Source organism: Pseudonocardia kongjuensis (assembly GCF_039526905.1).
Taxonomy (GTDB): Bacteria; Actinomycetota; Actinomycetes; order Mycobacteriales; family Pseudonocardiaceae; genus Pseudonocardia; species Pseudonocardia kongjuensis.
Genome location: NZ_BAAAJK010000014.1, coordinates 1 through 115,022 on the forward strand (window position 1 = coordinate 1; position 115,022 = coordinate 115,022).

Below are 115,022 nucleotides of genomic sequence, written 5' to 3' on the forward strand. Positions count from 1 at the left end.
GGGTCCGGCGCGGCGCGGCGCGGTCCGGCGCGGCGCGGTCCGGCGCGGCCCGGGTCAGCGCCGCAGGCGGCCGGCGAGGGCGCGCAGCCCGGTGCCGGACCGGGACCGCTCCGGCAGCCGCCCGGCGACCGCGTCGTCGAGCAGCGCGCCGACGGTCTCCGCCGCACAGGTCCGGTTGGCGCCGATCCCGCCGGACGGCCCGCGCTTGATCCAGCCGACCACGTAGTGCCCGGGCCTGCCCTCGACCCGTCCGGCGTCGTTCGGGACGATCCCGCGGCCGTCGTCGAACGGCAGGCCGGGGACGGGCCGCCCGCGGTGCCCGACCGCGCGCACCACCAGGCCGGCCGGGATCAGGGTCCCGTCGGCGGTCTGCACGCCCTGCACCCGAACGGACCCCTCGAGCCGTTCCGGCGCGGAGTGGAAGCGGAACACCACCCGCGGCCGGTCCGCAGGCACCGACCAGTCGATCTTCTCCCGGACGGCGCCGCGCAGCAGGCCGTGCGCCTCGCCGGCGGCCGGCCCGTCCAGCGACTCGGCGATCCGCGGATCGTGCTCGTCGACCACCACGTCCACACCGGACCGGCCGAGCAGCTCGCGCAGCTCCGGCGCCGTCGCGGCGACCGCCTCCGGCCCGCGGCGGGCCAGCAGCACGACCTCCCGGATCGCACCGGCCCGCAGCGCCGGTGGCACGTGCGGCGCGACCGGGGTGCCGGCGAGATCGTCCGGGTGCGCGGTGAGCACCCGCGCCACGTCGATCGCGACGTTGCCGGTGCCGACCACGACGACCCGCGGCACCGCGGTGTCGACGGCGTCGGCGGGCACCTCGGGATGGCCGTTGTACCAGCCGACCACGGTGTCCGCGGCGATGCTGCCGGACAGGCCGGCGCCGGGCAGGTCCAGGTCCCTGGGCTCCGGTGCGCCGACCGCCCACACGACCGCGTCGTGCCGGCGGGCGAGCTCGTCGGCGGTGACGTCGCGCCCGACCTCGGTGCCCAGCCGCATCCGCACCCGGGGATGCCGGTGGAACCGGGCGAACGACTCGCCGATCCGCTTGGTCGACGGGTGGTCCGGGGCGACGCCGAAGCGGACCAGGCCGCCCGGGGTGTCCAGCCGGTCCACCAGGGTGATCCGGGACGAGGTGTGCAGCAGCAGGTCCTGCGCGGCGTACATGCCGGCCGGCCCGGTCCCGACGACGGCCACGTCCAGCGGCGCCATGTCCGCGGGCAGCGTCCGGGTGAAGGTCGGCTGCTGCCACTCGTGGAAGGTCGGCGATCCGCCCGTGGTCGCCGCCGAGATCGGCCGGTCGGCGTAGAAGTCCGCGTTGACCTGCGCGTACCCGGCGAGCGATGCACTCAGCCGCTCCACCGGGAACACCGCGTCGACCGGGCACGCGTCGGCGCAGGCGCCGCAGTCGATGCAGGTCCGCGGATCGACGTAGAGCATGTCGGTGGTCCCGAAGTCGGGCTCACCGGGCGCCGGGTGGATGCAGTTGACCGGGCACACCGACACGCAGGACGCGTCGGTGCAGCAGGTCTGGGTGATCGCGAAGGGCACGATGGACCGCCGGTTCAGATCAGGTTGGCGCGGCGGTAGAAGTGCAGCGCCGGCCTGGTGAGCAGGCCGCAGGAGGACAGGAACTCCATCAGCCCGGCGCAGGAGCTGCGCAGCAGCGCCTTGTGGTGCTCGTTGGCCCCGGCCTCGCGCACCGCGCGCGCCCGGTCCAGCCCCACGTTCTCGTAGACCTGCTCGTTCCACATGCTGGAGACGATGAAGTAGGCGGCCGCGGCGACGTAGAGCGCGTTGAACTGCCTGCGCACCCGGCCGGCCCGCTGCAGGTGCTCGCGGGTCTCCTCGCGGGCGAACTTCATGTGCCGCGACTCCTCCACCACGTGGATGTTGGAGACGGTGCGCACGAACGGGACGACGCGCTCGTCGCGCATCCAGTCCCGCTGCATCACGTCGAGCACCTCCTCGGCGACCAGGATCGACGCGTAGGCGGCCTCGCCGCTCGCGGTCGTCTTGAACAGCCTGCCGAGCTCGATCGTGGAGCGCTTCGGCACGTAGGCGGGTGCGCCGAGCTTCGCCGAGCCGCGGGCGAACATGATCGAGTGCCGGCACTCGTCGGCGATCTCGGTCAGTGCCCACTGGAACGACGGGTCGGTCGGGTCCTTGGCGTAGAAGTCCCGCAGCATCATCTGCTGCAGGATCATCTCGAACCAGATCCCGGTGGAGGCGACCGACGCGGCCTCGTGCCGGGTCAGCTCGGTGCGCTGCTCCTCGGTCAGCTCGTCCCAGTAGGCGGTGCCGAAGAGGCTGCACCACTCCGGGCTCATGCCGTGCTTGGTGCGGTCGAGCGGGGTCTCCCAGTCGACCTGGGTGGTCGGGTCGAACGACAGCTCCGCGGACGAGCGCAGCAGCCGCTCGGCGGTGTCCTTCCGGTCGGCGGGCTGGTCGGCCCTGGCCTCGGGAACGGTCGCGGTCATCTCGACTCCTCACGGACGACGACGTCACATGGTCCATGTCGTGTGCTGTAACCGGCGGTAACGTTACCACCGGTAACGCGATGATGCACGATCTCGCGCCGACACGGAACCCCCGGATCGACGGGTGGCGGCGGGACCACCCGACGGGGCCCCCGGCCGGCGCAGCGGGGACTACCGGGTGTCGCGGACCCCCGGCGGAAGCGTGATCCCGGCCACGTCCGGGTGCGGACGTGCGGACGGCCACCCGGCCGCCGCCGGAGCGGTGGCCGGGTGGCCGTCGGTGCGGCTCGCGGGCCCCGGCGAGCCGATCCCCCGGACGCCTGTGCGCACGCCCGGGGAGGTCGTCAGGTCAGGCCGTCGAGCACCGCGAACGCGGGTGCGGTCAGGTCGACCGGGGTGAGCAGTGCGTCCGGCGCCGGCAGCGCCGGGGCGCCGTCGAGCAGGAACACCGGGACGCCCGGGCCGGCGTCGTCGGTGGTCGCGGGGGTCTCGGGGGTCTCGGGGGTCTCGGGAACCTCCGGCCCGTCGGGGGTGTCGGCGTGGGCGAGACCGCCGCCGAGGGCGAGCAGCGCTCCGGCACCCGCCACCGCGAGCGTCGCCCGTCCGGCAGCGGTCCTGGAATGTGCGTTCATGGGTCGAACCTTTCGTCGAGGGAGCGTCCGGCGGATCCGCTCAGCAGAGCGAGTCCGCAGGCTTGGGGTTGGTCAGGCCGAACAGCGGCCGCAGCCGCAGCCCGGCCCAGGTGCCGCCGAGCGCGACGACGGCCCAGATCCAGCCGTGCAGGCTGAACGAGGCGATCCCGGAGAAGTAGGCGCCGATGTTGCAGCCGCCCGCGAGCCGGGCGCCGTAACCCATCGCGATCCCGCCGAGCACCGCGCCGAGGGCGAGCTTCCACGGGATCCGGCGGTGCAGCACGAAGGCGCCGCCGACCGCGGAGGCGACCAGCGCGCCGATCATGATCCCGATGTCCAGGTTGGACACCCGGTCGGCCAGCACCGGCCCGGCGAGCGCCTGCGCGTTCGCCGGGACCTGCCAGTACGCCCAGCTCGCGGGATCGGCACCGAACAGCTCCAGGAACTTCGAGCCCCACAGCGCGAACGCCGCGGTGACCCCCCAGGGGGCGGCCGAGACGAACAGCACCGCGGCGTTCAGCACGCCCAGCACCAGCGCACCGGCCCACATCGACCACGAGCCGCGCAGCACCCGGGCGATCCCGCGGGCCGACGGCGGCCGCTGCACCGGCGGCGGGGGGCGCCGCCGGGCGACCACCCAGGTGACCACCGTGATCGTGGCGAGCGCCAGCAGCGTCACGGCCAGCGCGCCCGGGTAGCCGAGCAGCTCGGCCAGGTTCACGCTCGGGCCGCGGGGCACCGTCTCGGTCCAGAAGGTGTGCGTGAACACCGCGAACATCGAGCCGACGACGAACCCGAACAGGGTCAGCACGATCGCGCTCTGCCCGCTGCCGACGGCGAACAGCGTGCCGGACGCGCACGAGCCGCCGACCTGCATCCCCACCCCGAACAGGAACGCCCCGACGACCAGCCCGATACCGATCGGCGAGGTGAACCCGCGCGGCTCGCCGGCCAGCGCGAACCCGGACGCGAGGATCACCGCGAACAGCACCGCGGCGGTGCCGAGCATCAGCATGTGCGCCCGGATCGCGGCGCCCTGGCCGACGGCGACGAGCTGCCGCCAGCCGGAGGTGAACCCGAACCGGGAGTGGAACAGGGTGAAGCCCAGCGCCAGGCCGAGCGCGGCGGTGCCGACCATCGTGGCCGGGGCGACCGTGCCCACCCCGATCAGGAACAGCACCGCCAGCACCAGGCCGACGGCGGCCACCCGCCACTGCGGCGGCGGGGCCTCGCGGTCGCGCGGGCCGTAGGCCGCACGTTCGGTGGCCGGGATCTCGCGCAGGGCGCGCACCAGCGGCCCCGGTCTGCGGTCCTGGGTGACGGACATGGTCTCTCCTCGGGAGGCTCGGGGATCGGGCAGGGATCGGGTGCGCGGGCGGTCAGGGGGTGGCGGGCACCGCGAGCGGGCCGATGTGCACGACGGCGCCGCCGGGGAACCAGGCCGCGGTGTTCGGCCCGCCGTGGTGCCCGCTCTCCCCCGGCGGCTCGATGCTCATCGGCACCGCGACCGGGGCGGCGCCGTACAGGCCGAACGGTTCCTCGACCGGCTGCCCCGCGGCGTCCGCCCAGGCCAGCAGCCCGGAGGTGGACGGCGCCGAGCCCGGCGCGGTCGCGGCCAGCGCCCGGACGTAGCGCTGCGGCAGCGGCTCCTGCGGCCCGAACGGCAGCGGGAGGACCGCGCTCTGCGCCGTGCCGAGCACGCCGCCGATCAGCAACCACGGTGCCAGGTAGGTCCCGCCGAGCGCGGTCGGGGTGTCGTGCGCGGCGAGCGCGACCTCCCGGACCGCGCGGGCGGCGTCCTGCCAGCCGGAGACGACGACGAGCGCGCCGTCCGCCCCGGCCTGCGGGAGCACCGGTATCCCGGCGGCGGCGGCCTCGGCGCGGACCGCGTCGGCGGCGGCCCGGGAGCGGGGCGAGGCGTCCGCGGCGAGCGCGATCCCCGGGGCGCCGCGGACCGCCAGCGACCGGACGGTGTCGCGCAGCGCCCGCTCGTCGGCCGGGCGCAGTGACTCGGCGGGGCAGGCCCCGACGGCGCCGGCCGCCGGGCCCGCGGCGACCACGGCGCCGAGCACCGCGGACGCGCACTCGGGCCCGTCCGGGCCGGTCGCCCCGGCCGGCGCCACCCGGTCGGATCCCACGTCGACCGGCACGGTGCGGGAGATCCCGCCGGCCAGCACGTCCAGCGATCGGGTCCCGGCGGGCAGGTCGACCAGGGCCCAGCCGCCGGGTGCACCCGGGCGCGCGGTCACCGGGACCTCGCGGTCGGCGACCCGCACGCCGAACCCGGTCCCGCCCGCGGGCCCGGGTCCGTGGCCTGCCATCGGCTCCGCGGTGGTCACCGGGGCCGGGTCCGGCCCGGTCGCGTCCGGCACGACGAGTCCGGGGCCGGTCAGCTGCACCAGGTTCGGGCCGGGCCGCATCGGGGTCACGACCAGGGTGAGCGGGCCGGAGCCGAGATCGACGCCGCGGGCCAGCAGCCGTCCGGGTTCGGCCCCGGCGGCGGGCACCGGCAGTGCGGCGAGCACCGACGCGGCGGCGACGCCCAGCACCGCGGCGACCGCGGCGACGGTCCGGGTCCGCTCCCGCAGCGCGGCGGCCCGGGCCCGGTCCCGGCCGGTGCCGGTGCGTGCCGTGCGGCGGTCCGCGAACAGATCGAACGCGAGCACCCCGGTGACGACGGCCGGGGCGAGGGCGGCGGCCAGCGCGGCCCGGCCGTAGCCGGTCCCCACCAGGTCGATCCCGCTGAACGGGCCGGTGAGCAGGATCTGCGCGAGCGCGGCCGCGGTGGCGAGCACGCCCGCGACGACCGCGATCCACCCGACGGGGGCGCTCCGGTCCCGGCCGGGGGCCGCCTCCCGCCGCGCGAGCAGGTGCAGCGCCGCACCGGTGAGCAGAGCGGCGGCGACGGCGTATCCGGCGTCCAGCGCGGTGGCGACGGGCCCGCTGCGGGCGGAGGCCAGCAGGACCGCCAGGAACCCGGTCGCCGCCGCGCCGGGCAGCGCGGCGCTCACCGGACGGCGGGTGCCCAGCAGCACCGGGACCGCGACGGCGACGGCGACCAGCCCGATCCCCCACGCGGTCCAGCCGGACCGGGTCGTGGGGGNCCGGCGACGGCGAGAGCCGCGGCCGCGGCGACGACCCGCTCCGCCCGCAGCGGGGGCCCGGCGACCGGGCGGACCAGCCCGGCGCCGGCGACCAGCGCCAGGCCGGTCAGCAGCACCAGCCGGGCGACGGCGATCCCGGCCGGGGCGCCGTCGAACGGTCCCGCGGCGAGGACGGCGGGAGTGGCCGGGACCACGGCCCCCGCCACGAGGGCGGGGACCGTCCCGGCCGGGCCGCGGGCAGCAGCCCGCCGGCCGGCACAGGTGCCGCCAGGTGCGGCAGCAGGGTGACCGACATCGTCATCAGTCCTTGATGTCCTCGTCCGCGGCGACGAACAGCATCGAGTGCGGCTTGGCGTTGCCGAACGCACCGTGCGGCCAGTTCTCGCGGTTGAAGTTGATGCAGGTCTCGCCGGTGTCCTCGTCGGTGAAGGTCTCGTCGAGGGTCAGCGCACCGTCCTGGGCGATGTCCACCATGCAGACCCGGTGGTCACCGTCGAGCCCGGTCCGGGCCACGAAGTAGTTCGCCGTGGCCAGGCGCTTCGGCTGGTCGGTCTCCCGGTAGAAGCCGTCCTCGCCCAGGTCGAAGTTGTCCAGCGCGCCCCAGTGCGGGCCGGACCCGGTCTTGTCCGGGTTGATCCCGACGCTCGACCGGACGGTCGGGCAGTCCGGCTCGGCGCCGCCGGCGGTGGTCTCCTCCAGGGTGTCGATCGAGCACTCGGTGCCCGCACCGGCGGCGACCAGCTTCTCGATGTCCAGCGCGACCACACCGCCCGCGGTGCCCTTGTCGTCGGGTCCGAGCGTGCCGGCCTTGCGGCCGATGGTGGCGTGGTAGAGCGTCCGGTCGTCCGGGCTGGTCTGCAGCCAGCCACCGTTGGCGCTCGGACCGCCGTTCTCGCCGCCGACGCCGAACTCCGGGGCGACCGTGCCGAGATCGAAGACCTCGCGCCACTCCGGGTTCTCGACGGTGATGTCCGGCGTGTAGAAGATCGCGCCGCCCTGCATGGTCTGCGCGAACGCGCCCTTGTTCTCCGGCCGGTTGGTGACCGTGGTCTCCATCGCGGCGCGGTTCTCGTTGCGCAGCGGGTCCTGGCCGTTGGAGCGCGGCCCGGTGGGCAGGTACGCCACCGACTTGACCTTGGGGTGGTTGAGGTCGGAGATGTCCCAGGTGCGCACGGTGGGCCGGCGCAGGTAGGGCGACGGGTTCTTCACCGGGTCGAGGATGATCGACCGCGGTTCGGCGTAGTCACTGGTGACCATCGTGTCCAGGTCCTCGCGGACCTGGATGCCGTGCGGGTTGGCGCAGGTGGGGTTGCCCAGGGCCGGCATGTTGAGGCACTGGGTCGGGTCCTCCGGCGTCTCGGTCGCGGCCGGGGCCTCGACCAGGTTCTCGCCGTCCTCACCGAGCCGGACGACCGAGCCCGGGGAGCCCGCGAAACCGTTGCCGGTGCGGACCTCGCCGTGCGTGTAGCGGCACGGGCCCGGTGCGACCGGACCGCCCATGTAGGTGCCGTAGGCGGTGCCGTCGTTCAGCACCCAGTAGGCGTCCGGGACCGAACCGCAGAGCGTCTGCGACGGCAGCGAGATGCCGGACAGCTTCAGCTCGGGCAGCGCGGTGACGTCGAAGACGTAGGTCGCCGCGGAGTACAGCCCGCCCGCGTAGATCTTGTCGCCCTTGCGCCACGAGTACTGCATGTGGTGCGGCTCGTTCTCCACCAGCGGCCCGACGGTCGCGGTGTTCACCACCTTGCCGTAGTCCGGGGAGCCCTTCGTGGCGTCGACGACGGCCATGAAGTCCGGACCGGGCAGCGCGTCGCGCACCTTGTCGATCGGGTCGGCCAGCGATCCGGGCAGGTTGCGCACGTCGGAGACCGCGGTGTCGGCGACGTTCTCGTCACCGGCCCAGACGACCATGTACTCCTTGCGCGGGGCGGGCTGGGAGGAGTCGCCGCCGGATTGCTGACGGGCCTCCGGCGTGAGGTTGTTCTCGACCCAGTAGGTCTTGTCGTCGGCGCCGGTCACCTCCGACCGGACCACGTCGATGCTGTTCTGGGCCTGCGCCGGGAGCACCGCGACCCCGGCGACGACGGCCGCGCCCAGCAGGGCGAACGCGGACCGCCGCCCCCACCGGGACTTCGGGACGAGACTCATTCGCCGACCGTTCCGTTCTGCAGCACGGTCGGGGTGATCTGCTTCGGCGCCTTCGAGACGACGTCCACCAGGCCGGCGACGGGCACGCCGGCCGGCGCGAAGTCACGCAGCTGCTGCAGCGGCTGGTCGGAGTCGAAGGCGGTGTACGACGGCTCGACGTAGGGCGCCTCGGGGGCCGGGGTCGGCTGGGCGTCGTTCGGGGCGCTGAGCAGCGGGCCGAGGTCCGGGACGACGTCCGGGGTGGCCGCCTGGGCGGCGCCGGACAGGCCGAGCAGGGCGGTGCCGGCGAGTGCGGCGCCTCCCGCGACGAGCCTGACCCGGGAGGGCCGGTGTGCACGGTGCTGGGGCACGAGGTGCCTCCTGTTTCTTCGGTGGGGAGCGGAGTCGGGGTCCGGCACGGGAGCGGGCACCGGGACAACGGTGCCCACTGTGGACGTCGCGGTAGCGGCGGGCCGGGCCGTCCGCCGGTGCGGGCACCGTCGGACGCCGGGGCGCGGCAGGTCGGACGTGGGGTTCCGGCGGGTGTCGGACCCCGCCCTCCCGGGCCGCCGTGATGGCGGGGCGGGAGGGTCGCGCACGGGGCGCGGGCCGGAGGGGTGGTGCGGGCCGGGCCCGTTCCGGGAGGCACGGGACCGGCGGGCACCGGAGGAGGGTGGCCACGGCGGGCGCACCCCCTGCTCCGGCGCGTCAGGCGCCGGAACAGAGTGCGCTCGCCTGGCGGCGCAGGTCGACGTGACGCCGACTCGCGAACCGGGAGACGAGGTGCATGGCAGACAGTGTGCACACCCGTTCGGACTAACCCGGCGGCCGGATACGTCCACACTGTGAGAAGTCGTCCGACATCGGCCGTTCCCCGGCGCAACGAGTGATCCCGGTCACTTCGTGCGCCGCGAAACGAACCGCTGCGCGCTGGGAAACGTTGCGGAACGAATCATCCGATCGTGTCAACGACGTCGGGAACCGGATCGGCGCGCCTCGCTGACCAGCGACGATGCCGGCGCTGTCGATCTCTGCGGGAACCCGTCCGGACAGCCGTCGCGCACGGCGGGCCCGCCGGGGCGGACCGGCGGTGCGTCAGAGCCCGAGCATCCGGACCGCGTTCTCCTTCAGGATCAGCGGCCGCACCTCCGGCTTGAGGTCGAGCCGCTCGAAGTCCGACAGCCAGCGGTCCGGGGTGATCACCGGGAAGTCCGATCCGAACAGCACCTTGTGCCTGATCAGCGAGTTCGCCGCCCGGACCAGCTGCGGCGGGAAGTACTTCGGCGACCAGCCGGACAGGTCGATGTAGACGTTCGACTTGTGGGTGGCCATCGAGATCGCCTCGTCCTGCCACGGCACCGACGGGTGCGCGAGCACCACGGTCAGCTCCGGATGGTCGGCGGCGACGTCGTCGAGCAGCATCGGGTTGGAGTAGCGCAGCTTGATCCCGCGCCCGCCGGGCAATCCGGCTCCGATCCCGGTCTGCCCGGTGTGGAACAGGGCGGGTACACCGAGCCCGGCGATCGCCTCGTACAGCGGGTAGAAGCTCCGGTCGTTCGGTTCGAACGCCTGCAGGCTCGGGTGGAACTTGAACCCGCGCACCCCGTGCTCGGTGACCAGCCGGTGGATCCGGGCGACGGATGCCTTGCCGCCGTGCGGATCCACCGAACCGAACGGGATCAGCACGTCGGTGTGCTCGGCGGCGAGATCGGCGATCTCCTCGCTGGACAGCGCCGGATGCCCGGTGCCGGCCGGTGCGTCGACGGTGAACACCACCGCGGCGAGCCTGCGCTCCCGGTAGTGCTCGGCGATCGAGGCGATCGTCGGGGTGCGGTCCTGGCCCGACTTGAAGTAGGCCGCCGAGGCGTCCATCAGCTCCTGGTCCAGCGCGAAGCAGCCGTGACCGTCCTGCTCGACGTGCACGTGCACGTCGATGGCGTCCACCGTGCTCGGGTCGAGTGCCATGTCGTCGTCCTCCGGTCGGGGCAGGGGCGGGGCGGGGTCGGGGCGGGATCAGGGCAGGTCGGTGCGGGACTTGGCGTCCAGCAGCTCGGCCAGCACGGCGTCGCGCCGGGCGGCCAGCTCGGCCGGGTCGGTGTCGCCCAGCTCGTCGTGCACGCCGTCGACCAGGGTCCGGGCGAGCTCCGGGGTGAGGGTGACCCGGCCGAGGTCGCGCCAGTAGCGCTCGGTCGGCGGGCCCAGGTGCTCCAGCACATGGGCGAGGCCGCCCGGGCCGCCGGAGAGGTGCTGGTTGGCGAACGGCCCGAGCACCGCCCAGCGCAGACCGGGGCCGTGCGCGATCGCCGCGTCGACGTCGGCGACGCTCGCGACGCCGCGCTCCACCAGCGAGTACGCCTCCTGCCACAGCGCGGCCTGCAGCCGGTTCGCGATGTGTCCCGGGATCTCGGCGCGCAGCCGGATCGGCCGCTTGCCCAGCGCGGTGTAGAACTCCAGCGCGTCGGTCACCGCGCGGTCCGCGGTCCGCTCCCCCGGCACCACCTCGACCAGCGGGATCACCTGCGGCGGGTTGAACGGGTGGCCGACGAGCACGCGTTCCGGGTGCCGGGTCGCGCCGCGGGCGATGTCGGTGGGCAGCAACCCGGACGAGCTCGACGCGAGCACCACCTCGGGCCGGGCCGCCTCGTCCAGCTCGGCGAACAGCCGGTGCTTGACGTCCTCGCGTTCCGGGCCGTTCTCCTGCACGAAGTCGGCGTGCTCGGCGGCCGCGGCGGCGGTCGGTGCGAAACCCAGCCGGTCCGGCGAGGCGCCCGGTACCGGATCCAGCCGCGGCCAGAGCGCGGCGACGCCGTCGCGCAGCCGCTGCTCGGCCCCCGGGGAGGGATCGGTCGCGGTGACGTCCAGGCCGCGGGCCAGGAACAGCGCGGTCCAGCCGAGACCGACCACCCCGGTCCCGACGACGGCGACCCGGCGGACCGGGCTCCCTTCCGGGCTCACAGCCGGGTCCCGGCGAGCTCGGCGAACGCGTCGAGGGCGTCCGGATCGGCCAGCACGTCGCGCGAGGCGACCTCGTCCACCGCGGCCCCCAGCAGGATCCGCTTGGCCGGGACCTCCAGCTTCTTGCCGGTGCGGTTGCGCGGGACCACCGGCACCTCCTCGATCCGGTCCGGCACGTGCCGGGGGGTCAGCTCGGTCCGCAGCGCATCCGCGATCCGGCGGCGCAGCGCGTCGTCGAGCACGGTCCCGGGTTCCGGCTGCACGAACAGCATCAGCTCGCCATTGCCGCCCGCCGGGTCCTCCAGGTGCAGCACCAGGCTGTCCTCGATCCCGGGCAGCTCCTCGACGACCCGGTAGAACTCGGCGGTGCCCAGCCGCACCCCGCCCCGGTTGAGGGTGGCGTCCGACCGGCCGGCGACGACCGCGCTGCCGGTGGGGCCGAACCGCACCCAGTCGCCGTGCCGCCAGATTCCCGGGTAGTGGTCGAAGTAGGTGGACCGGTAGCGGCTGCCGTCGTCGTCGCCCCAGAAGCCGACCGGCATCGACGGCAGCGGCCGGGTGATCACCAGCTCGCCGAGCTCACCGACGACGGGCCGGCCGTGCTCGTCGAACGCCCGGGCGTCCACCCCCAGGCAGGGGCCGGAGATCTCGCCGGCCCACACCGGCTGCCACGGGCCGCCCTGCAGGATCCCGGAGCAGATGTCGGTGCCGCCGCTGCCGACGTTGAGCAGCACGTCCGGGCCGAACTGCTCGGCCACCCAGCGGTAGCCCTCCGGCGGCAGCGGGCTGCCGGCGGCGCCGAGCTGGCGGACCCGGGACAGGTCGTGCTCGCGGGCCGGTCGCAGGCCCGCGGCGCGGCAGGCCATCAGGAAGCCGGGGGCGGCGCCGACCAGGGTGGCCCCGGTCTCGGCGGCGAGCCGCCACTGCAGGCCCAGGTCGGGGTACTGCGGGTTGCCGTCGACGAGCACGATCGACGCGCCCCGCAGCAGCCCGGAGACCAGCGCGTTCCACATCATCCAGGCGGTGGTGCTGAACCACAGGATCCGGTCGCCGGGGCGCAGGTCCCAGCTCAGCGCGTGGTTCTTGAGATGTTCGAGCAGGATCCCGCCGTGCCCGTGCACGATCGCCTTCGGCTTGCCGGTGGTGCCCGAGGAGAACAGCACGCAGAGCGGATGGTCGAAGGGCACCGGATCGAACGCGAGCTCCCCCGGCCCGGCCAGCAGCTCCGCCCAGGACACCGCGTCGGGCAGCGGATCCGGCCCGTACCCGACGTCGACGACGTGCCGCAGCCCCGGCAGCCCGGCCCGGATCGCGGCCACCTGCTCGCGCCGGTCGACGTGCTTGCCGGCGTAGCCGTAGCCGCTGACGGCGAGCAGCACGACCGGTTCGACCTGGCCGAACCGGTCGAGCACGCTGCTCGCGCCGAACTCGGGCGCGCAGGAGGTCCAGATCGCGCCGAGCGAGGCGGTGGCGAGGAAGGCGACCACCGTTTCGGCGATGTTGGGCAGGTACCCGGCGACCCGGTCGCCGCGGCGGACGCCGAGCCGGCGCAGCCCGGCCCGGGCGGCGGCGACCTGCTCGCGCAGGCCGCCCCAGGTGAGCTCGGTGCGGTCGCGGGTCTGCGAGTACCCGACGACGGCGACCGCGTCGGCGTCGGCGTCCGCCGCGGCGAGCCCGACGGCGTGCTCGGCGTAGTTCAGGGTGGCGCCGGGGAGCCACTGCGCGCCGGGCATGGCGGTGTCGCCGCGGACCGCGGTCGGCGGCGTGGCGAACCGGACGCCGGTGTGCTCGGCGAGTGCGCCCCAGAAGCCGTCCGGGTCGGCCACCGACCAGCGGTGCAGGTCGGCGTAGTCGTCGAACTCGCGGCCGTGCGCGCGGCGCAGGTGCTCGACGAAGCCGCCGAGCGCGCTGTCCGCGGGCGGACGGGCGGGCGCGGCCCGCAGCAGCTCCGGCCCGGCCGGGCCGGTCACCGGTCCCGCTCCCGGCGGACCCGGCCGCCGCGGCCGTCGAGGAAGGCGCGCATCCGGGCCTGGGCCTCGTCGCTGCTGGCGGCCACCGCGGCGACCAGCGACTCCAGCAGGTAGCCCTGGGCGGGTGCGGCCTCGGCGATCCGGGGCAGCGCCTGCAGCACCGCGAAGTTCGTCATGTCCGAGTTGGCGGCGACGGAACGGGCCAGCTCGAGCGCCTTGGGCAGGCCGTCGCCGGGGCCCACCAGGTGGTGCGACAGGCCCAGGGCGAACCCCTCGGCGGCGTCCAGCACCCGGCCGGTCAGCATCATCTCGGCCATCCGGTGCGCGCCGATCAGCCGGGGCAGCCGGACCGATCCGCCGCCGCCGACGAACAGGCCGTGCTGGCCCTCCGGCAGCGCGTAGAACGCGCTCGGCTCGGCGACCCGCACGTGCGTGGCGGCGGCCAGCTCCAGCCCGCCGCCGACCACCGCGCCGCGCTGCACCGAGACCACCGGCACCCGGCCCTCGGCCATCCGCTCGAACGCCCGGTGCCACATCCGGGAGTGCTCCATCGCCGCGACGACGTCCCGGTCGCCCAGCTCGGACAGGTCCAGGCCGGCGCAGAAGTGGTCGCCCTCGGCGTCCAGCACGACGGCGCGCACGCCGGGCGGCGGATCGGCGAAGAACGCCTCGATGCCGAGCACGGTGGCGTCGTTCAGTGCGTTGCGCTTGACCGGGCGGGCGAGCCGCAGCACCAGCACGTCGTCGTGCCGCTCGGTCTCCAGCGAGGCCGGCAGGCCGGTGTGCTCCACCGCGGTCATCGGGCGGCCGCCCGGTCCAGCAGCTCGACCCGGCGGACCTTGCCGGTGGCGTTGCGCGGCAGCTCGTCGACCAGCTCGACGTGCTTGGGCACCTTGTACCGGGCGAGCCGGGCGGACAGGTACCCGCGCAGCTCGTCCGGGTCGACGACGGCGCCGTTGCGCGGCTGGACGTAGGCGACGCCGACCTCGCCCCAGCGCTCGTCGGCGATCCCGACGACGGCGCAGTCGGCGACCGCGTCGTGCCCGACGGCGACGGCCTCGATCTCGGCCGGGTACACGTTCTCGCCGCCGGAGATGAACATGTCCTTCACCCGGTCCACGGCGAACGCCCATCCGTCCCGGTCGGCCCGCACGACGTCGCCGGTGCGGAACCAGCCGCCGTCCACCCGGGACGCCGCGGTCTCGTCCGGTCGTTCCCAGTAGCCGGGCCCGACGTGCGGGCCCCGGACCAGCAGCTCGCCCGGTTCGTCGCCGACCGGCTCCGGACCGCCGTCGCGCAGGATCGCGACGTCGGTGAAGAAGTGCGGCACCCCGATCGACGTGGGCGGGTGCCCGGCGGTGCCGTCCCGGGTGGCCATGTAGACGCCCGGGGACGCCTCGGTCATGCCGTAGCCCTGCTGCAGGTGCACCCCGCGTTCCAGCCAGGCGCGGGCCACCCGCTCCTGCACCGGCGATCCGCCGTAGACCACGCTGCGCAGCGACGACAGGTCGGTGCCGGTCCAGCTCGGGTGCTCGCAGAGCATCTGCAGCATGGTCGGCACCGCGGCGAAGCCGGTGATCCCGGAGGCGATCCGGGACAGCACCAGCGCCGGATCGAACCGCTCGACCAGCTCCACGCTCGCGCCCTTGAGCAGCGCGGGCAGCGTGACCTGGCTGAGCCCGACGCAGTGGAACAACGGCGAGATGCACAGCGTGCGGTCGGTGGAGAGCAGATCGACGTGTGCGAGCTGGTTGACCGTGTTCCAGGTCAGGTTCCCGTGGGTGAGGATCGCGGCCTTGGGGCGGCCGGTGGTCCCGGAGGTGTAGAGGAGCACGGCCGGGTCGTCGAGCCCGGTGGCCGCATCGGACGGTGCGGACAGGACGGACAGGTCGGACACGGCGGGCGGGGTGGCGGCCAGGTCTGCCTCGAACTCGGCCTCGAACTCTGCCTCACCGGCGCGGTCGGGGCCGGACGGGTCCGGGCCGGACGGGTCCGGGCCGGACGGGTCGGGGCGGACCGCGACGAGATGGCGCACCGAGGGCGGCAGCGGCGCGGCGGCGGCGACCAGCCCGGCGGCGTCGGCGCTGTACACGAGCACCCCGGCGCCGCAGTCGTCGAGCATGTAGCGGACCTCGTCACCGGCCAGCCGGTGGTTGAGCGGGACCGCGATCGCGCCCAGCGACCAGGCCGCGAAGCAGGTCTCCAGCACCTCGACGGCGTTCACGCCCAGGTAGGCGACCCGGTCACCGCGGCGGACGCCGAGCCGGGCGAGTCCGCCCGCCACCTGCGCGACACGCTGCGCCAGCTCCGCGTAGGTCAGCGACCGGTGCCGGTCGAGGAGCGCGGGGGCGTCCGGGCTGATGCGGGCCCGCCGGGCGGGCCAGGTGCCCAGGCCGAGGCCCGGACCGGTGATCGGGCTCATTGCTCCCTCGCACGTCAATCTATATCAGGCACCTTGATAGCAAGGATGCTGATAAAGGGTCAAGCGTCGAGGCCCGCGTCGGCGGGGGGAGGTTCGATGTAGCCGTCCGGCTCGGTCAGTGCATCCAGGCAGCGTTCCAGCGTGACCGCGAAGGCGGTCGCCTCGTCGGGCTCCAGGTTCGCGAGCATCCGCTGCTCGACCTGGCCCGCGGCCTCGTGGCAGGCGGCGAGCATCCGCTCCCCGTGCTCGGTCAGCCAGACCCGCAGGATCCGCCGGTTCGCGCTGTCCGCCCGGCGCTCGATCAGCTGGTCGCGCTCCATCCCGGCGACGAGCTGCTGCATCGCCTGCGGGGTCACGAAGTGCCGGCGGGCGAGCTGGGCCGAGGACAGGCCGCCCCGGCGCTCCAGCACGCTCAGCGCCGTGTACTGGCCGAGCGTCACCCCGAGCGGGCGCAGGCGCTCCTCGAGGCGGGCGCGCTCGGCCATCTCCAATCGCTTCACCAGATAGGTCAGTCGTTGACCGCGCCGCCCGGTGGGCACGGCCGGAGTCGCCGGATCAGTCACGACTGCCAGCGTAACGGCCCTCGACCCAATGACAATCTACTTGCTATAAAGCTGCTTGACATACATCCGGGTGCCCTGGCGGACCGGTGCCCGGGACCGACGACATTCAGGGAACTGCAATGACGCAACCCCGGTTCTCCCGCAGCCAGCGACGCCGCGCCGTCCTGTCGAGCTACCTCGGCAGCATGATCGAATACTACGACTTCCTGCTCTACGCGACCGCGTCCGCGGTCGTGTTCAACCAGGTGTTCTTCTCCGATCTGGATCCGCTGGTCGGCACGGTCGCCGCGTTCGGCACCCTGGCCGCCGGTTACGTCGCCCGCCCGATCGGCGGCATCGTGTTCGGGCACTTCGGCGACCGGGTCGGCCGCAAGAAGATGCTCGTGATCAGCATGGTCATGATGGGTGTGGCGAGCACCCTGATCGGTCTGCTGCCCACCTACGACCAGGTCGGTGTCCTCGCGCCCATGCTGCTGGTGTTCCTGCGGATCATCCAGGGCATCGCGGTCGGCGGCGAATGGGGCGGCGCGGTCCTGATGTCGGCCGAGCACGCCTCCTCCCGGCGCGGGCTCTGGGCGAGCTTCACCAACGCCGGGGCGCCCAGCGGCATGGTGCTGTCCACCGTGGTGCTGGCGCTGTTCGCCTCGATCTCCGGCCCGGAGGGCTTCCTCGTCTGGGGCTGGCGGATCCCGTTCATCCTGAGCGTGGTGCTGCTGGCGATCGGGCTGTTCGTGCGGCTCTCGGTCACCGAGACGCCGGTCTTCGCGGCCGCCGCGGCCGCGAAGAAGCCGGCCCGCCCGCCGCTGATGGAGGTGCTCCGCAACCACCCGCGCAACCTGGCGCTGGCGGTCGGCATCGGGTTCGGTGCGTTCGTCGCGCAGGGCACGCTGACCACGTTCCTGATCTCCTACGCGGTGCAGGCCGGCTTCGAGCGGCAGACCGTGCTGAACGCGCTCACCCTGTCCTCGGTGGTCGCGATCGGCGGCATCATCGGGTTCTCGGCGCTGTCCGACGTGGTCGGCCGGCGGCCGGTGGTCCTCGGCGGCGCCGTCGCCACCGGCGCCTGGTGCTTCGTGGTGTTCCCGATGGTCGACACCGGATCGGCGGTGCTGCTGACGCTCGCCGTCGTCGTCGGGCAGGGGATCACGCACGCCGCCTGGTTCGGCCCGTCCGCGGCGCTGTACTCGGAGCTGTTCTCCACCGGGTCCCGCTACACCGGGGCCTCGATCGGGTTCCAGCTCTCCGGGGTCGGCGCCGGGCTCGCCCCGGTGACCTTCGCGTCGATCATGGCGGCGGGCGCCGGGCCGTGGACGATCAGCGTGGTGATCGGCCTGTTCGCGCTGGTGTCCGTCGGCTCGGTGCTGGTGCTCTCGGAGACCTCGCGCGGCGGGCTCGCCGACACCCGCGACGCCGAGCCGGAGGGCGACACCGAGAGCGGCCGGGCGGCCAGCGAGGGCGGGGCCGGCCGGTCCTGAGCGGACCGGGTCGGACCTGAACGGACCTGAACCGTCGAGCGGGCCGGTGCAGCGCTGCGGCACCGGCCCGCCCCCGGCTCAGCCGGCCGCGGGGGCCCGGTCCGCCGGGCGACCGACGAACAGCGCGACCACCAGCACGACCAGCGACACGAACGCCGCCGTCAGGAACGCCGCCTGCACCCCGGCCGCGTCCACCCCGGCACCGGCCGAGGCCAGCGTCATCACGGTGATGAACAGCGCCGTGCCCGCGGCGCCGGCGACCTGCTGCAACGTGGTGAGGATGGCGCTGCCGTGCGAGTACAGCTCACCGGGCAGCGCGCCGAGGGCGTCGGTCATCAGCGGGGTGAACATCAGTGCCAGTGCCGCCGACAGGCCGACGTGCAGCACCACGACCAGCCAGATCGGGGACGCCGCGCCGAGCGTGGTGAACCCCCACATCACCGCGCTCAGCAGCAGCGCACCGGGGATCACCAGCCGGCGGGCCCCGATCCGGTCGTAGGCGCGGCCGACGAACGGCGCGATCAGCCCCATCACCAGCCCGCCGGGCAGCACCACCAGCCCGGCCACGAACGCGCTGTCGCCGAGCACGTCCTGGATGTAGAGCGGGAGCAGGATGATCGCGCCGAACAGCGACATGAAGCCGACCGCGACCAGCACCACCGCGATCGTGTAGCGGCGGATCGCGAACGGCCGCAGGTCGAGCAACGGCGCGGCGGTGCGCTGCAGCCGGATCTGCCGGTGCACGAACACGGCCAGCGCGAGCACGCCGACGACCAGCGGCACCCACGGCGGGACGCCCTCCCCGGCACCGGCACCGCCGTGCGCAGCCCCCGCTGCGGACTCGCCGATCGCGGACAGGCCGTACACCAGCCCGGAGAAGGCGACCGCGGAGATCAGCACGGACAGCACGTCCAGTGGGGCCTTCGAGGTCTCCGCGGTGACCCGCAGCCAGATCGCCCCGGCCGCCAGCGCGAGCAGCGCGATCGGCAGGACCAGCCAGAACATCCAGCGCCAGCCGAGCGCGGACAGGATCACCCCGGACAGCGCGGGCCCGACCGCGGGCGCCACCGCGATCACGATCGAGATGGTGCCCATCGTCTGCCCGCGGCGGGACGCCGGGACCAGGCGCAGGATCGTCGTCATCAGCAGCGGGATCATCACCGCGGTGCCGGTGGCCTGCACGACCCGGCCCGCGAGCAGCACCCCGAAGACCGGGGCGAGCGCGCACAGCAGGGTGCCCGCGCTGAACAGGCCCATCGCCGCCAGGTAGACCGAGCGCGGCGGGAACCGCTGCAGCAGGTACCCGGTGATCGGGATGACCACGGCCATCGTCAGCAGGAACCCGCTGGTCAGCCACTGCGCGGTGGAGGCGGTGATCCCGAGGTCGGCGATCAGCACGGGCAGCGCCACGCTCATGATCGTCTCGTTCAGGATCATCACGAACGCGGAGCCGACCAGCAGCGAGATGATCAGCGGTGCACCCGCCGGGAGCCGTTCGGCCCCGGTGGGCTCGGTCGTCGGCTCGGTCGTCACGGCGGGTCGCCTCCTGCGGTCGGGGCCGGGCCCGGACGTGCGTGGACCCGGCGAGATCGATGCGGTGGAACCGAGTCAACACGAGACGGTCCCGGGCGGCGACCGGATTCGTGCTGCGCGGACGCCGCGCCGGACCCGTCACCGGTGGTGCTCGATCCGAGGATGGCACGCGGGTCCGACAGTTCCGTGGCGCGTCCGTGGTGCATCCGTGGCCCGAGCGCTCCCCCGGGGGTGATCCGGCACCGTCGCCGGGCCGCTGCGGGCCCGGTCCGGTAGACAGGGACACATGGAACAGGTCGTGTTGCTCGACGACGACGGCAAGCCGGTCGGGGTCGCCGACAAGGCGACCGTGCACGGCGCGAGCACCCCCCGGCACCTGGCGTTCTCCTGCTACGGCGTGGACGACGCCGGGCGCCTGCTGGTCACCCGGCGGTCCCGGAGCAAGGCCGCGTTCCCGCTGGTCTGGACGAACACCTGCTGCGGGCATCCGGCACCCGGCGAGGACATGGCTGACGCGGTGCAGCGCAGGCTCGGCGACGAGCTCGGGATCCGGGCCACCGAGCTGCGGCTGGTGCTGCCCGACTTCAGCTACCGGGCGTCCCAGGACGGGGTGGAGGAGAACGAGCTCTGCCCGGTGTTCGTCGCCCGGCTCGCCGGTGAGCCGGATCCCCGGCCGGACGAGGTCGAGGACGCCGAGTGGTGGAGCTGGGACCGGTTCCGGGCCGCCGCCGACGATCCGGGGTCCGGCCTGTCGCCGTGGGCCCGGCTGCAGGTGCCGCTGCTCGACGCCCTCGACGACCCGCTGCTGGCGGCCGCGCGCGGCTGATCGCGCCCGGCTGGTGTGATGGTGGGTGTGAGACCCGCGCCCACCGGACCCGATCTCGCGGCCGGCCTGGCCGCCGCGCTGGACGACGCGCTCGATCCGGTCCCGGCCGGGCGGCTCGGCCCGGTGGTGGACCGGCTGATCCGCGACTACCGCAGCGGCTCGGTGCCGGCCGCGCCGATCCTGCGCACCGCCGACGATGCCGCGGCCTACGCCGCCTACCGGATGCCGGCCACCCACGCCGCCGTGCTGGACGTGCTGGGCCGGGCCGCCGGCCGGGTGCCGGAGCCGCGGGAGCTGCTCGATCTCGGCGGCGGCACCGGCGCGGCGGTCTGGGCGGCGGCGCAGACCTGGCCGTCGCTGCGCCGGGCCACGGTGCTGGAGGCGGCCGCCCCGGCCCGCGCACTGGGCGGCCGGCTCGCCGCCGGGGCCCCGACCGCCGCCGTGCGGGACGCGCGCTGGGAGCCCGCGGTGCTGGGCACCGGCACCGAGCTGCCGGCGACCGACCTGGTCACGGCCTGTTACCTGCTGGGCGAGCTGCCGGAGCCGGTGCGGGACGCGCTGGTGGACGCCGCCGCCCGGGCCGCCCGGGTGGTCGCCGTCGTCGAACCGGGTACGCCCGCCGGGTACGCCCGGGTGCTGGCGGCCCGGCAGCGGCTCGTCGCCGCCGGGATGACGGTCGCGGCGCCCTGCCCGCACTCCGGCGCCTGCCCGGTGACCGGCGACGACTGGTGCCACTTCGCGGTCCGGGTGAGCCGCAGCTCGCGGCACCGGGCGCTCAAGGCCGGCTCACTGGGTCACGAGGACGAGAAGTTCTCCTACGTCGTGGCGACCCGCCCCGGCGACGCCGGACCGGCCCCCGGACGGGTGGTCCGGCATCCGCGTTCCCGCAAGGGACTGGTGACGCTGAGTGTCTGCTCGGCGGACGGCTCGCTGCGCGAGACCCCCGTTCCGCGCAGCCGCCGGGAGCTGTTCCGGGCCGCCCGCGACACCGCGTGGGGCGACCCGTGGCCGCCCGCCTGACGATCATCGGACAGGGTGACCGAGCACACGTCTGTGATCCACGACATTTTCGTTGTGAACCTGTAACACGCACCGGCATCGTGGGCGACTGACCGGGCGCGACGGCCATCCGGTGGGCCGCGAGCAGCGACTTTCTAGTAGATCGAGCACGACCATGACCGACACCCCCACCGGTGCCCCCACCGATCGACTCCCCACCCTCGTGCGCACCCGGCACGGCTACCGGGTGCACGACCCGGCGCTGGTCGCCGGCACCTCCTACGTGATCGACGACGCCGGCGATCTGGTCTGGACCCGGGTCCCGGCCGGCGCGATGACCGCGGGCGCCGTGATCACCTCGCTCGTCGTGGCCGTCACCACGGGTGACAACAGCTGGACCTGGTCGATGCTCACGTTCCTGGTCGCGCTGCCGGTGTCGTTCGCCGCCGCGATCGCCGTGCTGTCGGTGGTGCACGCCGTGACCGATCCGGTGCGGGCGTACCGGGCGCGGTTCGGGCACAGCCGGTTCGCGGTCGACGTCACCGACCGGGGATCGGCGCGCTGGCAGCTCTGCGTCCGGGCCGAGCGGCTGGCCGCGAGCCGGTCCTGGCAGGCCGGCCGGATCGACCCGACCCGCACCCTCGGCGGGCTGCTGTGGACCGCCGTCGGTGGCGGCGAGGAGTGGGCCGCCCAGGCGCTGCACTCGCTCACCGAACCGGCGACCGGCCCGGATCTCACGTCCGTCTGAACCACGGCGGCGGTCACACCGCGTAGCGGGCCACCGGGAGCAGCGCCTCCGGATCGCGGCGGTCGCCCTCGGCGGCGACGCAGGCGCGCAGCGAGCGTTCCAGTGCGTCCTCGTCGAGCCCGGTCCCGATCAGCACCAGCGTGGTGCGGCGCGGCTCGCCGGCGTCCCACCGGTTGCGCTGGAACCGGACGTAGCGGCCGACCGTGTGCAGGTCCCAGCGCTCCCGGGCCGGGGCCGCCGCGAACCGCACCGAGCCCTTGATCCGGTACAGGCCGGAGGGGCGGGCGTCGAGCAGGTCCTGCAGCCGGGCGGCGTCCAGCGGCTCGTCGCACTGGAACGTCACGCTCTGGTAGCCGGCGTGCAGGTGCGCGGCGTGGTCGCCGGCGGCGGGACCGTCGCGCACCTGCTCGCCGAGCATCAGCTGCCGCCCGGGCACGATCTCGATGTCGAACAGCAGCGCCGGGTCGATCGCGCCGTCGCGGACCGGGACGATCGGGGCCCGCGGGTTCGCCTCCCGGCACAGCCTGCGTACCCGCCACAGCGGGCCGGGCCCGACCCGGTCGATCTTGTTGAGGACCACCAGGTCGGCCATCCCGACGTGCCGGTCCAGCTGCGGATGCCGGCGGCGGGTGGTCTCGAACTCGGCGGCGTCGACCACCTGGACGAGGCCGCCGAAGCTCAGGTGCTGGCCCAGCGCGTCGAGCACCAGCTGCACCAGCGTGCCCGGCTCGGCGATCCCGCTGGCCTCGATCACGACGACGTCGATCTCGTCCCGGCGCCGGGTCAGGTTCGCCAGCACCTCCCCGATGCCGCCCTCGCCGATCTCGCAGCACAGGCAGCCGTTGCCCAGCCCGACGACACCGCCCGCCTGACCGGCCAGGCGCATCGCGTCGATCCCGACCGAGCCGAAGTCGTTGACGACCACGCCGATGCGCGCGTCCCCGCCGGCGGCGAGGAGGTGGTTCAGCAGGGTCGTCTTGCCGGCTCCGAGGAACCCGGCCAGCACCACGACCGGGATCTTCCGGGGCACCCGACATGAGTACCACGCTGGGCGACCGTGGCAGAGTTCCCCCTATGCCCGACTCAGCTGCCGGACGTCCGCCCCGCGGGACGATCGCCGTCGCCGGTGAGGCCCTCGTCGACATCGTTCCTGCTCCCACCCAGGGCTACTGGGAGTTCGCGCCCGGTGGCAGCCCGGCGAACGTGGCGGTCGGGCTCGCCCGGCTCGACGTGCCGGCCCGGATGCTCGCCCGGCTGGCCGACGACCTGCTCGGGCGCAGGCTGCGCGACCACCTCGCGGTCAACGGCGTCGACCTCACGCACTCGGTCGAGGCGGACGAGGCGTCGTCGCTGGCGATCGTCGAGATCGCCGGGGACGGGCAGGCGTCCTACGACTTCCGGGTCGACGGCACCGCCGACTGGCAGTGGACCCCGGACGAGCTGTCCGGGGCGCTCGACGACGGCCCGGCCGGCCCGGTCGTGGCCGTCCACTCCGGGTCGCTCGCGCTCACCACGGCGCCCGGTGCCGAGGTGCTGCGCGAGCTGATGGCGACCGCGGTGGACACCGCGACGGTCAGCTACGACCCGAACTTCCGGCCGCTGCTGATGGGGTCCCCGGCCGAGGTGCTGCCCGGGGTGCACGAGCTGCTCGGCCTCGCCGACGTGGTGAAGGTCAGCGAGGAGGACCTCGGCTGGCTGCATCCCGGCCGGGAGCCGGGTGACGTCGTCGGTGAGTGGCTGGAGCTCGGGCCGGCGGTCGTCGTCGTCACGCTGGGGGCGAACGGGGTGCTCGCCGGCACCGCCTCCGGGCTGCACAGCGTGCTGCCCGGGCGGAAGGTCGACGTGGTGGACACCGTCGGTGCCGGGGACAGCTTCTCCGCCGCCCTGCTCGCCGGGCTGCACCGGCGCGGGCTGCTCGGCGCGACCGCCCGCGACGACCTCTACCGGATCGACCGGGCGGCGCTGGACGGCGTGCTCGGCGAGGCCGTCACCGCCGCCGCGATCACCTGCTCGCGGCACGGCGCCGATCCGCCGACCCGCGCCGAGCTCGACGCCGAGGGCTGAGCCGCTACTCGCCGGCCAGCATCGCGTCCTGGGCCTGCTGCTCGTCGGGCGTCAGCTCGCGCGGCGCCCGCTCCGGGTAGTCGCGCGGCTGACCGGTCGCGTTCGCGCCCGGCGGCAGGCTCAGCGTCGCCGGCTCGCTCTCCGGGATCGCCCACTGGCTCGCCCAGTCCATGTGCATCGCGGTCGGGCCGCCCGCCGGCGGAAAGTAGTCGAGCTGCATGGTCATGTTCATCGGGCGCGGCGGGAAGTGGTCGGTGTTCGTGTTCGTGTACCACTCCTCCCCGTCGACGTAGGCGGTCATCTTCTCCGGGGTCCACTCCAGCGCGTAGGACGACCACTCGGTGGAGTCGTGCTGCGTGGCGCCGTAGTCCTGGTCGTTGTTCGGCCCGTAGTGCAGGAAGAAGCTGGTCTCCTGGCGGTCGTCGGAGAGGATCTCCATCCAGTCGATCTCGCCGCCGACCGGGAAGTCCTCGGCCACCGGCCAGAGCAGCAGCAGCGCGTTGAGCCCGCCGCTCGCCTCGTCGGACTTCACGCACGCCTCCCACCGGCCGTGCCGCTGCCCGGGGTGCCAGCTGACCGCGCCGGTGGTGCCCTCGGCGTCGGCGGTGATGGACATGACGCCGTCGGCGACGGTCACCGCGTCCGGGGTGCGGATGCCGTTCTTCGCGTGGCCGGGCTCGGGGCCGTAGGGGTGCCAGTCCGGCGGGACCTCGTCGATCCCCTCGAAGTCGGAGTGCCGGTCCGGTTCGCCCCAGCCGTGCTGTTCGGCCGCGGTGGTGGAGCAGCGCGACACCGGTTCCGCGGGGGCCGGCTGTGCGGGGCTCGGCTGCTCGGGGCCGGGCTGTGCGGGACTCGGCTGCTCGGGGCCGGGCTGCTCGGGGCCGGGCTGCTCGGGGCCGGGCTGCTCGTGGCTCGGCTGTGCGAGGCCGGGCTGGGCGGGGCTCGGCTGGGCGGGTCCGGGCTGGGCGGGGCCGGGGTCCTCCTGGGTGATCGCGGTCCGGGTGGCCGACGCGGCCGACGCGGCGGGGGCGCCCACCACGGTCGTCGCCGCCGACACCGCCACGGTCGCGGCCAGCACCGTCAGCGCCGCCAGACCGGTCCTCGTCCTCGTTCGCACCGTGGGTCACTCCCGTCCCTCGCGTTACCGTCCGTCCCATCAGACGAGCGGACGGTGAACGAGGCCAGCGGAAACACCCGTCCGGGCCTCCCCCGATCAGGGCGACATACCGGACACCTCACCCACCGTGAGTCCACCGGGCGCCCCCGTCACCTCAGGTAGCCCCCGGCGGAGGCCCGCCATCGTTCGCACGGGTTCGTGGCGTTCGCACGGGATCGGATCCCGTGCGAACGCGACGAACCCGTGCGGACCGTGCATGCCCGTGCGGGCGGTGGGAGAGTGCGGGGTGTGGGGCGTCCTGGGGTGGCTGTCGCGTTGGACCTCGCACCGCATCCGGAGGGCGGCTGGTACCGCCGCACCTGGGCTTCCCCGTTGACGGTCGACACGCCGTACGGGCCGCGGCCGTCGGCGACCGCGATCCTGTACCTGTTCGACGGGCCGGGGCGCTGGCACCGGGTGCGCTCGACCGAGCTGTGGTGCTGGCACTCCGGTCCGGAGGCGGAGCTCCTCCTCGCCGGTGACGGCGACGAGCCCGGCGATCCCGTCCCGCTCCGGCTGGGGCGCCCCGGCCGGCTCGTGGTGCCGGGCGCGGACGGCCGTCCGATGGCGGGCCCGGGCGATCCGGCGGCGCTGGCGGGCGAGCCGGCGGGGCTTCCGGGCGAGCCGGCAGGGATCCCGGGCGAGCCCGCGGGCGGTCCGGTGGTGCCGGGCGGTCCAGCAGTCCCGGGCGGTCCGGCGGGTCCGGGCGGTCCGGCGGGTCCGCCCACGCCGGACGTGCTGCCGCAGCGGGAGGTCCCGCCCGGGGTGTGGCAGCGGGCCGTTCCGCTGGGCGACGGTCCGGTGCTGGTCAGCTGCGTGGTCTCCCCCGGCTTCGACTTCGCCGACTTCGAGATGCGCTGATCCCCCGCTGCGCGGTCAGCGCCCCAGCAGCCCGGCGGCGTCCCGGGTGTTGCGGATCTTCTCCGGCGCCACCCCGCAGGCCATGGCCCGGGCGCAGCCGTGGTCGAGCCAGTCGAGCTGGCCGGGGGCGTGCGCGTCGGTGTCGATCGTGAAGTCGCAGCCGGCCTCGACGGCGAGCCGCAGGAGCCGTTTGGGCGGGTCCAGCCGCTCCGGCCGCGAGTTGATCTCGACGGCGACGCCGTGCTCCGCGCAGGCGTCGAACACCTGCTGCGCGTCGAACTCGGACTCGGGGCGCTTGCGGCGGCCGGTGACCATCCGGCCGGTGCAGTGCCCGAGCACGTCGACGTGCGGGTTGGCGACGGCGGCGAGCATCCGGGCGGTCATCTCGTCGCGGGGCATCCGCAGCTTGGAGTGCACGCTGGCGACCACGACGTCCAGCGCTCCGAGGAGCTCCTCGGACTGGTCGAGGCCGCCGTCGTCGAGGATGTCGACCTCGATCCCGGTGAGCACCCGGAACCCGGACCCGGCGGCGGCGATCCGCTCGTTGAGCGCGGCGACGTCGTCGAGCTGGCGGCGCAGCCGCTCGGCGGACAGCCCGTTCGCGACGGTGAGCCGCGGCGAGTGGTCGGTGACGACGAGGTAGTCGTGCCCCAGCCCGATCGCGGTCTCGGCCATCTCGGCGAGCGGCGAGCCGCCGTCGGAGGCGTCGGTGTGGCTGTGGCAGTCCCCGCGCAGCGTGTCGCGCAGCCGCTGCGCGGCCTCGGCCAGCGGGACGCCGTCGGCGTCGGCGCGGGCCACCGCGTCCTCCAGCCGGCGCAGGTACACCGGTTCCTCGCCGGTCACCGACTCGCCGACGCAGCGGGCGGTGACCTCGCCGATGCCGCGCAGCTCGGTGAGGCCGCCGGAGGCGTGCAGCCGGGCCAGCTCGTCGGGGTCGCGGCCGCGCAGCGCGGCCGCCGCGGTGCGGAACGCGCGGACCCGGTAGGTGGACTCGCCGGCCCGTTCCAGCAGGAAGGCGATCCGCCGCAGGTCGGCGACGGCGTCGCGCGGGTCGCTCATCCGGACGAGGTTAGCCGCGCATCCAGCGCCGGGCCCGCGGCGTCCACACCTCGGCCCAGACCCCGGGCAGCCGCCGCTCCAGCTCCAGCATCCGGGCGGTGTCCCGGCCGTGCAGCACACCGAAGGTGAATCCGTTGCCGTTCTCCGCGCCGGCCCGGGCACCGAGGGTGCGCAGCAGGTCCCGGGAGACGACGGCGTCCTGGTGGTCGCCGAGCACCCGCTGCACCCGCTTGAGCCGCTTCGCGAAGCGGCGGGCGTCGGCGCCGGCGACCGGGCGGACCACCTCGGTGGCGTAGCGGAGCTGCTTGCCGGTCTTGCGGGCGTCGTGCAGGGTCACCGGCGCCACCTCCCCGGCCTCCAGGTCGCCCAGCGCGCGTTCCATCCGGCGGTCCAGCTTGCGGGCGGTCCGGCCGATCATCGCCGGCATCGTCCGAGCGGCCGGGCGCTCCGCCCGCGACGACAGCGGCGGATCGGCCAGCAGCCTGCGCAGCGCGCCCTTCAGCGCGGCGTACCGCTCCCCGTCGACGACCTCCAGCACCGCGGCGCCGGTCTCGGCGCGGGTCCGGGCGAAGTGCCGGGTGACGGCGGCCTGCACCGGCCCGAGCAGCAGCTCCGGCTCCAGCTCGGCGAGCCGGGCGTCGAGCCGTTCCTGCTGCACCTCGGCGTCGCGCTCCCCGGCGAGCGCCCGGCCCAGCCAGCGCAGCTCGGCGATCAGGTGCGCCACCCGGGGGCCCTCCAGGACCCGGCGGTAGGTGCGCAGCGCGCTGCGGGCCCGGCGGGCGGTGACCCGCATCTGGTGCACCGCGTCCGGCACGTCCTCGCGCAGGTCCCGCTCCCGGGCGGTCAGCGTGTCGAGCTGCCCGCCCAGGTAGTCGAGCAGCACCGCGCCGGCGCTGCCCCGCCGCCCGGTGCGCCGCGGCGGCTCCGCGGCGGCGGCGACGGCGAGCAGCTCGACGAGCCTGCGCTGGGCGACGCCCGGTCCGCGGCTCAGCCCGGTGGTGCGCAGCGCCTCGTCGATCTGCTGCAGCAGACCCGTCGGGGCGGTACCGGGCCGGACGACGGTCTCGGTCCAGCTCTCCACCGCGGTGGAGGCGCCGAGGGTGGCGACCCGGACCTGGTCGCGGCGCAGCAGCGCCAGCTCGCGGCCGCCGGCGTCGTGCAGCTGCTCGACCGAGCGCACCACGTGCACCCGGCCGACCGGGCCCAGCTCGCCGTCGCCGCGGACCCGCCGGACCAGGGTGTCGATCTCGTCCGGGACGCCGCCGGTGCCGGTGCCCTCGACCTGCGGTTCCGGCAGGTCGACGCGCAGCTCGTCGTCCGGTTCGCCGTCCGGGAGCCGGAGCACCCAGGCCGAGCTGCCGGGTCGTCCGCTCGCCCGGTCCGGCACGATCCGTTCGACGAGGAGTTCGATCCCGGCGGCGGACAGCCGCAGGTCCGGGGTGTCGAAGCGCTCGTGCTCGCGGACCTCCGCGTCGGTCACCGTGCGGACGCCGTGCAGCCCGGCCAGGCCGGTCAGCCGGGGCGCCCCGGTGTGCGCGGGCCCGCGGTAGGCCAGTTCCCCGGAGGATGTGCTGGTCGTGCGGGTGTCACTCATGCCCCCGGGGTTCCCGCGGGCCACCCGGCGTAGTCGCCGCCATCCGGGGGACCGTTCAGACCGCCTTGCCCGGATTGAGGATGCCGTGCGGGTCCAGCGCCGCCTTCACCGCACGCTGCATCGCGACCACCCGCGGGCCGAGCTCGCGCTCCATGCCGTCCCGCTTGAGCAGCCCGACGCCGTGTTCACCGGTGACGGTGCCGCCCAGCTCGACGGCCGCGGCGATGATCTCGTCGAACGCCGCGCGGGTGCGCTCCCGGGCGGCCGGGTCGCCGTGCGGGGTGAGCATCAGCGGGTGCAGGTTGCCGTCGCCGGCGTGCGCGACGGTGGCGATCCGCACGTCGAGCCGGCGGCCGATCTCCTCGATCCGGCCCAGCATCTGGGCCATCCGGGTGCGCGGGACGCAGACGTCCTCGGTGAGCATCCCCATCCCGAGCTGTTCCAGCGCCGGATAGGCCATCCGGCGGGCGGCGAACAGCGCGTCGGCCTCGGTGGGGTCGGTGGAGGCCATCGCGTCGGTGGCGCCGTGCCCGGTGAAGGCGTCCAGGATCGCCTCGGCCTCCGCGGCCGCGGCCGGCTCGGGCAGGTCGGTCTGGGCGAGCAGCAGCGCCGCCGCGCCCTCCGGCAGCCCGGCGTTGCGCCAGCTGTTCACCGCGGCCAGGCACTCCCGGTCCACCAGCTCGAACACGGCGGGCTGCAGCCCGCGTTCGGTGACGGCGGCGACCGCGGCGCCGCAGTCGGCGAGCGAGTCGAAGAACCCGACGACGGTGCGCGGCGCCGCCGGGCGGGCCGGGCGCAGCTTCACCGTCACCTCGGTGATGACGCCGAGGGTGCCCTCCGAGCCGACGATCAGCCCGGCCAGGTCGTAGCCGGCGACGCCCTTCGCGGTGCGCCGCCCGACCCGCACGATCTCGCCGTCGGCGGTGACCACCTCCAGCGCCAGGACGTAGTCGCGGGTGACGCCGTACTTCACGCAGCACAGCCCGCCCGCGTTGGTGGCGACGTTCCCGCCGATCGTCGACCAGGGCGCCGAGGCCGGGTCCGGCGGGTACCAGAGACCCTGCGCGGCGCAGGCGGCCCGCAGGTCGTCGTTCACCACCCCCGGTTCGACGACGGCGAGCCGCTCCCCCGCCGAGATCTCCCGGATCGCGGTCATCCGTTCCAGCGACAGCAGCACGCAGCCCTCGACCGCGTTCGCGCCGCCGGACAGCCCGGTGCCGGCGCCGCGCGGGACGACCGGGACCCGGTGCCGCGCGCAGGCGGCGACCACGGCGGCGACGTCGGCGGTGCTGCGCGCCCGGACCAGGCACAGCGGGGTGCCGTGCTCGGCCCACTCGGCCTCGTCGTGCACGTAGGGGCGGACCGTGTCCGGGTCGGTGCGGACCTGGTCGCCGCCCAGCGCCGCGGCCAGCTCGGTGAGCACCGCCCGGCCCGCCGCGTCCGGGCCGGACGGGTCCAGCCGGGCCGGGGCGGTGGACCCGCCGAACGGCCTGCCCTCCGGTTCGACGACCACCGGCGGGGTGTCGAGCAGGTGGTCACCGACGGGTTCGCGCTCGGACATGCCGCTGACGGTAGGTCCCGGCCCCGGCACCGGGCCAGCGCGCGCCGGCCGCACGGCTCGAACATCGCCGCCCCGTACCGGCCCCGCCCGGCGCAGGCCCGGCCCGGCGCAGGCCCGACCCCGGCCACCCGGCGCATTCCCGACCCGGCGCAGCCCCGCCCGGCGCAGGCCCGGCCCGGCCGGGTCAGGCCCGGCCCGGCCGGGTCAGGCCCGGCCCGGCCGCACCTCCGGCAGCCGGGTGCGCGGCGCCGGGACCGCGGCGTCCGGCCCGGGCACCGCGGCCGGCGGCGCGGGCGCCCCGGCCCACTCCATCCGCGACCACGGCAGCGCCAGCTCCCCGGTCCCGGTGACCGGGTGCGGCGCCAGGTCCGCCAGCGGTCGCGCCTCGGCGTGCCGGGCGAACACCCCGCCGACGTAGCGGTGCCCGGTGTCCGGCGCCACGAACAGCACGGTGCGGTCCGGTTCCAGGCCGCCTTCCCAGCGGGCCGCCAGGTACGCCGCGCCCGCGGACAGCCCGGCGAACACCGCGTGCCGGCGGAGCAGCGCCACCGCGCCGGACAGCGCGGCGCCGAAACCGGTCCAGTGCACGACGTCGTAGGCGGTGTGGTCGACGTTGCCGAACGGGATGGAGCTGCCGATCCCGGCGATGATGATGTCCGGATCGGCGACGTGCTCGCTGCCGAAGGTGACGCTGCCGAACGGCTGCACCCCGACCAGCCGGGTCCGCCGCCCCGGCGGGTCGCCGGCCCGCAGGTAGCGGGCCAGCGCACCGGTGGACGCCCCGGACCCGACGCCGCCGACGACGGTCAGCGGGACCGGCCCGAGCGCGTCGCGCACCATCCGGGCGACCGGGCGGTAGCCGAGATGGTGCACGTCGTCGTGGTACTGGCGCATCCAGTGCAGCCGCGGATCGGCGGCCAGCAGCGCGTGCACCCTGGCGACCCGCCTGCTCTGGTCGAGCTTGAGATCGTCCGAGGGCGGCATCGGGTCCAGCCGGGCGCCGAGCAGCTCCAGCTGGACCCGGACGGCGTCGTCGACCGTCGTCGATCCGACGACGTGACAGCCCAGCCCGTAGCGGTGGCAGGCCAGCGCGAGGGCGATCGCGTAGATCCCGCTGGAGGAGTCCAGCAGGGTGTCGCCGGGCGCGATCCGGCCGGTGTCGAGCAGGTGCCGGACGGCGGCGTCGGCGCTGAGCACCTTCATCGTCTCGAACCGCAGGCAGTGCAGGCGCTCGCCGACCCGGACCAGGTCCGGCCGGCCGACGGCGTCGGCGACGTGCTCGACCGGGTTCACCGGTGCACCCCCGCCGCGACGGCGGGCGCTCCGGAGCCGGCCGCGAACGTCCCGGTCACCGGCAGCCCGGCGGCCCGCAGCGCCCGCGCCGCCCGCCCCAGCACCGCCGCCGGATCGGTGCCGGCCGGGTCCACGACCAGCCCGGCGACGTTGCCGCTGTGCGCGATCTGCACGCCCAGCACGCCGGGTTCGTCGGCGGCGCCGAGCAGCCGGTCCAGCTGCCCGTCGGTGCGGTGCAGCCGGGCGCTGCGGGTGGCGACGGCGGCGACCCCGGCCGGGTCGGCGCGCTGCACCGCCGTCCGCAGCCGGTCCCGCAGCTCCTCGTAGCCGTCGACCACCGGCGGTGGCGGGACCGGGGGCGCGTCGGCCGGGGTGTCGACCGGGCGCCCGCCGTCGAGCAGGCAGCCGAGCACGAGCAGCGGCGGCAGTGCCGGACCGAGCGTCTCGATCACGACGCCGTCCCGCTGCGCGAACAGCCGGACGGCCGGGTCGTCGAACATCAGCGGGTCGCTGGCCGCCTCCGCGGCGACGGCGATCCGGGCGACCGTGCGCGGATCGGGCACCACCCCGCAGGCGTCGGCGACCGCGCGGATGGTGGCGACGACGTCGGCGGTGGACGAGCCCATCCCCAGCCCGGCCGGAACCGGCCCGGTCAGCCGCAGCCGGCCGCCGGCCGGCGCATCCGGCGGGGCCACCGCGCGCAGCGCGAGTGCCGCGGCGCGGGCCGCCTTCGTGCGGTCCCGCGGGTGCACGGCGACGCGGGGGGACGCCGGATCCGGCCGGAACCGGGCGTGCACCCCCGCGACCGGCGACGGCAGCGTGACCAGGCCGGGCCGCGGGCGGCCGTCCGGGCCGCGGAAGAACCCCTGCAGCAGCTCCCCGTGATGGCACCCGCCGTACCCGTGGCCGGTCCTCACCGGCCCGTCCGGTACCGGTACAGCGCCGTCGGATCGGCGCTGAACTGGGAGAACGGGAACGGCTCCGCGGACAGCGCGGTGACCCCGGCGCCGAGGAACGCCCGTGCCACCGCGGCCCCGGTCTGGGCGTAGACGGTCAGCGGCACACCGCGCTCGCGGCAGCGCGCGACGATCGGGTCGAAGGTGCCGTTGGCCAGCGTCATCCCGGTCGCGACGACCGCGTCGGCGGCGTCGATCACCTCGTCCGCCGAGTCGGACACCGGATCGTCCCACTGGGTGCGGCGCAGGTCCAGGTCGCACGGCAGGCACTGCGCGCCGCGTTCCCGGATCGCCGCGACCAGCGGGTTCACCACGCCGATCAGCGCCACCCTGGCCCCGGCGGGCACGTCGAGCAGCCCGGCGACGGCGGCGTCGCGGGCCAGCGCCCGGGTCTCCGGGGTGCCCGCGGGGAGCTCGACGCGTTCGGCGCCGGGATCGGTGGCGAACGGCCGGCCCGCCGCGAGCCGGGCGTCCAGCGCGGCGATCCGCACCGGGTAGGGCCGGTCGGGCGCCATCAGGTCGGTCAGCGGGAGGCCGGACAGGTCCTGGCAGGCGACCGGATCGAGCTCGCCGGCCCGCACCGAGGCCGCGCCGAACGCCCGGCCGCAGCGGACCAGCACGTAGTGGTTGCGGTAGGTCACCGGGCCGCCGGCCAGCCGGGTCCCGTGGCCGAGCCAGAACACGCTGGTGGCGGTGTCGCCGTCGGGCAGCGGCCCGGCGCCGCCGGTGAGCGCCTCGTCCAGCAGCTCCGCGACGCTCACCGCGGACACCCGGTGAAGCGGAACAGGTGGGTGAGCACGCCGTCGCCCCAGTCGTGCCGCAGCGCGAGCTCGGTGTCGAAGCCGTTCCGCTGGGCGGCGGTGACCAGGCCGGGCAGGTCCGCGGTGTTGGAGGCGATCACGAAGACCTCCGCGCCGGGGGCGAGCACGTCGCGCCCGGCCAGCTGGGCGAAGAACCGCTCCAGCAGCGCGACGCCCTGGCAGACGTTGCGCACCACGTCCGGGTCGTCGGCGACCGGGACGCTGACCGCGGGCGGGTTGAACGTCACGACGTCGATCCCGAGCCCCTCGGGCAGCCCGTCCAGCAGGTCGGCGACCACGCCGGTGCAGGCGTCGCCGCCGGCGAACCGCCGGTGGTGCCGCACGGCCGTCTCGACGCTGGCCGGGTGCACGTCCACCGCCCAGGTGTGCGCGGCCCCGCGGAGCCCGGCGGCGATCACCTCGATCCCCACACCGCAGCCCATCGCCAGGTACCGGCGCCCGCGCGTCTCGATCTCCCCGGACAGCACCCGGTCGGCGACCATCGCGCTGGTCAGGCCCGGCTTGAACACCCCGGGCGGCAGGTCGAGCTCCAGGTCGTTCCAGCGGTGCGTGCGCGGGGTGTGCAGCGACCCGTCCGGCCGGTTCAGCTCGGCGATCCGGTCGGCGGGCAGCGGTGGCGGCAGCTCTCGCGGCGTCACGGGAACGGGTGAGATCGTCATGTGTTAACGACTATCATTATCATTACGGTCCCGCAACGGTGACGGGTCGTACAGGCCGCCCCCCTGGCCGCCGTCCCGTCCGGGTGATAAATACTCACGATAATCATGTTCATCAAAGGCGCCCTCGGGCTCTCCGTCGTGCTGCTCGTCTCGATCGTCCTGGCGATCGGGCTCGGGCCGGCACCCGTCCCCCCGGACGACACGCTCCGCTACCTCACCGCCGCGGTCACCGGCGGCTCGATCACCCTGGACGAGCTGCCCACCTACGAGATCATCTGGCAGCTGCGGACCCCGCGGGTGCTGCTCGCCGCGGTGGTCGGGGCCGGTCTGGCCGCGGTCGGGGTCGGGGTCCAGGCGCTGGTGCGCAATCCGCTCGCCGATCCGTTCGTGCTGGGCATCTCCTCGGGCGCCTCGGTCGGTGCGGTGACCGTGATGGTGACCGGCGCGCTCGCCTTCGCCGGGATCCACGCGCTGTCGGTCGGGGCGTTCCTCGGCGCGCTCGCCGCGGCCGCGCTGGTGCACCTCGCCGCGCGGCGGCGCGGTCCGGCCGGGACCAGCCCGCTGCGCCTGGTGCTCACCGGGATCGCGCTGGCCTACGCCTTCCAGGCCGCGATGGCGCTGCTGATCTACCTGGTGCCGCAGGGTGAGGCCACGTCCACGGTGCTCTACTGGACGCTCGGCGGGTTCGGCGCCGCGACCTGGGAGTCGCTGCCGGTGGTCACCGTGGTGGTGCTGGCCGGGATGGTGCTGCTGCGGTCCGGTGCCCGCGATCTCGACGTGCTCGCCCTCGGCGACGAGACCGCCGCCAGCTCGGGTGTGGACACCCGCGTCCTGCGCAGGCGGCTGTTCGTGCTCACCTCGCTGATGACCGGTTCGATGGTCGCCGTCTCCGGTGCAATCGGGTTCGTCGGGCTGATCGTGCCGCACCTGGTGCGGATGGTCACCGGGGCGGTGCACAGCCGGGTGCTGCTGCTCGCGCCGCTGGTCGGCGCGGTGCTCGCGGTCTGGGTCGATCTGCTGTCCCGCACCGTCGTCGCACCGCGCGAGCTGCCGCTCGGGGTGGTCACCGCGCTCGTCGGCGTCCCGGTGTTCCTGGTGCTGCTGCGCCGCCGCGGCTACGTGTTCGGCGGGGCGTGAGACCGGTGGGCCTGGAGCTGAAGGGGATCTCCGTCGTCGCCGGCGGCCGGGAGATCGTGCGCGAGCTGTCCCTGGACGTCGCGACCGGCACCGTCGTCGGGCTGGTCGGGCCGAACGGCAGCGGCAAGTCCACCGCACTGCGCTGCATCTACCGTGCGCTGCGGCCGGTCCGCGGCACCGTCCGGCTCGACGGCGACGATCTCGCCGGCTCCGGGCTGCGCGAGAACGCCCGCCGGATCGCCGCGATGACCCAGGACCACGGGTCCGATCTGGACTTCACCGTCACCGAGCTGGTGTCCCTCGGCCGCGCGCCGCACCTGGCCGGGCACCGCTCCCCCGGCCCGGAGGACGAACGGATCTGCGCCGAGGCGATGGCCAGGGTCGGCGTCACCCACCTCGCCGACCGCGGGGTGCTGACGCTGTCCGGCGGCGAACGGCAGCGGGTGCTCGCCGCCCGCGCGCTCGCCCAGACCCCCGAGGTGCTGGTGCTCGACGAGCCGACCAACCATCTCGACATCGCCCACCAGCTCGGCCTGCTCGCCGCGCTGCGCGACGCCGGGCTGACCGTGCTGGTCGTGCTGCACGACCTCAATCTCGCCGCGGCGGCCTGCGACCGGGTCGGCGTGCTCGACGACGGCCGGCTGGTCGCCGCGGGCACCCCGGAGCAGGTGCTCACCCCGGACCTCGTGCAGCGGGTGTTCGGGGTGCGCGCCGACGTCGTCGCGCACCCGGTGACCGGCGCACCCCGGCTGCTCTACGCGCTGCCGTCCCCCGACTTCCCCTGATCCACCCGACCCTGGAGGCCCCCGTGCGGACCACCCGCGCCGTCCCGTTGCTGCTCGCCACCCTGCTCGCCGCCACCGCCTGCGGCGCGCAGGTGGAGGGCGCCGACGCCGCTGCCACGACGACCGTCCCCCGCTGTGCCCAGCCCGTCGAGTACCGCGAGCCGCAGAACGCGGTCGCCTACGAGGGCGGCAGCGCCGACAAGCTGTTCGCGCTCGGCCTCGCCGACAAGGTCCGCGGCTACGTGATGCCGCCGGCCAACCCGCCGGTCACCGAGTCCCCCTGGGCCGAGGACTACGCGAGCGTCGAGATGCTGTCCGACGACCTGCTCAACCGCGAGCTGGTGGTCGACGCGGGCGCCGATCTCGTCGTCGCCGGCTGGCGGTCCGGGTTCAGCGACGAGCGCGGCATCACCCCCGAGCTGCTCGACCGGCTCGGCATCCAGAGCTTCATGCACACCGAGACCTGCTGGAACTACCCGGGCTTCCCGGAGCGGGTCACCCCGATCGAGGGGCTCTACGAGGACCTGCGCCGGCTCGGCGACATCTTCCGGGTGCCCGAGCGGGCCGACGCCGTCGTCGCCGACATGCAGGCCCGGGTCGCCGCGGTCGAGGCGGCCGCGCCCCGGCTGGACCCGCCGCCGTCGGTGTTCCTCTACGACTCCGGCACCGACCGGCCGAACAGCGCCGCGAACCAGGTGCCGCCGAACGACATCATCCGGCTCGCCGGTGGCCGCAACATCCTCGACGACGTCGACGGCCGCTGGACCGACGTCGGCTGGGAGACCGTCGTGGAGCGGCAGCCCGAGATCATCATGATCCTCGACTACGGTGACCAGTCCGCCCAAGAGAAGATCGACTTCCTGAAGTCGCTCCCGACGCTGCGGAGTGTCCCGGCCGTGCAGAACGACAACTTCTTCGTGCTCGACTACAACGAGGGCATCTCCGGCCCGCGCAACATCGACGGCCTGGAGCGCTTCGGCGGCTACCTGCGGGAGTTCAGCCGGTGACGGCCCGGTCGGTGCTCCGCGAGCCCGCCTTCCTGCGGCTGTGGACCGGGACGACGGCGTCCGGCCTGGCCACCTGGGCGCTGCCCTTCGTGCTCGGCCTGGCCGTCGTCGACGGCTCGGTCACCGCGGTCGGGCTCGGGCTGGCACTCGGGGTGCGCACCGCGGGGTTCCTCGCGGCCGTCCCGGTGAGCGGGGTGCTGGCCGACCGGTACTCGCGACGGGCGACCGTCGGCTGGTCCGGCGCCGCGGCCGTGCTCGGCTCGGTCGCGGTGGCCGGCGGGCTCGGCGGGCCGCTCTGGCTGCTGCTCGCCGGCTGCGCGCTGGCCGGGGCCGGCCAGGGCGCCTGCCGGCCGGCGTTCCAGGCGCTGGTCGTCGAGGTCGTCGACGCCGAGCGGCGCCAGCAGGCCAACGCGGCGATGACCTTCTCGGTGCGGGCCAGCACCCTGGTCGCGCCCGCGCTGACCGCGCTGGCCGCCACCGCGTTCGGCGTGCGGGTGCTCGCGCTGGCCATCGCCGCCCTCTGGGTGGTCGCCGCGGCGCTGCCGCCGCGCGGGCTGCGCCGGCCGGCACCCGCCGGGGCGCGGCCGGGCTTCCTCGCCGAGTTCGCCGAGGGCGTCGCCGAGGCCCGGCGGCATCCCTGGTTCCTGGCCGGGCTGGGCGCGCTGACCGCGGTCATCGCCACCGGGTACTCGGCGACCGGGGTGGCGCTGCCGCTGGTCAGCCGGGACACCTACGGCGGCGCGGCGGTGCTCGCCGCCGCGCTCACCGGCTACACCGCGGGTGCGCTGCTCGGCGCCGTGCTGGTCGCCCGGTGGCGGCCGGTCGCCCGCGGATGGACGGCGCTGGCCGGGCTCGGGGTGTACGCCGTCGCCCCCCTTGCTCTGCTCACCCCGCTGCCGGTGTGGGTCGTCGTCGGGGCCTACGTGGTCTGCGGGATCGGCATCGAGCTGTTCAACGTGCCGTGGTTCACCGCGGTGCAGCGCGAGGTGGACCCGGCGACCCTGGCCCGGGTGTCCTCGCTGGACTTCCTGCTCTCCTACGGCCTCGCCCCGCTCGGGCTGGCGCTGATCGCGCCGGCGATCGCCGCCTTCGGGCTGCAGCCGGTGCTGCTGGTGTGCGCCGCGGTCTGTCTGCTGGCCCCGGCGCTGGCCGCGCTCGCCCCGGGGGCGCGGCGGTTCTCCCGGGAACCGGCGACCACCGGCTGAGCAGCGCTCCCGCACCCGGCCCGGCCGGACCGGCTGCCCTGCCCGGTCGGCCGGACCGGCTGCCCTGCCTGGCCGCCCCTGCCCGGCCCGCCCTGCCCGGCCGCCCGGCCCGCCGCCCTGCCCGGCTGCCCTGCCCGGCCGGCCCGCTCAGCTGCCGAGCCGGGCGGCCAGCTCGCGGCCCAGCCGCAGCCCGGACAGCCACGCCGTCTGCACCCGGGACCGGCCCCAGCCGTCCCCGGCCAGGCCGATGCCGTCGTCGTCGAGGTGGAACGCGGGCTCGCGCCGCCCGCGCGGGGCGGCGAACCGCCACCGGTGCTGGTGCGTCCACTCCGGCTCCGCCCCGATCCCGAGCAGCCGGCGGACGGCGGCGGTCATCGTGGCGGTGGCCCCGTCCGGCGCGGCGTCGTAGGCCCGGGCCAGCGCGCCGGTCGAGTGCGCGACGAGCACCGGGGCGCCGTCGCCGCGCCGGTCGCCGTCGTCGGCCACCGACGACAGCACCGGATGGTCGTTGACGAACGCGGCGGGCAGCTCCGGCCAGTCCCGGCGGGCGAACCCGAGGGTCAGCGCGAGCACCGGGTCCCACTCCCGGTCGGCGACGGCCGCGCCGGCCGCGGTGTGCGGGTCGAGCAGCCGGGCGGCCTGCGGATCGGGCATCGCGACGACGACCGCGTCGCACGGTTCGCCGTCCACCCGGGGGCGCCCGTCCGGGCCGGGCCGGACCTCGCGGACCTCGTGTCCGGTGTGCACCGTCAGGTCCCGCGCGGACTCGGTGACCAGCGAGCGCAGGCCGCCGGGCGCGGCCCAGCGCATCGGGCCGGGACTGTCCGCGACCCGGGCGCCCGACTCGAACACGGCGAGCGTGTCGGTCCACTCCCGGACCAGGCCGTCCCGGCGCCAGTGGCGGACGCGGGCGTCGAACTCGTCGTCGGACACGGTGAAGTAGGCGGCCCCGATGTCGGCCGGGCGCCCGTCGTGCCGGTGCACCGCGAGCCGGCCGCCGACGCCGCGGGCCCGCTCCAGCACGACGACGTCCACCCCGCGGGCGGCGAGCTCCCCGGCGCAGGTCACCCCGGCGATCCCGGCCCCGATCACGATCACACCCACACCGACGAACCTAGGCCGCCGCTTCCCGCGCCGCGCACCGACGGTTAGGGTCGCCTCACAACGAGAGGGGGCCGGGTGGAGGACATCACCGACGAGGCACGGTTGCGGGAGATCGTCGTCGAACCGTCGAAGGCGATCAAGGAGAAGGAACGCGACCGGGTCGACGCGGTGACCGCCGAGTGGCTCGCCGCGTCGCCGTTCTTCCTGCTGGCCACCTGTGGGCCGGACGGCGTCGACGTCTCCCCGCGGGGCGATCCCGCCGGCAGTGTGCTGGTGCTCGACGAGGGCCGGGCGATCGCGTTCGCCGACCGGCGCGGCAACCACCGGCTCGACTCGATGCGCAACATCCTGCACGACCCGCGGGTCGGGATGATCTTCATGGTGCCCGGGTCGAACGACACCGTGCGGGTCAACGGGCGGGCCCGGATCGTGCACCGGCCGGACTTCGCCGAGCAGCTGGCCGTCAAGGGCTCGGTGCCGGAGCTGGCGATCGTGGTGCAGATCGACGAGCTGTTCCTGCACTGCGCGAAGGCGTTCCTGCGGTCGTCGCTGTGGGATCCGGCGACCTGGCCCGGCAAGGGTGAGGTACCCAGCGCCGGGAAGCTGGTGAAGGGCCAGTACCGGATCCCCGGCCCGGCCCGGGTGCTCGACGCCGCGATGCGCCGCGAGGCGCGCGCCAACCAGTACTGACCCCCCGAGCACCCCCGCCGCACACCCCTTCGCCCCGGTTCGCACCCGCTGCAGCGGGTGTGGAGCGCGGCGAAGGGGTGTGCACCGCGGTGACGGGGTGCGGACCGGGGCGGGGCGGGGCGGGCGCGATCAGCGCTGGGCGGGATCAGCGCAGGGCGGCGACCCGGGCGTACCGGGCCCGCCACCAGGCGTCCCGCTCCGGCGGCGCGGCGACGTCGGCGCGGCGGACCGGCTCGGGGGCGCGGCGCGGCACCGGGAGGGTGCCGTCCGCGGGCAGCAACCGGTCGGCGTCGGCGACCACGTCCTCGGCGAGCAGCGACGCCGTCCCCAGCCCGCAGGCGTGGTGCAGCTCGGGCAGCGCCCCGGCGAGCGCGAGCCCGGCGGCCAGCCCGACGCTGGACTCGACCGCCGACGACACGACCACCGGCAGTCCGCACTCCTGCGCGATCCGCAGCGCGCGGCGCACCCCGCCGAGCGGCGCGACCTTGAGCACGACGATGTCCGCCGCACCGGCCCGCACCACCCGCATCGGGTCCTCGGCGCGGCGCACCGACTCGTCCGCGGCGATCGGGACGTCCACCGCGCGGCGCACCGCGGCCAGCTCCTCGACGGTCGCGCACGGCTGCTCGACGTACTCCAGCCCGCCGGCCGCCCGCCCGATCCGGCGGATCGCGGCGATCGCCTCGTCGACCGGCCAGGCGCCGTTGGCGTCCACCCGGACCAGGCCGGACGGGCCGAGCGCGTCGCGCACCGCGGCGACCCGCTCCTCGTCGGCGCCGGCCGGGGTGCCCGGCTCGGCGACCTTCACCTTCGCCGTGGTCGCCCCGGAGGCGCGCACGATCCGCTGCGCGTGCTCCGGGCCGACGGCGGGCACGGTGCAGTTGACCGGCACCCGGTCGCGCACCGGCTCCGGCCAGCCGTCCTCGGCGGCCTCCCGGGCCGCGGCCAGCCAGCCGAGCGCCTCGCGGTCGTCGTACTCGGGGAAGGGGCAGAACTCACCCCAGCCGGCCGGGCCGTGCAGCAGCAGCCCCTCCCGGACGGTGATCCCGCGGAAGCGGGTGGTCATGCCGAGCGCGTAGACGTGCACGGCGGGCCACGCTAGGCGACCAGCTCGTGCGCGGCCGGATCGACCCGGCGGGTCCGGTTGCGGAAGGTGAACGTGTAGCCGGGCCACAGGGTGCGGTTGTGGCCGTCGTCGTCGAGGTACCAGGACGCGCAGCCGCCGGATCCCCAGACCGCGGCGCCGAGCCTGCGTTGCAGCTCGGCGTTGTGCTCCTCCTGCACGTCGGCCCGGGTGTCGATGGCGACGGCGCGGTTGCGGTCGACCAGCGCCATCGCGTCGAGCACGTAGTTCAGCTGGGACTCGATCATGAGCACCATCGAGCTGTGCCCGAGCCCGGTGTTCGGCCCGACGACGGTGAACAGGTTCGGGAAGCCGGCGATCGTGGTGCCGTGGAACGCCTGCGCGCCGTCCCGCCACACGTCGGCGAGCTTGGTCCCGTCCCGCCCGGTGATCGCCATCCGGCCCAGTCCGGCCCCGGCCGAGGAGCCGACCCGGAACCCGGTGCCGAAGACGATCGTGTCCACCTCGTGCAGCACGCCGTCGGTGGTGACGACGCCGTGCTCGGTGATCCGCTCGATGCCGGCGGTCTCGACCGTCACGTTGTCCCGGCGCAGGGCCGGGTAGTAGTCGTTGCTCATCAGGACCCGCTTGCAGCCCATCGTGAAGTCCGGCGTGACGGTGCGGCGCAGCTCCGGGTCGCCGGCGAACACCCGGCGCAGGTGCAGCCGGGCGACCCGCTCGGCGAGCTTCATGACGCGCGGGTGCATGAAGCCGAGCACCATCGCCTCGTGCCGCCAGTAGAGCGCGGCCCGGTACCCGGCGCGCAGCCAGGGGACCCGGCGGAACGCCCGCCGGGTGCGGTCGCTGATCGGCTTGTCCGGCTTGGGGAGCACCCACGGGGCGGTCCGCTGGAAGAGCGTGAGGTGCTCGACGCCGGGGGCGACGGCGGGCACGAACTGGATCGCCGAGGCCCCGGTCCCGATCACCGCGACCCGCCTGCCGCGCAGGTCCTCGCCGTGCGGCCAGCGCGCGGAGTGGAAGGCGGTGCCGGCGAACCGGTCGAGGCCCTCGATCTCGGGCACCGCGGGCTCGTGCAGCGCGCCGGTCCCGAAGATCACGTAGCGGGCGCGCAGCGCGGAGCCGTCGGCCAGCCGGACGTCCCAGCCGGTGCCGTCCCACTCCGCGCCGGTGACCTGCGCGCCGAACCGGATCCGGCCGCGCAGCCGGTGGTGGTCGGCGACGTCCTCCAGGTAGCTGCGGATCTCGGCCTGACGGGCGAAGGTGCGGGTCCAGTCCGGGTTCGGGAAGAAGGAGAACGAGTACAGGTGCGACTCCACGTCGCAGGCGCAGCCGGGGTAGGCGTTGTCCCGCCAGGTACCGCCGAGGGTGTCCGCCTTCTCCAGCAGCAGCCAGTCCCGGCGGCCCGCCCCGTCCAGCCGGACGGCCGCGCCCAGCCCGGCGAACCCGCTCCCGACGATCAGCGTCTCGACCTGCTGCCCGGACATGCGACCTCCCGACAAATAGTGTTACCGGCGGTAACATACCACGGGTAACCTACTGCCGGTAGCGTCCGCGCCATGACCTCGCGGACCGCCCCGAACGCGCGGCGCCGGGTACCGCGGGCCGAGCGGGAACGCCAGATCGTGGACGCCGCCGTCGCCGTCTTCGGGGAGCGCGGGTACGCCGCGACCTCGATGGACGCCGTCGCCGAGCGGGTCGGCGTCACCAAGCCGGTGCTCTACACGCACTTCGGCTCCAAGGAGGGGCTGCTGCTCGCCGCGATCGCGCGGGCCAGGGCGGAGCTGCTGGAGGTGGTGGCGGCGGCCGCCGCCGGCGCGACAGATCCGGAGTCGATGTTGCGGGACGGGACGCTGGCGTTCTTCACCTACCTGGACCGGCGGGCGCCCGCCTGGCAGCTGTTCTGCTCCGAGGCCGGGGTCGCCGACACCGCGCTGGAGGAGATCCGCGCCCAGCAGACCGACTTCATCGCCGCGCTGCTCGCCGCGCAGGTCCCCGGCACCGCACCGGAACGGCTGACCGGCTGGGCGCAGGTGATCGTCGGCGCCTGCGAGCGGCTCGCGGTGTGGCGCGGCCAGGACGACGCCGTCACCGCCGAGCAGGCGACCGAGTACCTGATGGAGGTGGCCTGGACCGGGCTCGCCGGGCTGGGGCGGCGGACCGGGTAGCGGGCCGCGGTGCGCGGTCCGGGAGACTGGACCGTCATGAGCACGACCGCCCCCCGCCTGCTGCAGGTCGCCCGCACCGAGCGGATCACGCCGGCGATGATCCGGGTCACCCTCACCGGCGAGGAGCTGGCCGGGTTCCCCGGGCACGGCCCGGACCGCCGGATCAAGATGTTCTTCCCGGTCGAGGGGCAGGAGCGGCCCGCGGTGCCCCGGGCGAGCACCGGCGGCCCGGTGTGGCCGGCCGGCGAGGCGCGGCCCGCGATCCGCACCTACACGGTGCGCCGGTTCGCCCCCGACGCCGGCGGGCACGGCGAGCTGGACGTCGACTTCGTGGTGCACGCCGGGCACGGTCCGGCCGCGGCGTGGGCAGTCGCGGCCGCACCCGGGGCGTGGGTCGGGGTGTCCGAGCCGGGCGGGCGCTGGGAGCCCGACCCGCACGCCGAGCACCATCTCGTCATCGGCGACGAGTCCGCGCTGCCCGCCGTCGCCACCGTGCTGGAGACCCTCGCCGCGGACCATCCGGCGGTCCCGGTGCAGGCCGTGCTGGAGGTCGCCGACGCGGGCGAGGAGCAGCAGCTCCCGGGCGGCGCCCGGATCGTCTGGGTGCACCGGGGCGACGCGCCGGCCGGCACGCCGCTGGTCGACGCGGTCCGCGCGGTCACCCTGCCGGACGGGCGCGGGCAGGCGTGGCTGTCCGGCGAGTCCGCCGCGGTGAAGGAGCTGCGCGGGCACCTGCTCACCGACCGCGGATTCGACCGTCGCGCGGTCTACGCGACCGGCTACTGGCGCGCGCGCTGACACCGGTCTCCGGCGCGGCCCCGCACCCCGGGTGCGCCGTCGCACCGGCCGTACCCGGTGCGGCACCGGAGCCGGGGTGCGGGGCCGCGGGAGTCGCAGCCGCCGGACAGCCCGCGCACAGCCGGTCCACAGGTTCCTGCGATGTGCTCCTAGCATGACCGACGTGACCACCCGGGCCCCGCGCGACGGCGCGCTCGTCCGCGCCGACGGCAGCCCGATCCGGGTGCTGGTGGTGGACGACGAGGCGACCCTGTCGGACCTGCTGTCGATGGCGCTGCGCTACGAGGGCTGGGAGGTCCGCACCGCGGGCGACGGCAGCACCGCGGTGCGGCTGGCGCGCGAGTTCCGGCCGGACGCGATCGTGCTCGACGTGATGCTGCCCGACATCGACGGCGTCGAGGTGCTGCGCCGGGTGCGCGCCGACACCCCCGAGGTGCCGGTGCTGTTCCTGACCGCCCGGGATGCCGTGGAGGACCGGATCACCGGGCTGACCGCGGGCGGCGACGACTACGTGACCAAGCCGTTCTCGCTGGAGGAACTGGTCGCCCGGCTGCGCGGGCTGCTGCGCCGGGCCGGGATGGCGGCCGCACAGCGCTCCTCCGAGCTGGTCGTCGGCGACCTGGTGCTCGACGAGGACGCGCACGAGGTGCGCCGCGGTGACCGCCGGATCGACCTGACCGCCACCGAGTTCGAGCTGCTGCGGTACCTGATGCGCAACCCGCGCCGGGTGCTGTCGAAGGCGCAGATCCTCGACCGGGTGTGGAACTACGACTTCGGCGGCCAGTCCAACGTGGTCGAGCTCTACGTCTCCTACCTGCGCAAGAAGATCGACGCCGGGTACCAGCCGATGATCCACACGGTGCGCGGCGCCGGGTACGTGTTGCGGCCGGCGGCGGGCTGACCGACGTGGTGGTGACCCGGATGTCGGGCCGGGTCCGCTCGCTGCGGGCCCGGCTGGTGATCACCGTGTTGCTGGTGTTCACGCTGGCCTGCGTGGCGATCGGGATCGCGACGACGGTCTCGCTGGAGCACTACCTGTCGTCCCGGCAGAACCGGGAGCTGGTGGTCGCGCTGGACGGGTTCGTCGCCCGGCAGACCGGCCGGCCGCCCGGCGCGGGCGCCGACCCGCGGCCGGAGGGCGTCGACGGGTACCGCACCGCACCGGACGGCCCCGGCCCCGACACCGGCACGGGCCCTGACACCGGCACCGGCACCGGGCCGGACGACGGCTTCCTGCTCGGCCCCGGGCAGGGCCCGGACTCGGTGGGCGCGGTGTTCCGCGACGACCAGGTCGTGCGCGCCGAGCAGGCCCGCCGCGGCGGCAGCACGACGGTGCCGGCGGACGATCTCGCCGCGCTGCAGGCCACCCCGGCCGACGCCGCCCCGCACGACGTCACGCTCTCCTCGGGCCCGTTCCGCTCGATCGCCTTCACCGACGGCACGACCACCTACCTGGTCGCGCAGCCGGACCGGGCGGCCGAGACGGTGAGCCGGCTGCTCGTCACCGAGGTCGTCGTGCTCGGTGCCGCGGTGCTGCTGGCCGGGCTGGGGGCGGCGGTGCTGGTGCGCCGCGAGCTCCGGCCGCTGGAGCGGGTCGCCGGGGTCGCGGCCGGGGTCGGTGCGCTGCCGCTGGACCGCGGCGAGGTGCACCTGGTGGCGCGGGTGCCCGACCCGGATCCGCGGACCGAGGTCGGCCAGGTCGGCACCGCGCTGAACCACATGCTGGACAACGTCGAGGGCGCCCTCGCGGCGCGGCAGGAGTCGGAGACCCGGTTGCGCCGGTTCGTCGCCGACGCCAGCCACGAGCTGCGCACCCCGCTGGCCGCGATCCGCGGCTACGCCGAGCTGTCCCGCCGGGAGCCCGATCCGGTGCCGCCGGGCACCGCGCACGCGCTGGTCCGGATCTCCTCGCAGGCGGAGCGGATGAGCGCGCTGGTCGAGGACCTGCTGCTGCTCGCCCGGCTGGACTCGGGCCGCCCGCTGGAGCGCACCGAGGTGGACCTGACCCGGCTGGTGCTCGACGGCGTCGGGGACGCGCACGTCGCCGGCCCGGAGCACCGGTGGTCGCCCCGGCTGCCGGACGAGCCGGTGACGGTGACCGGCGACGAGCACCGGCTGGCCCAGGTGGTGACCAACCTGCTGGCGAACGCGCGCACGCACACCCCGCCCGGCACGTCGGTGACGGTGGAGCTGGACCGGCCCGCCCCGGACCGGGTGCGGCTGCAGGTGACCGACGACGGCCCGGGCATCCCGCCGGAGGTGGCACCGCGGGTGTTCGAGCGGTTCGTCCGCGGCGACGAGGGCCGCAGCCGGGCCGGGAACGGCACCGCGGGCACCGGCCTCGGCCTGGCGATCGTGTCCGCGGTGGTGGCCGCGCACGGCGGCACGGTGTCGGTGCACAGCGAGCCCGGCCGGACCACGTTCGGGGTGGAGCTACCGGTCGGCGGATGACCGGTCGGCGGGTGCGAGGTCCTCGGACAGCTTCCGGATGAAGTCGTCCATGGCCTCCTGCATGGTCTGCCGGAACGCGCCGAGCAGCGACTGGGTCGCCACCGGCTGCAGCGCCTCCACCGCGGTCCGCAGGTCGGCGACGCCGCTGCGCGGCAGCCCGGCCTCGACGTGCCGGCGCCACACCTCGTCGCGGAACAACCCGACGAACACCTCGGCGATCTCCCGGGTGCGTTCCTGCAGCTGCACCCCGACCTCGACGACGGCGTCCGGCGACAGCCCGAGCGCGACGGCGTGCGCACCGGCCCGCACCATCGACGGGTTGAGGATCCGCAGCCGGCCCGGCCGGGGGCGTTCCACCAGCCCGGACCCGGTGAGCCGGGCGGTCGCCGCCGCGGGCAGCTCGGTGCCGGCCCAGCGCTCGAAGTCGTCCTCGTCGATCTCGACCGGCTCCTCGGGCTGCCAGGGCGCGAGCATCCCGCGGTAAAGCCGCAGCGCGTCCTCGGCGCTGCCCGAGGGCGTCTGGTTGATCAGGACGCCGATCGCGGCGAGCGAGAACCCGCGCCGCTGCAGGCCGGAGATCAGCTCGAGGCGGGCCAGGTGCTCGGGGCCGTACCAGGCGGTGCGCCCGCGCATCTCGCCCGGCGGGACGAGGCCGCGGGACAGGTGCGCGCGCACGTTGCGCACGGTCATCCCGGCCTGCGCCGCGAGCCGGTCGATCGGGTACACGTCCCCCGTGGACGACGATCCGGACATCGCCGGGGAGCCTACTCGCGGACGCCCGGTCCGGCCTCCCGTCGCGAACCGGGACCGGCCGTCGTCGGTCAACGGTGACACGCCGGGCCGGACACCGACGGCGACATCGGCACCGAACCGGCACGGTCATGATCTCTGCAGCTCACAGGCTCCTCCGAGGCATACGTTGACATGGCGACACCACCGGCGAGTAGGGTTCGGCGGTGTCTTCGTCACGCGGGTGGACGCGGCTGCGGCCGCCCCGGCGGGCCGGTTCCCGGCCCGCGGCGCCCCGGGTGGCGGTGACCCGCCGGACGCCGGCCGCATGCCCGCGGCAGGCGCCCCCCGGGCCGGGCGGCGGGCCCCCCTCCCCGCCGGCCGGTCCGGACCCCCGGGGGTCCGGTTCAGCTCCGGCCGAGGTGCTCGCGCTGCAGGATCGCCATCCGGTGGGCGTCCCGGTAGCGCCCGCCGGCGAAGTACTCCTCGCGCAGCGTCCCCTCCACGGTGAACCCGGTCTTCTCGTAGACCCGCACCGCCCGGGGGTTCTCGACGTCGACGACCAGGTAGATCTTGTGCAGGTTCAGCACGCCGAAGGCGTAGTCGAGGGCGGCGGCGGTCGCCCGGGCGGCCAGCCCGCGGCCCTGGAAGCCGGGATGCACGATGATCTGGAACTCGGCGTTGCGGTGGATGTAGTCGATCTCCACGAGCTCCACCAGCCCGGCCCGCTCACCGGCGCAGTCGACGACGAACCGGCGCTCCCGGTTGTCGTGCACGTGCCGGTCGTAGATCTGCTGCAGCTCGACGAGCGCCTCGTAGGGCTCCTCGAACCAGTAGGACATGATCCCGGAGTCGTTCGACAGGCCGTGCACGAACGGGAGGTCGTCGCGCTCGAGGGCGCGCAGCCGCATCTCCGGACCGGCGTCGCCCGGCATGCTCAGCGGCCCGCGCGCACCCGCTGCGGGGTGCAGGACGGACAGTCCCGCCAGGGCAGGGTGCGGGCGTCGGCGGGCCGGGCCTCGCCGCACCGGCAGACACCGGCGATCCCGCCGAAACCGGGCATGGCCTTGGCCGGACGACCGGCCCGGACGAGGGTCGCGCCGGTGGCGGACGTGCGGGCAGGCAGGTACAGACGCATCAGGATCCCCGACGGTGTGTGGTGGGAGGGCGGCGACCGGTGGGTCACCGACAGATACTTCGTATTCACCCTACGAAACATGACGGACATGCCCAGTGAGCTCTGACACAGATCACCGCAACGGGTCCGGCGACCACCCGGATGTGCCTGCGAGACTGCGGCTCATGGCCGCCTCCCCGCTGATCCGGAACCTGACCGGCACCGCCCGCACCGCCTACGAGCTGGGCAGCGGCACGGCGCGGGCGGGTGTCGCGCTGGCCCGGTCCGGCGTGGTCCGCCCGGTCGGGCCCGGCCGGCTGTTCGGCATGGGCCGGGCGCTGGTGCGCTACGGCCACAGCATCACCGCGGCCTTCGCGGTCGGCGCCGCCCGGCACCCGTACCGGCTGGCGGTCGTCGACGACGACGGCGTCACCACCTACGCCGAGCTGGAGGAGCGCACCGACCGGCTGGCGCTGGCCCTGCTCGACTCCGGTGCGGGGCCCGGTGCGCCGGTCGGCGTGCTGTGCCGCAACGCCCGCGCCCCGATCGAGGCGATGATCGCCGCCGGCAAGGTGGGCGCCGACGTGGTCCTGGTCAACACCGGACTGTCCGCCGAGCAGCTGCGCGGCGTGCAGGAGCAGCAGGGGCTGCACACGGTCGTCACCGACGAGGACTTCCTCGACGTCGTCCCGGCCGGGCCGCGGGTGGTGCTGACCTCCACACCGGACGGTCCGCGGCCGGCGGGCGACCGGGCGCTGGACGATCTCGGCTCGATGATCGCCCGCAGCGGGCCGGGCGAGCTGCCGTTCCGGCCGGAGCCGTCGAAGCAGATCGTGCTGACCTCGGGCACCACCGGCACCCCGAAGGGCGCCAAGCGGCCGCACCCGTCCACCCTCGCCCCGGCGGCGTCGATCCTCTCGGCGATCCCGCTGCGCGCGGCGGAGCCGGTGCACATCGCCGCGCCGCTGTTCCACACCTGGGGCAACGCCGGCCTGCTGCTGGCCGCACTGCACGGTGCGACGGTCGTGCTGCGGCGACGGTTCACCCCGGAGGGCTTCCTCGGCGCGGTGGCGCAGCGCCGCTGCACCACGGTGTTCGCGGTGCCGGTGATGCTGCAGCGGGTGCTCGAGTCGGGGGCCGACGGCTGGGGTTCGGCGCACGCCCCGCGGATCGTCGCCGTCTCCGGTTCGGCGCTGCCGGGCGGGCAGGCGACGGCGTTCATGGACCGGTTCGGCGACTGCCTCTACAACCTGTACGGCTCCACCGAGGTCTCCTGGGTCTCGATCGCCGGGCCGGAGGACCTGCGCGACGCGCCCGGCACCGCGGGCCGCGCCCCGGCCGGGACCACGCTGGTGATCCTGGACGAGCACGACGAGCCCGCCGGGCCGGGCGTCGAGGGCCGGGTGTTCGTGGGCAACGACCTGCCCTTCGACGGCTACACCGGCGGCGAGGCGGGCCTGGAGGAGCGCGACGGACTGCTCGGCACCGGCGACGTCGGGCACCTCGACGAGCAGGGCAGGCTGTTCCTGACCGGCCGGGCCGACGACATGATCGTCTCCGGCGGGGAGAACGTGCACCCCGGGCCGGTGGAGGACCTGGTGTCCGGCATGCCGGGCGTCCGCGAGGCGTGCGTGCTCGGCGTCGACGACGACGAGTACGGCCAGCGGCTGGCCGCCTGGGTGGTGCGCGACCCCGGCGGGGACGTGACGGCCGACACGATCCGCGAGAAGGTCCGCTCCGACCTGGCGAAGTTCGCCGTCCCGCGGGACGTGCACTTCCTGGAGGAGTTGCCGCGCAACCAGACCGGCAAGGTCCTGCGGGCGGAGCTGCCCGGGCGGGGGTGACCCCCGACCGGGTGGCGCAGCCTGCCCCGACTTGAACTTAGGCTGCCCTTCCCTACACTGTCCCGATGACGGTGACGGACGCGCAGCGCGGTTCTGCGCCCGCTCCTGGCCGCCCGGGCACCGGTTGCGCGGCCCTGAGCGGCGCGGCAGGCGAACCGCTCGCCGGTACCGCACCGGCGGCGCGCCGGCTGGTCGCCGTGGAGCACGTGGGTGCCTGGCCGCGCACGGTCGCCGGCCATCCCGATCCCGATGTCACCGAGCTGTTCCACCGGTTGCGCGGCGACGGCGTCGTGCTGCTGCTGATCCGGCGCACCGGCCGGGCCGGCCGGGACTGCGACGGGGCGCGCACCGTCTACGTCGCCGATCTCGCGCCGGGCGCGTCCCGGGTGACCCGCCGCACCGTCTGCAGCACCGACGACCTGGCCGGCATCACGTTCGAGCCCGATGCCGGGGAGCCGGTCACCGATCCGGTGATGCTGGTCTGCGCGCACGGCAGGCGCGACGTGTGCTGCGCCGTGCACGGGCGGGCGCTGGCCGCGGAGGTGGCCGCCGAGGACGCCGACGTCTGGGAGTGCACGCACCTGGGCGGGCACCGGTTCGCGCCGACCGCGCTGGTGCTGCCCACCGGCTACGCCTACGGCAGGCTGGACACCGGCAGCGCGCTGTCCGCGCTCAAGGCGGCGGGCGGCGGCAACGTCGATCCGTGGTCCTGCCGCGGGCACGCCGGGCTGGACCCGGTCGCGCAGGTCGCCGAGCTGGCGGTCCGCGAGCACACCGGGATCGGCGACGCCGGCGCGCTGCTCGTGCAGCCGGTGGACGGTCCCGGTCCGGTCGTCGTCCGGGCCCGTGACGGCCGCCGGTGGTCGGTGGACGTGCGCAGCGACAGCAGCCTGCCGCCGCGGCCGCCGTCCTGCGGTGCCGCCCTGGAACCGACGACGCCGCTGGTCGCGGCCGCGCCGGTCGCCCTGCGCGGCTAGAAGAACCGGCGCAGCGCGGCGGCCAGGCCGTCGTCGGTGACCGGTCCGGTGGTCGCGTCGGCGTCGGCCAGCACCTCGGCGGGCGCCTGCCCCATCGCGATCCCGTGCCCGGCCCAGCGCAGCATCTCGCGGTCGTTGTCGCCGTCGCCGACGGCGAGCACCTCGGACCGGTCGATGCCCAGCCGGGCGGCGACCCTGGCCAGGCCGGACGCCTTGGACACCCCGGCCGGGACCAGCGTCACCCAGGGCAGCTCGTGGTCGAGGGTCATGGTGGTGCCGTCGACGTCGAGCGCGGCGGCCCGGGCCGCGGTCTCGGCGGGGGTGCGCCCCGGCCAGTAGGCGATCAGCTTCGGGGTCGGTTCGAGCAGCAGCCCGTCGTGCCCGACCTCGGTGACGGTGCCGGCCAGCAGGCCGTCCGGGAACGGGCCGCTGACCCGCTGGCCGACGCCGACGTGCTCGGCGGCGAACACCGCGTCCGGGAACAGCTCGCGCAGCCGGCCCAGGGCGGCGGTGACGTCGAACCGGGCGACCGAGAGCACCTCGCGGGACGCGGTGTCCATCTCGACGGCGCCGTTCGAGGTCAGCGTGACGCCGCCGGTGAGCCCGATCTGGTCGAGCGCGACGGCGGCGCCGATCACCGTGCGGCCGGTGCAGAGCATCACCTCGGCGTGCTCGGCGGCCGCGGCGATCGCCGCGTGCACGGCCGGGCTCGGCGGGTTCCGGCCGTCGACGATCGTGCCGTCGATGTCCAGGGCGACGAGTCGGGGGCGGTGCACGTCCCGACCCTAGTCGTCGTGCGCGGGCGGGCCGGGTTCACGGCAGGGCGTACCGGTCGACGCCGTCGACGGTGCCGGTGTGCTGCATGCCGAGTCGTTCCAGGACCCGGACCGAGGCGTCGTTGCCGGGCTCGACGCCGGCCACGATCCGCCGCACCCCGCCGGCCCTGGCCAGCTCGACCAGCGCCCGGGCCGCCTCCACGGCGTAGCCGCGGCCGCGCCGGGACGCGACGACGCCGTAGCCGACCTCCAGCCCGCCGTCGCCGTCCGGGAACAGGCCCGCCCCGCCGACGACGAGCCCGCTGGCCCGTTCCACCAGCAGCCGGTGCCCGTAGCGGCCCCAGCCGGGGCCGTCCGGCTCGTCCGCGAGCAGCCGGGCGACGACCCGGTCGCCGTCCGCGGGGAAGTCGGCGGCCCAGCCGTCGCGCCGGGCCCCGGCGACGACGGCGGCCGCGGTCTCCGGCGTCCACGGGCGCAGCAGCAGCCGCACGGTCGGCAGGTCGGGCCCGGTCATCGGGGCATCCTCCTCCGTGCCGCCGGCCGACACACAGCCGGTGCACAGGTCGGCCACCGCTGCGGCACAGCCGGCCCGACGAGCGTCGGTGCACGTGACCAGCACCCTGGACCGGGTCCGTCCGGACATCCCAGCCCACTCCCCCAGCCCGTCGCACCGGCTCCGGCACCTGCCGCTCGCCGTCCTGCTCGCCGGGACGGCGCTGCTGTACCTGTGGGGCCTGTCCCGGTCCGGCTGGGCGAACGCGTTCTACGCCGCCGCGGCGCAGGCCGGTGCGCAGAGCTGGTCGGCGTGGTTCTTCGGCGCCTCGGACGCGGCGGGCGGCATCACCGTGGACAAGGCGCCCGGCGCCCTGTGGATCATGGGGCTGTCGGTGCGGCTGTTCGGCCTGAGCAGCTGGAGCATCCTGGTCCCGCAGGCATTGATGGGCGTCGGCTCGGTCGCGCTGCTGTACGCGACCGTCCGCCGGGTCGCCGGGCCCGGCGCCGGGCTGCTCGCCGGCGCGGTCCTCGCGCTCACCCCGGTCGCGGTGCTGATGTTCCGCTTCGACAACCCGGACGCCGCGCTGGTGCTGGTCCTGACCGGGGCCGCGTACGCGCTCACCCGGGCCGTCGAGCAGGGCCGCACCCGCTGGCTGGTGCTGGCCGGGGCGCTCGTCGGGTACGGCTTCCTGGTCAAGATGCTGCAGGCGTTCCTGGTGCTGCCGGCGTTCACCCTGGTGTGGCTGCTGGCGGCGCCGGTGGCGTGGTGGCCGCGGATCCGGGCGCTGCTCGCGGCCGGCGCCGCGCTGCTGGTGTCGGCGGGCTGGTGGGTCGCGGTCGTCGAGCTGTGGCCGGCCGCGGACCGCCCGTACATCGGCGGCTCGCAGACCAACAGCGTGCTGGAGCTGGTGTTCGGCTACAACGGGCTGGGCCGGCTGACCGGCGACGAGGTCGGCTCGGTCGGCGGGAACGGCGGCTGGGGCGAGACCGGGATCCTGCGGCTGTTCGGCTCGGAGATGGGCGGCGAGGCGTCCTGGCTGCTGCCCGCGGCGCTGCTGCTGCTCGGGGTGCTGCTGTGGCGGACCCGGCGGGCGCCGCGCACCGATCCGCTGCGCGCCGCCACGCTGCTGTGGGGCGGCTGGCTGCTGGTCACCGGCCTGACCTTCAGCTTCATGGCCGGGATCGTGCACGGCTACTACACCGTCGCGCTCGCCCCGGCCGTCGCCGCGCTGGTCGGGATCGGCGCCACCGTGCTGTGGCGGGACCGGGCCGCGGCGTCGTCGCGGGTGCTGCTCGCGGCGACGGTCGCGGTGACCGCGTTCTGGTCCGCTGCTCTGCTCACCGACGCGACGGGCTGGCTGCCCTGGCTGCGCTGGACGATCGTGCTCGGCGGGCTGCTCGCGGCCGCCGCGCTGACCGGGGTGCACCGGATGCCCCGGGTGCTCGCCGCCGGGGTGGTCGCGCTGGCCGTGCTCGCCGGACTGGCCGGGACCGCGGCCTGGTCGGTCGCGACGGCGGCGACGGCGCACAGCGGGGCGATCCCGACGTCCGGGCCGGAGGGGTACGGCAGCGGACCGGTCGGGCGGGGTGGGCTCGGGATGGGCGGGCCGGGTGGGGCCGGCGGTCCGGGTGGGGCCGGCGGGTTCGGCCGGTCCGGTACCGCCGGGCCGGGTGGTACCGGCTCCAGTTCCGGCAGCGGCGGGACCGGGACCGGCGGGACCGCCGGGACCGGCACCAGCTCCGGCGGCGGCGGGACCGGCGGGACCGGTGGCACCGCCGGGACCGGCGGGCCGGGCGGTACCGGCACCAGCCCCGGCGGCGGCAGCGGCGGCAGCGGCGGCAGCGGCGGCAGCGGCGGCGGCACCGGCCCCGGCGCCACGGCCGGCCCCGCGTCCGCTGGGCCCGCCGCCCCGTCCGGCAGCAGCCACCGGATCGGCGGCCCGGGCGGCATCCTGAGCGCCCCCACCCCGTCCGCCCGGGTCACCGCCCTGCTCCAGGACAACGCCGACTCCTACACCTGGGCGGCCGCCGCGGTCAGCTCCAACCAGGCCGCGGGGTACCAGCTGGCGTCCGGCCGCCCGGTCCTCGCGCTGGGCGGGTTCAACGGCACCGATCCCTACCCCACGCTCGACCAGTTCCGGTCGATGGTCGCCGAGGGCCGGGTGCACTGGTTCGTCGGCGGCGCCGGCCGGACCGGTTCCGCGTCGGGTGGCAGCGACGCCGCCGCCGAGATCGCCGCCTGGGTGGAGGCGACCTTCCCGGCCCGCACGGTCGACGGCGTCACCCTGTACGACCTGTCCGGGGATGCGTCGTGACCGACGTCGCACCCGGCCGCACGGCACGCACAGCCGGGGCACAGCCCGGCCACACGGCCGCGACAGCGCAGGCGACGAGCGTTCCGGTCATGACACCTGTCCTGGCCGGTCCGACCGGCATCCGCCCGCCGGGCGAGCGTCCACTCGCCGTCGACGCACCGGTCGCCCGGCCGGTGCTGGACATCGTGGTGCCGGTGTTCGACGAGGAGACCGACCTGGAGCCGTCGGTCCGCCGGCTGCACGCCTTCCTGACGGCCGGGTTCCCCTACACCTTCCGGATCACCATCGCCGACAACGCCAGCACCGACGCCACCCCGGTGATCGCGCGCCGGCTGGCCGCCGAGATCCCCGAGGTCCGCGCGGTCCGGCTGGAGCACAAGGGACGCGGCCGCGCGCTGCAGGCGGTCTGGTCCACCTCGGACGCCGACGTGCTCGCCTACTGCGACGTCGACCTGTCCACCGATCTCGACGCCCTCCTCCCGCTGGTCGCGCCGCTGGTGTCCGGGCACTCGGACCTGGCGATCGGCACCCGGCTCGGCCGCGGCTCCCGGGTCGTCCGCGGCCTGAAGCGGGAGATCGTCTCGCGCGGCTACAACCTGATCCTGCGCGGTGCGCTCGCCATCCGGTTCTCCGACGCCCAGTGCGGGTTCAAGGCGATCCGGTCCGACGTCGCGCGCCGGCTGCTGCCGCTGGTCGAGGACACCGGCTGGTTCTTCGACACCGAGCTGCTGGTGCTGGCCGAGCGGGCGGGCCTGCGCATCCACGAGGTCCCGGTGGACTGGGTGGACGACCCGGACTCGCGGGTGGACATCGTGCCGACCGCGATCGAGGACCTCAAGGGCGTCTGGCGGCTCGGGCGGGCGCTGGCCACCGGGGCGCTGCCGCTCGCGGAGATCGGCACCCGCCCCGGCCGGGCCGAACCGGCGCGGGTCCCGGGCGTGCCGCGTGGCCTGCCGGTGCAGCTGGCCCGGTTCGCCGCGGTCGGCGTCGTCTCGACGGTGGCGAACGTGGCGCTGTTCCTCGCGCTGCGCGGCGTGCTCGGGCCGATCGCGGCGAATGTCGTCGCGCTGCTGCTCTGCGCCGTCCTGAACACCGCCGCGAACCGCCGGTTCACCTTCGGCGTACGCGGCCGCGACCGGCTGGCCGTCCACCAGTTCCAGGGGCTGATCGTGTTCGGCCTCGGCCTCGCGCTGACCACCGGTGCGCTCGCCCTGCTGGGCGTGCTGGCCCCGGGCGCACAGCTCGCCGCCGAGGCCGCGGTGATCGTCGCCGCGAACCTGGTGGCGACGGTGCTGCGCTTCGTCCTGTTCCGCTCGTGGGTGTTCCGCCCGGCGAGCACCACCGCCCCGACGGAGGCTGCGCTCCGATGACGACCACCCTCGACCGCGATCCCGCGACCGCCGCCGATCCGGAGCCCCCGCCGCGCCGGCGGCGCCGCGAACCGTTCGCGCTGATCGCCCTGCTCGTCGGCACCGGTCTGCTGTACCTGTGGAACCTGGGCGCGTCCGGCTACGCGAACTCGTTCTACGCCGCCGCGGTGCAGGCCGGGGCGAACGACTGGACGGCGTTCCTGTTCGGCTCGCTCGACCCGTCGAACGGGATCACCGTCGACAAGCCGCCCGCGTCGCTGTGGCCGATGGAGATCGCGGCCCGGCTGTTCGGCTTCGGCCCGTGGTCACTGCTGGTGCCACAGGCGCTGATGGGGGTCGCCGCGGTGGGGCTGCTGTACGCGGCGGTCCGCCGGGTGTCCGGGCACGGCGCCGGGTTGCTCGCCGGGGCGCTGTTGGCGCTCACCCCGGTCGCCGCCCTGATGTTCCGCTTCGACAATCCGGACGCGCTGCTCACGCTGCTGCTGGTGGCCGCGGCGTACCTGGTCGTCCGGGGTGTCGACGACGGCCGCACCCGCTGGATCGTGGCCGCCGGGCTGGTGATCGGGTTCGCCTTCCTGACCAAGTCGTTGCAGGCGTTCCTGGTGCTGCCCGGACTGGCCCTGGCCTACCTGTGGGCGGCGCCGGGCGGGTGGTGGCGCAGATCGTGGCAGCTGGCGGCCGGCGCGGCCGGGATCGTCGCCGGTGCCGGCTGGTGGCTGCTGACGGTCGCGCTGTGGCCGGTGGACGCGCGCCCGTGGATCGGCGGGTCGGGCGACAACACCCCGCTCGGCCTGGCGTTCGGTTACAACGGCCTGAGCCGGATCGTCGGTGGCGCGGGCGGCGGCCCGGGTGGCGGCGGGGGCGGGTCGTTCGGCGGGGAGCCGGGCCTGCTGCGGATGTTCGGGGCGGCGTTCGGCACGCAGGTGTCCTGGCTGCTGCCGGCGGCGCTGCTGCTGCTCGTCGCCGCGCTGGTGGCACGCGGGCGGGCGCCCCGCACCGACCCGGTCCGGGCGTCGCTGCTGCTGTGGGGCGGTTGGACGCTGGTCACCGTGCTGGTGTTCAGCCTCATGGGCGGGATCGTGCACCCGTACTACGCGGTGGCGCTGGCACCCGGGATCGCGGCGCTGGTCGCGATCGGCGGGCGGACGCTGCTCGGGCCGGGTGCCCCGCGGTGGTCGCGCGCCGTGCTCGCGGCCGCGACCGCCGTCACCGCGGTGTGGGCGTTCGTGATGCTCGGCTGGTCCCCGGAGTTCCTGCCCTGGTTGCGGTGGGTGGTGCTGGTCGCCGGGCTGCTCGCCGCCGCGGCGCTGCTGCTCCCGTCCCGCCTGGTCCGGCCGGGCCGGGTGCTCGCGGTGGTGCTCGGCGTCGCGGTACTCGCCGGGGTCGCCGCGCCGGCCGCCTACGCGGTGCAGACCGCCGCGACCACGCACACCGGTTCGACGCCGTCGGCCGGGCCCGAGGTGGCCGGTGCGGGCGGCGGGCCCGGTGGGATGCCGGGCGGTGGCGGGATGCGCGGTGACGGGACGCGCGGTGACGGGACGCGCGATGACGGGATGCGCGGTGACGGCGGGTTGCCGGACGGCACCGGCGGGATGCCGGGCGGCAGCGGCGGGATGCCGGGCGGCAGCGGCGGGATGCCGGGCGGCAGCGGCAGCGGCACCGGACCGGACGGCAGCGGGCAGGGCGCAGCCGCCGGACCGGACGGCAGCGGGCAGGGCGGCAGCGGACCGGACAGCAGCGGCAGCGGCAGCGGCAGCGGCAGCGGACCGGACGGCGGCACTCGGGGCGCGGGCCCCGGGGAGACCGCGACCGGCGCGGAGCTCACCGAGCTGCTGCGCACCGCGGGCGACGCCCGCTGGGCGGCCGCGACGATCGGCTCGCAGCGGGCCGCGTCGATGATGCTCGCCGCCGGCGGCGACACCGCGGTGCTGGCGATCGGCGGCTGGTCCGGCAGCGACGAGTACCCCACCCTCGAGCAGTTCCAGCAGTACGTCGAGCACGGCGAGATCCGCTGGTTCGTCGACGGTGGCGACGGCGGCGGGTCCGGCGGCGAGCGCGGCACCGGCGCCGCGATCGCCGCATGGGTCGCCGAGCACTACGCCGCGACGACGGTCGGCGACAGCGTCGTCTACGACCTGAGCGCTCCCGTCCGATGAGCACCCACCCCTCTTTCGGACACGGCACCGTGACCGACGGCGCGGCCACATGCCCTCCCCGCCCGCGTTCGGCAGAGTGGGGGCATGACCGCCACCGGCCCACTCACGACCGGCGACGCCGCCGACGCCGGCGCGCTCCCGCTGCCACTGCGCCCGCCCGCGAACCGGGTGAGTCCGCGCGCGATCTGGTGGTGGCGGCTGCGTGCGGTGCCGACGCCGGTCGTGCTGCTGGTCGGGCAGGGCGTCGCCTGGTCGCTGCTGCCCGCGGCGCCGTGGCACGGGCTGCTGATCGCGACGATCACGCTGACCGTGCTGTGGCTGCTCGCCGGGACGCTGGTGGTGCCGACCCTGCGCTACCGGCTGCACCGCTGGGAGGTCACCGACGAGGCCGTCTACCACCGGTCCGGCTGGCTGGTCCGGGAGTGGCGGATCGCGCCCATCCCCCGGGTGCAGACCGTCGACACCGAGCACGGCCCGCTGCAGCAGGCGCTGCGGGTGGCGACGGTGACGGTGACGACGGCGTCCGCCCGCGGGCCCGTCCGGATCGCCGGGCTGGACGCCGACGAGGCCCGTGAGCTGGCCCGGCGGCTGACCGAGACGACCGGCCGCCACCCCGGGGACGCGACGTGAGCGACCGCGAGCACCGGGGCCCGGCCGTGCCGGGGCCGGCCGTCCCGTGGGACGACGACGGCCGGCCCGGCCCGGCAGCCGCCACCCCGGACGACGGCGGCCGACCCCACCCGGGACCCGCCACGCCCGACCCGGGCACCCGGCCCGGCCCGGCAGCCGCCACCCCGGACGACGGCGGCCGACCCCACCCGGGACCCGCCACGCCCGACCCGGGTACCCGGCCCGGCCCGGCACCTGCCATCCCGGACCCGGGCAACCGGCCCCACCCGGCACCCGCCGTGCCCGGCCCGGGCACCCCGCCCGGGCCGGCGTCCGCACCGGCCTACCCGCGCCCGGGCGCACCCGTCGTGCACGGGCTGCCCCCGGGCCGCCCGGGCGCGGCGGCCGCGCACCGCGAGACCGCCGGCATCCCGCCGCCCTGGGCGCGCTACCCGACCCCGGCCGGACCGCCCGCCGCACCCCCCGCCCAGGACGACGGCTGGCGTCGGCTGCCCGCGATGATGCTGCTCGTCGCCCCGGCGACCGCCCTGGTCAAGCTCGCCCCGGCGGTGATCGCGCTGCTGATCTTCGGCGCCGGGCGGGGCAGCGCCACCCAGCTGTGGATCGCCGCCGGGATCGCGCTGCTCGCCGTCGGGGCCGGGGTGATCCGCTGGCGGACCACCCGCTACCGGATCACCCCGGAGCGGGTGGAGCTGCACAGCGGGCTGCTGAACCGGCAGCGCCGCTCGGTCCCGCGGGACCGGATCCGGACCGTCGATCTCACCGCTCCGCTGCTGCACCGGCTGGCCGGGCTGAGCGTGGTCAAGGTCGGCTCCGGGCAGAGCGCCGGATCGGACTCCGGTCTCGATCTGGACGCCGTCAGCACCGGTGAGGCCGAACGCCTGCGCCGCGAGCTGCTCACCCGGTCCGATCCGGACACCGGGCCGGGGACGGCGCCCGGCACCGGACCGGACGCCGAACCGGCCGAGGAGATCGACCGGATCGACTGGTCGTCGCTGCGCTACGCCCCGCTGACCGTCAGCTCGCTGGCCGCCATCGGTGCGCTCGCCGGGGCCGGCTGGAACCTGCTGCGGGAGGCGAACATCGACCCGCGCACGCTGCCCGGCGCCGACGCCGTCACCGGTGAGCTGACCACCGCGCCGATCTGGCTGTCGGCGCTGCTGGGCGTGGCGGTGCTGCTGTCGGTGATGGTCGCCGGCTCGATCGTGCTGTTCGTCGAACGCTGGTGGGGCTTCCGGCTGACCCGGGAGCCGGAGGGCACCCTGCGGGTCCGCCGCGGGCTGCTCACCCGGCGCTCGCTGTCGGTGTCCGAGCAGCGGCTGCGCGGGGTCACGGTGACCGAGCCGCTGCTGGTCCGGGCGATCGGGCGCGGCGCCCAGGCCGGTGTGCTCACGGTCGGGCTGGCCGGGGCGGGCGGCGAGGAGACCGGCGGCGGGGCGATCGGCCCACCCGTCCGCCGGGACCGCGCACACGGGGTCGCGGCGACCGCGGCCCGCGCGGAACCCACGATCACCTCCGGGCCGCTGCGGGCGCATCCCGGCACGGCGCGCACCCGCCGGCTGGTCCGCGCGACCGTCCCCGCGCTGGCGCTGCCGGTCGCCGCGGGCGTCGTCGCCTACCTGGGCGGTCCGCTGTGGCCGGTGGTCGTCGCGGTGCTGCTGCTGCTCGCCGCGGTGCCGCTCGGGCTGGACCGCTACCGGGCGCTCGGGCACCGGCTCGACGCGCGCTATCTGGTCGCCCGGCACGGCTCGCTGGTCCGGACGACGTCGGCGCTGCGCCGCGACGGCGTGATCGGCTGGCGGATCCGGCAGAGCCGGTTCCAGCGCCGGGCCGGCGTGCTCACCCTGGAGGCGACGACGGCGGCCGGTCCCGGATCGGTGCTGATGCTCGACCTGGCCCCGGCCGACGCCGTCGCGCTGATGGCGGAGATCACCCCGGACGCCGTCGCCGGCTTCCGCACCGCGGAGCAGGCGGTCAGCGCCGGCGGCGGGTCCCGAACAGGCTCCGGGTGATCTCCCGGGTCACCGTGTTCGTGATCTGCCGCCCGGTCGGCGACGACAGGAAGTCACCGATCTTCGACAGGAACCCGCCGGACGGCTCCGGCGGGGGCGGCGGGGCCGCGTCCGCCGGCGGCGCGCCGACCGGTGTCGCGGTCTCCCCCGGCCCGGCCGCGATCCGCTGGGTCAGCTGCTCGTAGGCGGAGTCCCGGTCGATCGCCTCGCCGTACTTGGGCTGCAGCGGCGACCCGGCGGCGGACTCGCGCACCGCGTCGTCGCCGATCGCGGACATCAGCGACCGCGGAGCCCGCAGCCGGGTCCAGGCGACCGGGGTCGGCGCGCCGCGTTCGGACAGCACCGTGACGATCGCCTCGCCGGTGCCCAGCGAGGTCAGCGCCGACTCGAGGTCGTAGACGTCGGACCGGGGGTAGGTCCTGACGGTCCGGGTGAGCGCCTTCTGGTCGTCCGGGGTGAACGCGCGCAGCGCGTGCTGCACCCGCGCGCCCAGCTGGGACAGCACGTCGTTCGGGATGTCGGTGGGCAGCTGCGTGCAGAAGAACACCCCGACGCCCTTGGACCGGATCAGCTTCACGGTCTGCTCGATGCGCTCCAGGAACGCCTTCGACGCATCGGCGAACAGCAGGTGCGCCTCGTCGAAGAAGAAGACCAGCTTCGGCTTGTCCAGGTCGCCCGCCTCGGGCAGCTCCTCGTACAGCTCGGCGAGCAGCCACATCAGGAACGTCGAGAACAGCACCGGCTGGGCGGCGCGCTCGGCGAGCTGCAGCAGGGTCACGACGCCCTTGCCGTCCAGCACGCGCATCAGGTCGGCCGGATCGAACTCGGGCTCCCCGAAGAACGTGTCGCCGCCCTGCGCCTCCAGGTTCACCAGCGCGCGCAGGATCACCCCGGCGGTGGCCGCCGACACCCCGCCGATCCCCTTCAGCTCGGCCTTGCCCTCGTCCGAGGTGAGGTGCGTGATCACCGCCCGCAGGTCCTTGGTGTCCAGCAGCGGCAGTCCGCGCTGGTCGGCCCAGTGGAAGATCAGCCCCAGGGTGGACTCCTGGGTGGCGTTGAGCCCGAGCACCTTGGACAGCAGGATCGGTCCGAAGTCGGTGATCGTCGCCCGTACCGGCACCGCGATCCCGCCGTCGCCGAGCGACAGGAACTGCACCGGGTAGGCGGTCGGCGTCCAGTCGTCGCCGGTGTCCCGGGACCGGGCCTCGACCTTGTCGTTCGGCTCGCCGGGGCGGGCCATCCCGGACAGGTCACCCTTGACGTCGGCCAGCAGCACCGGCACGCCGTGATCGGAGAGCTGGCCGGCGAGCGCCTGCAGCGTCTTGGTCTTGCCGGTGCCGGTCGCGCCGGCGACCAGGCCGTGCCGGTTCAGCGTCGCCAGCGGGATGCGGACCCGGGCCTCCGGATCACAGACGCCGTCCACCAGCACCGTGCCGAGTTCGAGCGCGGCGCCCTCGGTGGCGTAGCCGGCGGCCACCGTCCGGGCCGGGGAGTCGGGGCTGGCTGGGGTGTCGGAGGTCACGGACCCGCAGCGTAGGGCACTCACGCGGACGCGCACCGCGAGGCGCGCGCCACCCGAACGGAAGTCACATAGTCTGCACCGATGACGGACCGGCTGGTGTGGATCGACTGCGAGATGACCGGGCTCGATCTCGGCAAGGACGCGCTCATCGAGATCGCTGCGCTGGTCACCGACGGCGACCTGAACGTGCTGGGCGACGGCGTCGACGTCGTGATCAGCTGCGACGAGGAGAAGCTCGCCGGGATGCCGGACGTGGTGCGCGACATGCACGCCCGCTCCGGGCTGACCGAGGAGGTCCGCCGGGCGACGGTGACCCTGGAGGAGGCCGAGCAGCGGGTGCTCGACTACATCCGGGCGCACGTCCCGGACGCCCGCAGCGCGCCGCTGGCCGGCAACTCGATCGCGACCGACCGCGGGTTCCTGGCCCGCGACATGCCCGAGCTCGACGGCTACCTGCACTACCGGATGATCGACGTCAGCTCGGTGAAGGAGCTGGCCCGGCGCTGGTTCCCGCGGGTGTTCTACGCGAAGCCGGAGAAGGGCCTGGCACACCGCGCCCTCGCCGACATCCAGGAGTCGATCCGGGAGCTGGCGTACTACCGCAAGGCGCTGTTCGTCGCCCCGCCCGGCCCGACCACCGAGCAGGCGCAGGCCGCCGCGGCGTCCGTCGCCGACGTCGCCGGCGGGGCTGATCCGCAGGCCGGGGGCGGTGCGCAGGCCTGAACGAACCCCCGCGCGGCCGGTCCCGGCCCGGGGGCTATGCTGTATGAGCGCTTCCGGCCACGGCCGGGAGAGTCCGCATGGTGGGTGTAGCTCAGCTGGTAGAGCACCTGGTTGTGGTCCAGGGGGCCGCGGGTTCAAGTCCCGTCACTCACCCGGTTGCCGACCTGGCGATCGACCCCGGAATGTCTGCTGCTAGCTTTCCGGGGTCGCAGTCGCCCGGGTCCGGCGGACACACCCAAAATGAATACGCGCCGTTAGCTCAATTGGCAGAGCAGCTGGCTCTTAACCAGCGGGTTCGGGGTTCGAGTCCCTGACGGCGCACGCACGACAATTCCACATGCGCCGTTAGCTCAATTGGCAGAGCAGCTGGCTCTTAACCAGCGGGTTCGGGGTTCGAGTCCCTGACGGCGCACATTATTCAGGCCGGACCGGGCAACCGGTCCGGCCTGACTGCTTCCCCGGCCGGTCAGGTCACGACATAGGAGATCCGCGCGCAGCAGGCGCGCAGGGCGTCCGCGTGCCGCCGGGCGTCCTCGTCGCCCCAGCGCTGCTCCGGACCGGACACGCTCACGGCCAGCTCCGGCTCACCGCCGCCGGGCGGCAGGACCGGGGCGGCGACGCCGTAGAGACCGGGGTGGTTCTCCCCCCGCGACGTCGCGTACCCGCGCTCGACGACCCGGCGCAGCAGCTCCTCCAGCTCACCGCGCTGTGCGACGGCCGGCCCGGCGCGGTCGAGGATCTCCGGCGCGTCGCCCAGATGAGCCAGGATCGACGTGCCCGCCGCACCCCGGACCAGGGGGTGCGCGTCCCCGATCCGGATCACGTGCCGCAGCACGTGCCGCTCGCTCTCCACGCCGAGGCAGAGCACCGCCCGGTCGTCGACCCGGCGGTGCAGGCACACGGTCTCCCCGGTGACCTCGGCCAGCTCGGCGAGAGCCGGCCGGGCCTCGGCGAGCAGGTCCACCGGCAGCGGCGCCCGGCTCGCCAGCGCGGTCACCGCCGACCCCAGCCGGTAACCGCCGCCACGCGGGAGCCGCTCCACGAAGTTCTCCTCCTGCAACACCCGCACCAGCCGGTACGTGGTGCTCCGATTGAGCCCGACGACCTCGCACAGCTCCTCGAGCAGGATCGGCTGCCGCGCGGACAGCGCCTGGAGCAGGCGCACCGTGCGGCGCGCGGTCTCCGCACCACGGATCGGACCAGCCTCACCCGGATTCACAGTGTGCAACCTACACGCTGATTCCGGCTTTCACCTTCACAATGTGCACTCACTTGCATACTCTGCACCCCGTGAGGTGCACCCGATGACGACCGCCGCTCCCGCCGCGCTGCGCGCCCTGCTGTCCGGACCGGGCATGGTCCGGGCCCCCGGCGTCTACGACGGGCTGGGCGCCCACCTCGCGCGCCGGGCCGGGTTCCGCGCCGTCTACCTGACCGGCGCCGGGGCCGCGGCCGCCGGGTACGGCCTGCCCGACATCGGGCTCGTCACCGCCACCGAGATGGCCGACCGGGCCGCGCTCGTCGTCGAGGCGAGCGGACTGCCGGTCGTGGCGGACGCGGACACCGGCTACGGCAACCCGATGCACGTCGTCCGCACGGTCCGGGCCTACGAGCGGGCCGGCGTCGCCGCGATCCAGCTCGAGGACCAGGACTTCCCGAAGCGTTGCGGGCACCTCACCGACAAGGCGGTGATCGGCGCCGACGAGTTCACCCGCAAGCTGGCCGCCGCGCTGGACGCCCGGGAACACGACACCGTCGTCGTCGCCCGGACCGACGCCCGCGGACCGCTCGGCCTGGACGTCGCGATCGACCGCGCCCGCCGCTACGCCGCCGAGGGTGCCGACCTGATCTTCGTCGAGGCGCCACGGTCGCGGGCCGAGATCGAGCGGATCGCCGCCGAGGTCGACGCTCCGCTGCTGTTCAACGTCGTGCCGTCCGGGCATACGCCGGACATCCCGGACGCGGACCTGGAGCGGCTCGGGTTCCGGATGACGATCCATCCCGGCGCGCTGCTCGAACCCGTCGTCGCCGCCATGTCCGCCGCGCTCGCCGGCCTCGGCGGGACCGACCCGCAACCGGCCCCGGGCCCGCTCGGGCTCTTCCGGGCCGTCGGGTTCGACGACTGGTCCGCGCTCGGCGACCGCTACCGCTGACCCACCCCACCACCGGAGGAGACCCCATGGGCATGACCATGGTCGAGAAGATCCTGGCCCGGGCCTCGGGCAGACCCGCCGTGCAGGCCGGGGACACCGTCGTCGCACGGGTCGACATGAACGTCCTGATCGACCTCATGTTCACCCGCTGGCCGGATCCGCTGACGATCGCCGACGCCGACCGGACCGCGATCGTCCTGGACCACGCGGTGCCCGCGCCCAGCGTCGTCGACGCGGACGCCGGGGTGCTCGCGCGCCGGTTCGCCGCCCGCTTCGGGATCGACCGGTTCTACGACGTCGGCCGGCACGGCATCTGCCACCAGGTGATCGCGGAGAACGCGCTCGCCCTGCCCGGCCAGGTCCTGACCTGCACCGACTCGCACACCTGCGCGGGCGGCGCCTACAACAACGCCGCCCGCGGGCTGGGCCCGGTCGAGATCGTGTCGATCCTGTGCACCGGCGAGACCTGGTACGGCGTCGCGCCGACGATCCGGTACGAGCTCACCGGTGCGCTCCCCGCCGGGATCACCGGCAAGGACGTGTTCCTGCACCTCGCCGGGACCTGGGGCGACGCCACGAACCACACGCTGGAGTTCGGCGGGCCGGGGCTGGCGTCGCTGCCGATGAACGACCGCCGGACCATCGCCACCCAGGGCGCCGAGGTGTCCGCGGACTTCAGCGTGTTCGAGTTCGACGAGCGCTGCGCGGCCCACCTGCGCGAGCACGGGGCCGATCCGGACTTCACCCCCGCCCATCCGGACCCGGACGCGGCGTACGTCGACACCCGCGAGATCGACCTGGGCGCGCTGCACCCGTACGTCGCGCGGCCCGGCCGGGTCAGCGCGAACGCGGTGCCCGTCCCGGACGTCGAGGACCGCGCCGTGCACCAGTGCTTCATCGGGTCCTGCGCCAACGGCCAGCTCGACGACCTGCGGATCGCCGCGGAGATCCTGGACGGGCGGCAGGTCGCGCGGCAGGTCCGGCTGATCGTCACGCCCGCGTCGCAGCAGGTGTACCGGGACGCCGTCCGGCTCGGCTACGTACAGGCCATCGCCGACGCCGGCGCCGTCGTCACGAACTCCACCTGCGGGGCCTGCTTCGGCTACCACATGGGGGTGCTCGGGGCGGGCGAGGTGTGCCTGACCGCCAGCACCCGCAATTTCCGCGGCCGGATGGGCAGCCCGGACGCCGAGATCTACATGGCATCCACCGCCACCGTCGCCACCTCCGCGGTGACCGGGCGGATCACCGACCCGAGGACGGTGCTCGCATGAGCCACACCATCACCGGCCGCACCTGGGTGATCGGGGACAGCGTCGACACCGACGCGCTGTACCCCGGCTTCGCCATGCGTCTGCCGGTCGCCGAGGCCGCCACGCACGTGCTCTACGACCTGCGGCCCGGCTGGTCGGAGCAGGTCCGGCCGGGCGACATCCTGGTGGCGGGCCGCAACCTCGGCATCGGCTCGAGCAGGCAGGTCGCGGCGCTGCTGCGCCATCTCGGGATCGCCGCGCTCGTCGCGGAGGACTTCAACTCGCTGTTCCACCGCAACGCGATCAACCACGGCCTGCCCGCGGTGGCGGTCCCCGGGGTCCGGGCGCTCGTCACCGAGGGCGACGTGATCAGCGTCGACCTGGCGGCCGGCGTGCTGCGCACCGGCGACACCGAGGTCACCTTCGCCCCCGTGCCGCCGACCATGCTGGAGATCCTCGACGCCGGCGGGCTGCTCCCCCGGCTCGTCGCCGCCGGCTACCTGGCCGGCGAGGACGAGTCGTGAGCCCGGTCGTGGTCCCGCGCACGGCACCGGACCGGGCCGCCCGGTGAAGGCCGTCCACGTCGAGCGGATCGGCACCCCCCTGGAGGTGCTGTACGGCGAGCGGCCGGTCCCCGTCCCGACGGCCCGGCAGGTCCTGATCGAGGTGCACGCGGCCGGGGTGAACCCCCGGGACCGGCAGCTCGGCGAGGGCCGGTACGCCTTCCGCGGGCTGTCCGGCCGGCTGCCGACGATCCTGGGCAGCGACGTCTCGGGCGTCGTGGTGGACCGGGGGCGGCGGGTCACCCGGTTCGCGCCGGGCGACGAGGTGCTCGCCATGCAGACGACGCTGGGCGGGATGGGCGGCTTCGCCGAGTACGTCGCGGTGCACGAGTCCGCCGTCGCCCGCAAGCCGGCCGCGCTCGGGCACGTCGAGGCGGCCGCCCTCCCGGTGGTCGGGCTGACCGCCTGGCAGGCCCTCGCCCGGGGCGACACGATCGCCCCGGGACGGGTGACGGTGCTCGGGGCCACCGGCGGGGTGGGGCATCTCGCCGTCCAGCTCGCCCACCGGGCGGGCGCCACGGTCACCGCGGTGTGCGGCCCGGACAAGGCCGAGCTCGCGGTCCGGCTCGGCGCCGACGCGGTGATCGACCACCGGTCGCAGCGGCTCGCCGACGCGTTGGGCGCCCCGCAGGACGTCCTGCTCGACACCGTCGGCACCGGCAGCCTGCGGTCGGTGCGCTCCCTGCTGGCGCCCGGGGGCCGCTACCTCACCACGGTCCCGGGTACGCGGGCGGTCGCCGAGTGGGCGGCCACCGCGGTCACCGGCCGGATCGGCGACCGGCGGAGCGCGCGGCTGGTGCTGGTCCTGCCGGACGGGCCGCGGCTGGCCGCGCTGGCCGGCGCGGTCGCGGCCGGCGACCTGCGGATCCTGGTCCACGACACCTGGCCGCTGGCGGACGCCGGCCGGGCACTCGCGCTGCTCGGCGACCGGCAGGTGCGCGGGAAGATCGTGCTCACCGTGCGCTGAGCCGGATACTGGCGGGATGAGTGGCACCACCGGCGGCACCACCGGCGGCACCGTCGGCGGCGGCACCGGCGGCCCCGGCGCGTCCGGCGCGTCCGGCGGCCCGGTCGCGCCGGGCCCGGTCGCGCCGGGCCCGGTCGCGCTGGTCCCGCCCGCCCGGTTCGCCGACGAGATCGTGCCGGAGCCCGCGGCGCCGAGTTCCCCGGAGCTGGACCTCCCGGAGCTGACCGTCGCCGAGCAGACCGCACTGCTCACCGCGCTGCGCCGGGTCCAGGCCGAGGAGCTGGACCCGGTCGGCTGCCGCCGCGCGCTGGTGGAGAGCGCCGTCGAGGCGCTGGACGCCGATCTCGGCTGGCTGTCCCTGGTGGATCCGGCGGGTCGGGGCTTCACCGTCGTGCACAGCACCGGGCTCGACGGCGCCATCGACGTCGGGACGCAGTCGGTGTCCGGCCTGGGTGCCGAGGCGGCGCGCCACCGGGCGACCCTGATCGTCAACGACTTCCGGCGGTCCACCCGGACGCCGGCCGCGGCCCGCCGCCAGCTGCTCGACGCCGGTGTGCGGGCACTGATCTGCGCGCCGCTGGTGGCCGGTGAGCTGATCGGCCTGATCTGCATCGGACGCCGCGGCCCGCGCCGGTTCGCCCACCGCGACAGCGTGCTGATCGGCACCCTCGCCGCGCAGGGCGCGATGACGATCGGCAACGGGGCGATCTTCGCCGAGGTCGGCCAGCAGACGCGCAGCCTCCGGGCCGCGCTGTCGGTCGGTGCCACCGTGCGCGACGTGCTGCTCGCGGGCGAGGGGCTCGCCGGCGCGGCGCGGGCGCTGGCCGCCGCCCTCGGGCGGAGCGTCTCGATCCACCAGAGCGTCGTCGCCGAGGAGCCCGGCTGGTCCACCCCGGAGGGCGGCCCGCCGTCGCAGGTCCCGGTGGCTGCGCTGCGGATCGACCTGGTCGCCGCGGGCGAGGTGCTCGGCGCGGTCGAGGTGGCCGGGGACGCCGCGCTGGACGCCGTGCAGGAGCGGGCCGTCGAGGTGGCGAGCACGGCGATCGTGTCCGAGCTGATCGCCCGGCGGCGCACCGAGGAGGCGGAGTGGCGGCTGCACGGCGAGCTGCTGGCCGAGCTGGTGTCCGCGCCCGCCCCGCTGCCGCGCGGCCTGGCGATCCGGGCCCGGCGCCGCGGTCTCGATCTCGACGGCGCGACGGTCGTCGTGCTGGCCCGCGACCGGCCGCGCCGCACCACCTCGACGCTGCTGGCCGACTCCCGGTCGGCCCTGCGGGCCCGCACCCCGGCGGGTGCGCCGGTGCTCGCGTTCAGCCGCGGACGCTCGGTGGTGCTCGCCGTCGGCGAGCGGACCGACGTCGCCGCGCTGGTCGCGGCCGTCGCGGCGGGCGGCCGGGTGCGGGCCGGCGTCGGCCGGGCGGCCGGCCACCACACCGCACTGCGCCAGGCCGACGCCTGCCTGGTCCTGGCGGCCGAGCCGACCCGGCCGGACCTGGTGGACGTCCGCGATCTCGGGCTCCCCGGCCTGGTCGTCGAGGCCGGGGCCGGCCCGCACGTCGTCGAGACGATCCGGCGGATCCTCGGCCCGGTGCACGCGGCGGACCGGTCGACGCGGGTCCCGCTGCTGGAGACGCTGGCGGCGTACTGCGCCGCCGAGGGGCGGGTCGAGGTGGCCGCCCGGCTCTGCTCGGTGCACGAGAGCACGCTGCGCTATCGGCTGGACAGGCTCGCCGAGGTGATCGATCTCGACGTCGCCGCGCTGCCGGCGCTGCGGGCGGCGGTGGAGACGGTGAACGTGCTGCGCGCGGCCGGTCAGGACCCGTTCGGCACCGGGTGACCGAGCGCGGCCAGCACCTCCCGCGCCCGCAGCGCCTGCCACAGCAGGAACCCGGCCTGCGCGTCGAGCGGCCGGTCGAGGCTCTGCCGGACGCGGCCCAGCCGGTACTTCACCGTGCTCGGGTGCAGGCCGAGCCGCTCCGCCGCCACGGCCAGCCGCCGCCCGCAGCCGACGTAGGCGTCCAGGGTCTCCAGCAGCTGCACCGGCACCGGGGCCAGCCGGGTGTCGACGAGCTCCTGCATCCGGGCGACGGCGTCGGGCACGCCGAGCAGGAACCACAGCGGCCCCAGGGTCTCGGCGCGGACCACCCGGCAGCTCGGCGATCCCGCGGCCAGGGCCAGGCAGGCGCTCGCCTCCTCGCCGGCCGCCACCAGATCGGCGCGCGCCGCGCTGACCCCGACGTGCCGGACGCCCGGCCGGGTGGCGAGCCGGTCGAGCAGCGCGTCGGGCGTCCAGCCGGCCGGCATCGCGACGGCGAGCAGGGCGTGCTCCGCCGCCTCCCCGGCGAGGACCCCGGCCCCGGCGAGCTCCGGCCCGGGTGTCAGGTCGGCGCCGTCGTGCGCGACCGCGACGACGGTCACCGGCCTGCCCAGGTCGAAGCCGAGCCGCCGGGCGCGCTCGGCGATGTGCGGCTGGTCCGGGCGGGCGCCGTCGAGCAGCGCCCGCAGCAGCTCGGCGCCGGTCCGTGCCCGGGCCTGCCGGGCGGCCTGGGCACGGCCGATCTCCCTGGCCAGGAGCCCGGTCGCCTGCTCGACGCTCACCGCGTCCCGCGGGGTGAGCGGGCGCCCGTAGACGTGCAGGTCGCCGTGCAGCTCGCGGCCGGCGACCACGGCGAAGGCCGGCGCGCCCGGGCTCGCCGCGGGATCGAGGTCCGCCGCGGGGACGAACTCGACCCGGCGGCCGATCTCGCGCGCCAGCCGCCTGCACACCCCGTCGACGCCGCCGGAGTCGGCCGCGGCCGAGAGCCGCTCGGCCACCCGCACCGAGTGCGCCAGCAGCGCGTGCTGTGCGTCGAGCTCCCGGCGCAGCCTGCCGTTCTGCAGGACCAGTGCGGCCTGCCCGGCCAGTGCGGCGGCCAGCGTGACGTCCGCCGCGGAGAAGGTCGCGTGCCGCCGGCGGCCGACGTAGAGCACGCCGGCCGCGCCGCCGCCGTCGCGCAGCGGGAGGCAGAGCAGGGTGGTGACGCCCTCGGAGCGGGCCAGGTAGCTGCCGTCGTGGTCCGGGTCCAGCACCGGGCGGCCGAGCTCGACGCAGACCCGGGCGGCGGCCGTCTCCCCGGGCGCGAGCTCGGCCGCCCACGGCTCCACCGCGTGCCCCTCGCTCGCGACCACCGAGCCGCGCCCGGTGCCCGGCCGCCAGACCGCGCTGTAGTCCGCGCCCAGCAGGTCCACCACGTTGCGGACGGTCAGCCGCAGCACCTCGTCCACATCGGACTGGGAGGCCTGGATCGCGCGGTAGGTGACGAGCAGCCGATCGAGCGTGCCCGGTGGCAGGCCCCGGGCGCCCCGGTCCGCGGGCAGCGGCACGGTCGATCCGTCGGGACGCAGCCGGACCGGCGGAGCGGGCTGGTCGGCCATCCGTGTGCTGTCCCTCCTCGACGAAAACCGGGTGCGCTTTCCCGGATCCGGGACGTAGTGGCACCGCCGGCCCGATCCTAGATTGACGCCATGGACATCGGAGTCGACATCGCAGTCAAGGACGACCGCCATGGCTGAGCACCTCTCCCCGGACGAGATCGACGCGGCACGGGCCCACCTCCCGCTCTACGACGACCGCAACCGCCTCAAGCTCGGCACCTTCGCCACCAACGTGAGCAACGGGATGAGCATCTCCCGGGCGCCCACCAGCTACGAGATGACCTGGCCGCACACCCTCGACCTGGCCCGCCGGGCCGAGCGGGCGGGTCTGGACCTGGTCGTGCCGATCGGCCGCTGGCGCGGGTTCGGCGGCGAGACCAACTTCAACGGCGAGTGCTTCGAGACCTACACCTGGGCGGCCGGACTGGCTCAGGCCACCGAGCGGATCCAGGTCTTCGCCACCTCGCACGTCCCGGTCATCCACCCGATCCTGGCCGCCAAGCAGGCCGTCACGATCGACCACATCTCCGGCGGCCGGTTCGGCCTGAACCTGGTGATGGGCTGGTTCAAGCCCGAGATGGAGATGTTCGGTGCGGTGCAGCGCGAGCACGACGAGCGCTACCGGGTCGGCGAGGAGTGGCTGACGATCGTCAAGCGCCTCTGGACCGAGGACAAGCCGCTGACCTTCGAGGGCGAGTTCTTCTCCACCCTCGAGGCGGAGTCCTGGCCCAAGCCGGTCCAGCGGCCGCACCCGGTCGTCATGAACGCCGGCTCCTCCCCCGCGGGCAGCGACTTCTCCGCCCGCAACGCCGACGTCAGCTTCGTGACCGTGGAGGACCCGGCCACCGCGGAGCCGATGGTGTCCGGCTTCAAGAACATGGCCTGGGAACAGTACGGCCGCCGGCCGCGGCTGTTCTCCGGCGCCTACGTCGTCTGCCGGGACACCGAGGCCGAGGCGCAGGACGCACTGCGCGAGATCCTCGACGGCGGCGACCGGCAGGCCGCGAAGAACCTCATGTCGATCCTGGGTGTGCAGAGCCGCTCGTTCGACGACATCCTCCGGCAGAAGTCCGCCGAGGACCGGTTCATCGCCGGATGGAGCGCACCGACCTTCGTCGGGACACCCGAGCAGATCGCCCAGCGGTTCGTCGACATCAGCGGGATCGGGGTGGACGGGATGCTGCTCGGCTTCCACGACTACGCCGTCGAACTGGACCACTTCGAGGAGAACGTCATGCCGCTGCTGAAGGAGGCCGGTGTCCGTGGGTGACCGGTTGACGGGCAGGCGCGCGGTCGTCACCGGGGCGACCGGCGGCATCGGCGCCGCCACCTGCAGGCTGTTCCTGGCCGAGGGCGCCTCGGTGATCGGCGCCGACATCGACGCCGACGGCGGCCGGGAGCTCGAGGCGGAGCTGGCCGGCCAGGACTTCCGGTTCGTCCGCACCGACGTCACCGACGAGGAGCAGGTCGAGCGGCTGGCGAAGCTGGCCGCCGAGGCCGGGACGGTCGACGTCGTGTTCGCGAACGCGGGCGCGATCCTGGGCAGGCCGCTGCTGCAGTCCACGGTCGAGGACTGGGACCGGATGCACGACCTCAACGGCAAGTCGGTCTTCCTCACGCTGCGGGCGTTCGCGCCGGTGATGACCGACCCGGGCGGCTCGATCGTGGTGACCTCGTCGGGCGGCGCGGTGACCGCGCTGCCGAACATGAGCGTCTACGCGGCGTCGAAGGCGAGCGCGCTGGCGCTGGCCCGCACCGCGGCCGTCGACCTGGCGCCGGGGATCCGGGTGAACACCCTGCTGCCCGGCGTGATCGACACCCCGATGCCGCGCAACTTCGTCTCGCCGCTGCCCGCCGAGCAGCAGCAGGCGGCCATCGCCGGGCTGGAGGCGATGCACGTCCTCAAGCGGATGGGCAGGCCCGAGGAGGTCGCCGCGGCGGCCCTGTTCCTGGCCTCCGACGAGAGTTCGTTCTTCACCGCGAACTCGATGCTCGTGGACGGGGGCGCCAGTGCCGTCTGAGCGGGTGGCCGCGGGGGTGTGGCGGGTGCCGACGTCCGGCCGGGCCCGGGACAACGCGTTCCTGGTCGCGGGCGACGAGGGGCTGACCCTGGTCGACGTGGGCTGGGCGAGCGCGCCGGGCGTGATCGCCGCCGCCGTCGCCGAGCTGGGGCGGGAGCTGCGCGACGTCCGCCGGATCGTGCTCACCCACGCGCACCCCGACCACGTCCAGGGCGCGGCGGAGATGCGCGAGCGCACCGGCGCCGAGCTCGCCGTCCACGAGGCGGACGCGCCGTGGCTGCCCGAGGGGCGGGTCCCGCGGGGCGGCCGCTCGGGGACGCTCGGCGCGATCGTCGATCTCCTCCCGAAGGCGCACTGGCGTCCCTTCACCGCCGACCGCACGCTCGTCGACGGCGAGACCGTCGACGGGCTCGCGGTGATCCACACCCCCGGTCACAGTCCCGGCCACATCGTGCTCCGGCACCTCGCCACCGGGACGCTGCTGGTGGGCGACGCGGTGTTCCACCACGGACGGACACCGGGCCAGGGCCCCGGCGCGCTGGCCGCGGACGTCACGACCCGCGACGCCAGCCTGCGCCGGCTCCCACTGGACGTCACCGCGGTCGGGTTCGCGCACGGCAGGCCGCTCACCGGCGACGGGGTGGCGACCTACCGGGACTGGCTCGGCTCGAAGGTCACCCGCACGCCCGGTGGCTGAGCCACCGGACATGCCACGATGTCCCCATGGCGCGCCCCGACCACACCGTGTTCCTCAAGCGGTCCTTCTCCAAGATGGACCAGCTGGCGACCCCGTTCCTGACCGGTCGCCGGCTCTGCAGGCAGCTCGCCCAGGTCGTCCCACAGGGGACGAACGGCGTGGTCGTCGAGCTGGGCGCCGGGCCCGGCGTGCTGGCCGAGCCGATCCGCGCCCGGCTCGGCCCGGACGCCCGCTACCTCGCGATCGAGATCGACGAGGAGCTGGTCGCCCACCTGCGGGCGCACAAGCCGTGGCTGGAGGTCGTGCAGGGCGACGTCGCCGACCTGGACCGGATCCTCGACGACGCCGGCATCGACCGGGTGGACGCGTTCGTCTCCACCCTGCCGTGGGCGGTGTTCCCGCAGGCCCTCCGGATGCGGGTGATGGGGGTGATCGCGCGCCGGCTGGTCCCGGACGGGGTGCTGAGCATGATCATCACCTGGATGGCGCTGCCGAACCGGGTGCGTGACCTGCGGGCGCTGCTCGACGCGCACTTCGACGAGGTCGTCGAGACCGCCACCGAGTGGCGCAACCCGCCGCCGGCCCGGACCTTCCTGTGCCGGCGGCCACTGCCCCGGTTCAACTCTCTCGACGAGCGAGACACTCGCTCAGCAAGCTAATGTTGCGGGCGTGAACACACCGGTCCGGACCGTCGTCGCGGGCGGCGGCCCCGGCGGGATGCTGCTGGCCTACCTGCTGGCCCGCGCCGGCCTGCCGGTGACGCTGCTGGAGCGCCACCACGACTTCGACCGCGACTTCCGCGGCGACTCGCTGCACCCGTGGACCCTGGAGCTGCTCGACCGGCTCGGCCTGGCCGGACGGCTGCTGGAACAGCCGCACATCAAGGCCCGCCAGTTCCGCTTCCGGACCCCGCGCGGCCTGGTCCCCACCTCCGACTACGGCCTGCTCGACACCCCCTACAACTACGTCGCGCTGATGCCGCAGGCCCGGTTCCTGGACTTCCTGGCCGCCGAGGCCGCCACCCTGGAGACCTTCGAGCTGCGCACCGGCGCCGGCGTCTCCGGGCTGCTCGGCACCGGCACCGCGGACGATCCGGTGCGCGGCGTCCGGCTGCGCGACGGCGAGGAGATCCCGGCCGGGCTGGTGGTCGCCGCGGACGGCCGGTTCTCCAAGATCCGCGGCCTGGCCGGGCTGACCGCGCAGTCCCAGGGCGCCACCACCGACCTGCTGTGGTTCGCGCTGCCGCAGTACGCCACCGACCCGCCGGACGCCGACGTCGACCTGTTCTTCGGCGAGCGCCACTACGTCGGCCTGCTCGGCGGCCCGGTGCCCGCCGCGGACCCGCCGGACCCGCGGGTGACCGGCCGCTGGCAGGTCGGGCTGTCGCTGCCCAAGGGCGGGTACGCCGAGCTCCGCGAGCGCGGCGTGGAGTACGTGCGACGCGAGGTCGGGACCCGGGTGCCGTGGCTGGCCGACCGGACCGCGCTGCTCCCCGATCTCTCCGCGGCGACGCTGCTGTCGGTGGACATCTCCCGGGTGCCGGTCTGGCACCGGGCCGGGCTGCTGCTGATCGGCGACGCCGCGCACGTCATCTCCCCGGTCGGCGGCAACGGGATCCTGATGGCCTGCCAGGACGCGCTGGCCGCGGCGGACCGGCTCGTCCCGGCCCTGCGCGGCGGCGGCGTCCCCGGCCCGGACGTGCTGGCCGCGGTCCAGGCCGACCGGGAACCGGCCATCGTCACCGTGCAGGACCAGCAGGTCCGGGTGGAACGGACCGTCGCCCGGGCCCGCGAGCGCGGCCGGCCGGTCACCCCGCCGTCGTTCCTGCGGCTGCTGACCCGGATCCCGGCGGTCCGGAAGCGCTCGGCCCGGCGCAACGCCTACGGGCCGGTGCCGGTCCGGCCGTCGGCCGAGCTGGAACGCGCACTGCGGCTGGGCCCGCCGCCCGCCTGACCAGCCGCATCCCGGCCGCCGCCGGACCGTGTCGGCCGCCGCCGACCGCCGGCGCGGCACCCGTCGGCCGCCGACGTAGCGTCGTCCCGTGCCCCCCACCGGTAGTGCCGTCCCACCCGTCCTCGCCGGCGCCGTCCCGCTGGCCCACGTCGAGCGGGCGGGTGAGATCGAGTCGGTGCACCTGGGCATCCTCACCGCCGTCGGTCCGGACGGCGCCCCGCTACCGGGGCGGGGCGGGGCTGACACCCCGTTCCTCCCCCGCTCCGCGCTCAAGCCGCTGCAGGCGGTCGCGATGCTGCGCGCCGGGCTCGATCTCGACGGCGAGCTGCTCGCACTGGCCTGCGCCTCGCACTCCGGCGAACCGGGACACGTCGCGGGCGTGCGCCGGATCCTGGACGGCGCCGGGCTCACCGACGCCGACCTGGACAACACCCCGGACCTCCCGCTGGGCACCGAGGCCGCGGCGATCGCGCGGGCCGCGGGCACCGCGCCGTCGGCGCTGCTGCAGAACTGCTCCGGCAAGCACGCCGCGATGCTCGTCTGCTGCGTCGCCGCCGGCTGGCCGGTCCGCGGCTACCGGGATCCGGGGCACCCGCTGCAACGGCTGGTCCGGGACACCGTCGCCGACCTGACCGGCGTCGACCCACACGTCACCACCGTCGACGGCTGCGGCGCACCGCTGTTCGGCTGCACCCCGGCCGGGCTGGCCCGCGGGTTCGGCCGGATCGCCGTCGCCGCTCCCGGGACACCGGAGGGGCGGGTCGCCGCCGCGATGCGGGCGCACCCGTGGTGGGCCGGCGGGACCGACCGGCCGGTCACCCGGCTCGCCGAGGCGGTCCCGGGGCTCGTCGTGAAGGACGGCGCCGAGGGCGTGCTGGCGGCCGCCCTGCCGGACGGCCGGGCGTTCGCGGTCACCGTGCTGGACGGGTCGGCGCGGCCGCTGCCGGTGCTGGCCGCCGCGGTGCTGGCGGGCTGGGGCGCCGGCGGCCCGGCGTTGGCGGCGGCCGGGCGGGTGGAGGTGCTCGGGCACGGGCGACCGATCGGGCGGGTGCACGCCGTCCTGGATCTTTAGTGAACGTTGCGTTCCCTATTTCCTCCCCGCTAACTTGAGGGAACGCAACGTTCACTATCGGGGGTGTGATGGCCGGACCACGCACCGGCGCACCGGTCGCGGCCCTCGCCGCGGTCATGGTGCTGACCCTGCTCGGCGCCCTGGACCAGACGCTGCTCACCGCCGCCCTCGCCGTGATCGCCCGCGACCTCGGGCAGCCGCACCTGGTGCCTGCCGTGCTCACCGCGTTCCTGGCGGCGACCACCTCGACCATGCTGCTGTCCGGTGCGCTGGGCGACCGGCACGGGCGCCGGCCGGTCCTGCTGGGAGCCATCGCGGCGTTCGTCACCGGCGCTGCGGTCTGCGCGTTCGCGCCGAGCCTCCCGGTGCTGATCGGCGGCCGCTTCCTGCAGGGGCTGGGCGCCGGAGCGCTGATCGTCGGGGCCCAGGCCGCCCTGGGCGACGTGCTCGGCCCGCGCGAGCGGGGCCGGTACCTGGGCCTGCTCGGCGCCGTGTACGCGCTGGCCGCGATCGGCGGCCCGGTCCTCGGCGGCCTGGCGGTCGACCACCTGACCTGGCGTGCGGTGTTCGCCGTGCACCTGCCGCTCGGGGCGCTCGCGTCCGCCCTGGTGCTCCGCGGCCTCCCCCGGGCCCCGGGCCACCCGGACCGGCCGTTCGACGTCGCGGGATCGGCCTCGTTCGCGGTGCTGTCGCTCTCGGTCGTGCTGTGCGGCGCCGCCCTCGGACGGACCGGCGGGCTGCCGCCGTGGACCGCACCCGCCGCCGCGGCACTCGCCGCGGCCGCCGCCATCGGCTGGTGGGTGAGCGCGCGCCGCGCACCCGCCCCCGTCCTGCCGGCCCGGCTCCTCACCGGGCGCGGCACCGGCGTCCCGGCGCTCGTCTCGTTGCTGACGGGTGCCGCCCTGTTCGGCACGGTCGCCTTCCTCCCGGCGGCGGTGCAGGTCGTGCACGGGATCCCGGCGACCACCGCCGGGCTGACCGTCACCGCGGCGATGGCCGGGATGATCGTCACCAGCACGCTCGCCGGACGCCGGATCACCCGGACCGGCCGCTACCGCGCGATCCCGGTCGCGGGCGCCGCGGGCTGCGCGGCCTCGCTGGGCGCCCTCGCGGTGCTCGGGCCCGGTGCGCCGCTGCCGCCGCTGGTCGCCGTGCTGTTCCTGCTCGGTGGTGGTGCCGGGATGGTCGTGCAGGTGATGGTCCTCGTCGCGCAGAATGCCGCCGGCCCCGACGAGCTCGGCTCGGTCACCGGCACCGTCACCTGCCTGCGTCAGATCGGCGCGACCCTCGGCGTCGCGGTCGTCGGCGCGCTGCTTACCGGCCGGGGCGGGTCGTTGCTCGATCCGGGAACCGCGGGGCACGCCCTGCAGGTGGGCAGCGCCGTGCTGGCCGTCGCGGCCGGGACCGCCGCCCTGCTGTGCCTGGCCGTGCCGGCCGTCCCGCTCCGCACCCGGCCCGGCGGAACGGCCACCGGCCCGGTCGGGGCGACCCGATCCGGCCCGGCCGCACCCGCGCCGCCCGGTCACCCCCACGTGCGACGGCCCGGCCGCACCCGGACCGCACCCGTCCCACCCGACGGAAGGACCACCCGATGACCCGACCGACACCGGCCCGGCCCGATCCGTCCGTCCCGGACACCGGGGACCGCTGGATCGTCCCACTCGGAGCGCTCGGCAGCGGTGATCTCGCCGTCGCCGGCGGCAAGGGCGCCAACCTCGGCGAGCTCGTCCGGGCCGGGTTCCCGGTACCGGACGGCGTGGTGATCACCACCGCCGCCCACCGGGCCGTGATCGGGCACGATCCGGCGCTCCGCGGCGCCGTCGCGACCGGCGATCCCGGCGACGGCGCGTCACTGCGCGAGCGGTTCGCCACGGCGGCCGTCCCGGACGCACTCGCCGACGCGATCACCGACGCCTACCGCCGGCTCGGCGCCGGCCCGGTCGCGGTGCGCTCCAGCGCGACCGCGGAGGACCTCCCCGGCGCCGCGTTCGCCGGCCAGCAGGACACCCTGCTGGGGGTCGTCGGCGAGCAGGCGCTGCTCGACGCCGTCCGGCGGTGCTGGGGTTCGCTGTGGACCGACCGGGCGATCGCCTACCGGCGGCGGCGCGGGATCGACCCGGCCGGGGCGGCCGTCGCCGTCGTCGTGCAGCGGATGGTGCCGGCCGACTCCGCGGGCGTGCTGTTCACCGCGAACCCGGTGACCGGCGCGCGGGACGAGATCGTCGTCGACGCCGGCGCCGGGCTCGGCGAGGCGGTGGTGTCCGGGCTGGTCACGCCGGACCATGTCGTCGTCGGCCCGGACGGCGGGATCCGGTCCCGGCGGACCGGGCGGCGCGAGGTCGTGCTGCGCCAGCTGCCCGGCGGCGGCGTCGAGCGGATCACCCCGGACCCGCGGGACACCCCGCAACCGCTGCTCCCCGATCCGGTCGCCCGCGAGCTCGCCGACCTGGGCCGGGCCGTCGCCGCCCACTTCGGCCGGCCGCAGGACGTCGAGTGGGCCCGGCACGGCGACCAGCTCGTGCTGCTCCAGGCCCGGCCGATGACCGCGCTGCCGCCGGCGCCGATCCGGCTGAACCGGCGGCAGCGGTTCCTCGGCCCGGTGTTCGCCGAACTGGTCCCGGTCCGGCCGTACCCGATGGACATGAGCGCGTGGCTGCTCCCCGGGCCGGGCCGGATGCTCCGCCGGATGCTCGCCGAGATCCCGGGCGCGCACCTCGATCTCGCGGACGTGCTGCCCGAGGTGGACGGCGTGGTGGACCGGTTCGTGCCGCCCTCGCCGCGGCCGACCCGGGCCGTGCTCGGCGCGCCACGACGGCTGCTGCCGCGGCTGCGCCGGTTCCGGCCGGCCGAATGGACCGCGGACCGGCGGTTCACCGCGTTCGAACAGCAGGTCCGGCAGCTCGACCGGCTCGACCCGGCCACCCTGGACTGGCCGGAGCTGCGCGGACTCCCGCGGCGCGCCGCCGGGACCGCGGACCTGATCACCGACCTGCGGGTGGACTACCTGCCGCGGGCCGGGCTGGACCTGCTGCGGCTGCGGCTGGCCCTCGGCGCGCTGCGCTCGGGTGCGCTGTTCGGCGACCTGGCGGCCGGGCCGACCCGCACCACCGACGCGAACAGCGCGCTCGACGCGCTCGCCGCCACGGTGCGGGAGACCCCCGCGCTGCGCACCGCGTTCGCCGGGGCCGACGTCGCCGGCCTCGCCGAGCGGATCGCCACGGATCCGGGGGCAGCGGCCTTCCGGGACGCGCTGCACGCGTTCCTCGCCGAGTACGGGCACCGGGAGACCACCAGCCTGCTGCTGATGTCCGGGCCGACCTGGCGGGAGGACCCGACCGCGGTGCTGTCCACGCTGGCCGCGCTGGTCCCCGGCCCGCCCGGGCCCACCGGTCCCGGCCGCGCCGAACGGGCCCGGCGCGCGTTGCACGCGCACCCGCTGCTCGGACGGCGCCGGACCGCCTGGCTGGACCGGCTCGTCGAGGACGCCCGTGCGGCCGTCGCCCTGCGGGAGGACACCCACTTCCACTGCACCCGCACCCTGCCGGCGCTGCAGCGCGCGGTCCGCGAGATCGGGTCCCGGCTGGCCGCCGCGGGCGTGCTCGACGACCCGGCCGACGTCCTGCACCTGCGCCGGGAGGAGATCGAGCGGCTCCCCGCGCCGGACGTGCTGTCCGCCGCCGAGGCCGGTGCGCTCCGCGGGCTGGTCGCGGCGCGTTCCGCCCGGCGCGACGAGCTCGCCGGGAGCCCGCTGATCGCCCCCGCCGTGCTGTTCGGCGACCGCACCCGCGACGACGACGTCCTGCTGACCGGCACCCCCGCCGGTGGCGGCCGGGTCACCGGGCCGGTCCGGATCGTCGACGGGCACGCCGGGTTCGCCCGGCTCACCGCGGGCGACGTGCTGGTCTGCCCGGCCACCAACCCGTCCTGGACACCGCTGTTCTCCCGGGCCGCCGCCGTGGTGGTCGACCAGGGCGGCGCCGCGTCGCACGCCGCGATCGTCGCCCGGGAGTACGGGATCGCCGCCGTGATGGGCACCGGGACCGGCACCACTGTGCTGACCGACGGGCAGCTGGTCACCGTCGACGGGGACGCGGGCACCGTCGCCGACGCCGGCACCCACACGGGCACCGACGCCGGCCGGGCAGGCTGAGCGGATGGACACCGGACCGACCGGCAGCGCCACACCCGACGGCGCCACACCCGACGGCGCCACACCCGACGGCGCCACACCCGACGGCGCCACACCCGGCAGCGGTCACCGCAACCGGCCGCGACGCCGGGGCCCGCAGCTCGACGCCGAGATCCTGCAGGCGACCCTGGCCGAGCTGGCCGAGCGGGGGTACCCGGCCCTGACCGTCGAGCGGATCGCCGCCCGGGCCGGGGCCGGGAAGGCGTCGGTGTACCGGCGCTGGCCGGACCGGGCACATCTGGTGCTGGACGCCGTCCGGTCGGTGATGCCGGAGCCGGAGCGGCCGCCGGACACCGGTTCGCTGCGCGGCGACCTGATCGCGGCGCTGGGGGCGGTCGCCGCGGCGCTGGACGGGGCGCTCGGAGAGGCGCTGCGCGGGCTGCTCGGCGAGCTGCTCACCGGGCCGGACCGGGTCGAGTCGCTGCAGGCACTGTCCCGGCGCAGCGGACGGCGGCTGGTCGCGGAGGTCGTGCGGCGTGCCCACGACCGGGGCGAGCTCGACATGTCCTGGATCACCGACCGGATGCTCGACGTGGCGCCGACCATGCTCCGGTTCCACGTCCTGGTGCACGGCACCCCGGTGCCCGACGACGTGGTCACCGGCATCGTCGACGAGGTCGCCCTGCCACTGCTCGCCCCCGGGCACCGCTAGGGGCCCGGGCCGCGCTGCCGGGTGCGGGTTGTCGATCACCGGTACGGTGTCCGGTATGCCCGTTACATCCGGTCGCGCGCGCCTGCTCGGCGCCGGGGTCCCGCTCGTCGCCGCGCTCGCACTGCTCGCCGGATGCACCGGCGGGGGCGCGGAACCGCAGCCCGGGGCGGACACCCCGGACGGGCCGGAGCTGAGCTCCGCCTCCGTCGCACCCGCGGACGGCCTGCTCCCGCAGGCCACCGCCGGGGAGCCCGAGGTGCTGGCGACCGGACTGTCCGCACCGTGGGCGGTGGCGTTCCTGCCGGACGGCGACGCGCTGGTCACCGAGCGGGACACCGCGCGGATCCTGCGGCTGTCCCCCGACGGCGAGCTCACCCCGCTCGGCGTCGTCGACCAGGTGACCCCGCAGGGCGAGGGCGGCCTGCTCGGCATCGCGGTGTCCCCGGACTTCGCGACCGACGACCGGGTCCTCGTCTACTACACCGCGGCCGACGGCAACCGGATCGTCGCACTCACCATGGCCGACGACGGCACCATCGACGGCGCCGACCAGCAGACGGTGATCGACGGGATCCCCAGCGGGTTCACCCACAACGGCGGCGCCCTCGTCTTCGGCCCGGACGGCGACCTGTTCGTCGGCACCGGCGACGCGGGCGACCGGTCGCGCTCGCAGGACCCGGACGACCTCGCCGGCAAGATCCTCCGGCTGACCGCGGACGGGGCCGCCGCGCCGGGCAACCCGTTCGGCACCGAGGTGTACGCGCTGGGCATCCGCAACTCGCAGGGCATCGCGTTCGGCCCGGGCGGCGAGGTGTTCGCCACCGAGTTCGGCGCCCGGACCGCCGACGAGATCAACCTGATCGAGCCGGGCCGCAACTACGGCTGGCCCGAGGTCGAGGGCACCCAGGAGCCCCCGATCGACGACGCCTACACCGAGCCGCTGCTCGTCTGGCCGGTCGACCAGGCGTCCCCGAGCGGGCTGGCGCAGGCCGGCGGCTCGCTGTGGATGGGCGCGCTGCGCGGCGAGCGGCTGTGGCGGATCCCGATCGGCGCCGGGGACGGCGCGGCCGGGACCGTCGGGGAGCCCGAACAGCTGCTGAACGACGACTTCGGCCGGCTCCGCGGCGTCACCGCCACCCCGGACGGCTCGGCGCTCTGGATCACCACCAGCAACCGGGACGGCCGCGGGAACCCGACCGGCGACGACGACCGGATCATCGTCGTTCCGCTGGAGTGATCCCGGCGCCGCGGGACGCCGCGGCGGCCCGGCCGAACCGGGCCGCCAGCACGTCCAGGTGCTCCACCAGCTCCGGCGGCTCCAGCACGTGGAAGTCCACCCCGAACGAGCCGAGCCACATGCCGAGCGAGTCCAGCGTCCAGGCGCCGACGGCGAGCTCGCAGCGCCCGTCGCCGAGATCGGTGACGGTGCCCGACGCCGGGGTCACCCACTCCCCCACCTGCTCGGCGGGCGCCTCCAGCAGCACCCGCGCCCGGTACGGGTAGACCCCGCTGGTGATCCCGCGCTGGGCGAACGCGGCGATCCCGCCCTCCGGCGGCTCGCGCGGGACGAACCGCGGCCCGGCGGGCAGCTTCAGCCGCATCCGGTCCACCCGGAAGGTGCGGCGGTCGTCCCGCCCGGTGTCCCAGGCGACCAGGTACCAGCGGCGGCCGGTGTGCACCAGCCCCTCGGGCTCGGCGGTCCGGCGGGTCGGCGTGCCGTCCGCCGCGACGTAGTCGAACCGCAGCAGCTCGTGGTCCCGGCAGGCCGCGGCCAGTGCGGAGAGGTCGTCGGCGTCGACGGTCGGGCCGCGGCCGGCGAGCGTCTCGGTGGCGGTGCCGAGCGCGGTGACCCGGCGGCGCAGCCGGTTGGGCAGCACCTGCTCCAGCTTCGCCAGCGCCCGCACCGAGGTCTCCTCGATGCCGGCGACGGTGCCGCCCGCGGCCGTCCGCAGCCCGACGGCGACGGCGACCGCCTCGTCGTCCTCCAGCAGCAGCGGCGGCAGCGCGGCACCGGCGCCGAGCCGGTAGCCGCCGGTCGTGCCGGGGGTGGAGTGCACCGGGTAGCCGAGGGTGCGGAGCTTGTCGACGTCGCGGCGGACCGTGCGCACGTCGACCTCGAGCCGCTCGGCCAGGGCCGGCCCGGTCCAGTCACGGGGCACCTGCAGCAGCCCGAGCAGGCGCAGCAGCCGCGCCGAGGTCTCCATCACCGGACCAGTGTGCCCGTCGATGCGGACAGTTCCGGTCCTGGATCGCCGGGGTGCCGGGGCGGCCGGACCGGCCGGGTCGGCGGCCGTCTACGGTCGCGCCCGTGGAGACGAGCGAGCGGGTGGGCCGGTACGTCCGGATGGTGGCCGTCGAGGGACAGGGGACCGAGCTGGCCGCGGCGCTGCTCCGGGTCGCCGACGGGATGTCGGTCCAGCCCGGCTGCCTGGCGTACGTGGTCAACGCCGCGCCCGACGAGCCGGACACCGTCTGGGTGACCGAGGTGTGGTCGGACCCGGCGGCGTCCGAGGCCGCGCTCAACCGCGACATCGGCGAGGCCGGGCTCGGCGCGGTGCTGGAACTGCTGGCGGCGCCGCCGGAGTACATCGAGGTCACCCCGCTCGGCGGCCCGGGCCTGCCCTGACCCCGAGGCCCGGCCCGGACCGGCCGCTCAGTTCTGCTGCTCGGTGCGCTCCTTGCGCGCCCGCAGCGACCCCGGCTTCGCCTTCATCCCCGGGTCGCTCCGGGTCTTGATCAGGCTCGCGACGGTGACGATCGCCAGGATGCCCAGGATGACGACCAGGCTGAGCATGGTCGGGATCTCCGGCACCGAGGGCGAGATGTCGACGTGTGCCCAGTGCAGCACCAGCTTGACCCCGATGAAGCCGAGGATGATCGCCAGCCCGGTGGACAGGTACACCAGCCGGTCGAGCAGGCCCTTCACCAGGAAGAACAGCGCGCGCAGGCCGAGCAGGGCGAAGGCGTTCGCGACGAAGACGATGTAGGCCTCCTGCGTCACGCCGAACACCGCCGGGATCGAGTCGAGCGCGAAGAGCAGGTCGATCCCGCCGATCGCCACCAGCACGATGAACATCGGGGTGGCGACCCGGCGGCCGTTCTCCCGGGTGAACAGGCGGCCGCCGTCGTAGTTCTCGGTGACCGGGAACAGCCGGCGCGCACCGCGCACCACGAGATTGTCCTCGACGTCGGGTTCCTCGTCCTTGTGCCGGTAGAGCTGGACGGCCGTCCAGAGCAGCAGCAGGCCGAACAGCAGGAACATGAACGAGAACAGGTTCAGCAGGGTCGCGCCGACCACGATGAAGATCGCCCGCATGATCAGGGCGAGCACGATCCCGAAGGTCAGGACCTTGTGCTGGTGCTCCTCGGGCACCGCGAACGTGGTCATGATGATCACGAAGACGAACAGGTTGTCGACCGAGAGGCTCTTCTCGACGATGTAGCCGGTGAAGTACTGGGTGCCGAAGTCCCAGCCGTGCACCATCGCGAAGACCACACCGAAGGCGATCGCGATCGCGATGTAGAAGACCGACCAGGCCGTCGCCTCGGCGAAGCCGACGCGATGCGGCTTCCACCAGGCGAGAAGCAGGTCGAGCGCGAGCAGCCCCACGATCACGCCGATCGTGATCGCCCATTCGAGCCCGCTGATCTCCAGCACCGGACACTCCTCCCCCCCGGGTGCCACGGCCGGGCCGGTTCGGACCGGTTGCGCGGCGCACCGCGTTGCGCTGTGCACCATAGCGGGGGATACCGACATTCCGCTGCGGAACGGGCGCCGGTGCCGCCCGTTCCGCCGCCGGTCAGCGCCTCGGCGCGGCGAACACCCCGTCCGCGGGGAACGCACCGTTCGCCAGCGCGGTGCGCACCAGCCCGCCGCCGATCTCCCCGAGCCGAGCGGCGCGCTCGCTCCCGAGCGCGGCCCAGGGGGCGGCCCCGATCCGGTGGGTCTCGTCCTCCAGCCGCTTGCGCAGCGCGGTGCCCTCCTCGGTGAGGACCGGATCGACCGCGTCGTCGGACGGGGCCGCCTGCTCCAGCAGGCCGCGCTCGGCGAGCCGGGCGACGCCGTCGTTCCACTCGGTCCGCGACCAGCCGCGGCTGGCCCGCGCGAACGGCACGGTGAACCCGGTGCCGGTCGCGGTCGCGGTGATCAGCGCCTCCAGGCCGCTCAGCCCGGCGGCGGTGAGCAGCGCGATGTGCCCGTCGCCGCGGTGCTCGCGCAGGATCGACAGCGCGTGCCAGAGCACCACGTGCGGCGCCGTCGGCCACTCGAGGTCCAGGTGCGCGGCGGCGAGCGGGCGGCCCTCGGGCGTCACCGCCTCGGCGGCGGTGCGGGCCAGCGCCGCGGCCTCGGCGACCTCGGGCGAGCCCACTCCGTCGTCGCCCAGCAGCCGGCGCAGCGAGGCGTCGGCGACCTCGAACCGGGCCGCGACCAGGTCCGCGGGCGACACCAGGTCCCAGGCCCGCGGGATCGACGCGGCGACCAGCCGGGGCGAGAAGTTGTAGAACGTCGCGGTGACCGTGGACGGCCCGACCGCCCCGATCGGCGCGGCGCGCGGGGCGAAGTAGGTCATCCGGCCCTCGTCGAGACCCGCCCGGACGAACCGGGGCTCGGCCTCGGGCGCGAAGTAGATCTGGGCGTGCAGCGGCTCGAGGCCGCGGGCGAGACGACCGGCGGCGACGGCGGCATCCGAGTTGCTCATGATCGTGACGGTAGCCCGCGCGCCCGCACCCCGCCCGATCCCGCACGGCGCGGCCGGAGCACGGGCCGATGCCCGCCGGCCGGGCGGCCACCCGGTCAGCGCCGGGCCCAGCCCATGCTGCGCTCCACCGCGCGCTGCCAGTTGACGTGCTCCCGGTCGCGCAGGGCGGGATCCATCGACGGCTCCCAGGCGGCGGCCCGGTGCCAGTTGCGGCGCAGCACCTCCTGGTCCGGCCAGTACCCGACGGCGAGCCCGGCGGCGTAGGCGGCGCCGAGCGACACCGCCTCCGATCCCAGCGGACGCTCGACGGTCAGGTCCAGCACGTCGGCGACGCACTGCATGAGCAGGTGGTTCGCCGTCATGCCGCCGTCCACCTTGAGCCGGGTGACGCCGAGCCCGGAGTCGGCGTTCATCGCGTCCAGCACCTCGCGGGTCTGCCAGGCGGTCGCCTCCAGCACCGCGCGGGCCAGGTGCCCGCGATGGATGTAGGACGTCAGCCCGACGATCACCCCGCGCGCGTCCGGCGACCAGCGCGGCGCGTACAGCCCGGAGAACGCCGGGACGACGTAACAGCCGCCGTTGTCCGGGACGCTCAGCGCGAGGGTCTCGATCCGGGCCGCGGTGGAGATCATCCCGAGCGCGTCCCGGAACCACTGGACCAGCGACCCGGTCATCGCGATCGAGCCCTCCAGTGCGTACACCGGCTCGTCGCCGAACAGGTAGCCGACGGTCGGGATCAGCCCGGCGTCCGACCCGGCGATCCGGGACCCGGTGTTCTTCAGCAGGAACGCGCCCGTCCCGTAGGTGCACTTCGCCTCGCCGGGCGCGAAGCAGGTCTGCCCGACCAGGGCCGCCTGCTGGTCGCCCAGCGCGCCGGCCACCGGCACCCCCGGCAGGATCCCGACGCACCTGCCGTAGACCTGCGCGTTCGGCACGATCCGCGGCAGCATCGCCGGCGGCACCCGCAGCGCAGCGCACAACCGGGGCGACCACTCGCAGGTGCGCAGGTCCATCAGCATGGTGCGGCTGGCGTTGGTGACGTCGGTGACGTGCACCCCGCCGTCCGGGCCGCCGGTCAGCCGCCAGATCAGCCAGCTCTCGATCGTCCCGAACAGCACGTCGCCCCGCTCGGCCCCGTCCCGGGCGCCCGGCACGTGATCGAGCAGCCACTGCAGCCGCGGCCCGGCGAAGTAGGTCGCCGGACCGAGCCCGGACACCCGGGCGTAGAGCCCGGCGTCGTCGGCCAGCCCGGCGACGATGCCGTCGGTGCGGGTGTCCTGCCAGGTGATCGCCCGGGCGAGCGGGACGCCGGTGTGCCGGTTCCAGATCACCGTCGTCTCCCGCTGGTTGGCGATGCCCAGCGCGGCGACGTTCTCCGGGCCGAGGCCGGCCTGCCGCAGCGCCGCGGGCACCACCCGGGTCACCGCCCGCCAGATCTCGGCCGCGTCGTGCTCGGCCCGGCCCGGGCTCGGGAAGTGCTGCCGGTGCTCGCGCTGGGCCACCGCGACCATCCGGCCGGACCGGGTGAACAGCAGGCAGCGGGTCGACGTCGTCCCCTGGTCGATCGCCGCGACCACCCGCTCGGACGCCGGGACGGTGGTCACGCGAGCCCCTCCAGACCGGCCGCGATCTCGGCGGCCGCACCGGTCAGCCCGTCCAGCGGATCCGGCCGCGCCCGCCCGTCGCCGCTGAACAGCTGCTCCACCGGTCCCCCGACGCCGAGCGCCGCCACGGTCAGCCCGCCCCCGCTGCGCACCGGCACGGCCAGCCCGCCCGCACCCGGCTCCCACCCGCCCGGGTCGGCGGCCCAGCCGCGCCGCCGGACCGCGGTCAGCTCGCGGGCGAGCACCACCGGATCGACGACGGTGCGCCGGGTGTAGCGGTCCAGCGGCTCCACGACCCGCACCGACGCCGGCGCGAACGCCAGCAGGCACAGCCCCCACGCGGTGGCGTGCAGCGGCTGCACCGTGTTCGTCCGCAGCTCCTGCGGGCTGCCGTCCGGCCGGAACACGTGGTGCACCACGTCCACCCCGCGGCCGTCCGCCGCGGGCACCCCCAGGTAGACCGCACAGCCGGTGCCGGCCGCCAGCGCGTCCGCCCAGTTCATCGCCCGGGCCCGCAGGTCGTGCCGGTCCCACGGGGTGCCGAGCCGGCCCAGCCCGTCGCCCAGCAGGTAACGGCCGGACGCGCCGTCCTGCGCGACCAGGCCCTCCTCGCGCAGCGTCCGCAGGATCCCGTGCGCGGTCGGCCGCGGCAGGTCCAGCGCCGCGGCGAGCTCCGCCAGCGCCAGCGGCCGCCCCGCTCCGCCGAGCAGCCGCAGCAGGGCGGCCGCCCGTTCCACCGACTGGATCTGCCGGGCCACGCCGCCGATCCTAGGCACCGGAAAGCGATCATGGGCCGTTCGACCCGCAACATTCGACATCGCCGAACGCCTCGCGTTGCCGCGGGACCCTGTCGCTCCTAGCGTCCCCGGGCACGCGACGGGGCCGCCCGGCCCCGTGCTGGGACGACACCAGGAGGGGGTTCGATGACGAGCTCCGAGAAGACCGGTGACGGGGCGACCGCCGCCGCACCGAGCACACCGGCCCGCGGCCGGCCGCCTTCCCTGCTCGGCGAGCTGAGCGCCGAGTTCGCCGGGACGATGATCCTGATCCTGTTCGGCGTCGGCGTCGTCGCGCAGGTGGTCACCACACCGGACGGTTCGGCCGGTCAGTACGACTCGATCGCGTGGGCCTGGGGCATCGGCGTGATGCTCGGCGTCTACGTCGCCGGGCGGATCTCCGGCGCGCACCTCAACCCGGCGGTGACGATCGCGTTCGCCGCCTACGACGGCTTCCCGTGGCGGAAGGTCGCCCCGTTCATCGCCGCCCAGTTCCTCGGCGCGTTCGTCGCGGCGCTGATCGTGCGGGCCACCTACGCCGACCTGATCCGCTCGGTCGACCCGACCCTGACCGAGACCCAGGGCATCTTCTCGACCTTCCCGTCCGACGTCACCACCATCCAGACGGCGTTCCTCGACCAGGTGGTCGGCACCGCGATCCTGGTCTTCGTGATCTTCGCGCTGGTGCACCCGCGGAACAAGGGACCGGCGGCCAACATGGCGCCGTTCATGATCGGTGTGCTGGTCGTCGGGATCGGCATGGCCTGGGGTTCGAACGCCGGCTACGCGATCAACCCGGCCCGTGACTTCGGCCCCCGGCTGGCGTCCTGGATCACCGGTTACGAGAACGCCTGGGTGACCGGCGACGGCGTCCAGTACTGGTGGTTGCCGATCCTGGCCCCGATCATCGGTGGTCTGGTCGGCGGCGGGCTGTTCAAGCTCCTGGTCGACCGCTACATCCCGGCCGAGGACGCCCCGCAGGAGGTCGGGCGGGTCTGACGCCCGGCCGATCACGTACCCGACCCGCACATCCTTAGGAGAGCTCAATGGCAGAGTTCGTCGGCGCCGTCGACCAGGGCACGACCAGCAGCCGCTTCATGATCTTCGACCACTCCGGCAACGAGGTGGGCCGCCACCAGCTGGAGCACGAGCAGATCCTGCCGCAGGCCGGCTGGGTCGAGCACGACCCGATCGAGATCATCGAGCGCACCAACACCTGCCTGCAGCAGGCACTGACCAAGACCGGGCTGTCCGCGTCCGATCTCGTCGCGCTGGGCGTCACCAACCAGCGGGAGACGACCGTCGTCTGGAACCGGCGCAACGGCCGGCCCTACTACAACGCGATCGTCTGGCAGGACACCCGCACCGACCGGATCGCCACCGCCCTGGAGCGCGAGGGCAAGGGCGAGGTGATCCGCCGCAAGGCCGGCCTGCCGCCCGCCACCTACTTCTCCGGCGGGAAGATCCAGTGGATCCTGGAGAACGTCGACGGGGTCCGCGAGGCCGCCGAGAACGGCGACGCGATCTTCGGCAACACCGACACCTGGGTGATCTGGAACCTCACCGGCGGCACCCAGGGCGGGCGGCACGTCACCGACGTGACCAACGCCAGCCGCACCATGCTGATGGACCTCGAGACCCTGGACTGGGACGACGAGCTGCTGGGCTTCTTCGGCATCCCGCGCCGGATGCTCCCGGAGATCAAGCCGTCGTCGTCGGCGACCGCGTTCGGCACGACCCTGGCGACCGGGCCGCTGGGCGGCGAGGTCCCGATCACCGGCGACCTGGGTGACCAGCAGGCCGCCACCGTCGGCCAGGTGTGCTTCGCCCCCGGCGAGGCCAAGAACACCTACGGCACCGGCAACTTCATGCTGCTCAACACCGGCAACGAGCTGGTCCGCTCGGAGTCCGGGCTGCTCACCACGCTGTGCTACCAGTTCGAGGGCGAGCGCCCGGTCTACGCCCTGGAGGGCTCGATCGCGGTCACCGGGTCGGCCGTGCAGTGGCTGCGCGACCAGCTGGGGATCATCTCCGGCGCGTCCCAGTCGGAGTCGCTGGCCCGCCAGGTCGAGGACAACGGCGGCGTCTACTTCGTACCGGCGTTCTCCGGGCTGTTCGCGCCGTACTGGCGGTCCGACGCGCGCGGCGCGATCGTCGGGCTGTCCCGGTTCAACACCAACGCGCACCTGGCCCGGGCCACGCTGGAGGCGATCTGCTACCAGTCCCGCGACGTCACCGAGGCGATGTCGAAGGACTCCGGCGTCGCGCTGGACGTGCTGAAGGTCGACGGCGGCGTCACGCTCAACGAGCTGTGCATGCAGATCCAGGCGGACGTGCTCGGCGTCCCGGTGTCCCGCCCGGTCGTCGCGGAGACGACGGCGCTCGGTGCCGCCTACGCGGCCGGCCTGGCCGTCGGGTTCTGGAAGTCCACCGACGAGCTGCGGGAGAACTGGAACGAGGCGCGTCGCTGGGAGCCGCAGTGGGACGAGGCCCAGCGCGACGCCGGGTACGCGAAGTGGAAGAAGGCGGTCGAGCGGACGCTCGACTGGGTGGACGTGGACTGACATCCGCCCGCCCGGTGTCGCCCCGCGGGGCGACACCGGGCACATCCGGGCGCAGAACGCTGTTGGAACGGGTAGTCCCCGTGTGACGCAACGACTCAGAAGGGTCCGATCATGAAATCGGTGGCACTCTCCCCGGAGGCCCGTACCGCGGCGCTGCAGGCGATGGGCGACCGTGAGCTCGACGTGCTCGTGGTCGGCGGAGGTGTCGTCGGCGCCGGAGCGGCGCTCGACGCCGCGACCCGCGGCCTGTCCGTCGGCCTGGTCGAGGCCAGGGACTTCGCGTCCGGCACCTCCAGCCGGTCCTCCAAGCTCGTCCACGGCGGCCTGCGCTACCTGGAGATGCTGGACTTCCGGCTGGTCGCCGAGGCACTCGCCGAGCGCGGGCTGCTCATCCAGCACCTGGCGCCGCACCTGGTCCGCCCGGTGCCGTTCCTCTACCCGCTGCAGCACCGCGGCTGGGAACGGCTCTACGCCGGGGCCGGTGTCGCGCTCTACGACACCCTCGGCTTCCTGTCCGGGCGCTCGCGCGGCGTGCCGCACCACCGGCACCTGACCCGGCGCGGCGCGCGCCGGGTGGTCCCGTCGCTGCGCAAGGACGCACTGGTCGGCGCCCTGCAGTACTACGACGCCCAGGTCGACGACGCCCGGCACACCATGTTCATCGCACGCACCGCCGCCGCCTACGGGGCGCACGTGGCGACCCGGGCGCGGGTGGTCGGGCTGCTCAAGGACGCCGGCCGGGTGGTCGGCGCGACCGTGCAGGATCTGGAGAGCGGCGAGCGGATCGACGTCCGCGCCCGTCAGGTCATCAACGCGACCGGGGTGTGGACCGACGAGACCCAGGCGCTGGCCGGTGAGCGCGGCCTGTTCAAGGTGCGCGCGTCCAAGGGCATCCACCTGGTCGTCCCGCGGGACCGGATCCGCGGCGACTCGGGACTGATCCTGCGCACCGAGAAGTCGGTGCTGTTCGTCATCCCGTGGGGCAGGCACTGGATCATCGGCACCACCGACACCGACTGGGACCTGGACAAGGCCCATCCCGCCGCGTCCGCCGCCGACATCGACTACCTGCTGCGGCACGTCAACGAGGTGCTGGAGCAGCCGCTCACGCACGACGACGTCGAGGGCGTCTACGCGGGCCTGCGCCCGCTGCTGTCCGGTGAGTCGGAGTCGACCTCCAAGCTGTCCCGCGAGCACGCCGTCGCCACCCCGGTGCCCGGCCTGGTCGTGGTCGCCGGCGGCAAGTACACGACGTACCGGGTGATGGCCCGCGACGCGGTGGACGCCGCCGTGCACGGCCTGGACGCCAAGGTCCCGAAGTCGGTCACCGAGGACGTCCCGCTGCTGGGCGCCGAGGGCTTCCACGCGCTGCGCAACGCCACCGCGCGGCTGGCCGCGCAGTCCGGGCTGCACCCGGGGCGGATCGAGCACCTGCTCGGCCGGTACGGCTCGCTGATCCAGGAGGTGCTGGACCTGGCCGCCGAGGACCCGACGCTCGCCGAGCCGCTGGCCGGTGCGTCGGACTACCTGCGCGCCGAGGTCGTCTACGCGGCCTCGCACGAGGGTGCCCGGCACCTGGAGGACATCCTGGCCCGCCGCACCCGGATCTCGATCGAGACGTTCGACCGGGGTGCCGGTGCCGCCGAGGAGGTCGCGACGCTGGTCGCCCCGGTGCTCGGCTGGAACGACGAGCAGGTCGCCCGCGAGGTCGACCACTACGTCAAGCGGGTCGAGGCGGAGCGGGAGAGCCAGCGGATGCCCGACGACGAGACGGCCGACGCGGCCCGGCTCGGCGCGCCGGACGTGGTGCCGGTCAGCGGCTGAGGACCCCGCGGATGGGCGGTCCCGCATGCGGGCGGACCCCGGACGGCCGGTACGTGGTCGTCCGGGGCCGCCGCTGGCGGGCCGCCGATCCGATGCTGCCCGACGACGTGCGGGCCGAGCTGCAGCAGCACCTCGGCCGGGCACGCGCCGAGGTCGGGGCGGGGAAGCGGACCGGCGACGACGACCGCGTCCGCGCCGCCCGGGAGCGGGTCGGCGCCGCCAAGCACGGTCTCGGTGAGCGCGGGACGCCGTGGTGGGAGCAGGACGCGGCGGCCCGCCGCGCCCGCTGGGAGGACGCCCTGCGCGCGCTGCGGCGGTGACCGCCGTCCTCGCAGAACATGCGGATCCGTGTCCCATCGAGGACCGGAGCTGTCCGCATCGGGTCCTAGCGTCGTTCACGTCGGACCGGGGGAACCGGGACGGCACCCGACGACCGAGAGGCGACCCGATCATGAACGCCACAGCCGAGACCACCGGGCAGCAGGCACCGGCCGGTGAGCGCGCCGAGCTGATCACCACCCTGGAGCGGCACCGCGGGTTCCTGCTGCAGACCGCGCAGGACCTCACCGAGGAGCAGGCCCGCACCGCGAGCACGGTCAGTGCGCTGACGATCGCCTCGCTGCTCAAGCACGTCGCGGACACCGAGGAGCAGTGGTTCCGGTTCGCCGTCGAGGGTGCCGGCGCGTTCGGCTCCGAGCACGAGGTCTACGGCGACGACGTCGACTGGAACGCGATCGCCGAGAACGACAGCTGGGCCGGGACCGAGTGGACCGACACCCGGTTCGTGCTCGCCGAGCACGAGACCCTGGAGCACCTGCGGGCCCGGGTCGAGCAGGTCGCCGCCCGCACCGAGGAGGTCCTGCGCTCCGCCGACCTGGACTCGGCGCACCCGCTGCCGGTGGCACCGTGGTTCGAGCCGGGCGTCAGCTGGTCGGTGCGGCGGGTCGCGATCCACGTGCTCGCCGAGATCAGCCAGCACGCCGGCCACGCGGACATCATCCGCGAGGCGATCGACGGCCGGAAGACGATGGGCTGAGCGATGACCACCGCCGACTCCATGTCCGAGCTGCTCGCCGCCGTCCCCGCCGATCTCGACGGGGAGCGCCGCACCCTGCTCGAAACCCTCGCCAAGCACCGGATGCTGCTCCGGCACACCGTCGCCGAACTGTCCGACGCCGACGCCCGGCGGCGCCCCACGGCGAGCGCGCTGACCCTGGCCGGGCTGCTCAAGCACGTCGAGGGCGTCGAACGGGGCTGGGTGGACTTCATCCTCACCGGCACCGTCGAGGGCGCCGACGGCTGGGAGCAGGCCGCGGAGCCGGGGGCCGAACGGGACGACTTCGCCCTCGACGACACCGACAGCGACACCGACAGCGACACCGACGCAGACACCCTGGCCGCGCTGCTCGACCGCTACACCGCGACCGCCGCCCGCACCGACGAGCTCGTCGCCACCGTCGACCTGGACCTCTCGCACCCGTTGCCGCCGGCGCCGTGGTTCCCGGAGGACATGCACTGGAGCGCCCGCCAGGTGTTCGCCCACATCGTCGGCGAGACCGCGCAGCACAGCGGGCACGCCGACATCATCCGGGAGACCATCGACGGCCGGAAGACGATGGGCTGACGCCCGCAGCGCCGGGCCCGGTCACTACCGTCGCGGCCATGGCCGATCTGGTGACCCTCGACGACATCGAGACCGCGGCGGACCGGATCGCCGGGGACGTGCTGCGCACCCCGACGGTCCCCTCCCCCGGGCTCTCCGCGCTGCTCGGCGCCCCGGTCCTGCTGAAGCTGGAACAGTTGCAGCGCACCGGGTCCTTCAAGCCGCGCGGGGTGCTCGCGAAGCTCGCCACGCTCTCCGCCGACGAGCGCGCCGCCGGGCTGGTCGCGGTGTCCGGCGGGAACCACGGCCTGGCCGTCGCCGACGTGGCGGGCGCGGCCGGGGTGGCCGCCGTCGTCGTGATGCCGCAGAACGCACCGGCCCGCTCGGTGGCCGCGGCCCGCGCGGCGGGTGCGGACGTCCGGCTCACCCCGGACATCCCGGCGGCGTTCGCGCTGGCCACCCGGCTGCAGGCGGACGGGATGACGCTGCTGCACCCGTTCGACGATCCGGTCACCCTCGCCGCGCAGGGCACCGTCGGGCTGGAGCTGGCCCGCGACGCGATCGCCCTCGGCGAGCCGCCCACCGACGTGCTGGTCTCGGTCGGCGGCGGGGCGCTGCTGTCCGGGGTGGCGGTGGCGGTCAGGGCGCTGCTCGCGGGAGCCCGGGTGTGGGGGGTGGAGACCGTGGGTGCCGAGGCGATGTCCGCGGCGCTGGCCGCCGGCGGCCCGATCCCGGTCACGATCACCTCGGCGGTCACCACGCTGTCCGCGCCGTCGGTGTCCCAGCTGACCTACGACCACGTCCGCGAGCTGGTCGAGGAGGTGCTGGTGGTCACCGACGCCGACGCCCGCGCCGGCTCGGTCGCGTTCGCCGAACACGCCGGGATCTGGGCCGAGCCGGCCGCCGGTTGCCTGGTCGCCGCGGCGCGGACGGTCCTGGAACGGCATCCCGGCGCCCGCCTCGCGCTGGTGGTCTGCGGCCGCAACGCCGACGTCCCCGGCTGATCACCGGTTGTGGAGCGCAGCGGCCGGGTGGGGGGCACCGCGCTCCACAACCGTCGATCACCGCTGTCGATCACCGTTGTGGATCACCTGGGATGAGCGCGGGTGGTGGCGGCGTTGCCCTGGGGGTGGGACGGGTGGCGGTGGTGGTGATCGGCGCGGGGCAGGCGGGCCTGTCCGCGGCGGCCGGGCTGCGCCGCGGCGGGCTGGTGCCCGGCCGGGACATGGTGGTGCTCGACGGCGAGGACGGCCCGGGTGGCGCCTGGCGGCACCGCTGGCCGACCCTGGTGATGCGCACCGTCAACGGCATCCACGACCTCGCGGGCGTCCGATCCGGGTTCGACGACCCGGGGGCCGATCCGGACCGGCCGGCCCGGGAGGCGGTGCCGGAGTACTTCGCCGAGATCGAGCGGACCGCCGGCCTGCAGGTGGTCCGGCCGGTACAGGTGCACGCGGTGCGGGACGCGGTGCAGGACGCGCCGCCGGACGGCAGGCCGGACGCCCTGCCCCACGCCCTGCCCGACGGCGAGCCCGGCGCCCTGCCCGACGGCGGGCCGGACGCCCTGCCCGACGGCGAGCCCGGCGCCCTGCCGGACGGCGGCCCCGGCGCCCACGCACCCGGACCCGCCCCGGCCGCCCGGTCCGGCCCGCTGGCCGTCGAGACCGACCGCGGCACCTGGATCGCCGACCGGGTGATCAACGCGACCGGCACCTGGACCCGCCCGTTCGTCCCGGCCTACCCGGGGGCGGCGTCGTTCCGCGGGCGCAGCCTGCACGCCCGCGACTACCCGGGCCCGGCGGCGATGGCCGGGCTGCGGGTGGTCGTCGTCGGCGGCGGGATCACCGCGGTGCAGCTGCTGCTGGAGATCGCCCCGCAGGCCGCGGCGACGACCTGGGTGACCCGGCGCGAACCGGTGTGGAACGACGGCCCGTTCGACGCCGAGCGCGGACGCGCCGCGGTGGCCCTGGTCGAGGAGCGGGTCCGGGCCGGGCTGCCGCCGCGCAGCGTCGTCGGGGTGACCGGGCTCGGGCTCACCCCCGAGGTCCGCGCGGGCATCGCGAGCGGGGTGCTGCGGCGGCGGCCGATGTTCGCCGCGCTCACCCCGGACGGGGTGCGCTGGGCCGACGGCAGCACCGAGCCCGCCGACGTCGTGCTGTGGGCGACCGGCTGGCGTCCGGCGCTGGGGCATCTCGCGCCGCTGCGGCTGCGCGGGCCCGGCGGCGGGATCGTGATGGGTGAGCCGCTGGACACCGGGGTGGTCGCCGACCCGCGGCTGCACCTGGTCGGCTACGGGCCGTCGGCCAGCACGATCGGCGCGGACCGGGCCGGGCGCGCCGCGGCCAGGGCGGTACTGCGCGACCTCCCGCTCGCGGCCTGACCGCGGCGCGGCCACCCCCGCTCGGGCCCCGGACACCCGGGCGCGGCCACCCCCGCTCGGGCCCCGGACACCCGGGCGCGGCCCGCCCCGGCGCGGTCCGGCCCCCTGGCGCGGCTGCCCCCGCTCCACCCCGCACCGTCACATCGCGCGTTCCCGGCGCAGCAGCCGGTACTCCCGCACCACCAGCACGATGATCGCGATGTCCAGCAGCGCGAGCACCGGCAGCAGCACCGAACCGGTGTGCCAGGCGTGCACGAGCTCGTAGACCACGAACAGCCCCAGCACCACGACGGCCGGCGGATAGGCCGGCAGCCACCGGCGCAGCAACGCCCACACCAGCGCCAGCTTGATCACCCCGTGCAGCGCCAGGTAGACGATCACGAACGTCCGGCCGCCGCCCGCGACGTCGTCGACGGCCGTCGTGAGATGCCGGGCGAGCGGCGCGTCCGGCGGGCCCAGCAGGTCGCGGGCCAGCACCTGCGCGACCACCCGGTGCAGCCGGTCCCCGGAGACCAGCAGCAGGGCGATCGCGGCGAGCAGCTCGGCCGCCCCGTCCACGCCCTTGACCAGCATCGCGATCCGGAACAACCGCTCGGTCCGCCGCGCGGCCCGCGGCCCGGACGGTTGCGCCATGCCACGAGCCTAGCGACCGGGGCGCCCGCGCCGGCGGGTCAGTCGGTGCGGACCTCCGCGCCGTCCTGGCTCCACCGGGTGTGGAAGGCGCCGTCGGCGTCGATCCGGTGGTAGGTGTGCGCGCCGAAGTAGTCGCGCAGCCCCTGGATCAGGTTCGCCGGGCCGCGCTCGCGGCGGTAGCCGTCGTAGTAGCTCAGGCTCGACGAGAACGCCGGGATCGCGACACCGTGCTCGGTCGCCGTCACCACCACCCGCCGCCACGCGTCCTGCGCGTTCCCGACGGCCTCGGTGAAGTACGGGACCATCAGCAGGTTGTCCAGATCGGGGTGCGACTCGTAGGCCTCGGTGATCCGGTTCAGGAACTGGGCGCGGATGATGCAGCCGCCGCGCCAGATCCGGGCCATCGCGCCGAGATCGAGGTCCCAGCCGTTGGCCTGCGAGGCGGCCCGCATCTGGGCGAAGCCCTGCGCGTAGGCGACCACCTTGGACGCGTAGAGCGCCTGCCGGACGTCGTCGACCAGCCGGTCCACGTCGGCGGCCGGCTTCGGCGCGGGCCCGGCCAGCGTCGTCGACGCGGCCTGGCGCTCGTCGCGCAGCGCGGACAGCGTCCGCGCGAACACCGCCTCGGTGATGCCGGTGAGCGGGACGCCGAGATCGAGCGCGTCGATCGCCGTCCAGCGGCCGGTGCCCTTCTGCTCGGCCTGGTCGGTGATCACGTCGACCAGCGGCCCACCGGTCCGCTCGTCGGTCTTGGCCAGCACGATGCCGGTGATCTCGATCAGGAACGACTCGAGGTCGCCGGTGTTCCACTGCTCGAAGATCGTCCCGATCTCCGGCGCGGAGAGCCCGCCGACGTGCGTCAGCAGGTCGTACGCCTCCGCGATGAGCTGGATGTCGGCGTACTCGATGCCGTTGTGCACCATCTTCACGTAGTGCCCGGCGCCGCCCGGCCCGACGTGCGTGCAGCAGGGGGTGCCGTCGACGTTCGCCGCGATCGCGGTCAGCACGTCGGCGATCTCGGCGTAGGCGGCCGGGTCCCCGCCGGGCATGATGCTCGGCCCGTTGAGCGCGCCCTCCTCGCCGCCGGACACGCCGATGCCCATGAACCGCAGGCCCAGCTCCGCGCAGTGCGCGGTGCGCCGGTCGGTGTCCGGGAAGTGCGAGTTCCCGGCGTCGACGATGATGTCGCCCTCGTCGAGCAGCGGCGCCAGCTCGTCGATGACGGCGTCGACCGGCTTGCCCGCCTTCACCATGACGACGATCGTGCGCGGCGTCTGGAGCGCGTCGACGAAGTCCTGCAGCGACTCGGAGCCGGTGAAGGCGCCCTCGTGGCCGTAGTCCTCGATGAACTGGGTGGTCTTCGCGGTGGTGCGGTTGTGCACCGCCACGGTGAAGCCGCGGCGGGCCATGTTGCGGGCCAGGTTCGCCCCCATCACCGCCAGCCCGGTGACCCCGATCCGGCTCTTCTCCGCCATCGTGCTCCTCCGTCTCGCCGGGCGCGGCCGGCGCCGCGCCGTTCGTCCTGCCCCATCCTGGCCCCTCGCGCCCGCGGCGTGCGCGGACCGTCCGGTGTCCGCTCGGTCACCCCGGTGCGGGCGGGCTCAGCGCAGGAAGTCGAGCAGCAGCTCGCTGGTCCGTTCCGGCGCCTCGGCCGGGATCCAGTGGCCCGCGCCGGCGACGCGCTCGTACCGGAAGTCCTCGGTGAACTCGGCGGAACGTCGCATCTGGCTCTCGGTGAGCGCCATGTCGCGCTCGCTCCACACCCCGAGCACCGGGACCCGGATCGGGGGCAGCTGCATCGGCCCGGTGGGCACGAACGTCGCCGGGTCGATGTTGGCGCGGTACCAGTTCAGCGACGCGGTGAGCGCGCCCGGCCGGGACAGGTCGGCGATCTGCTGCGCGGGCAGCGGGTCCCCGTCGTCGAACGAGACGTGCGCCCAGGTCCGCAGGAACGCCCAGTCGTCGGCGGGCAGCACCTCCTCGGCGACGCCGGGGAACTGGAACCACAGCATGTACCAGGACTTGGCCTTCTGGATGAGCCCGTCGGAGACGAACGCGGCCGGATGCCCGACCGAGAACGCGGCGTAGCGGGTGACCCGCGGCGAGCGCAGCGTGATCGCCCAGCCGAGCGAGGAACCCCAGTCGTGCCCGGCGAGCGCGAAGTCGCCGACGCCGAGCGCGTCCGCGACGCCGAGCACGTCGGCGGCGAGCGCCCCCATCCGGTAGTTCTCGACGCCCTCGGGCCGGTCGGAGTCGCCGAAGCCGCGCAGGTCCGGGGCGATCACCCGGTGCCCGGCGGCGGCCAGCGCGGCGATCTGGTGCGCCCAGAGGGTCGCCCGGTCCGGCCAGCCGTGCAGCAGGACGACGGGCGGGCCGGATCCGCCGGTGTCCAGGACGGAGAGGGTGGTTCCCTGCGGCGTCGCGCCGGGGACGGTGATCCGCTGCGGTGCGGGAAGGGCCGGGTGGGGTGAGGCCATGGCCGCGACAGTAACCCGGCCCCCCGACATACCGGACCCGCTCAGGCGAACAGCGCAGGAAGCGACGGTGAGAACACCGGAAAGGAGAACACGGGAACGCCGGAATGCGCTACTCTGTGGGGTGCCTTCAGATAGCAAAGCCACAGCGGTACACTTCAATGATAGCACGGTCGGCAAGCCCGGTACCAGCCCCCGGTTCGCCGAGGAGCTCGCCGCCGAGACCACCCGGCTCCGGTGGCTGCACGGGCTGCTCACCGCCGAGCTCACCGCGGTCGACACCCGCGCCGCGACCGCCCGGTCCACCCCCGCCGGCGAGGAGCTCAGCGCCCGCTGGGAGCGCGACGTCTCGGAGTTCCGCTGGTCGGAGCGGGCCGGTGCGCTGCGGGCCGCCCGGTACGGGCTGTGCTTCGGCCGGCTCGACCACACCGACGGCGGCCCGACCTACGTCGGCCGGATCGGGCTCACCGACCCGGCCGACGGCGAGAGCGCGCTGATCGACTGGCGGGCGCCGGCCGCCCGGCCGTTCTACTGCGCCACCCCGGTCACCCCGCTCGGCGTGACCCGGCGCAGGCACTTCCGGCTGGCCGGCACCGCCCCCGACGAGCGGGTCGACACCTTCCACGACGACGTGCTGGACGGCACGCTCGCCCACCGCACCGAGGCCGCGTCCGATCCGGCCCTGCTGGCCGCGCTGAAGGCACCGCGCGGATCGACGATGCGCGACATCGTCACCACCATCCAGGCCGAGCAGGACGACATCATCCGGCTGCCGCTGGCCGGCACGGTGGTGATCGAGGGCGGGCCGGGCACCGGCAAGACCGCGGTCGCCCTGCACCGGGTGGCCTACCTGCTCTACGCCCACCGGGACCGGCTCGCCCGCAGCGGCGTGCTCGTCGTCGGGCCCAGCGCCGGGTTCGTCCGCTACGTCGGCGGGGTGCTGCCCGCGCTCGGCGAGTCCGCCGTCGTGTTCACCACGCCGGGGCGGCTCGCGCACGGGATCGTGGCGACCGCGACCGACCCGCCGGAGGCCGCCCGCCGCAAGGGCGACCTGTCGATGATCGACGTGCTCCGCCGCGCCGTCGCGGACCGGCAGGAGCTGCCCGCCGCGACCGTCGCGATCGAGCTGGAGGACGTGACGCTGCGGCTGGACCGGGCGACCGCGGCGGAGGCCCGCCGCCGGGCCCGGGCGACCGGCCTGCCGCACAACGCCGCCCGGGCGACGTTCCGGGACACCCTCGGCAGGCTGCTCGTCGACCAGGGGCTGGAACGGCTGGACACCCGGCTGGCCGACCCGCCGGAGCTGGCCGAGCTGCTCGCCGGGCTGGACCTGCCCGAGATCGAGCCGGCCGGCGCCGCCGAGGTGTCCGCCGACCTGCGCCACGAGCTGCGCTCGGAGCTGCGCTCGGCGCCGGAGTTCCACGCGGCCGTCGAGGACCTCTGGCCGCTGCTGACCCCGCAGCGCGCACTCGCCGACCTCTTCGGCTCCGCCGACCGGCTCGCCGCCGCGGGCGACGGCGACGATCTCGCCGTGCTGCACCGCGCCCCGGAAGCGCCCTGGACGGTCGCCGACGCCCCGCTGCTCGACGAGCTGGACGAGCTGCTGGGCCCGCTCCCCGAGAACGCCGCGGCAGCGGGGAACAGCACCGCCGCGGCCGACGCGCACTACGCCGAGGGCGTGCTGACCGTGCTCACCTCGGCCGACCGGGACCTGGCCGGCGAGGACGCCGACGAGCTGCGGGCCACCGACTTCGTCACCGCCGAGCAGCTCGCCGCGCGGCACGTGCCGGGGGTCCCGCTGACGGTCGCCGAGCGGGCCGCGGGCGACCGCGACTGGCGCTACGGCCATCTCGTCGTCGACGAGGCGCAGGAGCTGTCCGCGATGGACTGGCACGTGCTGCTGCGCCGCTGCCCGTCCCGGTCGATCACCGCGGTCGGCGATCTCGCCCAGCGCAGCGCCCCGGCCGGCGCCCGGAGCTGGGCCGACGTGCTCGGCCCGCACCTCGCCGAGCGCTGGACGCACCGGACGCTGACGGTGAACTACCGGACCCCGGCCGAGATCATGCAGGCGGCCGCCGCCGTGCTGGCGACCTACGCGCCGGACCACCGCCCGCCGGAGTCGGTCCGCGAGACCGGCGAGCAGCCGTGGGAGCGGACCGTGCCGGCCGCGGACCTGGCGGGCGTGGTCGCCGCCGAGCGGGCGCGGCTCGACGGCGGGACGCTCGCAGTGATCGTTCCGGAGGGCACCGACCCGCTGCCCGCCGGAGCCGCCGGGGTGGCCGTGCACACGCCGTCGTCGTCGAAGGGTCTGGAGTTCGACTCGGTCCTGATCGTCGATCCGGACCGGATCCGGGAGCGCGAACCGGCCGATCTCTACGTGGCGATGACCCGGGCGACGCAACGGCTCGGGCAGCTGCACGTCACGCCGTGAGCCACCCGGGGCCGGACCTCAGAAGGCCGGCCAGGGGATGGCGGGCCCGAACCCGTCCGGCCCCGGGAACCGCGGCTCGGCGAGCAGGTGGTCGATCCGGGAGCGCAGCGCGGCGACCTCGCGCCGGGTGACGTGCTCGCCGAGGGTGTCGGCGAAGTCGCCGGCCAGCTTGGCGCGCAGCTCCTTCAGCGCGGCGGTGTGCTCCTCGCCGAGCTCGTCGCCGATCCAGCCCCACAGCACCGTCCGCAGCTTCGGCTCGCTGTGCAGGGTGAGGCCGTGGTCGACGCCGTAGACGCCGCCGTCCCCGCCGAGGATGACGTGCCCGCCCTTGCGGTCGGCGTTGTTGACGACGACGTCGAACAGCGCCATCGACCGCAGCTGCGGATGGTCGGCGTGCACCAGGACGACCGGGTCCCCGGCGCCGTCGCGGGCCCGCAGCACCGGCAGCCAGCCGTCCGGGACGCAGTCCGGCTCGCACAGCTCGACCAGCGACTCGGCGGCGAGCTGGATGGTCTCCTCGTCGATCTCGGCGCCGAACCCGTCGTCCGGGTCGTCGCCGCCGCCGGTGAGCGCGCTCTCGTCACCGGAGGAGACCCACGCCTGCACCATCCCCGGCCCGAACGGCGCCTCCGCGCGCAGCACGGTCGGCGGGACGACCCGCAGGCCGGACTCCTCGGCGACCAGGTAGGCGCCGACCTCGCGGCCGGCCAGGGTGCCGTCCGGGAAGTCCCACAGCGGGCGCTCGCCGCGGACCGGCTTGTAGACGCAGCGCAGCTCGATCCCGTCGAGGGTGGCGGTGCCGAACAGGGTGGCGTTGGAGGCGTCCACCATCCGGCCGGTGATCTCGATGCGGCCGCGGGCCAGGACCTCGAGGACGGCCGGGTCGCGCAGGTCGGGGGCCTGGCCGCTCACTCGGTCTCGGTCTCGGCCACGGGATTGCGGTCGTGGTAGCCGTTGAGCCGGACGCAGACGTGGCCCTCGGGATCGAGCGGCTCGGCGCACAGCGGGCACGGCGCGCGGCCGGCCGAGACGACCTTCTCCGCGCGATCGGCGAACGCCTTCGCCTCGTTCGGCGAGAGGAACACCCGCAGCGCGTCCGGGCCCTCCTCGGTGTCGTCGAGCACCACCGACTCGTCGATCTCCTCCTCGGTCACCGCGAGCAGCTCGACGACGATCGAGCTGGAGTCGGCGTCCCAGCCCAGGCCCATGGTGCCGACCCGGAACTCCTCCTCCAGCGGCACGGCGAGCGGATCGGTGTCCGACCGCGGCGAGCCGGCGTCGGTGCCCTCCTGCAGGTTCTCCTCGCCGAACCGCTTCGCCACCTCGCCGAGCAGCGCGGTGATCCGCTCCGCCAGCACCGTGACCTGCTGTTTCTCCAGCAGCACACTGATCGTCCGGGAGCTCTCGATCGCCTGCAGGTAGAAGGCGCGATCGCCGGGCTCGCCAACGGTCCCGGCCACGAAGCGGTCGGGTCGGCGGAAGACGTGGATGACGCGTGCCATGACCCTTCCCAGGGTAGGCGACGGCGGGGCGGTAGGCATCCCCGCCACCCCGCGCGATCGCCGCGACCTGCGCCGATACGCACCGGGGGTGATCTCAGGCGTTCGTCGAGCCCCCGACGACGGCGTCCGACGCGGCCCGGTCGTCCTGGCCGGAGCCCTCCTCGGGCGGCTTCGGGACCAGGTTGGCGACGTCCCCGGACTGCTCGTTCATCCGGGCCACGAACGGCCGCAGCGAGGTGTAGGTGACGACGCTCACCGAGCAGGTGTCGACCACGATCCGCTGGAAGGTGTCGAGATGGCAGCCGAGCGCGTCGGCCAGCACCGACTTGATCACGTCGCCGTGGCTGCAGGCGAGCAGGATGGAGTGCTCGCCGTGCTCGGCCCGCACCCGGGCGACGTGCCGGCGGACCGCGGCGACCGACCGGGCCTGCATCCCGGCGAGCGACTCGCCGTCCGGGAACTCGGCCGCCGAGGGATGCGCCTGCACGACCTTCCACAGGTCCTCGGACACCAGCTCGGAGATCGGCCGCCCGGTCCACGAGCCGTAGTCGACCTCGGCCAGGTCGTCCTCGACGACCGGTTCCAGGCCGCGGGTGGCGGCCAGCGGCGCGACGGTCTGCCGGCAGCGGGTCATCGGGGAGGTGACGATCGAGGCGATCGGCAGGGCCGCGAGCCGGTCGACGACGGCGTCGGCCTGCTCCCGGCCGCGTTCGTCGAGCTCCACGCCGGGGGTGCGGCCGGCCAGGACACCGGCCGTGTTCGCCGTCGAGCGCCCGTGCCGCAGCAGGATCAAGGTCGTCACGCCGCCCGAGGCTACGCGGACCGGGTCGCCGTCAGGTGGCGGAGATCGCGCCGATCGACAGCGCCGCCAGCAGCGCGACGCCCAGCGCGATCCGGTAGGCGACGAACACGTAGACGGTGTTGTTCTGCACGAACCGCAGCAGCCAGGCGATCACCGCGTAGCCGACGACGAACGCGATCAGCACGGCGACCAGCATCTGCACGCCGGACGGCCCGTCCCCGGCGAACACGTCGGGCAGGGTGAACAGCCCGGCGCCGAACACCGACGGGATCGCCAGCAGGAACGAGTACCGCACGATCGCCGGACGGGTCAGCCCGAGCGCCAGCCCGGCGGTGATCGTGCCGCCGGACCGGGAGACGCCCGGGATCAGCGCCATCGCCTGGGCGAAGCCGAGGGCGATGCCGTCGCGCACGGTGATCCGCTCGATCGGCTTGGTCTGCCTGCCGTAGCGCTCGGCCAGCCCGAGCAGCACGCCGAACACGATCAGCATCACCGCGACCAGCCACAGGCTGCGGGCGACCGTCTCGATCTGGGTCTTGAACAGCACCCCGAGCACGGCGATCGGGATCGACCCGATGATCACCAGCCAGGCCAGCCGGTAGTCGTCGGTCCGGCGGACCTCGGCGTCGCGGAAGCCGCGCAGCCAGGTGGTGAACAGGTGCCAGATGTCCTTGGCGAAGTAGACGATCACCGCCACCTCCGTCCCGATCTGCGAGACGGCGGTGAAGGCGGCCCCCGGATCGCGCCCGAAGAACACCTCGGAGGCGATCCGCATGTGCCCGGAGGAGGAGACCGGCAGGAACTCGGTCAGACCCTGGACGAGGCCGAGGACGATCACCTCGAGCCAGCTCACGGGCGACCCCCGACGGGTGGGTCTGCCGGATGCGGAACCTGATCGGTCACGGGCGGTCACCGTACTCGCGGAGACGGGCGTCACAGCGCGCGCCCTCGACGGTGTCGGGCCCCTTCGGGCCTAGGCTCGTGCCCCGTGCAGCGCAGACCCGTCGGCTCCAGCGGTCTGGAGGTGTCCCGGATCGGCCTGGGCACGATGACTTGGGGCGAGGACACCTCACCGGACGAGGCGGGCGCGCAGCTGCGGGCGTTCGTGGACGCCGGCGGGACGTTCGTCGAGACGGCCGACGACTACGGCGGCGGCGCCGCCCAGCAGGTGCTCGGCGGGCTGCTGCGCGGCACGGTCGCCCGCGACGACGTGGTGCTCGCCGGGCGGGGCACCGCGATCGACGCGCCCGGCCGGGGCGGCGGCCCGGCGCGGGCGTCCCGGGCGGCGCTGCTGCGCTCGCTGGACGGCACCCTGCGCCGGCTCGGCGTCGACCACCTGGACCTGTGGCAGTTCCCGGGCTGGGACCCACGGGTGCCGGTGGACGAGATGCTGTCCGCGGTGCAGGTCGCCGTGTACTCGGGCCGGGTGCGCTACGCCGGGCTGGTCGCGCCGCAGGGCTGGCAGCTCGCGACGGTCGCGGCCGGTGCGGGCGCCGGGCCGGACCCGGCGGTGGCCAGGCCGGTGTCGACGCAGGTCGAGTACTCGCTGCTGGCCCGCGAGCCGGAGGCCGAGCTGCTGCCGGCGGCGCGCTACCACGGGCTCGGGATCCTGGCCTGGGCCCCGCTCGGGCGCGGCGTGCTCACCGGGAAGTACACCGACGGCACGCCGGCCGACTCGCGCGCCGCGAGCGCGCTGCTGGCGTCCTACGTCGAGGCCCGGCGCACCGAGCACTCGGCCCGGATCGTGCAGTCGGTGCTGACCGCGGCGGACGGGCTCGGCACGTCGCCGCTGGTGGTCGCCCTGACCTGGGTGCGGGACCGGCCGGGGGTGGCGACCGCGGTCGTCGGGGCGCGGGACGCGGCGCAGCTGCGGGCGTCGCTGGCCGCCGAGGACGTGACGTTGCCCGCCGAGATCCGGACCGCGCTGGACGACGTGAGCGACCCCGTCCGGTAGCGCTCCGGCGGTGGATCCGCGGCGCCGGGCGCGCCTATGGTGGGGGCACCCGGTGGGTACCGGGGCGGCACACGGCGGGGCAGCGGGTTCCGGGAGGCACGGATGGCGGAGAGCGGGCCGGAGGACGTCGACGGGAATCGCCGGGGCGGGGGCCGGCCGACCGGCACCCGCGACGGCGAGAGCTGGATCGACGACCGCTACGAGTACCGCCCGGTACGGATCGACGGCGACGTCACCCGGCTCACCGCGTCGGTCCGGCTCGCCATCCAGGCCGAGTTCTCCGGCTGGGAGCTGTCCCGGCTGCGGCTCTATCCCGGCGGCGTCCGGAAGGTCGTGCTCCGGCGCCGACTCACCCACCGTGACGTCGGGCTGCTCCCCGAGCCGACGATCTGAGGCGTTCCCGCCGGTAACACCCGCCCATCGAGGTGATCACGCTCCGCGTTAACAGCACGGAGCGTGAACCTCGCGACCTTGTGCCGCGGTGGCATCACCCGAAAGGATGAGGTCCGCGCCACCTGCCGCTCCCCGACTCCGGCACCGGTGCTGCCCGATCCGTTTCGCCCGGTGCCCAGGCCGAGGACGTCCAGGGACTGCTCGCGACCCACCCCCGGAGTACGTCCTCATGCCCGTCCGCCGTTCGCGGCCCGCCGCACCCGCCGGTCCCGCCGGCCCGGCCCCGCGCCCCGGCCCCGCACCGGCCGGGGACCATCGCCGCACCCGCAGCCAGGACGTGGCCGCCTCGCCGTCGCTGATGGCGATCGTGCTGGTCGCGGCCCTGGGCGTGCTCGCGTACACGGTGTTCCTGTTCGACTTCTCCAACCGGGGCGACTGGCCCGCGTACACCCTGGTGCTGCTGGCCGAGTCGATCATCGTGCTGCAGGCGCTGCTGTCGCTGTGGACCATCCTGTCCAGCGGCTACGACCCGCGGGACTTCACCTTCAACGAGGCGCAGCGCAGGCTCTACGGCGGTGGCGACGGCGCCGACGGCGAGTCCACCCGGGCCATCGGGATCGGCCGGCGCGCCGATCCGCTGCACCTCGGCGGCGTGCCGGTCCGGGTCGACGTCTTCGTCACCACCTACGGCGAGTCGCTCGCCGACATCCGGCGCACCGTCGCCGCGGCGGTCGCGATGGACGGCGAACACACCGTGTACGTGCTCGACGACGGCAAGTCCGCGGCCGTCCGCGAGCTGGCCGCCGAGCTGGGCGCGGAGTACATCGCGCGGGAGGGCAACGCGCACGCGAAGGCCGGCAACATCAACCACGCGCTGTCGGTGACCGACGGCGAGCTGTTCGTCATCCTCGACGCCGACTTCGTCGCCCGCCGGGACTTCCTCCACGAGACGGTCCCCTTCTTCGCCGACGGGGACGTCGCGTTCGTCCAGACACCGCAGACCTACGGCAACCTGGGCGGGCTGATCTCGCGCGGTGCCGGCTACATGCAGACGGTCTTCTACAAGTTCACCCAGCCCGGCAAGAACCGGTTCAACGCCGCGTTCTGCGTCGGCACCAACGTGGTGTTCCGGCGGGCCGCGGTCGACGAGATCGGCGGGATCTGGCAGGAGTCGAAGTCCGAGGACGTGTGGACGTCGATGAAGCTGCACGAGCGCGGCTGGCGGTCGGTCTACATCGGCCTCGAGCTCGCCGTCGGGCACACCCCGGAGACCATCGAGAGCTACACCAAGCAGCAGCTGCGGTGGGCCACCGGCGGGTTCGAGATCCTGCTGCGGGCGAACCCGATGGGCCGCGGCCGCAACCTCACCCTGGACCAGCGGTTGCAGTACCTAGGGACCGCGACGTTCTACCTGGTCGGCATCGCGCCCGGGCTGCTGCTGCTGGTGCCGCCGATGCAGATCTACTTCGGGATCACCCCGATCTCGCCGGACGTCCCGGTGCTGACCTGGGTGCTGTACTACGCCGGCTTCTACTTCATGCAGGTCGCGGTCGCGCTGTTCACGATCGGCTCGTTCCGCTGGGAGACGCTGCTGCTCGCGTCGGCGTCGTTCCCGATCTACGTCAAGGCGTTCGTGAACGCGCTGCTGCGCCGGGACCAGGCGTGGAGCGTGACCGGGCGCAAGGGGGTGCGGAACTCGCCGTTCGCGTTCATCGGCCCGCAGGTGCTGGCGTTCGTGTTCCTGGCGGCGACGTCGGTGGTCGGGCTGTGGCAGGCACAGCAGATGCGGACGTTCGACCTGGCACTGTTCTGGAACCTGCTCAACACCGCCGTGATCGGGGCGTTCGTGGCGACCGCGGTCCGCGAGTCCCGGCAGATCCGCGCCGAGGCCCGGGCGCTGGACCGGCTGCGCAGGCTCGGCCGGGCACCGGCCGGCGAGCACGACCGCAAGGTGCGGACGCCGGTGCTGCCCGCGCCGCGGGTCCGCTCCGCGGCGGTCCCGGTGCCCGCCGGACGGGTGTCGCCCGGCTCCCCGCCCGCGACGCGCTCGGCGGGTGGCGGCGGGACGGCCGCAGGATCCGGCCGCCGCACCGGCCCGCACCCGACGACCGGACCGCACGCCCTTCCCCGGCCGGCCCTGGCCGGGGCCGCGGTCGCACCGGGTCCTGGTTCGGGTCCTGGGTCCGTCCCTGGGGCCGGGTCTGTGCCCGGGGCAGCCGGTGATCCGCGGCGGGATCGGGTGGCCGGGCCGCCGTCCGGGCCGGTCGAGCCGGTCCGCGCCGGCACCGGTCCGGTACCGGACCGGGCCCGCCGCCGGGCCCGGTCCGGCCCCCGCCCGGTCCTCCCCGACGCCATCGCCGCGCCCGCCTTCACCGGCCCGTCCGGCATGCAGGACGGCGCCGCACCGGCCGGCGCCGACGGCGGCTCCCGCTCCACCGGGGCCGCGCACTCCACGGGTGCCCCACGCTCCAACGGCGCCCGGTCCAACGGCGCCCGGTCCAACGGCGCCCACTCGACCGGCGCCCCACACTCCGCCGCCGCATCCACCGCTGCCGACGGGGCGTCCCACTCCCCCGCCGCACCCCGATCCCCGGAGGGTCGCGCCGCACCGCACCGGCTCGACCCGGCACCGCACCGGCAGGACCATGACCCGGTACCGCACCGGCACGACCACTACCCGGCGCCACACGGTCACGACCACGACCCGGTGCCACGCCGGCACGCTGCCGCCCCGGCACCGCACCGGCGCGACCCGGGGACGCCCCCCGGCGCCCGCTCCGCCCCCGCCCCCGCAGGCCCCCGGATCCCGCGGCCCCGGGAGACCGCGAGCGGCCCGCACCCGCTGCCCACCCGGGTCGGGTCCCGGCACGCCCGGAGCGGGCGGTGAGCGCCGGGCGCAGACTGCGGCTGGGGCTGGGCATCACCACGGTGCTGCTGCTGGTCGCGGTCCTGACGATGACCCTGAACGCCCGCAACGGCGTGGTCCGCGGCCACTCCGCGGCGCTCAACGCGCAGAGCTACCCGGTCGGGACCGACTACTCCGGCACCGTCACCGCGCAGCTGGTCCAGGTCGGCGACGAGGTCACCGTCGGGCAGCCGATGTTCGAGGTGCAGAGCGCCACCCTGTCCCGCGACCTGCAGCAGGGCCTGCTCGACCCGGCCCGGGTGCCCTACGGCATCAAGGACGGCAGCACCCTCGTCGTGACCGCCACCGACCCGGGCCGGGTGGAGTCCGTCGGCTACGCGGTCGGCGCGTTCGTGGCCGCCAACTCGGAGCTGGCGACGGTGCAGCGGGCCGGATCGCTCTACATCGAGGCCGAGTTCATCCTCACCGCACCGGACTACGCCCGGCTGCCGCCGAACGCGACCGTCGACGTCGTCCTGCCGGACAACGGGCGGATCACCGCGCAGGCCGGCCGGGTGCAGGTCAGCACCGAGAACGGGGAGGCCCGCACCGTCGTGCAGGCCTACAGCCCGGAGCTCGCGGACTCGACGGCCGACGGGCTCTTCGCCGTCGGGACGCCCGTCCAGGCGACCCTGCACCTGCGCAACGACAACGTCGTGACCCGGGCGTCCACCTGGATCACCGAGCTCACCGGCTTCGGCGGGTTCGCGCCGTGAGCCGGCACTCCGCCGACCATCCCGGCGCCTGGTCGGTCGACGTCCCCGCCCCGTCCGGTGGCCGGCGACGGCGCAGCGCCGACGCCCCGGAGGCGTCCGGCCCCGTCCCGCACCCGCGGCAGCCGCCGACCGGCCCATCTGTGCCCGGAACGGACTCGCCGACCGTCCCGGTCCGCGCCGCGGTCCCCCGCCGGCCGCCGGCCGCCCCGCGACCCGGTCGTCCCCGCCGCTCACGGAGGCTGGTCGTGCTGCTCACCGTCGCCGTGGTCGCGATCGTCGCCGGTGTGGCCGGCGTGTGGCTGCTGCCCGGTACCGGTGATCGGGCCGGGACCACCACCGGTGATCCGGCGATCGCCGCGTCGATCGCCGGGCTGCCGCAGCGCTCGGTCGGTGTCCCGCCGACGATGCGGCTGGCCGAGGGCCAGGTCCCGCCGACCAACCGCTGGTTCTCCGGCCTGGTCTTCCCGGACGAGCCGCAGCCGGTGTTCCCGCTGCCGCTGTCGGTCGCGGTCCGCACCGACGGGTTGTCGCTCGGGCTGCCGGAGGTGCGCGCCGACGACGCCACGATCTTCGGTTCGCACACGCCCGCGCTGGACGTCCCGCTCGGGACCAGCGACCTGCGCGTCGTCGCCTACGACGACCTGACCGTCACCGTCGCGATGCTCGCCGCAGGCGGCGCCGAGACCGGCCGGCTGGTCATCACCCGCGGCTCGCCGTTCGTCCACTACACCGCGACGACCGCGCAGGACCTCACGGTCGGGCCGCAGCCGTTGGACGCGGACGGCACGGTCGTGATCCGGGACGGCCGATACGGCGTCGTCACCGACGGCGAGCTCACCGGCTCCGCGCTGAGCCTGCCGGCCGGCGGATCGGCGACGTTCTACGCGGTCCCGCCGGACGGCGATCCCGCGGTGTTCGCCGACGCCGCACGCGTCGCGGTGACCGGCGGTTCGGTGACCGAGGACGTCGCCGGCGACACGGTCCGCTCCACTCTGACCTACCGCACCGAGGGCGGCGACACCATCGCCGGGCCGATGCCGGGGGCAGACGCCGGATGCGATCCGGTCGGCCGGTTCGCCACCGTCTACGGGCCGATGCCGGTCTGTCACACCTCGGCGCTCACGGTCGGCGATCCGGTGCTGGCGCCGTCCGGCGCGCTGGACCTGTCCGGCGTCGACGACGCCGGTCGCGCCGAGCTCGCCACCCTCGTCGAACGCGACGTCGCCGAGCTGACGCTGGACGCCGCCGACACCTACTTCGGCGGGAAGCAGCTGGTCCGGGCGGCGACGCTGATGCGGCTGGCGTCCGACCTGGGCCTGGAACCGACCGCGCAGCGGGTCCGCGACCAGCTCGTCCCGCTGCTGGAACGATGGGCCGATCCCGCCGGGTGCGCCGGGCGGAGCACGCACTGCTTCGTCTACGACCCGGTGGTACGCGGGATGGTCGGGCTGGAGAGCTCGTTCGGCTCCGAGGAGTTCAACGACCACCAGTTCCACTACGGCTACTTCCTCTACGCCGCCGCACTGCTCGGCCGGGACGATCCGGCGCTCGTCGAGCGGATCGGCCCGGTGGTCGACCTGCTGGCCGCCGACGTCGGCAGCCCGGTGCGGACGCCCGAGTTCCCCGAGTACCGCGCGTTCGACGCGTTCGCCGGGCACTCCTGGGCGTCCGGGTTCAGCCCGTTCGGCGACGGCAACAACCAGGAGTCCAGCTCGGAGTCGGTCTCCGCGTACAACGGTCTGGCGCTGTGGTCGGAGCTGCGCGGGGACACCGTGCAGCAGGACCGGGCGGTGGCGATGCTGTCCCGCGAGGCGGCGTCGGCGATGCGGCACTGGGTCGAGCCGGACCTCGCGGCGTTCCCCGAGTTCGCACACGGGGTGGTCGGGATCAACTGGGGTGGCAAGCGGGACCACGCGACGTGGTTCTCCGCGGAGCCGTCGGCGATCCTGGCGATCCAGCTGATCCCGATGTCGCCGGTCGCGGAGTACCTGCGCGGCGATCCGGAGCGGATCAGGGAGAACGTCGCGGCCGCGACGCCCACCGGGTACGACGTGCCCTACGCCGACTCGATCCTGATGTACCTCGCGCTGGCCGACCCGGACGCCGCCGCCACCGCGGCACGGGCGCTGCCGGACGAGCGGATCGACGACGGCAACTCCCGTTCGTACCTGACGGCCTGGATCCTGGCGCAGCGCTGAGCCCGGGAACGCTGACTCCGGTAGCACTGGGTCCGGGAGCACTGGGTCCGGGAGCGCTGGGGGGTCCGGGAGCACTGGGGCCGGGAGCACTGCGCCGTCCGGGTGATCCTGGCCGGAGCTGTCCACAGGGGACGACATCGGGGCGTTCCTGTCAGGGACACCCGGCATACTCGACCACATGTTCGATGACGGAGCCTCCACCAGCACGAGAACTGCACCCCCGGTCGCGGATCCCGGCTCCCGCGCCCGCCGGGGCGCCCGGCGGTCCGGCCCGCCCGGCTCCTCCGGCCCGGGCACGGGGAGTCCCGGGCGGGGCGGTCCCCGATCCGGCCGCGGCAGTCCCCCGGCCAGCACAGGCGAGCCCCGATCCGGCAGCAGCAGTCACCCGGCCAGCACCGGCAGCCCGTCATCCGGCCGCAGCCGCTCTTCCAGCAGCGGCAGCCCACCGTCAGGCGGCACTCCCTCCTCCAGCAGCGGCAGCCCACCGTCCAGCAGCACTCCCTCCTCCAGCAGCGGCAGCCCACCGTCCAGCAGCAGCCCCTCCTCCAGCAGCGGTGATCCCTCACCCAGCAGCCGCAGCCCCCGATCCGGCGCGGGCGGCCCTCGGTCCGCGGGCGCGGCCGGCATCGGTCGCTCGACCGGAGCTGCGGCAGCTTCCGGCCCGGGTGACGCCTCCGCCACACCGGCCCGGTCCCGCCCGCCCGACTCCCCCCGCTGGTCCGAGCACGTCCCCGGTTCCGCTCTGGTCGCCGTCCTGGAACACCCGCCGGCTCCCGGGATGTCCGCCCACGAGCGGCTCGAGCGCATCGCCGCCTTCGAACGCGCGATCGCCTGGCTCCAGGCCCGCCAGGACGTCGAGATCTCCGGCTACGTCGCCGACGCCGAACAGGTCGCCGCGGCCGCCGTGCCGAGTCCCCGCCGCCCGGGTGCCGGCCCGTCCGGTGCGTTCGACACCCCGGAACACGCGTCCCGGTCGGCGACCGCCGAGATCCAGCTGATGCTCCACCTCACCGGTGCCACGATGCTCGCCCGTCTGGAACGCGCACGGCTGCTGCACCAGGACCCGGTGCTCGCGCCGACCGCGACACTCGCCCACGCCGGGCTGCTCACCGCACCGAAGACCCGGAAGATCCTCGACGGGACCGCCGGGCTCGATCCGCCGCAGGCGGCCCGGCTGCAGGCCGCCGTCCTCCCGAAGGCCCCGACCCAGACGACCGGGCAGCTGGGCGCCGCGATCAGCCGGTTCCTGGTCTCGCTGACCGACCACGAACTCCCCGTCCGGCGCCGGGACCGCGCCACCCGGGCCCGTGGTGTCACCGTGCAGCCGGACACCGACGGCATGGCCGTGCTGCGCGCGTTCCTTCCCGCCGCTGCCGCCACCGGCATCTACGCCGTCCTCGACGAGACCGCCCGGCGCCGCCCGTGCAGCGGCGGCCCCGACCTCCGCACGATGGACCAGCGCCGCGCCGACGCGCTCACCGATCTGGTCCTGCATCCCACCGGGCACGTGAGCGAGGGTTCGGCGGCCGTCGCCGGCGCCCACGGCGCAGCACCCGCACAGCCGTCTCCCAGTGCCGACGGTCGGCGCGACCGTCCGACCGGCCCGACGGCTCTCGCCGCCGACGACGACTCCGGCGGATGCCCGGCCACGCCGACGGGCGCATCCGGCGTCCAGTCGA

At 75.4% G+C, this 115,022-nt stretch carries 102 protein-coding genes and 3 tRNA genes (1 of these 105 running past the window's edge); 57 read left to right on the plus strand and 48 right to left on the minus strand.

From position 1 onward, the window contains the following. Positions 1-54: 54 nt before the first annotated feature. From ABD160_RS16825 to ABD160_RS16885, 14 genes are all read right to left on the minus strand, one after another. Positions 55-1,554, minus strand: a complete 1,500-nt coding sequence (locus ABD160_RS16825) for an FAD-dependent oxidoreductase (RefSeq protein ID WP_344023454.1) — start codon at positions 1,552-1,554, stop codon at positions 55-57. Positions 1,555-1,568: 14 nt separating this feature from the next. Further along, entirely contained in the window at positions 1,569-2,483 is a 915-nt protein-coding gene (locus ABD160_RS16830; protein WP_344023456.1) for an AurF N-oxygenase family protein, read from the minus strand. A gap of 344 nt (positions 2,484-2,827) precedes the next feature. Further along, the gene (locus ABD160_RS16835) at positions 2,828-3,115 is read right to left on the minus strand and encodes a hypothetical protein (RefSeq protein ID WP_344023458.1); all 288 of its coding nucleotides are present in this window, start codon (positions 3,113-3,115) and stop codon (positions 2,828-2,830) included. A 40-nt stretch (positions 3,116-3,155) separates the two neighbouring features. Beyond that, positions 3,156-4,442 (minus strand): YeeE/YedE family protein, encoded by a 1,287-nt coding sequence (locus tag ABD160_RS16840; protein ID WP_344023460.1) that lies wholly within the window; start codon positions 4,440-4,442, stop codon positions 3,156-3,158. 52 nt (positions 4,443-4,494) lie between these two features. Further along, entirely contained in the window at positions 4,495-6,126 is a 1,632-nt protein-coding gene (locus tag ABD160_RS16845) for a hypothetical protein (RefSeq protein ID WP_344023462.1), read from the minus strand. A 393-nt stretch (positions 6,127-6,519) separates the two neighbouring features. Continuing rightward, the gene (locus tag ABD160_RS16850; protein ID WP_344023464.1) at positions 6,520-8,367 is read right to left on the minus strand and encodes a hypothetical protein; all 1,848 of its coding nucleotides are present in this window, start codon (positions 8,365-8,367) and stop codon (positions 6,520-6,522) included. Next, the gene (locus ABD160_RS16855) at positions 8,364-8,717 is read right to left on the minus strand and encodes a hypothetical protein (RefSeq protein ID WP_344023466.1); all 354 of its coding nucleotides are present in this window, start codon (positions 8,715-8,717) and stop codon (positions 8,364-8,366) included. Before ABD160_RS16855 ends, ABD160_RS16850 begins: the two co-directional genes overlap by 4 nt. A gap of 337 nt (positions 8,718-9,054) precedes the next feature. After that, positions 9,055-9,135, minus strand: a complete 81-nt coding sequence (locus ABD160_RS33340) for a putative leader peptide (RefSeq protein ID WP_369821703.1) — start codon at positions 9,133-9,135, stop codon at positions 9,055-9,057. Between the two features lie 306 nt (positions 9,136-9,441). Next, positions 9,442-10,311 carry a 4-hydroxyphenyl-beta-ketoacyl-CoA hydrolase gene (gene couO, locus ABD160_RS16860; RefSeq protein WP_344023468.1) on the minus strand — a complete coding sequence of 290 codons (870 nt, stop codon included), beginning with the start codon at positions 10,309-10,311 and terminating at the stop codon, positions 9,442-9,444. 48 nt (positions 10,312-10,359) lie between these two features. Then, positions 10,360-11,301 carry a 3-hydroxyacyl-CoA dehydrogenase NAD-binding domain-containing protein gene (locus ABD160_RS16865; RefSeq protein ID WP_344023470.1) on the minus strand — a complete coding sequence of 314 codons (942 nt, stop codon included), beginning with the start codon at positions 11,299-11,301 and terminating at the stop codon, positions 10,360-10,362. Continuing rightward, positions 11,298-13,271, minus strand: coding sequence for an acetoacetate--CoA ligase (locus tag ABD160_RS16870; RefSeq protein WP_425563624.1), 1,974 nt, complete (start codon positions 13,269-13,271; stop codon positions 11,298-11,300). Before ABD160_RS16870 ends, ABD160_RS16865 begins: the two co-directional genes overlap by 4 nt. Next, a complete protein-coding gene (locus ABD160_RS16875) occupies positions 13,268-14,071 on the minus strand; it encodes a crotonase/enoyl-CoA hydratase family protein (RefSeq protein ID WP_344023472.1) in 804 nt (267 codons plus the stop codon). The genes ABD160_RS16870 and ABD160_RS16875 overlap by 4 nt, the downstream gene beginning before the upstream one ends. Then, positions 14,068-15,693 carry an acyl-CoA synthetase gene (locus ABD160_RS16880; RefSeq protein WP_344023474.1) on the minus strand — a complete coding sequence of 542 codons (1,626 nt, stop codon included), beginning with the start codon at positions 15,691-15,693 and terminating at the stop codon, positions 14,068-14,070. Before ABD160_RS16880 ends, ABD160_RS16875 begins: the two co-directional genes overlap by 4 nt. A 59-nt stretch (positions 15,694-15,752) precedes the next feature. Further along, complete coding sequence (locus ABD160_RS16885; RefSeq protein ID WP_344023476.1) at positions 15,753-16,256, minus strand: MarR family winged helix-turn-helix transcriptional regulator; 504 nt, start codon at positions 16,254-16,256, stop codon at positions 15,753-15,755. Between the two features lie 119 nt (positions 16,257-16,375). On the opposite strand from ABD160_RS16885, the gene ABD160_RS16890 reads away from it, so the two are divergent. Next, a complete protein-coding gene (locus tag ABD160_RS16890; RefSeq protein ID WP_344023478.1) occupies positions 16,376-17,731 on the plus strand; it encodes an MFS transporter in 1,356 nt (451 codons plus the stop codon). Between the two features lie 78 nt (positions 17,732-17,809). Here ABD160_RS16890 and ABD160_RS16895 read toward each other — a convergent pair whose 3' ends face one another. After that, complete coding sequence (locus ABD160_RS16895; RefSeq protein ID WP_344023480.1) at positions 17,810-19,264, minus strand: MDR family MFS transporter; 1,455 nt, start codon at positions 19,262-19,264, stop codon at positions 17,810-17,812. Positions 19,265-19,550: 286 nt separating this feature from the next. Between ABD160_RS16895 and idi the strand changes: the two genes are divergently transcribed. From idi to ABD160_RS16910, 3 genes are all read left to right on the plus strand, one after another. Further along, positions 19,551-20,090 carry an isopentenyl-diphosphate Delta-isomerase gene (idi, locus tag ABD160_RS16900; RefSeq protein WP_344023482.1) on the plus strand — a complete coding sequence of 180 codons (540 nt, stop codon included), beginning with the start codon at positions 19,551-19,553 and terminating at the stop codon, positions 20,088-20,090. A gap of 27 nt (positions 20,091-20,117) precedes the next feature. Continuing rightward, positions 20,118-21,110: a small ribosomal subunit Rsm22 family protein gene (locus ABD160_RS16905; RefSeq protein ID WP_344023484.1), complete on the plus strand. Its 993-nt coding sequence runs from the start codon at positions 20,118-20,120 to the stop codon at positions 21,108-21,110. 154 nt (positions 21,111-21,264) lie between these two features. Continuing rightward, positions 21,265-21,837: a hypothetical protein gene (locus ABD160_RS16910; protein WP_344023486.1), complete on the plus strand. Its 573-nt coding sequence runs from the start codon at positions 21,265-21,267 to the stop codon at positions 21,835-21,837. 13 nt (positions 21,838-21,850) lie between these two features. Here the strand turns inward: ABD160_RS16910 and ABD160_RS16915 are convergent, their stop codons facing one another. After that, the gene (locus ABD160_RS16915; protein WP_344023489.1) at positions 21,851-22,867 is read right to left on the minus strand and encodes a CobW family GTP-binding protein; all 1,017 of its coding nucleotides are present in this window, start codon (positions 22,865-22,867) and stop codon (positions 21,851-21,853) included. A gap of 44 nt (positions 22,868-22,911) precedes the next feature. On the opposite strand from ABD160_RS16915, the gene ABD160_RS16920 reads away from it, so the two are divergent. Next, positions 22,912-23,901 carry a carbohydrate kinase family protein gene (locus tag ABD160_RS16920; protein ID WP_344023491.1) on the plus strand — a complete coding sequence of 330 codons (990 nt, stop codon included), beginning with the start codon at positions 22,912-22,914 and terminating at the stop codon, positions 23,899-23,901. Positions 23,902-23,905: 4 nt separating this feature from the next. Here the strand turns inward: ABD160_RS16920 and ABD160_RS16925 are convergent, their stop codons facing one another. Continuing rightward, entirely contained in the window at positions 23,906-25,018 is a 1,113-nt protein-coding gene (locus tag ABD160_RS16925; RefSeq protein WP_344023493.1) for a glycoside hydrolase family 16 protein, read from the minus strand. Positions 25,019-25,321: 303 nt separating this feature from the next. Here ABD160_RS16925 and ABD160_RS16930 point away from each other — a divergent pair, with 303 nt between their 5' ends. Next, positions 25,322-25,918, plus strand: coding sequence for a cupin domain-containing protein (locus tag ABD160_RS16930; protein WP_344023495.1), 597 nt, complete (start codon positions 25,322-25,324; stop codon positions 25,916-25,918). Positions 25,919-25,933: 15 nt separating this feature from the next. Here ABD160_RS16930 and ABD160_RS16935 read toward each other — a convergent pair whose 3' ends face one another. The 7 genes from ABD160_RS16935 to ABD160_RS16965 form a co-directional block, all read right to left on the minus strand. Beyond that, complete coding sequence (locus ABD160_RS16935; RefSeq protein ID WP_344023497.1) at positions 25,934-26,977, minus strand: PHP domain-containing protein; 1,044 nt, start codon at positions 26,975-26,977, stop codon at positions 25,934-25,936. Positions 26,978-26,987: 10 nt separating this feature from the next. Continuing rightward, positions 26,988-28,571 (minus strand): CYTH and CHAD domain-containing protein, encoded by a 1,584-nt coding sequence (locus ABD160_RS16940; protein ID WP_344023499.1) that lies wholly within the window; start codon positions 28,569-28,571, stop codon positions 26,988-26,990. 55 nt (positions 28,572-28,626) lie between these two features. Next, complete coding sequence (locus tag ABD160_RS16945) at positions 28,627-30,132, minus strand: FAD-binding oxidoreductase (protein WP_344023501.1); 1,506 nt, start codon at positions 30,130-30,132, stop codon at positions 28,627-28,629. A gap of 204 nt (positions 30,133-30,336) precedes the next feature. Further along, positions 30,337-31,425: a pyridoxal-phosphate dependent enzyme gene (locus ABD160_RS16950; protein ID WP_344023503.1), complete on the minus strand. Its 1,089-nt coding sequence runs from the start codon at positions 31,423-31,425 to the stop codon at positions 30,337-30,339. Then, complete coding sequence (locus tag ABD160_RS16955) at positions 31,422-32,342, minus strand: GHMP family kinase ATP-binding protein (RefSeq protein ID WP_344023505.1); 921 nt, start codon at positions 32,340-32,342, stop codon at positions 31,422-31,424. Before ABD160_RS16955 ends, ABD160_RS16950 begins: the two co-directional genes overlap by 4 nt. Next, positions 32,339-33,142 carry a Rossmann-like domain-containing protein gene (locus ABD160_RS16960; protein WP_344023507.1) on the minus strand — a complete coding sequence of 268 codons (804 nt, stop codon included), beginning with the start codon at positions 33,140-33,142 and terminating at the stop codon, positions 32,339-32,341. The genes ABD160_RS16955 and ABD160_RS16960 overlap by 4 nt, the downstream gene beginning before the upstream one ends. Beyond that, positions 33,139-33,840: a class I SAM-dependent methyltransferase gene (locus ABD160_RS16965; protein ID WP_344023509.1), complete on the minus strand. Its 702-nt coding sequence runs from the start codon at positions 33,838-33,840 to the stop codon at positions 33,139-33,141. The genes ABD160_RS16960 and ABD160_RS16965 overlap by 4 nt, the downstream gene beginning before the upstream one ends. Positions 33,841-33,966: 126 nt before the next feature. Between ABD160_RS16965 and ABD160_RS16970 the strand changes: the two genes are divergently transcribed. Genes ABD160_RS16970 through ABD160_RS16985 form a run of 4 tightly spaced genes read left to right on the plus strand, consistent with a single transcriptional unit; the run spans position 33,967 to position 37,995 of the window. Further along, positions 33,967-34,998, plus strand: a complete 1,032-nt coding sequence (locus ABD160_RS16970; protein ID WP_344023511.1) for a FecCD family ABC transporter permease — start codon at positions 33,967-33,969, stop codon at positions 34,996-34,998. Positions 34,999-35,003: 5 nt separating this feature from the next. Further along, entirely contained in the window at positions 35,004-35,783 is a 780-nt protein-coding gene (locus ABD160_RS16975; RefSeq protein WP_344023721.1) for an ABC transporter ATP-binding protein, read from the plus strand. A 23-nt stretch (positions 35,784-35,806) separates the two neighbouring features. Beyond that, positions 35,807-36,790 (plus strand): ABC transporter substrate-binding protein, encoded by a 984-nt coding sequence (locus ABD160_RS16980; RefSeq protein WP_344023513.1) that lies wholly within the window; start codon positions 35,807-35,809, stop codon positions 36,788-36,790. Continuing rightward, positions 36,787-37,995 carry an MFS transporter gene (locus ABD160_RS16985; RefSeq protein WP_344023515.1) on the plus strand — a complete coding sequence of 403 codons (1,209 nt, stop codon included), beginning with the start codon at positions 36,787-36,789 and terminating at the stop codon, positions 37,993-37,995. The genes ABD160_RS16980 and ABD160_RS16985 overlap by 4 nt, the downstream gene beginning before the upstream one ends. Positions 37,996-38,142: 147 nt before the next feature. Here ABD160_RS16985 and ABD160_RS16990 read toward each other — a convergent pair whose 3' ends face one another. Further along, positions 38,143-39,099: an NAD(P)/FAD-dependent oxidoreductase gene (locus ABD160_RS16990; RefSeq protein ID WP_344023517.1), complete on the minus strand. Its 957-nt coding sequence runs from the start codon at positions 39,097-39,099 to the stop codon at positions 38,143-38,145. Between the two features lie 75 nt (positions 39,100-39,174). Between ABD160_RS16990 and ABD160_RS16995 the strand changes: the two genes are divergently transcribed. Then, entirely contained in the window at positions 39,175-39,789 is a 615-nt protein-coding gene (locus ABD160_RS16995; RefSeq protein WP_344023519.1) for an MSMEG_1061 family FMN-dependent PPOX-type flavoprotein, read from the plus strand. A gap of 145 nt (positions 39,790-39,934) precedes the next feature. Here ABD160_RS16995 and ABD160_RS17000 read toward each other — a convergent pair whose 3' ends face one another. After that, positions 39,935-40,876, minus strand: a complete 942-nt coding sequence (locus tag ABD160_RS17000; RefSeq protein WP_344023521.1) for an o-succinylbenzoate synthase — start codon at positions 40,874-40,876, stop codon at positions 39,935-39,937. Positions 40,877-40,887: 11 nt separating this feature from the next. Beyond that, positions 40,888-42,357, minus strand: coding sequence for a flavin-containing monooxygenase (locus tag ABD160_RS17005; RefSeq protein ID WP_344023522.1), 1,470 nt, complete (start codon positions 42,355-42,357; stop codon positions 40,888-40,890). 72 nt (positions 42,358-42,429) lie between these two features. Between ABD160_RS17005 and ABD160_RS17010 the strand changes: the two genes are divergently transcribed. The 4 genes from ABD160_RS17010 (at position 42,430) to ABD160_RS17025 (ending at position 46,287) form a co-directional block, all read left to right on the plus strand. Continuing rightward, positions 42,430-43,038, plus strand: a complete 609-nt coding sequence (locus ABD160_RS17010) for a TetR/AcrR family transcriptional regulator (RefSeq protein WP_344023524.1) — start codon at positions 42,430-42,432, stop codon at positions 43,036-43,038. 36 nt (positions 43,039-43,074) lie between these two features. Further along, positions 43,075-43,836: a siderophore-interacting protein gene (locus tag ABD160_RS17015; protein ID WP_344023526.1), complete on the plus strand. Its 762-nt coding sequence runs from the start codon at positions 43,075-43,077 to the stop codon at positions 43,834-43,836. Positions 43,837-43,990: 154 nt separating this feature from the next. Further along, complete coding sequence (locus ABD160_RS17020; RefSeq protein ID WP_344023529.1) at positions 43,991-44,737, plus strand: response regulator transcription factor; 747 nt, start codon at positions 43,991-43,993, stop codon at positions 44,735-44,737. 20 nt (positions 44,738-44,757) lie between these two features. Beyond that, positions 44,758-46,287, plus strand: a complete 1,530-nt coding sequence (locus ABD160_RS17025; protein WP_344023723.1) for a sensor histidine kinase — start codon at positions 44,758-44,760, stop codon at positions 46,285-46,287. Here ABD160_RS17025 and ABD160_RS17030 read toward each other — a convergent pair. The 3 genes from ABD160_RS17030 to ABD160_RS17040 form a co-directional block, all read right to left on the minus strand. Then, the gene (locus tag ABD160_RS17030) at positions 46,270-47,040 is read right to left on the minus strand and encodes a MerR family transcriptional regulator (RefSeq protein WP_344023531.1); all 771 of its coding nucleotides are present in this window, start codon (positions 47,038-47,040) and stop codon (positions 46,270-46,272) included. The genes ABD160_RS17025 and ABD160_RS17030 overlap by 18 nt on opposite strands. A 383-nt stretch (positions 47,041-47,423) precedes the next feature. Continuing rightward, positions 47,424-47,951 carry a spermidine N1-acetyltransferase gene (speG, locus tag ABD160_RS17035; protein ID WP_344023533.1) on the minus strand — a complete coding sequence of 176 codons (528 nt, stop codon included), beginning with the start codon at positions 47,949-47,951 and terminating at the stop codon, positions 47,424-47,426. A gap of 2 nt (positions 47,952-47,953) precedes the next feature. Then, a complete protein-coding gene (locus ABD160_RS17040) occupies positions 47,954-48,154 on the minus strand; it encodes a hypothetical protein (protein WP_344023535.1) in 201 nt (66 codons plus the stop codon). Between the two features lie 164 nt (positions 48,155-48,318). Between ABD160_RS17040 and ABD160_RS17045 the strand changes: the two genes are divergently transcribed. Next, on the plus strand, positions 48,319-49,977 hold the full coding sequence (locus tag ABD160_RS17045; RefSeq protein WP_344023537.1) for an AMP-binding protein: 1,659 nt from the start codon (positions 48,319-48,321) through the stop codon (positions 49,975-49,977). A gap of 65 nt (positions 49,978-50,042) precedes the next feature. Then, positions 50,043-50,954, plus strand: a complete 912-nt coding sequence (locus ABD160_RS17050; protein WP_344023539.1) for a ferredoxin family protein — start codon at positions 50,043-50,045, stop codon at positions 50,952-50,954. Here ABD160_RS17050 and ABD160_RS17055 read toward each other — a convergent pair. After that, a complete protein-coding gene (locus tag ABD160_RS17055) occupies positions 50,951-51,730 on the minus strand; it encodes an HAD family hydrolase (RefSeq protein WP_344023540.1) in 780 nt (259 codons plus the stop codon). The two genes, ABD160_RS17050 and ABD160_RS17055, sit on opposite strands and share 4 nt — an antisense overlap. Before the next feature lie 37 nt (positions 51,731-51,767). Next, positions 51,768-52,244 carry a GNAT family N-acetyltransferase gene (locus ABD160_RS17060; RefSeq protein ID WP_344023542.1) on the minus strand — a complete coding sequence of 159 codons (477 nt, stop codon included), beginning with the start codon at positions 52,242-52,244 and terminating at the stop codon, positions 51,768-51,770. A 94-nt stretch (positions 52,245-52,338) separates the two neighbouring features. Between ABD160_RS17060 and ABD160_RS17065 the strand changes: the two genes are divergently transcribed. The 5 genes from ABD160_RS17065 to ABD160_RS17085 all read left to right on the plus strand — a co-directional run bounded on the left by ABD160_RS17065 (position 52,339) and on the right by ABD160_RS17085 (position 60,708). Further along, positions 52,339-54,540, plus strand: coding sequence for a glycosyltransferase family 39 protein (locus ABD160_RS17065; RefSeq protein WP_425563625.1), 2,202 nt, complete (start codon positions 52,339-52,341; stop codon positions 54,538-54,540). Positions 54,541-54,629: 89 nt separating this feature from the next. Further along, positions 54,630-55,910: a bifunctional glycosyltransferase family 2/GtrA family protein gene (locus ABD160_RS17070; protein ID WP_344023544.1), complete on the plus strand. Its 1,281-nt coding sequence runs from the start codon at positions 54,630-54,632 to the stop codon at positions 55,908-55,910. Beyond that, on the plus strand, positions 55,907-58,066 hold the full coding sequence (locus ABD160_RS17075) for an ArnT family glycosyltransferase (protein ID WP_344023546.1): 2,160 nt from the start codon (positions 55,907-55,909) through the stop codon (positions 58,064-58,066). The genes ABD160_RS17070 and ABD160_RS17075 overlap by 4 nt, the downstream gene beginning before the upstream one ends. 84 nt (positions 58,067-58,150) lie before the next feature. Further along, positions 58,151-58,696, plus strand: coding sequence for a PH domain-containing protein (locus ABD160_RS17080; RefSeq protein ID WP_344023548.1), 546 nt, complete (start codon positions 58,151-58,153; stop codon positions 58,694-58,696). Beyond that, the gene (locus ABD160_RS17085) at positions 58,693-60,708 is read left to right on the plus strand and encodes a PH domain-containing protein (RefSeq protein WP_344023550.1); all 2,016 of its coding nucleotides are present in this window, start codon (positions 58,693-58,695) and stop codon (positions 60,706-60,708) included. The genes ABD160_RS17080 and ABD160_RS17085 overlap by 4 nt, the downstream gene beginning before the upstream one ends. Here the strand turns inward: ABD160_RS17085 and ABD160_RS17090 are convergent. Next, positions 60,671-62,230: a helicase HerA-like domain-containing protein gene (locus ABD160_RS17090; RefSeq protein ID WP_344023552.1), complete on the minus strand. Its 1,560-nt coding sequence runs from the start codon at positions 62,228-62,230 to the stop codon at positions 60,671-60,673. The two genes, ABD160_RS17085 and ABD160_RS17090, sit on opposite strands and share 38 nt — an antisense overlap. A gap of 81 nt (positions 62,231-62,311) precedes the next feature. Between ABD160_RS17090 and orn the strand changes: the two genes are divergently transcribed. The 4 genes from orn (at position 62,312) to ABD160_RS17110 (ending at position 63,365) form a co-directional block, all read left to right on the plus strand. After that, the gene (gene orn, locus ABD160_RS17095; protein WP_344023554.1) at positions 62,312-62,953 is read left to right on the plus strand and encodes an oligoribonuclease; all 642 of its coding nucleotides are present in this window, start codon (positions 62,312-62,314) and stop codon (positions 62,951-62,953) included. Positions 62,954-63,033: 80 nt separating this feature from the next. Continuing rightward, positions 63,034-63,106: transfer RNA gene (locus ABD160_RS17100), tRNA-His, on the plus strand. A 95-nt stretch (positions 63,107-63,201) separates the two neighbouring features. After that, positions 63,202-63,274, plus strand: a tRNA-Lys gene (locus tag ABD160_RS17105). An 18-nt stretch (positions 63,275-63,292) separates the two neighbouring features. Further along, a tRNA-Lys gene (locus tag ABD160_RS17110) sits at positions 63,293-63,365 on the plus strand. 54 nt (positions 63,366-63,419) lie between these two features. Here the strand turns inward: ABD160_RS17110 and ABD160_RS17115 are convergent. Next, positions 63,420-64,118 carry an IclR family transcriptional regulator gene (locus ABD160_RS17115; RefSeq protein ID WP_344023556.1) on the minus strand — a complete coding sequence of 233 codons (699 nt, stop codon included), beginning with the start codon at positions 64,116-64,118 and terminating at the stop codon, positions 63,420-63,422. Positions 64,119-64,257: 139 nt separating this feature from the next. On the opposite strand from ABD160_RS17115, the gene ABD160_RS17120 reads away from it, so the two are divergent. The 5 genes from ABD160_RS17120 to ABD160_RS17140 are packed head-to-tail and all read left to right on the plus strand — an operon-like array spanning position 64,258 to position 69,723. Continuing rightward, complete coding sequence (locus tag ABD160_RS17120) at positions 64,258-65,106, plus strand: isocitrate lyase/PEP mutase family protein (RefSeq protein WP_344023558.1); 849 nt, start codon at positions 64,258-64,260, stop codon at positions 65,104-65,106. Positions 65,107-65,132: 26 nt separating this feature from the next. After that, the gene (locus ABD160_RS17125) at positions 65,133-66,380 is read left to right on the plus strand and encodes an aconitase/3-isopropylmalate dehydratase large subunit family protein (protein ID WP_344023560.1); all 1,248 of its coding nucleotides are present in this window, start codon (positions 65,133-65,135) and stop codon (positions 66,378-66,380) included. Then, complete coding sequence (locus ABD160_RS17130; protein ID WP_344023562.1) at positions 66,377-66,883, plus strand: LeuD/DmdB family oxidoreductase small subunit; 507 nt, start codon at positions 66,377-66,379, stop codon at positions 66,881-66,883. The genes ABD160_RS17125 and ABD160_RS17130 overlap by 4 nt, the downstream gene beginning before the upstream one ends. A gap of 43 nt (positions 66,884-66,926) precedes the next feature. After that, positions 66,927-67,889, plus strand: coding sequence for an NADP-dependent oxidoreductase (locus ABD160_RS17135; protein ID WP_344023564.1), 963 nt, complete (start codon positions 66,927-66,929; stop codon positions 67,887-67,889). A gap of 16 nt (positions 67,890-67,905) precedes the next feature. After that, a complete protein-coding gene (locus tag ABD160_RS17140) occupies positions 67,906-69,723 on the plus strand; it encodes a GAF domain-containing protein (protein WP_344023566.1) in 1,818 nt (605 codons plus the stop codon). On the opposite strand, the gene ABD160_RS17145 is transcribed toward ABD160_RS17140, so the two are convergent. Beyond that, positions 69,699-71,300 carry a GAF domain-containing protein gene (locus ABD160_RS17145; protein ID WP_344023568.1) on the minus strand — a complete coding sequence of 534 codons (1,602 nt, stop codon included), beginning with the start codon at positions 71,298-71,300 and terminating at the stop codon, positions 69,699-69,701. The genes ABD160_RS17140 and ABD160_RS17145 overlap by 25 nt on opposite strands. A gap of 130 nt (positions 71,301-71,430) precedes the next feature. Between ABD160_RS17145 and ABD160_RS17150 the strand changes: the two genes are divergently transcribed. The 10 genes from ABD160_RS17150 to ABD160_RS17195 all read left to right on the plus strand — a co-directional run bounded on the left by ABD160_RS17150 (position 71,431) and on the right by ABD160_RS17195 (position 83,121). Further along, positions 71,431-72,570, plus strand: a complete 1,140-nt coding sequence (locus tag ABD160_RS17150; protein ID WP_344023570.1) for an LLM class flavin-dependent oxidoreductase — start codon at positions 71,431-71,433, stop codon at positions 72,568-72,570. Further along, positions 72,563-73,321, plus strand: a complete 759-nt coding sequence (locus ABD160_RS17155; RefSeq protein WP_344023572.1) for an SDR family NAD(P)-dependent oxidoreductase — start codon at positions 72,563-72,565, stop codon at positions 73,319-73,321. Before ABD160_RS17150 ends, ABD160_RS17155 begins: the two co-directional genes overlap by 8 nt. Before the next feature lie 4 nt (positions 73,322-73,325). Further along, positions 73,326-74,018, plus strand: coding sequence for an MBL fold metallo-hydrolase (locus ABD160_RS17160; protein ID WP_344023574.1), 693 nt, complete (start codon positions 73,326-73,328; stop codon positions 74,016-74,018). Positions 74,019-74,044: 26 nt separating this feature from the next. Then, entirely contained in the window at positions 74,045-74,677 is a 633-nt protein-coding gene (locus ABD160_RS17165) for a class I SAM-dependent methyltransferase (protein WP_344023576.1), read from the plus strand. Positions 74,678-74,687: 10 nt separating this feature from the next. Next, positions 74,688-75,971 carry an FAD-dependent oxidoreductase gene (locus tag ABD160_RS17170; RefSeq protein WP_344023578.1) on the plus strand — a complete coding sequence of 428 codons (1,284 nt, stop codon included), beginning with the start codon at positions 74,688-74,690 and terminating at the stop codon, positions 75,969-75,971. Between the two features lie 88 nt (positions 75,972-76,059). Continuing rightward, positions 76,060-77,043 (plus strand): asparaginase, encoded by a 984-nt coding sequence (locus tag ABD160_RS17175; protein ID WP_344023580.1) that lies wholly within the window; start codon positions 76,060-76,062, stop codon positions 77,041-77,043. A 68-nt stretch (positions 77,044-77,111) separates the two neighbouring features. Beyond that, positions 77,112-78,638 carry an MFS transporter gene (locus ABD160_RS17180; protein WP_344023582.1) on the plus strand — a complete coding sequence of 509 codons (1,527 nt, stop codon included), beginning with the start codon at positions 77,112-77,114 and terminating at the stop codon, positions 78,636-78,638. Then, a complete protein-coding gene (locus ABD160_RS17185) occupies positions 78,635-81,193 on the plus strand; it encodes a PEP/pyruvate-binding domain-containing protein (protein WP_344023584.1) in 2,559 nt (852 codons plus the stop codon). The genes ABD160_RS17180 and ABD160_RS17185 overlap by 4 nt, the downstream gene beginning before the upstream one ends. Before the next feature lie 4 nt (positions 81,194-81,197). Beyond that, positions 81,198-81,884: a TetR/AcrR family transcriptional regulator gene (locus ABD160_RS17190; RefSeq protein ID WP_344023586.1), complete on the plus strand. Its 687-nt coding sequence runs from the start codon at positions 81,198-81,200 to the stop codon at positions 81,882-81,884. A 55-nt stretch (positions 81,885-81,939) separates the two neighbouring features. Then, the gene (locus ABD160_RS17195) at positions 81,940-83,121 is read left to right on the plus strand and encodes a PQQ-dependent sugar dehydrogenase (protein WP_344023588.1); all 1,182 of its coding nucleotides are present in this window, start codon (positions 81,940-81,942) and stop codon (positions 83,119-83,121) included. On the opposite strand, the gene ABD160_RS17200 is transcribed toward ABD160_RS17195, so the two are convergent. Next, on the minus strand, positions 83,099-84,091 hold the full coding sequence (locus ABD160_RS17200) for a helix-turn-helix transcriptional regulator (protein WP_344023590.1): 993 nt from the start codon (positions 84,089-84,091) through the stop codon (positions 83,099-83,101). The genes ABD160_RS17195 and ABD160_RS17200 overlap by 23 nt on opposite strands. A 101-nt stretch (positions 84,092-84,192) precedes the next feature. Here ABD160_RS17200 and ABD160_RS17205 point away from each other — a divergent pair, with 101 nt between their 5' ends. After that, positions 84,193-84,510, plus strand: coding sequence for a putative quinol monooxygenase (locus ABD160_RS17205; protein WP_344023592.1), 318 nt, complete (start codon positions 84,193-84,195; stop codon positions 84,508-84,510). 27 nt (positions 84,511-84,537) lie between these two features. On the opposite strand, the gene ABD160_RS17210 is transcribed toward ABD160_RS17205, so the two are convergent. The 4 genes from ABD160_RS17210 to ABD160_RS17225 all read right to left on the minus strand — a co-directional run bounded on the left by ABD160_RS17210 (position 84,538) and on the right by ABD160_RS17225 (position 88,946). Beyond that, a complete protein-coding gene (locus tag ABD160_RS17210; protein WP_344023594.1) occupies positions 84,538-85,542 on the minus strand; it encodes a TerC/Alx family metal homeostasis membrane protein in 1,005 nt (334 codons plus the stop codon). Positions 85,543-85,684: 142 nt separating this feature from the next. Next, a complete protein-coding gene (locus tag ABD160_RS17215; protein WP_344023596.1) occupies positions 85,685-86,584 on the minus strand; it encodes an SCO6745 family protein in 900 nt (299 codons plus the stop codon). Positions 86,585-86,679: 95 nt separating this feature from the next. Further along, the gene (glpK, locus tag ABD160_RS17220; protein WP_344023597.1) at positions 86,680-88,188 is read right to left on the minus strand and encodes a glycerol kinase GlpK; all 1,509 of its coding nucleotides are present in this window, start codon (positions 88,186-88,188) and stop codon (positions 86,680-86,682) included. Next, entirely contained in the window at positions 88,185-88,946 is a 762-nt protein-coding gene (locus tag ABD160_RS17225; RefSeq protein ID WP_344023599.1) for an IclR family transcriptional regulator, read from the minus strand. Before ABD160_RS17225 ends, glpK (ABD160_RS17220) begins: the two co-directional genes overlap by 4 nt. 165 nt (positions 88,947-89,111) lie before the next feature. Between ABD160_RS17225 and ABD160_RS17230 the strand changes: the two genes are divergently transcribed. From ABD160_RS17230 to ABD160_RS17265, 8 genes are all read left to right on the plus strand, one after another. Then, positions 89,112-89,963 carry an MIP/aquaporin family protein gene (locus tag ABD160_RS17230; protein WP_344023602.1) on the plus strand — a complete coding sequence of 284 codons (852 nt, stop codon included), beginning with the start codon at positions 89,112-89,114 and terminating at the stop codon, positions 89,961-89,963. 47 nt (positions 89,964-90,010) lie between these two features. Further along, entirely contained in the window at positions 90,011-91,528 is a 1,518-nt protein-coding gene (glpK, locus tag ABD160_RS17235; RefSeq protein WP_344023604.1) for a glycerol kinase GlpK, read from the plus strand. Between the two features lie 111 nt (positions 91,529-91,639). Beyond that, positions 91,640-93,352 carry a glycerol-3-phosphate dehydrogenase/oxidase gene (locus tag ABD160_RS17240; RefSeq protein WP_425563626.1) on the plus strand — a complete coding sequence of 571 codons (1,713 nt, stop codon included), beginning with the start codon at positions 91,640-91,642 and terminating at the stop codon, positions 93,350-93,352. Between the two features lie 11 nt (positions 93,353-93,363). Beyond that, positions 93,364-93,672, plus strand: a complete 309-nt coding sequence (locus ABD160_RS17245; RefSeq protein WP_344023606.1) for a hypothetical protein — start codon at positions 93,364-93,366, stop codon at positions 93,670-93,672. Between the two features lie 131 nt (positions 93,673-93,803). Further along, positions 93,804-94,388, plus strand: coding sequence for a DinB family protein (locus ABD160_RS17250; RefSeq protein ID WP_344023607.1), 585 nt, complete (start codon positions 93,804-93,806; stop codon positions 94,386-94,388). Between the two features lie 3 nt (positions 94,389-94,391). Continuing rightward, entirely contained in the window at positions 94,392-94,976 is a 585-nt protein-coding gene (locus tag ABD160_RS17255) for a DinB family protein (RefSeq protein WP_344023609.1), read from the plus strand. Positions 94,977-95,014: 38 nt separating this feature from the next. Then, positions 95,015-95,959: a pyridoxal-phosphate dependent enzyme gene (locus ABD160_RS17260; protein WP_344023611.1), complete on the plus strand. Its 945-nt coding sequence runs from the start codon at positions 95,015-95,017 to the stop codon at positions 95,957-95,959. Positions 95,960-96,051: 92 nt separating this feature from the next. Continuing rightward, a complete protein-coding gene (locus ABD160_RS17265; protein WP_344023613.1) occupies positions 96,052-97,335 on the plus strand; it encodes a flavin-containing monooxygenase in 1,284 nt (427 codons plus the stop codon). A 138-nt stretch (positions 97,336-97,473) separates the two neighbouring features. Here ABD160_RS17265 and ABD160_RS17270 read toward each other — a convergent pair whose 3' ends face one another. The 3 genes from ABD160_RS17270 to ABD160_RS17280 form a co-directional block, all read right to left on the minus strand. Continuing rightward, entirely contained in the window at positions 97,474-97,968 is a 495-nt protein-coding gene (locus ABD160_RS17270) for a DUF2127 domain-containing protein (RefSeq protein ID WP_344023616.1), read from the minus strand. A gap of 38 nt (positions 97,969-98,006) precedes the next feature. Next, positions 98,007-99,443 (minus strand): NADP-dependent phosphogluconate dehydrogenase, encoded by a 1,437-nt coding sequence (gndA, locus tag ABD160_RS17275; RefSeq protein WP_344023618.1) that lies wholly within the window; start codon positions 99,441-99,443, stop codon positions 98,007-98,009. A gap of 126 nt (positions 99,444-99,569) precedes the next feature. Then, positions 99,570-100,445, minus strand: coding sequence for an alpha/beta fold hydrolase (locus ABD160_RS17280; RefSeq protein WP_344023620.1), 876 nt, complete (start codon positions 100,443-100,445; stop codon positions 99,570-99,572). A 121-nt stretch (positions 100,446-100,566) separates the two neighbouring features. On the opposite strand from ABD160_RS17280, the gene ABD160_RS17285 reads away from it, so the two are divergent. Next, positions 100,567-102,873 carry a UvrD-helicase domain-containing protein gene (locus ABD160_RS17285; RefSeq protein WP_344023622.1) on the plus strand — a complete coding sequence of 769 codons (2,307 nt, stop codon included), beginning with the start codon at positions 100,567-100,569 and terminating at the stop codon, positions 102,871-102,873. Positions 102,874-102,891: 18 nt separating this feature from the next. Here the strand turns inward: ABD160_RS17285 and ABD160_RS17290 are convergent, their stop codons facing one another. The 4 genes from ABD160_RS17290 to ABD160_RS17305 form a co-directional block, all read right to left on the minus strand. Beyond that, complete coding sequence (locus ABD160_RS17290; protein WP_344023625.1) at positions 102,892-103,785, minus strand: SCO1664 family protein; 894 nt, start codon at positions 103,783-103,785, stop codon at positions 102,892-102,894. Continuing rightward, the gene (locus ABD160_RS17295; protein WP_344023627.1) at positions 103,782-104,375 is read right to left on the minus strand and encodes a DUF3090 domain-containing protein; all 594 of its coding nucleotides are present in this window, start codon (positions 104,373-104,375) and stop codon (positions 103,782-103,784) included. Before ABD160_RS17295 ends, ABD160_RS17290 begins: the two co-directional genes overlap by 4 nt. Before the next feature lie 94 nt (positions 104,376-104,469). Next, the gene (locus ABD160_RS17300; RefSeq protein ID WP_344023629.1) at positions 104,470-105,177 is read right to left on the minus strand and encodes a histidine phosphatase family protein; all 708 of its coding nucleotides are present in this window, start codon (positions 105,175-105,177) and stop codon (positions 104,470-104,472) included. Between the two features lie 31 nt (positions 105,178-105,208). After that, positions 105,209-106,030, minus strand: a complete 822-nt coding sequence (locus ABD160_RS17305; protein ID WP_344023631.1) for an undecaprenyl-diphosphate phosphatase — start codon at positions 106,028-106,030, stop codon at positions 105,209-105,211. 135 nt (positions 106,031-106,165) lie between these two features. Between ABD160_RS17305 and ABD160_RS17310 the strand changes: the two genes are divergently transcribed. From ABD160_RS17310 to ABD160_RS17330, 5 genes are all read left to right on the plus strand, one after another. Next, positions 106,166-107,131 (plus strand): aldo/keto reductase, encoded by a 966-nt coding sequence (locus ABD160_RS17310; RefSeq protein ID WP_344023633.1) that lies wholly within the window; start codon positions 106,166-106,168, stop codon positions 107,129-107,131. A gap of 102 nt (positions 107,132-107,233) precedes the next feature. Then, positions 107,234-107,524 carry a DUF5703 family protein gene (locus ABD160_RS17315; RefSeq protein ID WP_344023635.1) on the plus strand — a complete coding sequence of 97 codons (291 nt, stop codon included), beginning with the start codon at positions 107,234-107,236 and terminating at the stop codon, positions 107,522-107,524. 229 nt (positions 107,525-107,753) lie between these two features. Continuing rightward, on the plus strand, positions 107,754-110,411 hold the full coding sequence (locus ABD160_RS17320) for a glycosyltransferase family 2 protein (protein WP_344023637.1): 2,658 nt from the start codon (positions 107,754-107,756) through the stop codon (positions 110,409-110,411). Further along, on the plus strand, positions 110,408-111,145 hold the full coding sequence (locus ABD160_RS17325; RefSeq protein ID WP_344023639.1) for a hypothetical protein: 738 nt from the start codon (positions 110,408-110,410) through the stop codon (positions 111,143-111,145). The genes ABD160_RS17320 and ABD160_RS17325 overlap by 4 nt, the downstream gene beginning before the upstream one ends. Then, positions 111,142-113,343 carry a glycosyl hydrolase gene (locus ABD160_RS17330; RefSeq protein WP_344023641.1) on the plus strand — a complete coding sequence of 734 codons (2,202 nt, stop codon included), beginning with the start codon at positions 111,142-111,144 and terminating at the stop codon, positions 113,341-113,343. Before ABD160_RS17325 ends, ABD160_RS17330 begins: the two co-directional genes overlap by 4 nt. Positions 113,344-113,724: 381 nt before the next feature. Here ABD160_RS17330 and ABD160_RS17335 read toward each other — a convergent pair whose 3' ends face one another. Then, complete coding sequence (locus ABD160_RS17335; RefSeq protein WP_344023643.1) at positions 113,725-113,970, minus strand: hypothetical protein; 246 nt, start codon at positions 113,968-113,970, stop codon at positions 113,725-113,727. A 151-nt stretch (positions 113,971-114,121) separates the two neighbouring features. Here ABD160_RS17335 and ABD160_RS17340 point away from each other — a divergent pair, with 151 nt between their 5' ends. Then, a protein-coding gene (locus ABD160_RS17340; protein WP_344023646.1) for an HNH endonuclease signature motif containing protein crosses the window boundary here: on the plus strand, positions 114,122-115,022 show its 5' portion. The gene runs 839 nt beyond the window's last position; the window shows 901 of its 1,740 coding nt (coding positions 1-901); its start codon is at positions 114,122-114,124; its stop codon lies beyond the right edge, outside the window.

Bases quoted from the DNA above. Each gene is read 5' to 3' on its own strand.
- ABD160_RS17250 (WP_344023607.1), top strand. From the start codon at position 93,804: ATGAACGCCACAGCCGAGACCACCGGGCAGCAGGCACCGGCCGGTGAG.
- ABD160_RS16945 (WP_344023501.1), bottom strand. From the start codon at position 30,132: ATGTCCGAGCGCGAACCCGTCGGTGACCACCTGCTCGACACCCCGCCG.
- idi (WP_344023482.1), top strand. From the start codon at position 19,551: ATGGAACAGGTCGTGTTGCTCGACGACGACGGCAAGCCGGTCGGGGTC.
- ABD160_RS16850 (WP_344023464.1), bottom strand. From the start codon at position 8,367: ATGAGTCTCGTCCCGAAGTCCCGGTGGGGGCGGCGGTCCGCGTTCGCC.
- ABD160_RS17190 (WP_344023586.1), top strand. From the start codon at position 81,198: ATGGACACCGGACCGACCGGCAGCGCCACACCCGACGGCGCCACACCC.
- ABD160_RS17180 (WP_344023582.1), top strand. From the start codon at position 77,112: ATGGCCGGACCACGCACCGGCGCACCGGTCGCGGCCCTCGCCGCGGTC.
- ABD160_RS17230 (WP_344023602.1), top strand. From the start codon at position 89,112: ATGACGAGCTCCGAGAAGACCGGTGACGGGGCGACCGCCGCCGCACCG.
- ABD160_RS17030 (WP_344023531.1), bottom strand. From the start codon at position 47,040: ATGTCCGGATCGTCGTCCACGGGGGACGTGTACCCGATCGACCGGCTC.
- ABD160_RS17145 (WP_344023568.1), bottom strand. From the start codon at position 71,300: ATGGCCGACCAGCCCGCTCCGCCGGTCCGGCTGCGTCCCGACGGATCG.
- ABD160_RS17240 (WP_425563626.1), top strand. From the start codon at position 91,640: ATGAAATCGGTGGCACTCTCCCCGGAGGCCCGTACCGCGGCGCTGCAG.
- ABD160_RS17295 (WP_344023627.1), bottom strand. From the start codon at position 104,375: ATGGCACGCGTCATCCACGTCTTCCGCCGACCCGACCGCTTCGTGGCC.
- ABD160_RS17255 (WP_344023609.1), top strand. From the start codon at position 94,392: ATGACCACCGCCGACTCCATGTCCGAGCTGCTCGCCGCCGTCCCCGCC.
- ABD160_RS16830 (WP_344023456.1), bottom strand. From the start codon at position 2,483: ATGACCGCGACCGTTCCCGAGGCCAGGGCCGACCAGCCCGCCGACCGG.
- ABD160_RS17045 (WP_344023537.1), top strand. From the start codon at position 48,319: ATGGCCGCCTCCCCGCTGATCCGGAACCTGACCGGCACCGCCCGCACC.
- speG (WP_344023533.1), bottom strand. From the start codon at position 47,951: ATGCCGGGCGACGCCGGTCCGGAGATGCGGCTGCGCGCCCTCGAGCGC.
- ABD160_RS16910 (WP_344023486.1), top strand. From the start codon at position 21,265: ATGACCGACACCCCCACCGGTGCCCCCACCGATCGACTCCCCACCCTC.
- ABD160_RS17020 (WP_344023529.1), top strand. From the start codon at position 43,991: ATGACCGACGTGACCACCCGGGCCCCGCGCGACGGCGCGCTCGTCCGC.
- gndA (WP_344023618.1), bottom strand. From the start codon at position 99,443: ATGGCGGAGAAGAGCCGGATCGGGGTCACCGGGCTGGCGGTGATGGGG.
- ABD160_RS17005 (WP_344023522.1), bottom strand. From the start codon at position 42,357: ATGTCCGGGCAGCAGGTCGAGACGCTGATCGTCGGGAGCGGGTTCGCC.
- ABD160_RS17245 (WP_344023606.1), top strand. From the start codon at position 93,364: ATGGGCGGTCCCGCATGCGGGCGGACCCCGGACGGCCGGTACGTGGTC.
- ABD160_RS17120 (WP_344023558.1), top strand. From the start codon at position 64,258: ATGACGACCGCCGCTCCCGCCGCGCTGCGCGCCCTGCTGTCCGGACCG.
- ABD160_RS17125 (WP_344023560.1), top strand. From the start codon at position 65,133: ATGGGCATGACCATGGTCGAGAAGATCCTGGCCCGGGCCTCGGGCAGA.
- couO (WP_344023468.1), bottom strand. From the start codon at position 10,311: ATGGCACTCGACCCGAGCACGGTGGACGCCATCGACGTGCACGTGCAC.
- ABD160_RS16940 (WP_344023499.1), bottom strand. From the start codon at position 28,571: ATGAGTGACACCCGCACGACCAGCACATCCTCCGGGGAACTGGCCTAC.
- ABD160_RS17260 (WP_344023611.1), top strand. From the start codon at position 95,015: ATGGCCGATCTGGTGACCCTCGACGACATCGAGACCGCGGCGGACCGG.
- ABD160_RS17050 (WP_344023539.1), top strand. From the start codon at position 50,043: ATGACGGTGACGGACGCGCAGCGCGGTTCTGCGCCCGCTCCTGGCCGC.
- ABD160_RS16875 (WP_344023472.1), bottom strand. From the start codon at position 14,071: ATGACCGCGGTGGAGCACACCGGCCTGCCGGCCTCGCTGGAGACCGAG.
- ABD160_RS17015 (WP_344023526.1), top strand. From the start codon at position 43,075: ATGAGCACGACCGCCCCCCGCCTGCTGCAGGTCGCCCGCACCGAGCGG.
- glpK (WP_344023604.1), top strand. From the start codon at position 90,011: ATGGCAGAGTTCGTCGGCGCCGTCGACCAGGGCACGACCAGCAGCCGC.
- ABD160_RS17280 (WP_344023620.1), bottom strand. From the start codon at position 100,445: ATGGCCTCACCCCACCCGGCCCTTCCCGCACCGCAGCGGATCACCGTC.
- ABD160_RS17060 (WP_344023542.1), bottom strand. From the start codon at position 52,244: ATGACCGGGCCCGACCTGCCGACCGTGCGGCTGCTGCTGCGCCCGTGG.
- ABD160_RS17140 (WP_344023566.1), top strand. From the start codon at position 67,906: ATGAGTGGCACCACCGGCGGCACCACCGGCGGCACCGTCGGCGGCGGC.
- ABD160_RS17335 (WP_344023643.1), bottom strand. From the start codon at position 113,970: ATGCCGGCCGCGCCCGCGGACCGAGGGCCGCCCGCGCCGGATCGGGGG.
- ABD160_RS17150 (WP_344023570.1), top strand. From the start codon at position 71,431: ATGGCTGAGCACCTCTCCCCGGACGAGATCGACGCGGCACGGGCCCAC.
- ABD160_RS17075 (WP_344023546.1), top strand. From the start codon at position 55,907: ATGACGACCACCCTCGACCGCGATCCCGCGACCGCCGCCGATCCGGAG.
- ABD160_RS16880 (WP_344023474.1), bottom strand. From the start codon at position 15,693: ATGAGCCCGATCACCGGTCCGGGCCTCGGCCTGGGCACCTGGCCCGCC.
- ABD160_RS17270 (WP_344023616.1), bottom strand. From the start codon at position 97,968: ATGGCGCAACCGTCCGGGCCGCGGGCCGCGCGGCGGACCGAGCGGTTG.
- ABD160_RS16840 (WP_344023460.1), bottom strand. From the start codon at position 4,442: ATGTCCGTCACCCAGGACCGCAGACCGGGGCCGCTGGTGCGCGCCCTG.
- ABD160_RS16835 (WP_344023458.1), bottom strand. From the start codon at position 3,115: ATGAACGCACATTCCAGGACCGCTGCCGGACGGGCGACGCTCGCGGTG.
- ABD160_RS17315 (WP_344023635.1), top strand. From the start codon at position 107,234: ATGGCGGAGAGCGGGCCGGAGGACGTCGACGGGAATCGCCGGGGCGGG.
- ABD160_RS17070 (WP_344023544.1), top strand. From the start codon at position 54,630: ATGACACCTGTCCTGGCCGGTCCGACCGGCATCCGCCCGCCGGGCGAG.
- ABD160_RS17265 (WP_344023613.1), top strand. From the start codon at position 96,052: ATGAGCGCGGGTGGTGGCGGCGTTGCCCTGGGGGTGGGACGGGTGGCG.
- ABD160_RS33340 (WP_369821703.1), bottom strand. From the start codon at position 9,135: ATGCACCTCGTCTCCCGGTTCGCGAGTCGGCGTCACGTCGACCTGCGC.
- ABD160_RS17165 (WP_344023576.1), top strand. From the start codon at position 74,045: ATGGCGCGCCCCGACCACACCGTGTTCCTCAAGCGGTCCTTCTCCAAG.
- ABD160_RS16890 (WP_344023478.1), top strand. From the start codon at position 16,376: ATGACGCAACCCCGGTTCTCCCGCAGCCAGCGACGCCGCGCCGTCCTG.
- ABD160_RS17080 (WP_344023548.1), top strand. From the start codon at position 58,151: ATGACCGCCACCGGCCCACTCACGACCGGCGACGCCGCCGACGCCGGC.
- orn (WP_344023554.1), top strand. From the start codon at position 62,312: ATGACGGACCGGCTGGTGTGGATCGACTGCGAGATGACCGGGCTCGAT.
- ABD160_RS17130 (WP_344023562.1), top strand. From the start codon at position 66,377: ATGAGCCACACCATCACCGGCCGCACCTGGGTGATCGGGGACAGCGTC.
- ABD160_RS17025 (WP_344023723.1), top strand. From the start codon at position 44,758: ATGTCGGGCCGGGTCCGCTCGCTGCGGGCCCGGCTGGTGATCACCGTG.
- ABD160_RS17040 (WP_344023535.1), bottom strand. From the start codon at position 48,154: ATGCGTCTGTACCTGCCTGCCCGCACGTCCGCCACCGGCGCGACCCTC.
- ABD160_RS16935 (WP_344023497.1), bottom strand. From the start codon at position 26,977: ATGAGCGACCCGCGCGACGCCGTCGCCGACCTGCGGCGGATCGCCTTC.
- ABD160_RS16970 (WP_344023511.1), top strand. From the start codon at position 33,967: ATGTTCATCAAAGGCGCCCTCGGGCTCTCCGTCGTGCTGCTCGTCTCG.
- ABD160_RS17195 (WP_344023588.1), top strand. From the start codon at position 81,940: ATGCCCGTTACATCCGGTCGCGCGCGCCTGCTCGGCGCCGGGGTCCCG.
- ABD160_RS17010 (WP_344023524.1), top strand. From the start codon at position 42,430: ATGACCTCGCGGACCGCCCCGAACGCGCGGCGCCGGGTACCGCGGGCC.
- ABD160_RS17185 (WP_344023584.1), top strand. From the start codon at position 78,635: ATGACCCGACCGACACCGGCCCGGCCCGATCCGTCCGTCCCGGACACC.
- ABD160_RS17215 (WP_344023596.1), bottom strand. From the start codon at position 86,584: ATGAGCAACTCGGATGCCGCCGTCGCCGCCGGTCGTCTCGCCCGCGGC.
- ABD160_RS16920 (WP_344023491.1), top strand. From the start codon at position 22,912: ATGCCCGACTCAGCTGCCGGACGTCCGCCCCGCGGGACGATCGCCGTC.
- ABD160_RS17320 (WP_344023637.1), top strand. From the start codon at position 107,754: ATGCCCGTCCGCCGTTCGCGGCCCGCCGCACCCGCCGGTCCCGCCGGC.